This window comes from Kosakonia sp. SMBL-WEM22 (assembly GCF_014490785.1).
In the GTDB taxonomy this organism is placed as follows: Bacteria; Pseudomonadota; Gammaproteobacteria; order Enterobacterales; family Enterobacteriaceae; genus Kosakonia.
This window is the reverse complement of record NZ_CP051488.1, coordinates 3331261-3446603: the sequence shown is the minus strand read 5'-3', so window position 1 is coordinate 3446603 and position 115343 is coordinate 3331261. Positions and strand designations below refer to the sequence as shown.

General features: G+C 55.7%; 102 protein-coding genes, 1 tRNA gene and 4 pseudogenes (2 of these 107 only partly in view). 73 read left to right on the top strand and 34 right to left on the bottom strand.

Annotation, left to right across the window (positions count from 1 at the left end; translation table 11 throughout):
* The 3 genes in view from HF650_RS16510 to ygeW are tightly spaced (at most 60 nt apart) and all read right to left on the bottom strand, a layout consistent with a single transcriptional unit that may run on beyond the window.
* On the bottom strand, window positions 1–446 hold the 5' end (the start) of the coding sequence (locus HF650_RS16510) for a YgeY family selenium metabolism-linked hydrolase (RefSeq protein WP_187799547.1). Its footprint begins 766 nt before the window's first position; only the first 446 of its 1212 coding nucleotides appear in the window; it begins with the start codon at window positions 444–446; the stop codon falls past the left edge of the window.
* A gap of 60 nt (window positions 447–506) precedes the next feature.
* Window positions 507–1706: a diaminopropionate ammonia-lyase gene (gene dpaL / locus HF650_RS16505; protein WP_187799546.1), complete on the bottom strand. Its 1200-nt coding sequence runs from the start codon at window positions 1704–1706 to the stop codon at window positions 507–509.
* A gap of 58 nt (window positions 1707–1764) precedes the next feature.
* Entirely contained in the window at window positions 1765–2952 is a 1188-nt protein-coding gene (ygeW, locus tag HF650_RS16500; RefSeq protein WP_187799545.1) for a knotted carbamoyltransferase YgeW, read from the bottom strand.
* A 478-nt stretch (window positions 2953–3430) separates the two neighbouring features.
* Between ygeW and HF650_RS16495 the strand changes: the two genes are divergently transcribed.
* Complete coding sequence (locus tag HF650_RS16495) at window positions 3431–5200, top strand: sigma-54-dependent Fis family transcriptional regulator (protein ID WP_187799544.1); 1770 nt, start codon at window positions 3431–3433, stop codon at window positions 5198–5200.
* A 64-nt stretch (window positions 5201–5264) separates the two neighbouring features.
* Here the strand turns inward: HF650_RS16495 and HF650_RS16490 are convergent.
* Both HF650_RS16490 and HF650_RS25340 read right to left on the bottom strand, forming a co-directional pair.
* A pseudogene (locus tag HF650_RS16490) lies at window positions 5265–5354 on the bottom strand (DUF987 family protein); the annotation flags it as partial.
* Window positions 5355–5367: 13 nt separating this feature from the next.
* Window positions 5368–5505 (bottom strand): annotated as a pseudogene (locus tag HF650_RS25340) (JAB domain-containing protein); the annotation flags it as partial.
* A 452-nt stretch (window positions 5506–5957) separates the two neighbouring features.
* Here HF650_RS25340 and tssB point away from each other — a divergent pair.
* From tssB to HF650_RS16445, 8 genes and pseudogenes are all read left to right on the top strand, one after another.
* The gene (gene tssB, locus HF650_RS25335; RefSeq protein ID WP_223284183.1) at window positions 5958–6506 is read left to right on the top strand and encodes a type VI secretion system contractile sheath small subunit; all 549 of its coding nucleotides are present in this window, start codon (window positions 5958–5960) and stop codon (window positions 6504–6506) included.
* Window positions 6497–6691 (top strand): annotated as a pseudogene (locus HF650_RS16475) (hypothetical protein); the annotation flags it as partial. The gene tssB and the pseudogene HF650_RS16475, both read left to right, overlap by 10 nt.
* 121 nt (window positions 6692–6812) lie before the next feature.
* Window positions 6813–7028: pseudogene (locus tag HF650_RS16470) on the top strand (hypothetical protein); the annotation flags it as partial.
* Between the two features lie 509 nt (window positions 7029–7537).
* Window positions 7538–10204 (top strand): glycosyltransferase, encoded by a 2667-nt coding sequence (locus tag HF650_RS16465; protein WP_187799541.1) that lies wholly within the window; start codon window positions 7538–7540, stop codon window positions 10202–10204.
* A complete protein-coding gene (locus HF650_RS16460; RefSeq protein ID WP_187799540.1) occupies window positions 10204–11652 on the top strand; it encodes a radical SAM protein in 1449 nt (482 codons plus the stop codon). Before HF650_RS16465 ends, HF650_RS16460 begins: the two co-directional genes overlap by 1 nt.
* Window positions 11653–11655: 3 nt before the next feature.
* Window positions 11656–12447: a hypothetical protein gene (locus HF650_RS16455; protein WP_187799539.1), complete on the top strand. Its 792-nt coding sequence runs from the start codon at window positions 11656–11658 to the stop codon at window positions 12445–12447.
* A 103-nt stretch (window positions 12448–12550) separates the two neighbouring features.
* Window positions 12551–13714: an MFS transporter gene (locus HF650_RS16450; RefSeq protein WP_187799538.1), complete on the top strand. Its 1164-nt coding sequence runs from the start codon at window positions 12551–12553 to the stop codon at window positions 13712–13714.
* A 16-nt stretch (window positions 13715–13730) separates the two neighbouring features.
* Entirely contained in the window at window positions 13731–14525 is a 795-nt protein-coding gene (locus HF650_RS16445) for a hypothetical protein (RefSeq protein ID WP_187799537.1), read from the top strand.
* 444 nt (window positions 14526–14969) lie between these two features.
* Here the strand turns inward: HF650_RS16445 and HF650_RS16440 are convergent.
* The 6 genes from HF650_RS16440 to HF650_RS16415 form a co-directional block, all read right to left on the bottom strand.
* A tRNA-Arg gene (locus HF650_RS16440) sits at window positions 14970–15044 on the bottom strand.
* A gap of 135 nt (window positions 15045–15179) precedes the next feature.
* Window positions 15180–16166 (bottom strand): acyltransferase, encoded by a 987-nt coding sequence (locus tag HF650_RS16435; RefSeq protein ID WP_249118852.1) that lies wholly within the window; start codon window positions 16164–16166, stop codon window positions 15180–15182.
* Between the two features lie 216 nt (window positions 16167–16382).
* Window positions 16383–17921 (bottom strand): DUF6056 family protein, encoded by a 1539-nt coding sequence (locus HF650_RS16430; RefSeq protein ID WP_187799535.1) that lies wholly within the window; start codon window positions 17919–17921, stop codon window positions 16383–16385.
* A 5-nt stretch (window positions 17922–17926) separates the two neighbouring features.
* A complete protein-coding gene (locus HF650_RS16425) occupies window positions 17927–18859 on the bottom strand; it encodes a glycosyltransferase family 2 protein (RefSeq protein ID WP_187799534.1) in 933 nt (310 codons plus the stop codon).
* Window positions 18856–19218: a GtrA family protein gene (locus tag HF650_RS16420; RefSeq protein WP_187799533.1), complete on the bottom strand. Its 363-nt coding sequence runs from the start codon at window positions 19216–19218 to the stop codon at window positions 18856–18858. The genes HF650_RS16425 and HF650_RS16420 overlap by 4 nt, the downstream gene beginning before the upstream one ends.
* A gap of 137 nt (window positions 19219–19355) precedes the next feature.
* Complete coding sequence (locus tag HF650_RS16415) at window positions 19356–20285, bottom strand: formate/nitrite transporter family protein (protein WP_187799532.1); 930 nt, start codon at window positions 20283–20285, stop codon at window positions 19356–19358.
* 274 nt (window positions 20286–20559) lie between these two features.
* Between HF650_RS16415 and mlaA the strand changes: the two genes are divergently transcribed.
* A complete protein-coding gene (mlaA, locus tag HF650_RS16410) occupies window positions 20560–21312 on the top strand; it encodes a phospholipid-binding lipoprotein MlaA (protein ID WP_187802722.1) in 753 nt (250 codons plus the stop codon).
* Between the two features lie 55 nt (window positions 21313–21367).
* Here the strand turns inward: mlaA and fadL are convergent, their stop codons facing one another.
* Window positions 21368–22690 (bottom strand): long-chain fatty acid transporter FadL, encoded by a 1323-nt coding sequence (fadL, locus tag HF650_RS16405; protein WP_187799531.1) that lies wholly within the window; start codon window positions 22688–22690, stop codon window positions 21368–21370.
* Between the two features lie 377 nt (window positions 22691–23067).
* Between fadL and HF650_RS16400 the strand changes: the two genes are divergently transcribed.
* From HF650_RS16400 to sixA, 4 genes are all read left to right on the top strand, one after another.
* Entirely contained in the window at window positions 23068–23352 is a 285-nt protein-coding gene (locus HF650_RS16400; RefSeq protein WP_187799530.1) for a YfcZ/YiiS family protein, read from the top strand.
* 164 nt (window positions 23353–23516) lie between these two features.
* On the top strand, window positions 23517–24827 hold the full coding sequence (fadI, locus tag HF650_RS16395; protein WP_187799529.1) for an acetyl-CoA C-acyltransferase FadI: 1311 nt from the start codon (window positions 23517–23519) through the stop codon (window positions 24825–24827).
* Window positions 24824–26971, top strand: coding sequence for a fatty acid oxidation complex subunit alpha FadJ (gene fadJ / locus HF650_RS16390; protein ID WP_187802721.1), 2148 nt, complete (start codon window positions 24824–24826; stop codon window positions 26969–26971). Before fadI ends, fadJ begins: the two co-directional genes overlap by 4 nt.
* Before the next feature lie 209 nt (window positions 26972–27180).
* Window positions 27181–27666 carry a phosphohistidine phosphatase SixA gene (gene sixA, locus HF650_RS16385; RefSeq protein ID WP_054804315.1) on the top strand — a complete coding sequence of 162 codons (486 nt, stop codon included), beginning with the start codon at window positions 27181–27183 and terminating at the stop codon, window positions 27664–27666.
* A gap of 56 nt (window positions 27667–27722) precedes the next feature.
* Here sixA and smrB read toward each other — a convergent pair whose 3' ends face one another.
* Window positions 27723–28274, bottom strand: coding sequence for an endonuclease SmrB (gene smrB, locus HF650_RS16380; RefSeq protein ID WP_187799528.1), 552 nt, complete (start codon window positions 28272–28274; stop codon window positions 27723–27725).
* A gap of 165 nt (window positions 28275–28439) precedes the next feature.
* Between smrB and prmB the strand changes: the two genes are divergently transcribed.
* From prmB to HF650_RS16350, 6 genes are read left to right on the top strand one after another with little or no spacing between them, the layout of a single operon-like run.
* Window positions 28440–29372, top strand: a complete 933-nt coding sequence (gene prmB / locus HF650_RS16375; protein ID WP_187799527.1) for a 50S ribosomal protein L3 N(5)-glutamine methyltransferase — start codon at window positions 28440–28442, stop codon at window positions 29370–29372.
* 36 nt (window positions 29373–29408) lie between these two features.
* The gene (gene aroC / locus HF650_RS16370; RefSeq protein ID WP_187799526.1) at window positions 29409–30494 is read left to right on the top strand and encodes a chorismate synthase; all 1086 of its coding nucleotides are present in this window, start codon (window positions 29409–29411) and stop codon (window positions 30492–30494) included.
* A 3-nt stretch (window positions 30495–30497) separates the two neighbouring features.
* On the top strand, window positions 30498–31322 hold the full coding sequence (gene mepA / locus HF650_RS16365; protein WP_187799525.1) for a penicillin-insensitive murein endopeptidase: 825 nt from the start codon (window positions 30498–30500) through the stop codon (window positions 31320–31322).
* Window positions 31322–32134, top strand: coding sequence for a sulfite exporter TauE/SafE family protein (locus HF650_RS16360; protein ID WP_187799524.1), 813 nt, complete (start codon window positions 31322–31324; stop codon window positions 32132–32134). Before mepA ends, HF650_RS16360 begins: the two co-directional genes overlap by 1 nt.
* Window positions 32131–32670 carry an elongation factor P hydroxylase gene (locus tag HF650_RS16355; RefSeq protein ID WP_187799523.1) on the top strand — a complete coding sequence of 180 codons (540 nt, stop codon included), beginning with the start codon at window positions 32131–32133 and terminating at the stop codon, window positions 32668–32670. Before HF650_RS16360 ends, HF650_RS16355 begins: the two co-directional genes overlap by 4 nt.
* A 27-nt stretch (window positions 32671–32697) precedes the next feature.
* Complete coding sequence (locus HF650_RS16350) at window positions 32698–32976, top strand: YfcL family protein (RefSeq protein ID WP_187799522.1); 279 nt, start codon at window positions 32698–32700, stop codon at window positions 32974–32976.
* A 166-nt stretch (window positions 32977–33142) separates the two neighbouring features.
* Here the strand turns inward: HF650_RS16350 and mnmC are convergent, their stop codons facing one another.
* Complete coding sequence (mnmC, locus tag HF650_RS16345) at window positions 33143–35143, bottom strand: bifunctional tRNA (5-methylaminomethyl-2-thiouridine)(34)-methyltransferase MnmD/FAD-dependent 5-carboxymethylaminomethyl-2-thiouridine(34) oxidoreductase MnmC (protein WP_187799521.1); 2001 nt, start codon at window positions 35141–35143, stop codon at window positions 33143–33145.
* Between the two features lie 155 nt (window positions 35144–35298).
* Here mnmC and fabB point away from each other — a divergent pair, with 155 nt between their 5' ends.
* Both fabB and HF650_RS16335 read left to right on the top strand, forming a co-directional pair.
* Window positions 35299–36513, top strand: coding sequence for a beta-ketoacyl-ACP synthase I (fabB, locus tag HF650_RS16340; RefSeq protein WP_023479827.1), 1215 nt, complete (start codon window positions 35299–35301; stop codon window positions 36511–36513).
* Window positions 36514–36698: 185 nt separating this feature from the next.
* Complete coding sequence (locus tag HF650_RS16335) at window positions 36699–38132, top strand: 6-phospho-beta-glucosidase (RefSeq protein WP_187799520.1); 1434 nt, start codon at window positions 36699–36701, stop codon at window positions 38130–38132.
* A 102-nt stretch (window positions 38133–38234) separates the two neighbouring features.
* On the opposite strand, the gene flk is transcribed toward HF650_RS16335, so the two are convergent.
* A complete protein-coding gene (flk, locus tag HF650_RS16330) occupies window positions 38235–39245 on the bottom strand; it encodes a flagella biosynthesis regulator Flk (protein ID WP_187799519.1) in 1011 nt (336 codons plus the stop codon).
* Window positions 39246–39355: 110 nt separating this feature from the next.
* Here flk and pdxB point away from each other — a divergent pair, with 110 nt between their 5' ends.
* The 11 genes from pdxB (at window position 39356) to argT (ending at window position 50333) form a co-directional block, all read left to right on the top strand.
* Window positions 39356–40492: a 4-phosphoerythronate dehydrogenase PdxB gene (pdxB, locus tag HF650_RS16325; RefSeq protein ID WP_187799518.1), complete on the top strand. Its 1137-nt coding sequence runs from the start codon at window positions 39356–39358 to the stop codon at window positions 40490–40492.
* A 56-nt stretch (window positions 40493–40548) separates the two neighbouring features.
* Window positions 40549–41562 (top strand): aspartate-semialdehyde dehydrogenase, encoded by a 1014-nt coding sequence (locus HF650_RS16320; RefSeq protein WP_187799517.1) that lies wholly within the window; start codon window positions 40549–40551, stop codon window positions 41560–41562.
* Window positions 41562–42374: a tRNA pseudouridine(38-40) synthase TruA gene (gene truA, locus HF650_RS16315; RefSeq protein ID WP_023479805.1), complete on the top strand. Its 813-nt coding sequence runs from the start codon at window positions 41562–41564 to the stop codon at window positions 42372–42374. The genes HF650_RS16320 and truA overlap by 1 nt, the downstream gene beginning before the upstream one ends.
* A 25-nt stretch (window positions 42375–42399) precedes the next feature.
* Entirely contained in the window at window positions 42400–43059 is a 660-nt protein-coding gene (locus HF650_RS16310) for a DedA family protein (RefSeq protein WP_187799516.1), read from the top strand.
* A 103-nt stretch (window positions 43060–43162) separates the two neighbouring features.
* On the top strand, window positions 43163–44077 hold the full coding sequence (gene accD / locus HF650_RS16305; RefSeq protein ID WP_124967746.1) for an acetyl-CoA carboxylase, carboxyltransferase subunit beta: 915 nt from the start codon (window positions 43163–43165) through the stop codon (window positions 44075–44077).
* Between the two features lie 193 nt (window positions 44078–44270).
* Window positions 44271–45539, top strand: coding sequence for a bifunctional tetrahydrofolate synthase/dihydrofolate synthase (gene folC / locus HF650_RS16300; RefSeq protein ID WP_187799515.1), 1269 nt, complete (start codon window positions 44271–44273; stop codon window positions 45537–45539).
* Window positions 45529–46215: a cell division protein DedD gene (dedD, locus tag HF650_RS16295; protein ID WP_187799514.1), complete on the top strand. Its 687-nt coding sequence runs from the start codon at window positions 45529–45531 to the stop codon at window positions 46213–46215. The genes folC and dedD overlap by 11 nt, the downstream gene beginning before the upstream one ends.
* A gap of 220 nt (window positions 46216–46435) precedes the next feature.
* Window positions 46436–46924, top strand: a complete 489-nt coding sequence (cvpA, locus tag HF650_RS16290; protein ID WP_042716765.1) for a colicin V production protein — start codon at window positions 46436–46438, stop codon at window positions 46922–46924.
* Window positions 46925–47088: 164 nt separating this feature from the next.
* Complete coding sequence (gene purF / locus HF650_RS16285; RefSeq protein WP_187799513.1) at window positions 47089–48606, top strand: amidophosphoribosyltransferase; 1518 nt, start codon at window positions 47089–47091, stop codon at window positions 48604–48606.
* 94 nt (window positions 48607–48700) lie between these two features.
* Window positions 48701–49282: a UbiX family flavin prenyltransferase gene (locus HF650_RS16280; RefSeq protein ID WP_023479639.1), complete on the top strand. Its 582-nt coding sequence runs from the start codon at window positions 48701–48703 to the stop codon at window positions 49280–49282.
* A 268-nt stretch (window positions 49283–49550) separates the two neighbouring features.
* Window positions 49551–50333 carry a lysine/arginine/ornithine ABC transporter substrate-binding protein ArgT gene (gene argT, locus HF650_RS16275; protein WP_187799512.1) on the top strand — a complete coding sequence of 261 codons (783 nt, stop codon included), beginning with the start codon at window positions 49551–49553 and terminating at the stop codon, window positions 50331–50333.
* On the opposite strand, the gene HF650_RS16270 is transcribed toward argT, so the two are convergent.
* Complete coding sequence (locus tag HF650_RS16270; protein ID WP_187799511.1) at window positions 50321–50461, bottom strand: hypothetical protein; 141 nt, start codon at window positions 50459–50461, stop codon at window positions 50321–50323. The genes argT and HF650_RS16270 overlap by 13 nt on opposite strands.
* A 135-nt stretch (window positions 50462–50596) precedes the next feature.
* Here HF650_RS16270 and hisJ point away from each other — a divergent pair, with 135 nt between their 5' ends.
* The 4 genes from hisJ (at window position 50597) to hisP (ending at window position 53643) form a co-directional block, all read left to right on the top strand.
* Window positions 50597–51379, top strand: coding sequence for a histidine ABC transporter substrate-binding protein HisJ (hisJ, locus tag HF650_RS16265; protein ID WP_187802720.1), 783 nt, complete (start codon window positions 50597–50599; stop codon window positions 51377–51379).
* An 83-nt stretch (window positions 51380–51462) separates the two neighbouring features.
* Window positions 51463–52149, top strand: a complete 687-nt coding sequence (locus HF650_RS16260) for a histidine ABC transporter permease HisQ (RefSeq protein WP_187799510.1) — start codon at window positions 51463–51465, stop codon at window positions 52147–52149.
* Window positions 52146–52862 (top strand): ABC transporter permease, encoded by a 717-nt coding sequence (locus HF650_RS16255; RefSeq protein ID WP_023479676.1) that lies wholly within the window; start codon window positions 52146–52148, stop codon window positions 52860–52862. Before HF650_RS16260 ends, HF650_RS16255 begins: the two co-directional genes overlap by 4 nt.
* A 7-nt stretch (window positions 52863–52869) precedes the next feature.
* Window positions 52870–53643 (top strand): histidine ABC transporter ATP-binding protein HisP, encoded by a 774-nt coding sequence (gene hisP, locus HF650_RS16250; RefSeq protein ID WP_187799509.1) that lies wholly within the window; start codon window positions 52870–52872, stop codon window positions 53641–53643.
* 253 nt (window positions 53644–53896) lie between these two features.
* Here hisP and HF650_RS16245 read toward each other — a convergent pair whose 3' ends face one another.
* From HF650_RS16245 to yfcG, 5 genes are all read right to left on the bottom strand, one after another.
* Window positions 53897–54502, bottom strand: coding sequence for a hypothetical protein (locus HF650_RS16245; RefSeq protein WP_223284182.1), 606 nt, complete (start codon window positions 54500–54502; stop codon window positions 53897–53899).
* Entirely contained in the window at window positions 54468–54965 is a 498-nt protein-coding gene (locus HF650_RS16240) for a GNAT family N-acetyltransferase (protein WP_187799508.1), read from the bottom strand. The genes HF650_RS16245 and HF650_RS16240 overlap by 35 nt, the downstream gene beginning before the upstream one ends.
* A 68-nt stretch (window positions 54966–55033) precedes the next feature.
* The gene (locus tag HF650_RS16235) at window positions 55034–55606 is read right to left on the bottom strand and encodes a hypothetical protein (RefSeq protein WP_187799507.1); all 573 of its coding nucleotides are present in this window, start codon (window positions 55604–55606) and stop codon (window positions 55034–55036) included.
* Window positions 55607–55672: 66 nt separating this feature from the next.
* Complete coding sequence (locus HF650_RS16230) at window positions 55673–56569, bottom strand: TIGR01777 family oxidoreductase (protein ID WP_187799506.1); 897 nt, start codon at window positions 56567–56569, stop codon at window positions 55673–55675.
* Between the two features lie 39 nt (window positions 56570–56608).
* Window positions 56609–57238: a GSH-dependent disulfide bond oxidoreductase gene (yfcG, locus tag HF650_RS16225; protein ID WP_187799505.1), complete on the bottom strand. Its 630-nt coding sequence runs from the start codon at window positions 57236–57238 to the stop codon at window positions 56609–56611.
* A gap of 134 nt (window positions 57239–57372) precedes the next feature.
* Between yfcG and yfcF the strand changes: the two genes are divergently transcribed.
* From yfcF to yfcD, 3 genes are read left to right on the top strand one after another with little or no spacing between them, the layout of a single operon-like run.
* Window positions 57373–58017 carry a glutathione transferase gene (gene yfcF / locus HF650_RS16220; protein WP_187799504.1) on the top strand — a complete coding sequence of 215 codons (645 nt, stop codon included), beginning with the start codon at window positions 57373–57375 and terminating at the stop codon, window positions 58015–58017.
* 53 nt (window positions 58018–58070) lie between these two features.
* Window positions 58071–58622 (top strand): phosphodiesterase, encoded by a 552-nt coding sequence (gene yfcE / locus HF650_RS16215; RefSeq protein ID WP_187799503.1) that lies wholly within the window; start codon window positions 58071–58073, stop codon window positions 58620–58622.
* 54 nt (window positions 58623–58676) lie between these two features.
* On the top strand, window positions 58677–59225 hold the full coding sequence (gene yfcD, locus HF650_RS16210; RefSeq protein WP_023479717.1) for an NUDIX hydrolase YfcD: 549 nt from the start codon (window positions 58677–58679) through the stop codon (window positions 59223–59225).
* 212 nt (window positions 59226–59437) lie between these two features.
* On the opposite strand, the gene pta is transcribed toward yfcD, so the two are convergent.
* Window positions 59438–61579 (bottom strand): phosphate acetyltransferase, encoded by a 2142-nt coding sequence (pta, locus tag HF650_RS16205; RefSeq protein WP_187799502.1) that lies wholly within the window; start codon window positions 61577–61579, stop codon window positions 59438–59440.
* 82 nt (window positions 61580–61661) lie between these two features.
* Complete coding sequence (gene ackA, locus HF650_RS16200; protein WP_187799501.1) at window positions 61662–62864, bottom strand: acetate kinase; 1203 nt, start codon at window positions 62862–62864, stop codon at window positions 61662–61664.
* A gap of 336 nt (window positions 62865–63200) precedes the next feature.
* On the opposite strand from ackA, the gene yfbV reads away from it, so the two are divergent.
* From yfbV to HF650_RS16180, 4 genes are all read left to right on the top strand, one after another.
* On the top strand, window positions 63201–63656 hold the full coding sequence (yfbV, locus tag HF650_RS16195) for a terminus macrodomain insulation protein YfbV (protein ID WP_187799500.1): 456 nt from the start codon (window positions 63201–63203) through the stop codon (window positions 63654–63656).
* Window positions 63657–63809: 153 nt separating this feature from the next.
* Complete coding sequence (locus HF650_RS16190; RefSeq protein ID WP_187799499.1) at window positions 63810–64304, top strand: YfbU family protein; 495 nt, start codon at window positions 63810–63812, stop codon at window positions 64302–64304.
* 4 nt (window positions 64305–64308) lie between these two features.
* A complete protein-coding gene (locus HF650_RS16185) occupies window positions 64309–64974 on the top strand; it encodes a sugar phosphatase (RefSeq protein ID WP_275944587.1) in 666 nt (221 codons plus the stop codon).
* A 75-nt stretch (window positions 64975–65049) separates the two neighbouring features.
* Window positions 65050–66882 carry an SLC13 family permease gene (locus HF650_RS16180; protein WP_187799497.1) on the top strand — a complete coding sequence of 611 codons (1833 nt, stop codon included), beginning with the start codon at window positions 65050–65052 and terminating at the stop codon, window positions 66880–66882.
* Between the two features lie 19 nt (window positions 66883–66901).
* On the opposite strand, the gene yfbR is transcribed toward HF650_RS16180, so the two are convergent.
* Both yfbR and HF650_RS16170 read right to left on the bottom strand, forming a co-directional pair.
* On the bottom strand, window positions 66902–67501 hold the full coding sequence (gene yfbR / locus HF650_RS16175) for a 5'-deoxynucleotidase (protein WP_187799496.1): 600 nt from the start codon (window positions 67499–67501) through the stop codon (window positions 66902–66904).
* A gap of 78 nt (window positions 67502–67579) precedes the next feature.
* On the bottom strand, window positions 67580–68794 hold the full coding sequence (locus HF650_RS16170; protein WP_187799495.1) for a pyridoxal phosphate-dependent aminotransferase: 1215 nt from the start codon (window positions 68792–68794) through the stop codon (window positions 67580–67582).
* A gap of 936 nt (window positions 68795–69730) precedes the next feature.
* On the opposite strand from HF650_RS16170, the gene lrhA reads away from it, so the two are divergent.
* The 14 genes from lrhA to nuoN all read left to right on the top strand — a co-directional run bounded on the left by lrhA (window position 69731) and on the right by nuoN (window position 86363).
* Window positions 69731–70666 (top strand): transcriptional regulator LrhA, encoded by a 936-nt coding sequence (gene lrhA, locus HF650_RS16165; protein WP_187802718.1) that lies wholly within the window; start codon window positions 69731–69733, stop codon window positions 70664–70666.
* 631 nt (window positions 70667–71297) lie between these two features.
* The gene (nuoA, locus tag HF650_RS16160; protein WP_034812950.1) at window positions 71298–71741 is read left to right on the top strand and encodes an NADH-quinone oxidoreductase subunit NuoA; all 444 of its coding nucleotides are present in this window, start codon (window positions 71298–71300) and stop codon (window positions 71739–71741) included.
* 15 nt (window positions 71742–71756) lie between these two features.
* A complete protein-coding gene (gene nuoB, locus HF650_RS16155; protein ID WP_023479723.1) occupies window positions 71757–72431 on the top strand; it encodes an NADH-quinone oxidoreductase subunit NuoB in 675 nt (224 codons plus the stop codon).
* Between the two features lie 90 nt (window positions 72432–72521).
* Window positions 72522–74324: an NADH-quinone oxidoreductase subunit C/D gene (gene nuoC, locus HF650_RS16150; RefSeq protein ID WP_128482496.1), complete on the top strand. Its 1803-nt coding sequence runs from the start codon at window positions 72522–72524 to the stop codon at window positions 74322–74324.
* A 2-nt stretch (window positions 74325–74326) separates the two neighbouring features.
* The gene (nuoE, locus tag HF650_RS16145) at window positions 74327–74827 is read left to right on the top strand and encodes an NADH-quinone oxidoreductase subunit NuoE (protein WP_187799494.1); all 501 of its coding nucleotides are present in this window, start codon (window positions 74327–74329) and stop codon (window positions 74825–74827) included.
* Window positions 74827–76164 (top strand): NADH-quinone oxidoreductase subunit NuoF, encoded by a 1338-nt coding sequence (gene nuoF, locus HF650_RS16140; protein WP_187799493.1) that lies wholly within the window; start codon window positions 74827–74829, stop codon window positions 76162–76164. Before nuoE ends, nuoF begins: the two co-directional genes overlap by 1 nt.
* Window positions 76165–76252: 88 nt before the next feature.
* Entirely contained in the window at window positions 76253–78979 is a 2727-nt protein-coding gene (gene nuoG, locus HF650_RS16135; RefSeq protein WP_187799492.1) for an NADH-quinone oxidoreductase subunit NuoG, read from the top strand.
* Complete coding sequence (nuoH, locus tag HF650_RS16130) at window positions 78976–79950, top strand: NADH-quinone oxidoreductase subunit NuoH (protein WP_023479664.1); 975 nt, start codon at window positions 78976–78978, stop codon at window positions 79948–79950. Before nuoG ends, nuoH begins: the two co-directional genes overlap by 4 nt.
* Before the next feature lie 14 nt (window positions 79951–79964).
* Window positions 79965–80507 carry an NADH-quinone oxidoreductase subunit NuoI gene (gene nuoI, locus HF650_RS16125; RefSeq protein ID WP_023479728.1) on the top strand — a complete coding sequence of 181 codons (543 nt, stop codon included), beginning with the start codon at window positions 79965–79967 and terminating at the stop codon, window positions 80505–80507.
* 11 nt (window positions 80508–80518) lie between these two features.
* Window positions 80519–81073: an NADH-quinone oxidoreductase subunit J gene (nuoJ, locus tag HF650_RS16120; RefSeq protein ID WP_187799491.1), complete on the top strand. Its 555-nt coding sequence runs from the start codon at window positions 80519–80521 to the stop codon at window positions 81071–81073.
* A complete protein-coding gene (gene nuoK, locus HF650_RS16115) occupies window positions 81070–81372 on the top strand; it encodes an NADH-quinone oxidoreductase subunit NuoK (RefSeq protein ID WP_187799490.1) in 303 nt (100 codons plus the stop codon). Before nuoJ ends, nuoK begins: the two co-directional genes overlap by 4 nt.
* Window positions 81369–83210 (top strand): NADH-quinone oxidoreductase subunit L, encoded by a 1842-nt coding sequence (nuoL, locus tag HF650_RS16110; RefSeq protein ID WP_187799489.1) that lies wholly within the window; start codon window positions 81369–81371, stop codon window positions 83208–83210. The genes nuoK and nuoL overlap by 4 nt, the downstream gene beginning before the upstream one ends.
* 162 nt (window positions 83211–83372) lie before the next feature.
* A complete protein-coding gene (gene nuoM, locus HF650_RS16105; RefSeq protein ID WP_023479637.1) occupies window positions 83373–84899 on the top strand; it encodes an NADH-quinone oxidoreductase subunit M in 1527 nt (508 codons plus the stop codon).
* A 6-nt stretch (window positions 84900–84905) separates the two neighbouring features.
* Window positions 84906–86363: an NADH-quinone oxidoreductase subunit NuoN gene (gene nuoN, locus HF650_RS16100; protein ID WP_187799488.1), complete on the top strand. Its 1458-nt coding sequence runs from the start codon at window positions 84906–84908 to the stop codon at window positions 86361–86363.
* A gap of 653 nt (window positions 86364–87016) precedes the next feature.
* Here nuoN and HF650_RS16095 read toward each other — a convergent pair.
* Complete coding sequence (locus HF650_RS16095; protein WP_023479862.1) at window positions 87017–88042, bottom strand: chemotaxis protein; 1026 nt, start codon at window positions 88040–88042, stop codon at window positions 87017–87019.
* A gap of 78 nt (window positions 88043–88120) precedes the next feature.
* A complete protein-coding gene (gene rbn / locus HF650_RS16090) occupies window positions 88121–89038 on the bottom strand; it encodes a ribonuclease BN (protein ID WP_187799487.1) in 918 nt (305 codons plus the stop codon).
* A 62-nt stretch (window positions 89039–89100) separates the two neighbouring features.
* On the opposite strand from rbn, the gene HF650_RS16085 reads away from it, so the two are divergent.
* From HF650_RS16085 to HF650_RS16035, 11 genes are all read left to right on the top strand, one after another.
* Window positions 89101–89562 (top strand): GNAT family N-acetyltransferase, encoded by a 462-nt coding sequence (locus HF650_RS16085; RefSeq protein ID WP_187799486.1) that lies wholly within the window; start codon window positions 89101–89103, stop codon window positions 89560–89562.
* A gap of 53 nt (window positions 89563–89615) precedes the next feature.
* The gene (gene elaB, locus HF650_RS16080) at window positions 89616–89918 is read left to right on the top strand and encodes a stress response protein ElaB (RefSeq protein WP_023479917.1); all 303 of its coding nucleotides are present in this window, start codon (window positions 89616–89618) and stop codon (window positions 89916–89918) included.
* Window positions 89919–90020: 102 nt separating this feature from the next.
* Complete coding sequence (gene menF, locus HF650_RS16075) at window positions 90021–91316, top strand: isochorismate synthase MenF (protein ID WP_187799485.1); 1296 nt, start codon at window positions 90021–90023, stop codon at window positions 91314–91316.
* A gap of 71 nt (window positions 91317–91387) precedes the next feature.
* Window positions 91388–93058: a 2-succinyl-5-enolpyruvyl-6-hydroxy-3-cyclohexene-1-carboxylic-acid synthase gene (gene menD / locus HF650_RS16070; protein WP_187799484.1), complete on the top strand. Its 1671-nt coding sequence runs from the start codon at window positions 91388–91390 to the stop codon at window positions 93056–93058.
* Entirely contained in the window at window positions 93055–93831 is a 777-nt protein-coding gene (gene menH / locus HF650_RS16065) for a 2-succinyl-6-hydroxy-2,4-cyclohexadiene-1-carboxylate synthase (RefSeq protein WP_187799483.1), read from the top strand. The genes menD and menH overlap by 4 nt, the downstream gene beginning before the upstream one ends.
* Window positions 93828–94685: a 1,4-dihydroxy-2-naphthoyl-CoA synthase gene (gene menB / locus HF650_RS16060; RefSeq protein ID WP_042714289.1), complete on the top strand. Its 858-nt coding sequence runs from the start codon at window positions 93828–93830 to the stop codon at window positions 94683–94685. Before menH ends, menB begins: the two co-directional genes overlap by 4 nt.
* Window positions 94685–95650, top strand: a complete 966-nt coding sequence (menC, locus tag HF650_RS16055) for an o-succinylbenzoate synthase (protein ID WP_187799482.1) — start codon at window positions 94685–94687, stop codon at window positions 95648–95650. The genes menB and menC overlap by 1 nt, the downstream gene beginning before the upstream one ends.
* The gene (gene menE / locus HF650_RS16050) at window positions 95647–97011 is read left to right on the top strand and encodes an o-succinylbenzoate--CoA ligase (RefSeq protein WP_187799481.1); all 1365 of its coding nucleotides are present in this window, start codon (window positions 95647–95649) and stop codon (window positions 97009–97011) included. The genes menC and menE overlap by 4 nt, the downstream gene beginning before the upstream one ends.
* A gap of 103 nt (window positions 97012–97114) precedes the next feature.
* Window positions 97115–98035 carry an Rpn family recombination-promoting nuclease/putative transposase gene (locus HF650_RS16045; protein ID WP_187799480.1) on the top strand — a complete coding sequence of 307 codons (921 nt, stop codon included), beginning with the start codon at window positions 97115–97117 and terminating at the stop codon, window positions 98033–98035.
* 123 nt (window positions 98036–98158) lie between these two features.
* Window positions 98159–98701: a YfaZ family outer membrane protein gene (locus tag HF650_RS16040; RefSeq protein WP_187799479.1), complete on the top strand. Its 543-nt coding sequence runs from the start codon at window positions 98159–98161 to the stop codon at window positions 98699–98701.
* A gap of 90 nt (window positions 98702–98791) precedes the next feature.
* Window positions 98792–99991 (top strand): nicotinamide mononucleotide deamidase-related protein YfaY, encoded by a 1200-nt coding sequence (locus HF650_RS16035; protein WP_187799478.1) that lies wholly within the window; start codon window positions 98792–98794, stop codon window positions 99989–99991.
* Between the two features lie 20 nt (window positions 99992–100011).
* Here HF650_RS16035 and glpC read toward each other — a convergent pair whose 3' ends face one another.
* The 3 genes from glpC to glpA are packed head-to-tail and all read right to left on the bottom strand — an operon-like array spanning window position 100012 to window position 104070.
* Window positions 100012–101262, bottom strand: a complete 1251-nt coding sequence (gene glpC, locus HF650_RS16030; RefSeq protein WP_187799477.1) for an anaerobic glycerol-3-phosphate dehydrogenase subunit GlpC — start codon at window positions 101260–101262, stop codon at window positions 100012–100014.
* Window positions 101202–102458: a glycerol-3-phosphate dehydrogenase subunit GlpB gene (gene glpB / locus HF650_RS16025; protein WP_187802717.1), complete on the bottom strand. Its 1257-nt coding sequence runs from the start codon at window positions 102456–102458 to the stop codon at window positions 101202–101204. Before glpB ends, glpC begins: the two co-directional genes overlap by 61 nt.
* The gene (gene glpA / locus HF650_RS16020) at window positions 102448–104070 is read right to left on the bottom strand and encodes an anaerobic glycerol-3-phosphate dehydrogenase subunit A (protein WP_187799476.1); all 1623 of its coding nucleotides are present in this window, start codon (window positions 104068–104070) and stop codon (window positions 102448–102450) included. Before glpA ends, glpB begins: the two co-directional genes overlap by 11 nt.
* A gap of 277 nt (window positions 104071–104347) precedes the next feature.
* On the opposite strand from glpA, the gene glpT reads away from it, so the two are divergent.
* Both glpT and glpQ read left to right on the top strand, forming a co-directional pair.
* Window positions 104348–105700 (top strand): glycerol-3-phosphate transporter, encoded by a 1353-nt coding sequence (gene glpT / locus HF650_RS16015; protein WP_187799475.1) that lies wholly within the window; start codon window positions 104348–104350, stop codon window positions 105698–105700.
* 11 nt (window positions 105701–105711) lie between these two features.
* Entirely contained in the window at window positions 105712–106776 is a 1065-nt protein-coding gene (gene glpQ / locus HF650_RS16010; protein ID WP_187799474.1) for a glycerophosphodiester phosphodiesterase, read from the top strand.
* A 476-nt stretch (window positions 106777–107252) separates the two neighbouring features.
* Here glpQ and yfaE read toward each other — a convergent pair whose 3' ends face one another.
* From yfaE to ubiG, 4 genes are all read right to left on the bottom strand, one after another.
* A complete protein-coding gene (yfaE, locus tag HF650_RS16005) occupies window positions 107253–107507 on the bottom strand; it encodes a class I ribonucleotide reductase maintenance protein YfaE (protein WP_187802716.1) in 255 nt (84 codons plus the stop codon).
* Entirely contained in the window at window positions 107507–108637 is a 1131-nt protein-coding gene (nrdB, locus tag HF650_RS16000; RefSeq protein ID WP_187799473.1) for a class Ia ribonucleoside-diphosphate reductase subunit beta, read from the bottom strand. The genes yfaE and nrdB overlap by 1 nt, the downstream gene beginning before the upstream one ends.
* A 51-nt stretch (window positions 108638–108688) precedes the next feature.
* Window positions 108689–110974, bottom strand: a complete 2286-nt coding sequence (nrdA, locus tag HF650_RS15995) for a class 1a ribonucleoside-diphosphate reductase subunit alpha (RefSeq protein WP_187799472.1) — start codon at window positions 110972–110974, stop codon at window positions 108689–108691.
* Between the two features lie 343 nt (window positions 110975–111317).
* A complete protein-coding gene (gene ubiG, locus HF650_RS15990; protein WP_187799471.1) occupies window positions 111318–112046 on the bottom strand; it encodes a bifunctional 2-polyprenyl-6-hydroxyphenol methylase/3-demethylubiquinol 3-O-methyltransferase UbiG in 729 nt (242 codons plus the stop codon).
* Window positions 112047–112204: 158 nt separating this feature from the next.
* Between ubiG and gyrA the strand changes: the two genes are divergently transcribed.
* Window positions 112205–114844, top strand: a complete 2640-nt coding sequence (gene gyrA / locus HF650_RS15985) for a DNA topoisomerase (ATP-hydrolyzing) subunit A (protein WP_187799470.1) — start codon at window positions 112205–112207, stop codon at window positions 114842–114844.
* A 115-nt stretch (window positions 114845–114959) separates the two neighbouring features.
* Window positions 114960–115343, top strand: the beginning of a protein-coding gene (gene rcsC, locus HF650_RS15980; RefSeq protein ID WP_187799469.1) for a two-component system sensor histidine kinase RcsC. 2463 nt of this gene lie beyond the right edge of the window; only the first 384 of its 2847 coding nucleotides appear in the window; it begins with the start codon at window positions 114960–114962; the stop codon falls past the right edge of the window.

The following is a 115343-nucleotide window of genomic DNA, read 5'->3' as shown; positions in this document are numbered from 1 at the left end:
TCCTCCTGCACGGTGCCGGTCACCAGCAGTGTGTACTCATCTTCAAGGCCGAGATCTTTTATGATCTTCCCGGCGTAGACCATCGAGGCCATGCCGCCCTCCTGATCGGACGCGCCGCGCCCGCCGATCAGCTCATCGGTTTCGATGCCGTGATAGGGGTCAAAGCCCCAGTTTTTGATATTGCCAACGCCGACGGTATCAATGTGCGCATCCATCGCCAGCAGCCGCGGGCCGTGGCCGATATAACCGAGCACATTGCCCATCGGGTCGATCTCCACTTTGTCGAAGCCGACGCGCTCCATCTCCTCTTTGATGCGGTAAACGACGCGCTTCTCATCGCAGCTTTCGCTGGGGATGGCGATCATATCGCGCAGGAAGCGCGTCATATCCGCTTCGTAGTGGTGTGCCTTTTCAACAATTTGTTTAAACGGGATAACTTTACCCATCGTTTTTTCTCCAGTTATGATGCTTGCCGCCTGGCGGGAGCGGCGCAGATGCAGGGGAAATTATTCAGCCGCCGGATGCTTGCCTGCCCACACCACCTCGCGATAGTGCTGCGCATCGGTATCGCCTTCGGTGCTGATCAGCAGCACTACCGAGTCATGATCAAGCTGTAGGCTCTTTCTCAGCGACTCGCCCTGCGGGTGCAGCGGGATAGCGGCGAGCAGGCCCGCGCCGACGGCGCCGGATTCGCCGGAGATGATGCGCGGATCGTCCCCCAGCGGATGGCCGAGCACGCGCATACCGAGCGCGGCGACGGCATCTTCACAGGCGATAAACTGACTGGCGCAGTTGCGCAGGATCGTCCAGCCGAGCGGGTTAGGCTCGCCGCAGGCGAGGCCCGCCATAATGGTCTCCATCTCGCCGCTCACCTTGACGATCTCGCCCTTCACGGCGGAGCGGTAGAGGCAATCGGCCCGTTCCGGCTCAATAATCACGCTGTGAAGATGCCGGGCGTCGAAGGTTTCTGCCAGGTAGTTCAGGACGCTGGCCGCCATTGCGCCCACGCCTGCCTGCAGGAAAACGTGAGTGGGGCGGGCAATGCCCATTGCGGTCATCTGTTCAACCGCTTCATCAATCAGCGTGGCGTAACCCTGCATGATCCAGGTGGGGACTTTGGTGTAGCCGGGCCAGGCGGTATCCTGCACCACCTCCCAGCCATTTTTTTGCGCTCGTTGCAGGGTAAAGCGCACGGTATCGTCGTAATTCATATCGGTGACGATGCACTCGGCTCCAAGGCGCAGAATGGCATCGACCCGCTCCTGGGCGGAGCCTTTAGGCATATAGATAACGGCGTTCTGCCCGAGCTGCTGCGCCGCCCAGGCGACACCGCGCCCGTGGTTGCCATCAGTTGTGGTGGCAAAGGTGAGCTTCTCTTTGCAGCTCGCTTTGAAGTGCTCAAATGAGAAAGTGTTGATATCAAGATGATATTTCTCGCACAGCAGCTGCGCGATGGCGTAAACGCCGCCAAGCATTTTGAAGGCGTTAAGGCCGAAGCGCTGTGACTCATCTTTCACCAGAATCGTATCGACACCGACGCACGCCGCCAGCGCGTTCAGCGCATAGAGCGGGGTGGGCTGATAGCCCGCCAGTTTTTGATGGAACAGGCGCGCCTGTTGCGCCTGCTGGCGGCTGAAGCGCGGCGAGGCTTCGCCGGTAAAGAAGCGGTTTTCGGCAATATTGATACGCAATGGAAGAGCGGACATGTTCTAACCTTCTCCATAATGTCAGAAACAGTAAGTGGCCGACTGGCTAGCCGGACGGTTACAAAATGCGTTTTTGCGCGTCGGTAAACAGCTGTTCCAGCAGCTGGCCCGGCTCGGCATATTTGCGACAGAGGATCATCGAGGCGATGATGTAGGGCTTCCAGCTCGCCTCTTTGTAGGTGGCAATGCGGAATTTTTCGAACACCTCAGCCGCGACTTCGCCTTCGTCGCAGGAGACGCCGCTGATATCCGCCGGCAGGCAGTGCATATAGAGCGCCTCGCCGTTGCGGGTAGTCGCCATCAGCGCTTCGGTACACTCCCACTCTTTATGGCGGGCGTTCTGCGCCAGGCAGTGCTGCTCCAGTGCTTTCAGCCCCTGATGATCGCTGGCGCGCAGCAGGTCGGTGCGCTGCTCCATCACCGTGTAGGGGGCCCAGGATTTCGGGTAGACGATATCGGCATCCTTAAACGCTTCTGCCATATTATTGACCTGGCGGAAGCTACCGCCCGAAGCTGCGGCATTGCTTTTTGCCACTTCAATGACATCCGGGATCAGGTCGTACCCCTCCGGGTGGGCGAGGGTGACCTCCATTCCAAAACGCGTCATCAGCCCGATGATCCCCTGCGGCACCGAGAGGGGTTTGCCGTAGCTTGGGGAATAGGCCCAGCTCATGGCGATTTTTTTGCCCTTCAACGCCTCCAGCGAGCCGAAGTGTTCACGCAGCCAGGCGAGATCCGCCATCGATTGGGTCGGGTGGTCAATATCGCACTGCAGGTTAATCAGCGCCGGACGCTGCGGCAGCACGCCCTGTTTATGCCCATCATCCAGCGCTTCGCCCACTTCCCGCATCCAGGCGTTACCGGCCCCGAGATACATGTCGTCACGAATGCCGATGGCGTCCGCGCAGAAGGCGATCATATTGGCGGTTTCACGTACCGTTTCGCCGTGGGCAATCTGCGATTTCCCCTCATCGAGATCCTGCTGCGCGAGGCCGAGGAGATTGAGCGCCGAAGCATAAGAGAAGCGGGTGCGGGTCGAGTTATCGCGGAACACCGAAATGCCCAGCCCGCTGTGGAATACGCGGGTGGTGATATTTTCTGCACGCAGCGCTTTCAGTGCCGCGGCGACATCAAGCACCTGCTTTAGCTCATCCGGCGACTGCTCCCACGTCAGCAGAAAATCCTTCTCGTGCAGATTCGAGTGCAGGGTGCGGATCTCCTTGATTAATTCAGTAACAGTTTTCATTTTGCAATCCTGATTAAGAGTGACGGGATTACGCGTGGCGGTGCGGTTGCAGGGGAGTGTGACGCGCGACGGCCAGCGTGTAGTGGCAGCCTAACAATAAGTGTGCCACTTCCCGCTGGCTGCGCTGGTGGGCGGGTAAAGGGGCGGAATTATGCGAGCAATATCACGATTTTTTACGAGGTTGTGCAGAAAAGAGGCAATACGCTGACGCGTGCGAACAGACGATGCGGTGGCGATGAAAAGGCGAAACGATAAATGCGGGAAAATTGACCGGGAAATAAACGCTAAATTGATAAAGCGCGAAGCGGAATTATCAAATTGATAGCGAAATGTGATAGCTATTACATATTTACCATTCGTCACAAAGCGGTCGGGGAGGGTTATTCCGTAATAAGAGACGGGGGATGTTATTCTGCGGTAAAGGGAAACTAAGCGAAAAATGCTGTTAAAAGTTTGTGAGCAATAAATAAGGACGATTATGATTCCATCCACTACGCCCTCCATTTTGATGCAGATTCAACCTAAGATACAAAAATTCGCCGGGATGCTGGCAAGCGTTCTGCAGCTGGAAGTGGAAATTGTTGATAATTTATTATGCAGGGTAGCCGGAACGGGAATATTTGATACGCAAATTGGGCGTAAACTCAATACAAGTTCGCAACTTTTACGCCACATTGTTGAGTCAAAAAAGGAGAAAGTGGTGACCCACTCGCGCTTCGATCCCTTCTGTGATGGTTGCCACAGCAAAGCGAACTGCAAAGAGAAAGCCTTTATCGGCACTCCGGTTATCTATCATGGGCAGTGTGTTGGGGTGATAAGCCTGGTAGCATTAACCCACGAGCAGCAAGTGCGTATCAACGACAATATTCAGGCCTTTTCAGATTATGTTCGCCATGTCTCATCGATATTTGTCACGCGCTTTCTTCAGGATCTCTCCAGCAACGATAATATTCAGAAAGTTTTTTTAACCATGATCGAGTTTATGGACCAGGGCGTGCTGGTAGTCGGTCACGATAATAAAATTAAATTTGCTAACCCTTCGGCACTGAAAATTATCGGTGCCTCCGCAGGAAATATGATTGGTAAGAGTATTCACTTTCGCCCGCTAACCTTTGAAGACCATTTCCGCCACGGCCATATGCAGCACGTCGTTTCATTTGATGATAAGAAAGAACTTATCATTGGTCAGTTGCATGCGGTTCAGGAGCAGTGGTTATTTTTAATGGCCTTTCACCAGTCACACTCATCAGCAGAATTAAGCGCCGCTCACGAAGAGCCTTTAATTGAGAGCCTGATCGGGGAGTGTCGCCCGATGCGACAGTTGAAAAAGCTGATTCACCGCGTCGCGCCCGGCCCTTCGAGCGTGATGATTGTCGGCGAGAGCGGCACCGGCAAAGAGGTGGTCGCCAGAGCGATCCATAAACTGAGCGATCGCAGCGTCAAACCATTCGTTGCCATCAACTGCGCGGCGATCCCGGAGCATCTACTGGAGAGCGAGCTGTTCGGCTACGTTAAGGGCGCGTTCACCGGCGCATCGACGAATGGCAAGACAGGGCTTATTCAGGCGGCAAATCATGGCACCCTGTTTCTCGATGAGATTGGCGATATGCCATTAACCCTGCAGGTGAAGCTGCTGCGCGCGATAGAGTCGCGAGAGGTGCAGCCGGTGGGTGCCTGCCACCCGTTGCCGGTGGATATTCGTATCATCTCCGCGACCAACCAAAACCTTGCGCAGGCCATTTCTGAGGGTAAATTCCGCGAGGATCTCTACTATCGCCTGAATGTTATCCCGCTGCGTTTACCGCCGCTGCGCGAGCGCCAGCAGGATATTGAACTACTGGTCCACTACTTCCTCCATCTGCATACCCACCGGCTGGATCTGGTCTACCCCGGCGTTGCGCCGGAGGTGGTCGCCTTTCTGCAACGCTACCGCTGGCCAGGCAATATCCGCGAGCTGAGCAATCTGATGGAGTACCTGGTCAACGTCGTCCCCTCCGGCGAGATTATCGATATCTCGCTCTTACCGCCCAATCTGTTGAGCAGCGACAACGTGAGCGGAACCGGCGCGCATGTTACAGCAGCCGAAGGACGGGCAGAGAGCGTTACGGCGCTGGAGGAGATGGAGCGGCAGATGATTTTTGATGCGCTCTCGCGCTACGGCAATAAAAAGCAGGCAGCGGATGTGTTGGGGATTGGTATCGCTACGCTGTATCGCAAAATTAAAAAGTATGCGCTGGAGGGGGTGTAAATAAAGAGGAAATAGTCGGGGCAGAATATCAGTATGCCCCTTCAGGAATCGAACCTTTAATCAATCTATATTTTCCGGTACAGAAGCGAAATAACCGGGACGGCGGATGCTGACGGTATAACGACATCGCCTGACGTTTGCTGATGATTTTCATCGTTATATATTCCTTACAGCCAGCCACCTTCGGCAAAAGACACAATATCCATCCCGCCAATCATCAGATGATTCAGCTGGCGAATATCAACCACCTCCAGCGCCAGTTTCAGGCGTTCTGTCATTAACCTGTCGACCTTACTGGGTTCAGCGGACAGTAAATAAAACGTTCTCCGCCGGGACATAAAATCGCTTATGTTTCTGTCGTGTTCCTTATGGCTATTTCTGTATTTCCCACATAAAGCAAAGCTATGATTCTCTGCCTCTTTTAACTCTTTCTTATCTGAAACCATATCTTTAAAAATGCATGGGTATTTTAATCTCCCTGATACTGATGCAAATCAATACATGATCCCTTAATTAACTATTGTCCGTTTGTTTTTATTATTGCGACATAAATGCCTGTTTTATGTGCTGGTGGTAGTTCATTTTACTGCCATGGCAGTGCAACCCTTCATTAACATTCAGTGGAAAATTCTTAAGAAATTTCTATATGCAGATCAAAGATTTGTGTTTTTTATATTAAGTCGATTATTATTCTGCTGACGCGGGTAAATCACTTTAGTCTGAAAGTGCGCGCAGCGATAAACCGAGGGATGATGAGATGGCTGATAGTTTCCAGAATGAGGTGCCAAAGGCACGTATTAATCTAAAGCCTGGCTTGCATACAGGGGGAGCCAGCAAGAAAACCGGGCTCCCTCTGAAATTACTGGTGGCGGGCGACGTCAGTAATGGTCAGGAGTCTGCACCCCTATCTGAGCGCAAAGAAATTAGCTTAAACAAAAATAATTTTGATTCTGTTCTTTCCGAATCTTCCCCAAAGATCAATCTGACAGTTAAAAACACCTTGGCTGATGACGGCAGCGAAGACAACATCAGCCTGGCCTTCCAGAGCATGAAAGATTTCACCCCGGAACAGGTCTCCCGGCAAATCCCTCAGTTGCACCTTCTATACCCCGCGCTCGCTGGGGGATGTGAGTCTTTAACTCTTTGCGGTGCTGCGCTCATGAATAAATCCGAACTAAGTCAGATTAAACGTATTTTCTACCCAGGCTGGCTGATGGCCAGCCAGCTGCGAGGTGGTCAGGAAGTCCGGGACGGGGAAGGGCTCTTTCGCCGGGCCTGTCGTCTGGTGCAGGAGGCAACCCGGTGATGCACGACATCAAGGATCCTTCCTACGAAAAGCACAACCATCTGGAGCAGATTGAGCTGCGCTACGAAAAAATCACCTGGACGTACAAAGACGGCAACATCATTCATTCCGATTCCTGGAACGAACGCGCCACTGCGTTAGTCGCGAGTGGGCAGAGCTTCTCTGTCCGCTTCTTTTTTTGCTGAGCGTCTACCGCTGCGGGCGTTCAGCAAAAAAAATCATATCCCGGAAACAGACCTTATGGGCCTGGGTGATGGCCAGGGGCGGTAGCGTGCCTGAATGATCCTAAACAGTGAGCAAGCAAACATGGAAAACCCGGCAATCCTCCTTCGATGTCTCAATCCTTACTGCGTCCGCGCGATGGAAGGGGCTGCCTCTCTGTGTCAGATCCGCGCCCATGCAGAAATCCTGCCTGAACACTGGCTGCTGAAACTGCTGAAACTGCTGAAACTGCTGAAACTGCTGGCGCAGGGCGAAGGTGACCTGACGGTGCTGGCACGGGGAAAACATGATTGGTCAGTCACTTGCTGGCTTAAGCAGATAAAATATTAATGTTAACGTGGTGCATGAAAAGGTAACCAAAATATTATTTTTTTTGAATGGTGACTTATATCTTTATTATTAAGTAAATTGGCCTTTGATTTGTGTCTGTATCCGACAATATCTTAAATATGGCCAGATGTACGCCATCGCAATTTAAATGTAAACAGTTCAATGAATAATAAAGCATATGGCAATTATTCTTGATCCTGATTGTTGTCAGGCATGGAAAATTGAGTGTAAATTATCTTTTATTTTTATTCTGATTATCTACGCAGTCATCGCGGGGGATGAAGACCGAAAAGATATCGAAGGTTTTGGTCACATTCATCTGGACTTTTTTTGAAGTTTTACGGTGATTTTGAAAACGGGATGCCTTTATATGGCACGATCGTCAGAATAGTAAGTTGTGTAAGTGCTAAAAATTCACGAGAGTTTTATTAACAGTATTAAAGAATGCCATTCAATAAATGAAGGAGGAGGTAGTCACTATGGGTGTCTACGGTCAAAGATATGCAATGTTCATTTCTTTCGATGCCGTAGCCGTATCGGGTATTACGGTGGAAGCGTTGAAAATTTCACAAAGTCTTAAGCAGAAAGGTATTAAGTCCTATCTTGATCTCGGTTACGATATAAAAGTCGATAAAGGCAATTTTAATAAACCCTACGATCATGAACACGAGATTTATCACGACGTGTTTACGTTGACACGTATCAATGATATTACTTCTGTTCCACATTACTCCCCCGAATTCATTGATAAAATCCATGCCGTGCTGATCGGAGAAAAGCTCGCTGTATCTCCTGAGGAAAAATCAAATATCATTACAGCCGCAGGCGAATCATCACGGGCTTTAGCGGAGAGAATCGTTCTTCAGTGGGAACAACTGCAAATCTGTATCGTTATTGTTGAAAACGGTACGCTTCCTGAAAATATTATCTACACCAGAGCGCTTTATCTCGCCATAGAGCAGTATGGTCGTCGTCATCAGCTTAAGAATTTCGTTATCTGGCGAGATCACGATCTGATGTGGAACAGCGAAAAAAATATTATGAAATACGGCTTGCCGCCGTACGACCATGCCATTAAACCGGTGAAATCCCCCTTCATTAGTTACGTCACGCTGAACAACGATCTTAAAGAGAAACTGGAAGAGTGGTGCAAGCGGGAAGTGAATATTCACGTCGTCAAAAATACCTACAGTTTTACCCCTCAGCAGTCTTTGAAAAATATTCGTGCTTCGCTGGATATTCCTGCACAGGATATTGTCATCGCCAGAACAACACGCATCATTCCGCAGAAACGCCTGGACCGTGACGTAGTGCTGATTCAGCGTCTTAACCACCTGTTCAGAGAGCATAACATTGATAAAACGGTATGGTTGCTGATTGCTGGTGATACTCACGAACATCCCCGGCATACCGCAGATCTTGAACAGTTAACTCATAAGCTGGATGTCGGTGCCTGCGTGAAGTTTCTTGGCCCGCTACACCATAATTTTATGCCGATGAGCCAGGGCAAAATCACAATTGAGGATCTCTATCATTCCTGCGATGTGGTCTCATTCCTTACCTCATGGGACTACGACAGCTATGGAAATCCGATCGGCGAAGCCATCAGTAGCCACCGCTGTTACATCTCCACACACTACGAATACTACACAGAAGTTTACGGCCAGCACGGTTTCGAAGCCCCGGTAATGAGAATATCAGATGGTGAGGACGGTCTTCCTGACGAGGATTTTATCAATGAAGTCTTTCTACTGCTGACAAATAAACCGGAAATGGATCGAATTGCCGCGAAGAATTTTGCCATTGGCAAAAGAATACTTTCTAACAACGTTATGGATATCCTTAATATAACCGCACCAGGAGTAAATATGCGCGATAACACTTTTGTCTCAGTAGTACTGCCTGTTTACAATGAAAGTGACAGAATTTATGAGGTATTAGCATCATTATTTAATCAACAAACTCATGGCAGATTAATTACGCATGATTCGTATGAAATCATTATTGTAGATAACAATTCTTGTGATGATTCAGTTGAGAAGATAAATCAGTTCAAAGAAAAATATCCAGCTATGGATGTTCATATTATTCAGGAGAAAATTCAGGGCGTCTCTTCGGCTCGTAAATGCGGTATGGATTACGCATCCCTGCGCTCACGCGCTCGCGATGCCCGGTTGGGCAAAAGCAATAAGCATTATATTGTCTCAGCCGATGCGGATTGCACCGTTGATCCCTACTGGTTGCATGCGCTGATAGAAAAAATGATCGCTGATGATGGCGATCTGGGCACCTGTAATTATTACTACAACCGCGATGTTTTCCTGGAGCGGCCAAATCTGTTTCGAGAAATCCAGAAAACCCTGAGCTGCCGCGACGTTTCATTCTCGCTGTTTGGTGGCTTTCCGGACGGAAAGGGCTTTGCCGTAGAGCGCGGACTCTATGAAAAAATTGGCGGAATCGAAATATTTTATCAGCTGGAAAAAGGTCGCTTTGTCGAACATCTTTCCGACGACTGGGATTTTGGTATTAAAGTTATTGCCTTTGGCGGCAAACCGGTTTATGCCAAAGAATCTTTTGTTGAAATTAACAGCCGCCGCGTGGACACCATTATTGATGACGTAATTAACGGCGTCGCTTACGGCAGCGACGGCATCATTATTATGAAAGACGTTCGTCCGGACGTGTCCATGCAAAAAAAGGCCCTTGTCGATCTTAATGAAGAGCAGGCCAGACAGGGATGGGAATACTCAATAAAAGATTATATTCCGAAGAATATCATTCTGCCGGTACTGCTCAATCCGCATATTTTATTAGAAAATGAGTGCGTACGAGACTTTTTCTCACCTTCAGTTGCAGATCGGCTTTATCAGCGCATTCATGCCATCAAACGCGAAATGAGCATCATCGACTTCAAACCTATTCATAGTTATAAAACGCCGGCCTATCGGCTTTACTTCGAATTCCGCCACGAGATATTTGCTGCCTTGCGCAACGCGGTCGGGGAAGACATTGGCTTTGCACCGCCGCTGCCGGCCTGTTTTGAAGATGTAGCTGAAAAAGATTTCGAACGTTTTGTCTGGTATTTCTGTGAAGATCGCGAGTCCGGTGAAGCCCATAACTACTTTGCCAATGGGGGGGTATTCTGATGGAGAATGACGCTATTGCATCATTAAAAGATCTCGATCCTGCCTACCCGGTTCCGGCGGTGTACCATTTTCTTTTACAGCCTGAAAACCAGGAATTTTTGGATTATGTCCACAAAGATCCATTTGGCTGCCACGTCTTTCCTGGTGATATTGAGAACTACCCGCTCGAGTCCTTTTTTTCCGATATGGAACAGGGCATTCGCGAAGCAAAACAGATCCATCTTTGGGCTTATATTCCTACCTGCCGGTATCGCTGCCATTTCTGCCAGTTCCCGACGGTTATTCTGAATCCTGAGTCAGCGTCGGCAGAGGGGATATTCCGGGATCTGGTTGATTACAATATTAAAGAAGCCAGGATGTGGCTGGAAAAAGTGCCGAGTCTGGCAAAGGCGGAAATTGGCGAGTTCAATATTTTCGGCGGCACGCCTTCCCTGCTCCCGGAGCCTGAGTTGCGCCGACTTATGGACTTCTATTACACGCATTTCAATTTCTCCGCAGCGACGCTGCGCTTTGAAGGTGAGCCTGGAACGCTGAACCGTGAATATCTCGGCATTCTGAAAGAGCTGGGCTTCAGCAAAATCAGCTTTGGGACTCAGTCTTTTAACGATGCCATCATTGCCTCCAGTGGCCGCCAGCACACCGCCGATGAGTGTGAAGAGACCATTCGCTGTGCTCGGGAACAGGGCATCGACTGGGTAAGCGTTGATCTTATCTACGGTATGCTGGGCCAGACCGTGGATGATGTGAAATACGATATTGAACGCATCCTGGCGCTTGATCTCTCGCATGTGGTATGTACCAAGCTACACATGGAAGAGTTCATGAAAACGCGCACCGGCGTTTCCGGAGAACGCGAAAGCCTCTGGCAAAAGAAAGGGCTTATCAGGACGAACGGTATGACCTTTCCGGGACTGGGCAAGCAATACCAAATGCGTGAGCTGGTAGAGAAATACCTCAAAGGGAACTATCGCGAACACCCGACGATGTATTTCCACCAGAATCACCGCGAAGCTGAAAAATGGAAGGGGCTGATTACCGACCTCGATAAGCAATATCCTGAGGTGGCTATAGGTCTGGGCGGCAGTTCAAAATGCACCCGCGCTGAAGCCATTAATATCACCCACTATAAACAATATAAGCAGTACCTCGATGAGGGCCGCCTGCCGATTGAAAAAAGCCATGGCATCTCGCCCGGACAGCGCGAAGTGAACGCTTTCAAAATGGCGCTCTCCACGTTGATCCCGGTTGATGACAGCGTATTCTCGAAACGTTTTAGCGGTAAAAGCTTTTTAAAAAACCACATCATCAAAACCACGCTGGAAAAGCTGCAGGAGAAAAAGCTGGTTGTTATCGAGCAGGGTGTAGTTACTCTGACGCCAGTAGGCACGACGCTTGTAGAAGCGATCATTAATACCCAATTCACCTTAACCGATGCCGGGCAGGAGTAAACCATGAACCCTTCTTCAACCTCACCGGTCTTCAGCCTGTATTATATCGCCATCGACACTGAAGCTGGCATTACTCCGCAGGCCTTTGAAACGTTTGTCCGGAACAAAGGTGTGCATATTCCCTGCTACCCGGGCTGGCGCTGGACGCTACTTCGTGGGCTGCGCGGTGAACGTGCCGGGCAATATCTGATGTTGTTTGAAATTGAAAATGCAGAATTGCGTGACCGCTACCTGACCGCTGACGGCAACCAGACAGCGCTTGCCCGGCAGTTCTGGCTACAACATCCTGAGGCAGAAACGCTGCTGGCTGAATGGCGTGGCTATGGCACCTTCAGCGAGTTACCAACGCTGTTCACCGATTATCGCCTGCTGGCTGAGAATAAAAAAAGCACCGTTCTGCCCGGGCCCCGCTATCAGCATCAGCCCCCTGTTGCGAGGGTAATTGGTATTCACAATCTCGCGCTGCGCCCGAACATCAGTGCAGAGCAGTTCGAAAGTTTCATTGCAGATAATCATCACCGTATTGAAGATTATCGCGACTGGAAATTCCGGTTGTTAAAAGGAGAACGCGGTAACCGGCTCGATCAATATGTGGTTCTGATGGAAATCGCCAGCCTGGACGCGCTGGATGTCTTTTATCCCGAACCGGATATTGCCACGGATGAAGCGGCTAAGTTTGCCAAAGCGCACCGGGATACCAAACAAATGTACGAAGAGTGGAAAAAGCTTGCGTCATTTTCCGGGTCACCGCAGATTTATACCGACTATATCTCGGTAGCTGAAAATCTTAATTAGTCATTATGGGGATACGTGTCTGAAGGACCAGACACGATACAGAAGCATATTCATTCGCCATAAAACGTGCAATAAATTCACAGATATGAGTTGCTAACTTACTATGGAAATTAATTCAAAAACTTCCCCGGTGTATATTCAGTCACGAGAGCAGAATGCTACGCGCGCTATATTTTTTATTGCCGGGCTAGCGATGTCATCCTGGGCTCCGCTGATTCCCTTCGTTAAAACACGGCTTAATCTTAACGATAGTACTTTGGGGTTGCTGCTATTTTGCATTGCCGCTGGTTCAATGTTAATTATGCCATTTATTGGCAGTATAATTAAAAAATTTGGCTGTCGCCGCCTGATTATTCTTGGCGTGTTGGGACTTGCCGTTGATTTACCGCTGCTGATGCTATTTGACCAGCGCAGTACAATGGTGATGTCATTGCTGCTGTTCGGCACGTTTAACGGCATGCTCGATGTCGCGATGAACGCCCACGCAGTTGTTGTTGAGCAGGAAAGCGAGCAGGCGAAAATGTCCGGCTTCCATGGATTTTATAGTATCGGTAGTATCGCCGGGGCGGGAAGTGTCAGTCTCTTCCTGTGGCTGGATGCAACGCCTCTGCTTTCCGTTTGCGCTATCTCCGTTTTGTTGGCTCTGCTTCTCGCGACGTATTCCCGCTACATTTTGCCGAAACAGAGCGATGCAACAGGCAGCAAATGCGAAACGCTCCGCGTATTGTGTCATCCTCCAGTTCTGATTATCGCGGTTCTCTGTTTTTTTGTCTTTATGCTCGAAGGCGCAATGCTGGACTGGTCGGCGGTCTTCATGACGTCAGAGCGGGGAATGAGCGTTTCGCTTGCGGGCTTTGGCTACACTCTCTACTCCATCACTGTTGCTCTTGGACGCCTGAGCGGTGACCGGCTGGTTGGCTCTCTGGGTGGCAAATCTATGCTGTTGCTCGGTTGTGCGATTGCCTGCGCAGGAATTGTGTTACTCGTCTTTACACGCTGGGGCGCGTTGCCTGGATTTATCCTGGTGGGGGCGGGACTGTCCAACATCATCCCCATCCTCTTCACTTTGGCCGGAAATCAGCCGGACATTTCCCCCGATTTTGCTATCCCTGCCGTTACGCTTTTCGGATACAGCGGCCTGCTTGCCGGGCCTGCTCTTATCGGCTTTATCGCCCACTATATCGGACTCACTATCACCTTCAGCGGCGCACTGTTACTGCTTTTGTTTGTGGCATTCGGTTCGCAGCTTGTTTCTCGTCAGCGTTAACTAAAAAGGAATTTTTATGAGTCAATTTTCATCAGCAGTTTTCAGTCTCCACTATGTTGGCCTTAACCTGAAAAAGGGTGTCACCGAAGAGACATTCGAAACGTTTTTACAGGAGAAGGGGGTGCATATTCCAGCTTATCCCGGCTGGCGATGGACCCTACTTAAGGGCCTGCGTGGCGAACGTCAGAACCAATATTTGATGTTGTACGAGGCAGACAGTGCCGAATGCTACGCGCGCTACATTGATGAAAACGGTGAGCAAACTGAGCAGGCTCGCGCGTTCTGGCGCGACCATCCTGAAGGTGTGGAGCTGATCGACACCTGGAAGACTTTCGCAACATTTGGTGAATTGCCCACTATTTTCTCGACCTACAGGCAACTGGCCGAAAATGAACATAGTTCTCTGGCAGAAGGGGCAAATTATCAGCGTCGGGAGGGACGGGAACCGGTCAAACGCGTCGTAGGTCTGCATAATCTGGCGTTGCGTTCAGGTGTTTCGTCTCAGACCTTTGATGACTTTATTCTGAACAACGTCCACCGGATTGACGATTATCCCGGGTGGAAATTCCATATGCTCAAAGGTACGGGCGGTAACCGCATTGAGCAGTACCTGGTAATGCTGGAGATTGAAAGCCTGGCATCGCTGAACTCTTTCCATCCCGGGCTGGACGTTTCCACTGAAAAATCATTGCAGTTCGTTAAAGAACATCAGGAAAGCGAAAGGATGTACGACGAATGGCGCGAGCTGGCCTCTTTTTCTGGTGCACCGCAGCTATATACTGACTACATAACTATCGCTGGTAACCTCTAGCCTGGTGTTCCCCTTCTCCTGACAGAGAAGGGGAACCTCACGACGAAAGCAGTTTTTCCGTCGTTTCCCCATTTGGATATCAAAGAATGAACACGGGAGTACCTGAAGTATTGCATTAATAGCAATAACCATTGATATGCACAGTATGAACCGGGGCAATTTCACCGTTTTCCACTGGACTGGTCTGCATTTCGATTACCCCTTTATTTCACTGAAAGAGATGTGAAAGCTCTGACTGAGCAAATGAATAGTCTGCACACTATAACAAATTTTGCGGGACTCATTTTTCATTGAACAGGTTAAGCCCACTAAGGCCCCCAGGTGTTTATTGATTCACCTTGAAATGGATAGACATCAGTTGACGTCGCATAGCCAGAATAGAGGGTTTATCACTGGTTATAAGAGGGTTTTATTGAATTTGGTAGATGTCAGGCGAGGTGTGTATGGTGTCCCCTGCAGGAATCGAACCTGCAACTAGCCCTTAGGAGGGGCTCGTTATATCCATTTAACTAAGGGGACGCAGAGCGGGGCCGTGAATCGGCGTGCGTATGCTACCGTAACTGCTTGCTGCGCTTCAAGGTTTTTGTTCTTTTGTTTTGCCGTGGGGCGATATTGCGTATGGGCAGGTGCCATCCTGAGACGGCACCCTTCTGTTCAGGCTTTTTTTAATAAGTACTTTCTGAATAGTGAACTGAGCTTCTTCTCTAACAAATAGTATGAAATAACGGCAAAGATAAATGAGAGGATCACTGCGAGAGCAAAGAGAATTAAACCACCCCAGCTTGATTGGTTAAAATGCAGCGCTTTGCCAAGTAGCGATTTCGCCCGGTAGTGAACAAGGTAGAGTGAAAAAGAGATTTTCCCGGTAGCGAGCACCGGCTTCGGTGCCCAAAAAACATATTGCGCTTCGTGATTGGTCAGGGAAAAAACCAGTGCGAAGGCGGCGAGAATATAACCGAGGCCGCCAATTTTGCTGTCGTGGGTAAACAGAATAAAGAGAAACAGTGCGAAGCTGAGCACGATTAAGCCAATGCTGACCCCTTTTCCGTAAGCGATCTTTTTATTCACTACCAGCCAGCCGATAAAGGTGCCGACAAGAAATTCCAGCATCAAACTGTTGGTAACCGTGGCGAGATAGCCCGGATAGTTATAGTGGTTTGAGGGAGAAATCGCCATGTTATGTAACCAGGCCGGGATGGCGACCGCCAGTACCACAACTAAAAACAGCACACTGTTTTTGCGCGTTTTAAACAACATGCAGAGGGTGAACAGCGTGTAGAAAATAAATTCGTAGTTGAGCGTCCAGCCCACAAATAGTTTGGCGACGCCAAACCAGGGGGCGATTTGCGTTGTGTCTAAAGGAATAAACAGCAGTGAGGTGGCGGTTTGCAACCATGACTCAACGCTATTGCCCGCAACCAGCAGTGTAATGGCAAAATAAGGGGGGAAGACGCGGCAAAAGCGCTTAATAAAAAAGCGTTTCGCCGAGGGTAAACCGCCATTATCGTCGCGGGTAATGTAGTAGATAATAAAACCGCTGATGACAAAAAAGAGATCGACGCCGATATCGCCATGGAGAAAAAGTCGATCGCCCCAGCCCTGAAATGACTGATTAATAAAGCCTTTAAAATGAAAGCACATTACCAGAACCGCAGCAAATGCTCGCATTGCCTGTATTGAATAAAAATTTCTATCCGTCATCACATCATCCGTATTTTATGAGTTTTTACTACCACGTGTTTTTTTAGTGTGATGCCGCTAACACGCATTTTGAGAGTCGTTGAGTAGAACTCAATAGGGCTAAACGCCCGAAAAGAAGCAAGCCTCCCCATCATCACAGTGCGGGGAGGCGAATAATTACAATGAAACCTTTTCCACATGACCTTCAGGAATATGGCTGTAATACCAGTGCTCGCCATTGATTTTCGTTGATTTCAGTTTCTCTGCCGCAAGCGTACGGTGCGCGTGACCTACTTCAACGGTGACAGGCTGAGTAATTGGCTGCGGGCTGATAATAATGAAATCACCCTGCGCATTGCTGTAGGCGATAACGTTATTCGCAACCCGGATAACCTCACCGTTGGCAATGGCGGAGTAATCAAAGTCCACCGTTTCGCGGTAAACATTATCCACACCAAAATATTCACCATAAACCGCTGAATCGTGGAACAGCCCAAACTGACCGCCGCTATTCTGCATTTTAATAAAGTAGTAATCAGGGATGGTGATCTCTCTGTTTCCCTGCGCGGACTCGTTTTCGATAATGCTCATCCGCACCTGCTCTTGCAATGCAATGCGGGTGTAGCTTTTATACATTAGTGTCCATGACCAGGCGAAAGTGCCTGCGCACAGCAGAGTGATAATCGCCGTGCCAATAATGGCTTTTCTGACACCGCTCATTAAAATGCCGTAGGCGATAAAAGCGATAGTCAACAGGAAAAACATAAAGGTGCCGTTGACGACCCGGTCCGGATAGGAGGGGGAGGCAAACATAATCAGCACCGTGCCGACGCCAAAAATCGCCGTCAGGATGGCTGGCAGCACCGTGCGGCGGGTTATTTTCGCTTTGACATCTTTATTAAAGAGAATAACCAGCACCAACAGCAGTAGCACAACATAGCTAATCCAGATCAGGGCCAGATGGTTGTGTACCCGCTCAGTTAAGTGAATGGTAATACGCTCCAGCAGCGGTTTGCCGTACCAGTAGGTTTTATCTGCCGCGCGCACAAAATTACCCGGGGAGAAGATCAGCGTACAGGCGCCCACCAGCGCGGAAAAGGCATAGATAATTTTGTTTTTAGCCACTGATTTCGCCGTGACCATTTCATAAACAATCGCTACCAGCGTGAGAAGCACGACAAAAGGCGATACGCTCTCATTCGAGCAGCCCGCCATAAAAGCCAGTACCATCAGTAATGGATTAATGGTTTTTATATTATCGACGGTGACGCGGTAGAGATAAAAAATCCACGCAGCGACAAACAGATTTGTCCAGAGATAGTTGGCCGCGCCGACCAGCCAGAAGGTGGTTTGCCCTAAGTTAGGGTTGGCGATCCAGTAGGTGCAGAAGACCAATGGCAGCAAAATATTATCGCTTTTTTGCCAGCGCAGGGTTTTACCCGGTGTTTTGGCAATGAAATAACAGAAAGCCAAAGCTGCAAACGCGGTTGAGAAAGCGTAGACAAATTGCGACCGGGTAAAGAGGATCAGCGAGCTGGCGTAATCGGCCACGATCCTGCCGCTCCAGGTCATATAGTGGTGGTAGTGACTGGTAGGAGAGATACCCAACAGATAGTAGCGATAATCATCTGAGTGAATTGGCGTTAGCCACTCAATGGCGAACAGGCTCAGAAAGGCAAGCGCAATAAGCAGAGCTTTATAAGATTTCTCTAACATAATAATTAACGTTCCAGGGTTCTTGTTCTGTTCTTGATAAGATAACGCGGTCTCTTCTTCACTTCGGTATAAATACGCCCCATATATTCGCCAAGAATACCGATACCGATAAGCTGGATGCCGCCTAAAAAGAGGATAGCCGTCATCAATGAGGGATAACCGGGCACAGGGTTTCCCCATAACAACTTATCGATCACCATCCAGATGGCGTAGAAAAAGGAGAGCAACGAGACGCTAAGGCCAATATAGGTCCAGATACGCAGCGGAAAGGTAGAAAAACTGGTAATGCCATCCAGTGCAAGATTCCACAGTTTCCAGCCATTGAATTTCGACTTACCGGCAACGCGGTCAGCACGAATATATTCAACAATATCAGTATTACCGCCAACCCATGAGAGGATCCCTTTCATGAACAGATTACGCTCTGAAAGCAGTTTGATATTCTCGACGACCTCCCTGGACATTAGCCGAAAATCTCCCACGTTCTCTTCTATCTGCGGAGAGCTGATTTTATTGTGCAGCTTGTAGAACCACTCGGCTGATTTACGCTTCATACGGCTATCAGTAGAGCGATCGCTACGCTTTGCCAGCACCATATCGGCACCCGCTTGCCACTTCGCAATCAGATGGGGAATAACCTCAACCGGATCTTGTAAATCGACATCAATCGGAATAATGGCCTCTCCCGTTGCGTGCTCAAGCCCGGCAAATAAGGCTGGTTCTTTACCGAAATTACGCGTAAAGGATAACGGCACGACGAGCGGATCGGAGAGCGCCAGGGTATTAATAATGGTTTCAGTGGCATCTTTACTGCCATCATTAATAAAAACCAGCTCAACGGTATAGGGCTTTAACGCTTCAAAGCCACGCACCGTTTGATAAAAGATAGGTATCGCCTCTTCTTCATTAAAGACGGGGACTACCAAAGAGATTTTCATTTCGCATCCCTGAAAACAATTAACTTTGACCAGGCGAAGCCGCAGACCAGGCTGATAGCCGAAAAGAGAATCAGCGTTACGATGGGCGGCATGCCGGAGCGATCGGCAAGCCAGCCGACGGCCACGCTCAGCATGCCCATAAATCCGACATACATCAGATAACGCCCGGCGGTGGTTGATGATCTGAAAGTGAATCTTGCATTAGCGAAAAAGCTAAAACTGACGGCAACAAGAAAGCCAGCAAGATTAGCCAGCGCCTGACGCATGGAGAAACCATAAACGCACAGACAAAAAATAAGCCAGTGCAGGGCGGTGTTTAATAAACCAATAGAGGCGTAGGTAGAAAATCGTTTAAACATAATTCTGCGCAATGAGTCGCTGATGCCGCGAGTGTATCAGACAACCCCTGTAAGGTCATTAAAGGGCGCCAGTCCGCGAAAATCAGCGCTCATTGCTCAACGTGAAATATCACTGTAATTTATCAGTCTCGGACAAATTACGCTTTTTCACGCGCCTGCTTCTCCTCTTTCGCTTTGGCTTTCGCCTCCGCTTTGCGGGCATTGCTCATATCGTTGCGGATCTGAGCATGGCTGAGCAGGGCGAAGATAAAGGTGCCGCCGCATATATTCCCGGCGAGCGTCGGCAGGGCGAAGGGCCAGAGGAACTCGCTCCAGTGTAGCGTGCCGTTAAACACCAGGTAGAAGATCTCTACGGCACCGACGACGATATGAGTGGTGTCGCCCAGCGCGATAAGCCACGTCATCAGAATAATTACCACCAGTTTTGATGAACCTGCAGCCGGGAACATCCACACCATGGTGGCGATGATCCAGCCGGAGATGATAGCGTTGGAGAACATCTCCAGCGGCGTGTTTTTCATCACGTCCATGCCGATTTTGACAAAGGCATCGCGGGTTGGCTCATCGAATATTGGCATATACTCAAATGCCCAGGCCGCGACTGCGGTGCCGACCAGATTGCCGAGCAGTACCACGCCCCACAAACGCCCGAGCAGGCCCATATTTTTCCAGCTCGGGTTTTGCATCACCGGCAGAACGGCGGTAACGGTATTCTCCGTAAAGAGCTGCTGACGCGCCATGATGACTATAATGAAGCCAAAGGTGTAACCGAGGTTCTCCAGTAAAAAACCGCCGGGAATGCCCTCCAGCTGAACATGAAAAATGCCTTTAGCCAGTAACGAGGCACCCATCGATAAGCCTGCGGCAATCGCCGACCAGAAGAGCGCCATCGCGTCGCGCTCCATCTCTTTTTCACCATCCTGGCGAATATGTTCATGGATCGCCATCGCCCGCGAGGGCAGACGCTCCTCATCAACCTCTATCTCCTCGCCGCGCTCCTTCTCTTCGCTTTCGACGTTGATGTCATCGCTGTGCTGGTCAATCTTCTCTTCTTCTATTTTGTCCACGAAGGCCTCACTTTATTGATTTTTGTGCGTTAAGCGTAGCGGCTTTCTCCCTGTGTTCAGGGCGGTATCCTCCGAAATTATAGTGAAGAGCAAAAAAGGAGATAGTTTGCCTGGAAACAATGTATAAGATTATTAACACGCCGCACCGGCAACGGCGGCTATGCTGAAGTAAATCACCCAGACCACGACATAGACATCATAAGACACGCTGTTACAATGCGTTGCATTTTGATGAATGGCCTCGAAGAAGGCCGTATTCTGCAGGGAGACAATGATGAAATACCGCCTGTCGGCGCTTGCGCTGGCCACCACTGTGCTGGTCGGCTGCGCCAGCTCGAATGAGACGCAGGGGCGCTCGGACCCGTTAGAAGGGTTTAACCGCACCATGTATAACTTCAACTTCAACGTGCTGGATCCCTATGTTGTCAGACCGGTTGCCGTCGCCTGGCGTGATTATGTGCCGCAGCCGGCGCGTAACGGGTTGAGCAACTTCACCAGTAACCTTGAAGAGCCGGCAGTGATGGCGAACTACTTCCTGCAGGGCAACCCTTATCAGGGGATGGTTCACTTCACCCGCTTCTTCCTGAATACCCTATTGGGGATGGGCGGCTTGATGGATGTGGCCGGGATGTCGAACCCGAAACTGCAGCGCGAAGAGCCGCACCGTTTTGGTAGCACGCTGGGACACTACGGCATGGGTTATGGCCCTTATGTGCAACTGCCGTTCTATGGCAGCTTCACGCTGCGTGAAGATGGCGGCGATATGGCGGATACGCTCTATCCTGTGCTCTCCTGGCTGACCTGGCCGCTCTCCGTCGGTAAGTGGACGGTTGAAGGCATCGAATCGCGCGCTCAGTTGCTCGACTCCGACGGCCTGCTGCGCCAGTCCTCCGACCCTTATATTCTGGTGCGTGAAGCCTACTTCCAGCGCCATGACTTTATCGCCAACGGCGGTAAGCTGAAGCCGCAGGAGAACCCGAACGCGCAGGCGATTGAGGGTGATTTAAAAGATATCGACTCGGAATAAATGCCAATAAAAAAGGTGAGCCAGAAGCTCACCTTTTTTTATCTCTACGCGTTTATCAGAAGGCGTAGTTAAAGTTGGCACCATACAGCCAGGCGCGACCTTCAGATTTGAAAGTGTATTGCCCTTCGGTGAACTTCACTTTCTGGCCATGCATATAGGAGACGCCGACATCGACGGATGCATCTTTATTGAATGCATAGGTCGCACCGGTGCTCAGCCACAGGCGATCCTGGTCCGGAATGGAGATAGAGCGTTTATCGGCAGGAACCGGGCTGTCATCAAAGGCGATACCGCCGCGGAAGGTCCAGTTATCATCCATGTAATAGGTGGTACCAAGCGCGATACGGTAGGCATCTTTGTAGCCCTCTTCTTTATAGAAGAGCTGCTGACCCTGGCTACCCGTCGCTTTCAGCTGCTGGAACTGGCTCCAGCTGGTGTAGGCCAGGCTGTAGTGGATTGCCCACTGCGGATCGACACGGTTATAACCCGATATTTCCCACATTTCTGGTAAGTTGAGTGTCAGCGAGCCAGGGATAGTTGCACCGCCTGTTGCGACTGGCAGACCTTTCAGACCAAATTGCGGACCCAACACGTTAACCGCCAGAGGGAGATCGCTCTTATAATCGCCATCGAAGTCCACTTTCACTTCTGAGCGGTAGGTCAGACCCCAACGGTTATTTTTATCCAGTTCATACAGGATACCAGCGTTCCAGCCGAAGCCCCACTCATCGCCTTTCAGATGCGCAATCTGGGTATCACGCGGGATCAGATCGCTAAGACCCAGGGCACCGCCAGTGGCGAAATCAACCTGCTGCGGCAGATCGCCCGCGTAGCGTTCAATTTTTGCGCGTGCGTAGACGGCGTCGAAACCGAGGCCGAAGCTCCAGTTGTTATTAAGACGGTACGCACCGCTGAGGTTCAGGTTCAGCGTTTCGAGGTCGGTTTTACCGCCTATTGAGCCCGCAGCGAAATTGTTGTTGAACTCTGTCGCCAGGCCGTAGTTAGAGGTGACGGATGCGCCCCAGCCAAACTGATCGTTAATCGGCGCAACAAAGTGCAGGTTCGGCACCCACGCTGTCGGGGCAATATTGTCCTGACTGGCGTTGTTACCAATCGCAGAGCGTCCGGTTACATCTACACCAGGATCTACAAACACCGCGCCGCCGGAGAAGGTTGGGCGATCGAAGGTGGTAATCAGCGCCGGGTTACGGCTGGCATTACCTGCATCATCAGCAATTGCGCCTTCACCAGAGTAAGCGCGACCGAGGCCGGAGGCGGAGAATTCGTTGAGTTGAAAGCCTGCGGACCAGGCCTGGGTAGAAACGAGTGCCACTGCGACTGCCAGAGCAGACTTGGTAAAACGGGTTTTCTGGCTCATGACCATAACCTCATTCGAAGCGAGTTATTTTTATACAAACTTTTTTACGCCTTGTTAAAGAAGCGCGAAGTGTAGGGTCTGAGCTACCGCAGAGAAATCAGACCAGTGGCGAGAGTATAGGTCTGACCAGAACCAATGTTGCAAGTATGTAATCAAGATTTTTCAAATGTGATCTCCGAAACGGGATCTGCGTGGCAAATTTGGCCGTAGCACGGATCCCCGTTTTCGGTAGTTTTTGTTTTAGATCATTTTTAATTGTGATTTCGGTCACTTAAGGCCGTTCCGGCGATTAACGACTGGAGCGACCCTGCGCGGCGGCGTAAAATATGTGCAATCTTGACCTGGCACCCAGGGTGCGAATTTTGAGGAAATCTTCTATGAGTAAATGCAGTGCTGATGAAACCCCGGTTTGCTGCTGTATGGATGTCGGAACCATTATGGATAACTCCGACTGTACCGCCTCTTACAGCCGCGTATTCGCTAACCGCGCCGACGCTGAAGAGGCGCTGGCAGCGCTGACCGCCAAAGCGCGCAGCGTTGAGTCTGAACCGTGCCACATTTCTCCAACCTTTACCGAAGTGGCAGAGGGCGTGCAGCTGGATATCGATTTTGTTTTCGCCTGCGAAGCGGAAACCCTTATTTTCCAGCTCGGTCTGCGCTAAACTTCGCTCTCAACGCTCCCTCCTGTGGGAGCGTTTTTTTATCCGTTTATCTGTGCCTTAGCTCCCATTTTTTCCTCCCTGCCATTGGCTAAATGTAAAAGATTGGTTAAGACTGTTATCAGGTCAGACCACTTTATTGATTACGCTGTATACAGGGGAGTGTTATGAGTCAGGCATTACCGCTTGTCACCCGTCAGGGCGACCGCATTGCCATTGTCTGCGGGTTACGAACCCCATTTGTCCGCCAGGCGACCGCGTTTCACGGCGTACCGGCGATCGATCTCGGCAAAATGGTGGTGGGGGAGATGCTGGCGCGCAACGACATTCCCCCCGAGGTGATTGAACAACTGGTCTTCGGCCAGGTGGTGCAAATGCCGGAAGCGCCCAATATCGCGCGTGAAATTGTGCTCGGTACCGGCATGAATGTTCACACCGACGCCTACAGCGTCAGCCGCGCCTGCGCCACCAGTTTTCAGGCGGTGGCGAACGTAACGGAAAGCCTGCTGGCTGGCACCATCCGCGCGGGTATCGCTGGTGGTGCCGACTCCTCATCTGTACTGCCTATTGGCGTCAGTAAAAAACTGGCGCGCGCGCTGGTGGATGCTAACAAAGCGCGTACCGTCGGGCAGAAGCTCAAACTCTTCTCGCGCCTGCGTCTGCGCGATCTTCTACCGGTTCCGCCTGCGGTTGCTGAGTACTCGACCGGCCTGCGTATGGGCGATACCGCCGAGCAGATGGCGAAAACCTACGCCATTAGCCGTCAGGAGCAGGATGCGCTGGCGCACCGCTCCCATCAGTTTGCCGCTCAGGCCTGGAGTGAGGGCAAACTGGCGGAGGAGGTGATGACCGCTTATGCGCCGCCGTTTCGCGATCCGGTCGAGCAGGACAATAACGTGCGCGGCAACTCAAGCCTCGCCGATTACGCCAAACTGCGCCCGGCCTTTGACCGCAAACACGGCACCGTTACCGCAGCTAACAGCACGCCGCTCACCGACGGCGCGGCGGCGGTGATCCTAATGACCGAATCACGTGCCAGAGAGCTGGGCCTTGTGCCGCTGGGCTATCTGCGCAGCTACGCCTTTACGGCGATTGGCGTGCAGAAAGATATGCTGCTCGGTCCGGCCTGGGCAACGCCGCTGGCGCTGGATCGCGCAGGATTAACCCTGGCCGACCTGACCCTGTTCGATATGCATGAAGCCTTTGCCGCCCAGACCTTAACTAACCTGAAACTGATGGCCAGCGATCGTTTCGCCCGCGAGGTGCTGGGGCGCTCGCAGGCCACCGGCGAGGTGGATGAGAGCAAATTTAACGTGCTTGGCGGCTCGATTGCCTATGGTCACCCCTTTGCCGCCACCGGCGCGCGGATGATCACACAAACCCTGCATGAGCTGCGCCGTCGCGGCGGCGGTTTCGGTCTGGTTACCGCCTGCGCGGCGGGAGGATTAGGCGCGGCAATGGTTCTGGAGGCGGAATAATGACGGTTTCTGCATTTACCCTTGATGTACGCCCCGACAATGTTGCGGTCGTTACCATTGATGTACCTAATGAAAAGATGAACACCCTGAAGGCGGAGTTTGGTGCGCAGGTGCGCGCCATCTTAAAAGCGATCCGTGATAACCGTGCGCTGCGCGGTGTGGTGTTTATTTCGGCGAAGCCGGACAACTTTATTGCCGGGGCCGATATCAACATGATTGGTCGTTGCCAGAGCGCGAAAGAAGCAGAAGAGCTGGCTCTGCAGGGGCAGAAGATCATGGCGGAGATCCACGCCCTGTCGATCCCGGTTGTCGCCGCTATTCACGGTGCCTGCCTCGGCGGCGGGCTGGAACTGGCGCTGGCCTGCCATCGCCGCGTCTGCTCGGATGATGGCAAAACCATCCTTGGCCTGCCGGAAGTGCAGCTCGGCTTGCTGCCCGGCTCCGGTGGCACCCAGCGTTTGCCGCGGCTGGTAGGCGTAAGCACTGCGCTGGAGATGATCCTCACCGGTAAACAGCTGCGTGCGCGCCAGGCGCTGAAAGTGGGCCTGGTGGATGATGTTGTGCCGCACGACATTCTGCTGGAAACGGCGGTCGAACTGGCGCAGCAGGAGCGTCCGCTCAGCCGCCGTTTGCCGGTGCGTGAGCGCATCCTCGCCGGGCCGCTTGGCCGCACGTTGCTATTTAAGATGGCGGCGAAGCGAACCGAGCAGAAAACCCACGGCAACTATCCTGCCGCGCCGCGAATTTTATCGGTGATTGAAACCGGCCTGGCGCAGGGGCGCAGCAGCGGCTATGAAGCAGAAGCGCGCGCCTTTGGTCAGCTGGCGATGACGCCGCAGTCGCAGGCGCTGCGTAACATCTTCTTTGCCTCGACAGATATCAAAAAAGATCCCGGTAGCACCGTGGCCGCCGCGCCGCTGCGCAGCGTCGGCATTCTTGGCGGCGGACTGATGGGCGGCGGTATCGCGTATGTCACTGCCAGCAAGGGCAGGTTGCCGGTTCGCATTAAAGATATTAATGCGAAAGGCATTAACCATGCGCTGAAATACAGCTGGCAGGAGCTGGATAAAAAAGTGCGCCGCCGTTTTATCAAACCAGGCGAGCGCGACAGCCAGATGGCGAAGATCTCCGGCTCGCTGGATTACCGCGGCTTTGCTCATCGCGACGTGGTAATCGAAGCGGTATTCGAAGATCTCTCCCTCAAACAGAAGATGGTCAGCGAAGTGGAGGCACACTGCGCGCCACACACTATTTTTGCCTCAAATACCTCCTCGCTACCTATTGCGGATATTGCTGAAAACGCGGCGCGTCCGGGAAAGGTGATCGGATTACATTTTTTCAGCCCGGTGGAGAAGATGCCGCTGGTAGAAGTGATCCCGCATGCCGGTACCGATGAGCAGACCATTGCCACCACGGTGAAGCTGGCGAAGAAGCAGGGCAAGACGCCGATTGTGGTGGTCGATAAAGCGGGCTTTTATGTTAACCGTATTCTGGCACCCTACATCAGTGAAGCGATGCGCCTGCTGAGCGAAGGTGAGCCGATTGAGGCCATCGACCGGGCGCTGGTGAAATTCGGTTTTCCCGTCGGCCCGATACAACTGCTGGATGAAGTCGGCATCGATACCGGCACGAAGATCATTCCGGTGCTGGAGGCCGCTTACGGAGAGCGTTTTAGTGCGCCTGCAACCCTTGTCTCTGCGATTTTAAATGACGATCGCAAAGGGAGAAAAAATAGCCGCGGTTTCTATCTTTACCCGACAAAAGGGCGTAAAAGCAAAAAACAGCCGGATGCTTCGATCTACCGCTTAATCGGCGTGTCGGCGAAAGGGCAATCTTCGGCGCAGCAGATTGCCGAGCGCTGTGTTCTGCTGATGCTTAACGAAGCGGCGCGCTGTTTCGATGAGCAGGTGATCCGTAGCGCGCGCGATGGCGATATCGGTGCCGTTTTCGGCATCGGCTTCCCGCCATTTTTAGGGGGGCCTTTCCACTATATGGATACGCTGGGCGCGGCAAGCGTCGTGGCGTCGCTGCAGCAGATGGAGGCGCGTTATGGGGCGCGATTTGCACCGTGTGAAGCCCTGTTACGCATGGCTCAGGAGGGGAAACGCTTCTGGCCAGCAACGGAAAGTGAGCCTGTAAGTTAAGGTCGAAAAAAGTAAATGTGTTATACCTCATGGCCTTTGCGGTTATTTCATAAACAGTGATTGACTATACTTGCGCCATTGAGGTAAAAAACAGCGTTTCATTCAACGAATGAATCAGGCAAAATGCCCGGCCATCCCGTTTTTCTGTCAGCGTGATCTCTTTTCACCGGCAAAAGCGCGATGCTTCTGGTTAACAAAAGCGGTGCAATATGCAAGTTTTTATCATGCGTCACGGCGATGCTGCCCTCGATGCAGCCAGTGACTCCGTTCGTCCGCTTACCCCTTGCGGCTGCGACGAATCGCGTCAAATGGCAACGTGGTTGAAAGGCCAAAAAGTGGATATCGATCGTGTTCTGGTTAGCCCGTTTTTACGCGCTGAACAGACGCTGGAGAAGGTAGGGGAGTGCATGAACCTGCCTGACAACGTGGATGTCCTGCCGGAGTTGACGCCCTGCGGCGATGTCGGCCTGGTAAGCGCTTATTTACAGGCGCTGGCCAATGAAGGCACCGAAACGGCGCTGGTGATCTCGCACCTGCCGTTGGTGGGTTACCTGGTCGCCGAGCTCTGTCCTGGCGAAACGCCGCCCATGTTCACTACCTCTGCTATTGCCAGCGTCACGCTGGATAAAGAGGGCAAAGGGGTGTTCAACTGGCAAATGAGTCCCTGCAACCTGAAGATGCCGAAAGCCATCTGATTCATCGGACCGATGCAAAAAAAGAGCCGCACAGTGCGGCTCTTCTCATTTCTGCCTTACGGTAACTCCGGCGGCTGCCACTCTTCGACTTCAATCAACACCAGCACTGCCGCATCCCCGCCGTACTCTTTCGGCGCCTGGTGAAACGCCATCACGTGCGGATGTTGCGCCAGCCAGAGCGGCGTTTGCTGCTTGAGGATATGTTTGCCGTGGCCGTGCATCACACAGGCGCAAAAGACGTGCTCGCGCCGACAAGCGGCAATCAGCGCACCGAGCTCCTGTTTGGCCTGCATCTGCGTTAAACCGTGCAGATCGAGAAACAGCTCCGGGGAGTAATCGCCGCGGCGCAGCTTTTTCAACTCAAAGTGGCTGACATCACCGCGGACATATTTCACCGGGCCATCGGTGTTGAGCAGCGGCTGAAACTCGTCGGAAAAGTAGTGGCTGTTATCCGCCTGCTCCTGTAACAGGCGCTTGACCGGCACTTCGGCGATCTTCTTACGCGCCGGGCGGTGTACGACGGTATCCTGCTTCATCTGGCGCGTCCCGGTCATCAGCTGCCGGAACAGAGCCTGCTCCTCCTCGCTAAGCGATGGTTTCTTTTTCATTTGCGCATCCTGTTTTTTCTTTGCGCCAGTGTACCCGACTGCAGGCGGCTGCGGTGCAGCAAAATGCATTTTTACGCCGCGCAGATACGCGTGGATGCTGATTTATCCCCATCTTCATGGCAAACTAGCCGCCGAATTTATTGCGAGCATGCCCTGGGGGATAGTATGGATAAAATTTTCGTCGACGAAGCAGTGAATGAGCTGCACACCATTCAGGACATGTTGCGCTGGTCGGTCAGCCGATTTAGCGCCGCCAACATCTGGTATGGCCACGGCACCGACAACCCCTGGGATGAAGCCGTACAGCTGGTGCTGCCGACCCTCTACTTACCGCTGGATATTCCCGAAGAGATGCGTAACGCGCGCCTCACCTCCAGCGAGCGCCATCGCATCGTTGAGCGCGTGATCCGCCGCGTTAACGAACGCATTCCGGTGGCCTATCTCACTAATAAAGCCTGGTTCTGCGGCCACGAATTTTATGTCGATGAGCGCGTGCTGGTGCCGCGTTCGCCGATTGGCGAGCTGATTAACAACCACTTCGCCGGGCTTATTGAGCAGCAACCGCAGCACATTCTCGATATGTGCACCGGCAGCGGCTGTATCGCTATCGCCTGCGCGTACGCCTTCCCGGAAGCGGAAGTGGACGCGGTGGATATCTCCGCCGATGCGCTGGCTGTCACGGAACACAATATTGAAGAGCATGGCCTGATTCACCACGTCACGCCGATCCGCTCCGATCTCTTCCGCGATCTGCCGAAAGTGCAGTACGACCTGATTGTCACTAACCCGCCGTACGTCGATGAAGAGGATATGTCCGACCTGCCGTCGGAATACCGTCATGAACCGGAGCTGGGTCTTGCCTCCGGCAGCGATGGTCTGAAATTGACGCGCCGCATTCTCGCCTGCGCCCCGCAGTACCTCTCTGATAACGGCATCCTGATTTGTGAAGTTGGCAACAGCATGGTACATCTGATGGACCAGTACCCGAATGTGCCGTTCACCTGGCTGGAGTTCGACAACGGTGGGGACGGTGTCTTTATGCTGACCAAAGCGCAACTGATTGCGGCACAAGAACATTTCAGCATCTACAAAGATTGATCAACGCGCAAACACACAACGAATAACGGAGCCGTGATGGCAGGAAACACGATTGGACAACTCTTTCGCGTCACCACTTTCGGTGAATCGCACGGGCTGGCGCTGGGCTGTATTGTTGATGGTGTGCCGCCGGGCATTCCGCTAACCGAAGCGGATTTACAACACGATCTCGACCGCCGCCGTCCCGGCACCTCGCGCTACACCACCCAGCGCCGCGAGCCGGACCAGGTCAAAATCCTCTCCGGCGTGTTTGAGGGCGTGACCACCGGCACCAGCATCGGCCTGCTTATTGAAAACACCGATCAGCGTTCGCAGGACTACGGTGCCATTAAAGATCTCTTCCGTCCTGGCCATGCTGACTACACCTACGAACAGAAATATGGCGTGCGCGACTATCGCGGCGGCGGTCGCTCTTCCGCCCGTGAAACGGCGATGCGCGTCGCGGCTGGCGCAATTGCGAAGAAATACCTCGCGCAGAAATTCGGCATCGTCATTCGCGGCTGCCTGAGTCAGATGGGCGACATTCCGCTGGCGATCAAAGCGTGGGATCAAGTTGAGCTTAACCCCTTCTTCTGTCCGGATCCGGACAAGATCGAGGCGCTGGACGAGCTGATGCGCGGCCTGAAAAAAGAGGGCGACTCCATCGGCGCGAAGGTGACGGTGGTGGCTGATAACGTTCCGCCTGGCCTCGGCGAGCCGGTTTTTGATCGTCTCGATGCTGATATCGCCCATGCCCTGATGAGCATCAATGCGGTGAAAGGCGTTGAGATTGGCGACGGCTTTGAGGTGGTGAAGCTGCGCGGCAGTGAGAACCGGGATGAACTGACCCGCGACGGCTTCCAGAGCAATCACGCTGGCGGCATTCTCGGCGGGATCAGCAGCGGTCAGCAGATCGTCGCCAATATCGCGCTGAAGCCCACCTCCAGTATCACCGTGCCGGGCAAAACTGTGACGCGTTCTGGCGATGAGGTAGAGATGATCACCAAAGGGCGTCACGATCCCTGCGTTGGCATTCGCGCCGTGCCGATCGCCGAAGCGATGCTGGCGATCGTATTAATGGATCACTTCCTGCGTCAGCGCGGTCAAAACGCTGATGTTACTCCCACACTTCCACGCTGGTAACCGATGAAAAAGACGGCAATCGCGCTGTTTGCGCTGCTGCTGAGCGCCGCCGCTACGGCGGCGACACCGTGGCAAAAATTGACCCATCCGGTACCCGGCAGCCCACAGTCGATTGGCGCATTTTCGAATGGCTGCATCGTTGGCGCGCAGGATCTGCCGCTGCAATCTGACACCTATCAGGTGATGCGCACCGATCAGCGTCGCTATTTTGGTCACCCGGATCTGGTGCTGTTTATTCAGCGCCTTAGTACCCAGGTGCATAACCTCGGGCTTGGCACCGTGCTGGTGGGCGATATGGGGATGCCGGCCGGCGGGCGCTTTAACGGCGGTCACGCCAGCCACCAGTCGGGGCTGGATGTGGATATCTTCCTGCAACTGCCGACCACGCGCTGGAGCGCGGCGCAGCTGCTGAAACCGCAGGCGCTGGATCTGGTCTCGCGCGACGGAAAAAGCGTGGTGCCTTCGCTGTGGAAGCCGGAAATCAGCAGCCTGATTAAACTTGCCGCGCAGGATGACGAGGTGACGCGCATCTTTGTTAACCCTGCCATCAAGCAGCAGCTTTGTTACGATGCCGGCACGGATCGCGACTGGCTGCGCAAGGTGCGCCCCTGGTTCCAGCATCGCGCGCATATGCATGTGCGCCTGCGCTGCCCGGCCGACAGCCTTGAGTGTGTCGATCAGCCAGCGCCGCCACCGGGCGACGGCTGCGGCGCGGAGTTGCAGAGCTGGTTTAAACCGGCGAAACCGGGCAGCAGCACGCCTGAGAAAAAGACGCCGCCACCGTTGCCGCCTTCCTGTCAGGCTCTACTGGATGAACACGCCCTCTGATGGAACTCTTTGATTCGTTATTTATGATGACACCGCTGATGCTGGCGGTGCTCTTTTTTGTCGCGCTGCTGGCAGGCTTTATCGATGCGCTGGCAGGCGGTGGCGGGCTGTTAACCGTTCCGGCGCTATTAGCTGCGGGGATGACGCCTGCGCAGGCGCTGGCGACCAACAAGCTGCAGGCCTGCGGTGGGTCGCTCTCCTCATCGCTCTACTTTATTCGCCGTAAAGTGGTCAATCTCGCCGATCAGAAGCTCAATATCTTGATGACCTTTATCGGCTCCACCAGCGGCGCGCTGCTGGTGCAGTATGTGAAATCGGACGTGCTGCGCCAGATCCTGCCCATATTAGTTATCTGTATCGGTCTCTACTTTTTATTGATGCCAAAGCTTGGCGAAGAGGATCGGCAGCGTCGTCTGTATGGCCTGCCGTTTGCGCTGGTTGCCGGCGGCTGCGTCGGCTTCTATGACGGCTTTTTCGGCCCCGGCGCCGGGTCGTTTTACGCGCTGGCGTTTGTCACCCTCTGCGGGTTCAACCTCGCGAAATCAACCGCGCACGCTAAAGTGCTTAACGCCACCTCCAACGTCGGCGGGCTGCTGCTGTTTATCATCGGCGGCAAAGTGGTTTGGGGCACCGGCTTTGTGATGCTTGTCGGCCAGTTTCTGGGCGCGCGCATGGGCTCGCGGCTGGTGCTCAGTAAAGGGCAGAAGCTTATCCGTCCGATGATTGTGATTGTCTCGGCGGTCATGAGCGCAAAACTTCTCTATGACAGTCACGGGCAGGAGATCCTCCACTTTTTGGGGGTGAATGTATGACGCACCACTATCAGCAATTAATTGATATTTTTGATGGCTGCTTTGCCAGCGATTTTAATACCCGTCTGATTAAAGGCGATGAAGAACCGATCTATCTTCCCGCTGATGCCGACGCCCCTTACAACCGCGTGGTGTTTGCCCACGGCTTTTACGCCAGCGCCCTGCATGAGATTTCGCACTGGTGCATCGCCGGGGCAGAACGGCGCAAGCTGGTTGATTTCGGTTACTGGTACTGCCCGGACGGGCGCGATGCCGCCACCCAGGGGCAGTTTGAAGATGTCGAAGTGAAGCCACAGGCGCTGGAGTGGCTCTTCTGCGCGGCGGCAGGCTTTCCGTTTAATGTCAGCTGTGACAACCTGGAGGGCGATGTTGAGCCGGATCGTGTGGCGTTTCAGCGCCGCGTACACGCCCAGGTGATGGTATGGCTGGAGCAGGGGATCCCGGCGCGTCCGGCGCGTTTTATCAAGGCATTACAGGATTATTACCAGACGCCGTCGTTAGCGGCAGCACAGTTTCCGTGGCCGGAAGATCTGTAGGGCCACGTTTTTACGAGAGGAAGAGAGATGATCGCGGAGTTTGAATCACGCATTCTGGCGTTAATTGACAATATGGTGGATCACGCCAGTGATGATGAACTGTTTGCTGGCGGTTATCTGCGCGGGCACCTGACACTGGCGGTGGCCGATCTGGAGAGCAGCGATGACCACTCGCCGGAAGCGGTATCCGCACGCGTGACCACCAGTGTGGAACACGCCATTCAGGCAGGAGAGCTGTCGCCGCGCGACCAGGCGCTGGTGCTCAGCATGTGGGAAAATCTTTACCAGCAGGCGAAGGCGCACTAAGCCTGCTTTAACCCGGGGCAAAGTTGCCGGAGGGCGGCTTTGCCTTATCCGGCCTACGGGGCGGGAATGCGGAAACGTGTATGGAGCGGCTGAAACGGCGTAGGCCGGATAAGTGTTTACGCGCCATCCGGCAATCTGTTTACGGCGATATACCGGCCGCTACCCCTTATTTCACCGCTTTTCCCTTCAACAACTTTCGTACCCACAACCGATTCGGGTTCATCGCCGCCAGCGTTTCGCCATCCAGTGGAATGGGCTCATCGCTCATCTGCGCGGCGAGGATCTCCGCCGCCAGCGGCGCGCTGCACAAGCCACGTGAACCGAGCGCACCGATCATAAATAACCCCTCATGCACGGGCGCACTGACCGCCGTGTCCTGATGTTCAGCAAGCTTTGCATAGGCTGATAACGTTGCATTGTAATCTGCCACATTGCCGACCATCGGCAGGTGATCGCGCGTGGCGCAGCGTACGCCGCAACGCGCCTCTTTGGCACTAATATCCACCGTCTGCGCCCACTCGGCCTGCGGGAAACAGTCAATCAAGCGCTGGCGGTTCTGCTGCTGATCCGCTTCGCTGTAGGCCGCGTCCTGCTGGCCGCGATGGTAACTGGCACCAATACAGTGCTGCTGGTTATGTGGGTTGTGCGGCGTCAGATAGCCGTCATAACAGAGCACCTGGCGCAGACGAGCCAGCGGCCCGGTGGTGGGAATATGGCTTACCTGACCGGCCACCGGATAAACCGGCAGTTTCTCCGTTTGGGAAAAGTGCTGAATGCGGTGCCCGTTGGCCAGCACCACGCTCTCATGCTGGCGCTCGCTGCCATCGGCGAAACGCAGCTGCCAGCCATTACTGTGGCGAACAAGCGTTTCAACCTCATAGCGATAGTGCACCTGCAAACCCTGCTCCATTCCGAGAGCAATGGCTCCTGCCGTTAATTGCGCCGGGCATAACCAGCCGCCGGCGGGGTAGGTGATACCAGCGCAACCGGTCTCTACGCCGCTCTGCGCAAAAACGCCCTCCGCGCTGATGCGGTGCGCCAGCTCGTGAGGCAGTTCCAGCGTCAGCATCTGCTCGATTTTATGTTGGCTCTTCTCATCCCAGCCGAGCTGGGTAACGCCGCACCACTGGTGATCAAACGCTACCGGCAGCGCGTCATAAAGCCTGCGGGCAAAGGTAAACGCGGCGCTAAAAAAGCGCGCCAGCGCCGGATCGTGCGCGCTAAGGAGCGGATAGAGTGCGCCCTGGCGGTTGCCGGATGCGCCCTCTGCCGGGGCGGCATCCGCGCAGTAGAGCGTGACCTGCCAGCCACGGCGAAGCAGCGCAAGGGCAAGCAGCGCGCTCGCAACGCCGCCGCCAACCAGCGCGACTTCCCGCGTCTCTGTACCGCTGCGGGCAAACCACGGCGCGCGCGGCGCGGCTATAACCCCCTTTTCTAACACACCGCTTAACATCTCCCGCTTACGGCCAAAGCCTTTGCGCTTTTGCATGGTGAAGCCCGCCTCCTGCAAACCGCGGCGCACAAAGCCGGCGGAGGTAAAGGTCGCCAGCGTCCCGCCCGGCCGGGTAAGACGCGCCATCGCCTGAAAAAGGGCGGGCGTCCACATATCGGGATTTTTCGACGGCGCAAAGCCATCGAGGAACCAGGCATCAACCTGCTGGTTCAGACTCTCATCGAGCGTATCAGTTAACTGATTAATATCACCAAACCAGAGATCGAGCGTCACGCGACCTTCATCGAGCAACAGCCGATGGCAGCCCGCGATCGCCTGTGGCCACTGCGCCTGCAACAGTTCAGCAAAAGGTGCCAGTTCCGGCCAGTGGGCATGGGCTTTTTGCAGGTCATCGCGGGTGAGGGGAAATTTTTCGAAACTGATGAAATGTAATCTTTCCAGGGTAGCGTCAGGATGTTCGGCACGAAAAGCGGCAAAAGCCTGCCACAGTGTGAGGAAGTTAAGGCCGGTACCAAAGCCGCTCTCCGCAACAATGAATAGTTTCCTGGAGTGTTCTGGAAAACGCGTCCGGAGGTCGTTGCCGCCGAGAAAAACATAGCGGGTCTCTTCAAGCCCGTTATCATTAGAGAAGTAGACATCGTCAAAATCTCGGGAAACAGGTGTACCCTCAGCGTTGAATTCGAGGTTGGCGGTCTGTATAGCGGTGTGTTTCACGTAAGTTACTCGTCCGGCAAGCAGTGCGTCGATCTTAACGAGGGTCAAAGAAAGGCGCAAATTTCTGTGTGAAATGTCTGATCGGACTTGTTCGGCGTACAAGTGTACGCTATCTTGCGACTCGAAACTTAATTAGTGCGACTTAGGGGTATTGAATGAAGCGTGCAGTAATTACTGGCCTGGGCATCGTTTCCAGCATTGGTAGTAACCAGCAGGAAGTCCTGGCATCTCTGCGTGAAGGACGCTCAGGGATCACATTTTCTCAGGAGTTCAAAGATTCCGGCATGCGCAGCCACGTCTGGGGTAACGTCAAACTGGACACCACAGGTTTGATCGACCGTAAAGTGGTTCGTTTCATGAACGATGCCTCTATCTATTCTTACCTCTCAATGCAGCAGGCCATCGAAGATGCAGGCCTGAAAGAAGAGGTCTATCAGAACAACCCACGCGTGGGCCTGATTGCAGGTTCCGGCGGTTCCTCTAAAGCACAGGTTTTCGGCGCGGACGCGATGCGCACCCCGCGCGGCCTGAAAGCCGTTGGTCCTTATGTGGTGACCAAGGCGATGGCCTCTGCGGTTTCCGCCTGCCTCGCCACGCCGTTCAAAATCCACGGCGTTAACTACTCCATCAGCTCCGCGTGCGCCACTTCCGCGCACTGTATCGGGAACGCGGTAGAACAGATTCAACTGGGCAAACAGGACATCGTTTTTGCCGGCGGCGGTGAAGAGCTGTGCTGGGAAATGGCCTGTGAGTTCGACGCCATGGGCGCGCTCTCCACCAAATACAACGAGACGCCGGACAAAGCGTCCCGTACCTACGATAAAGAGCGTGATGGCTTTGTTATCGCTGGCGGCGGCGGCATGGTCGTCGTTGAAGAGCTGGAGCACGCGCTGGCGCGCGGTGCGCACATCTACGCTGAGATCGTCGGCTATGGAGCAACGTCTGATGGCGCTGACATGGTTGCACCGTCAGGTGAAGGCGCAGTGCGCTGTATGAAGATGGCGATGCACGGCGTTGATACCCCGATCGATTACCTCAACTCTCACGGCACCTCCACCCCGGTGGGTGATGTGAAAGAGCTGGGCGCAATTCGTGAAGTATTTGGCGATAACACGCCTGCCATCTCCGCGACCAAAGCGATGACCGGTCACTCACTGGGCGCGGCTGGTGTGCAGGAAGCGATCTACTCTCTGCTGATGCTGGAGCACGGCTTTATCGCGCCGAGCATTAACATTGAGGATTTGGACGATCAGGCGGCGGGCATGAATATCGTCACCAAACCGACCGAGCAGACGCTCAACACAGTAATGTCCAACAGCTTCGGCTTTGGCGGCACTAACGCCACGCTAGTGATGCGCAAGCTGAAATAAACGTCATAGAACGTAAGAAGGGAGCCTGAGGCTCCCTTTTTTATGCGCTGGCTTCCAGCCCGATGTAATGAGTTGCGTGTGAAATACTCTCTTTGCAACCGGTTTCACAAAACGCGAGCACGGCGATGTCATCTCTGCGCGGTCGCGTTTATGCTCTTCGCACTGATAAGCGAAAGGAGAGTGATATGTCCGGTTTTAAAGCGGATTTTCTGTGGGGCGGGGCGGTTGCTGCGCATCAACTGGAAGGCGGCTGGCAGGAGGGTGGTAAAGGCGTCAGCGTGGCGGATGTGATGACCGCAGGCGCACATGGCGTTCCGCGTGAGATCACCGATGGCGTACTGCCGGGTAAAAACTACCCCAATCATGATGCTATCGACTTCTATCACCGCTACAAAGAGGACATCAAACTCTTTGCCGAGATGGGCTTTAAATGTTTTCGCACCTCCATCGCCTGGACGCGTATCTTCCCGAATGGGGATGAGCTGGAGCCCAACGAAGCCGGTTTGCAGTTCTACGACGATCTGTTCGACGAGTGCCTGAAGTACAACATTGAGCCGGTAATCACGCTCTCCCATTTCGAAATGCCTTATCACCTCGTCAAAAAGTATGGCGGCTGGCGTAACCGTGAGGTGATCGCCTTCTTTGTGCGCTTTGCCAACGCTGTCTTCACCCGCTATCGCAGCAAGGTCAAATACTGGATGACCTTCAACGAAATCAACAACCAGGCCAACTACAACGAAGACTTTGCGCCATTTACCAACTCCGGCGTGAAGTATCAGCCGGGCGAAGATCGTGAAGTGATTATGTACCAGGCCGCGCACTATGAGCTGGTAGCCAGCGCGCTGGCGGTGGAAGCGGGTCATAAAATTAACCCTGACTTTAAAATCGGCTGTATGATCGCCATGTGTCCAATCTACCCGCTCACCTGCGATCCGAACGACATGATGATGTCGGTAGTAGCGATGCACCGCCGCTACTGGTTCACCGATGTACACGTGCGCGGCTACTACCCGCAGCATCTGCTTAACTACTTTGCCCGCCGGGATTTCAAGCTTGATATTACCGACGAAGACTTGCAGATCCTCACCCGCGGCTGCGTCGACTACATCGGCTTTAGCTACTACATGTCGTTTGCCACCAAAGCGACGGAAGATAACCCGCAGCTTGATTACGACGAAACCAAAAGCCTGGTAAAAAATCCGTACGTGAAAGCGTCGGACTGGGGCTGGCAAATTGATCCGGTTGGCCTGCGCTACTCGCTAAACTACTTCTACGACCACTACCAGCTGCCGCTGTTTATCGTTGAAAACGGCTTCGGCGCTATTGACCAGCTCGGAAGCGACGGCGTGGTCGACGACCAATACCGCATTGAATACCTGCACAACCACATCCGCGAAATGAAAAAAGCGGTGGTGGAAGATGGGGTCGATTTGATGGGGTATACGCCGTGGGGCTGTATCGATCTGGTGTCTGCCGGCACCGGCGAGATGAAAAAACGTTACGGCTTTATCTACGTCGATAAAGACAATGAAGGGAACGGTACGCTGGCGCGCAGCCGTAAGAAATCCTTCTGGTGGTACCAGGATGTGATCAGACAGAACGGCGATAACATCAAGTAAGAGGGTGATCCGTAGATTAATAATGCGCCATCAGGTTATTGCCTGATGGCGCTTCGCTTATCAGGCCTACGGATTTAGCAGGCCTGCGGATGCATCAGTGTTTTAAATCACCAGCCACAGCAGCAGCATCACCACAAGCAGGGCAATAAAAAAGAGTCCTGGTCGCATCGACATCGCTTTTACCGTGTCGACTATCGGCGCGACGAAGGGGCTATAAATCGGCTGCACATCACGCACCTCGATCATTCCCGACGCGCGCTCGGTGCGGCGTAAAAAGACCTGGTTGAGAATATCCTGCACCTGGGCGTTGGTCAGCACCGTCTGAGGCGTCACCTGGAACGTCTGCTGCGCATAGTCGCTGATGCCGCGCCATTCGGCGCTGTCCAGCGGCTGTTTCAGCGTGGCCTGCACCGTTTGTAGTGTCGGTGCCGTATGCGTCGCCAGCGTCTGGCGCGCCTGCAGCCAGGTCATCAGCGGCGTAAAATGTTTCGCCGGGATCAGCTCGCCGCTCTTCACGCCGGAGAGCTCCAGCATTGATTGCCAGATAAGCTTGCTCGACTCGCCGGTTGCCGCCGCCAGTTTCGTCACCGCCTGGTTGAGGGAGTTATGCTCCGCCGCCACCAGAGGACGCTCAGTTGCCGGGCGCTGCTGCGGCTGCGGGATCGCAATCTGGTTGTTCTGCAACATCGTCAGCACCGTTTTTAACTGCTGCGGCGTAAGCTGGCTGAGCGCCGTCTGGCCGAACTCCTGACGAATAAAATCGCTCACCGCCTGGCGATTGTTCCCCTTGCCGAGCAGCTCGGTCAACTGGGTCACCATCTGGCGCGTGGTGTGGTTCTGCGTTGCCGTTTCCATGCGCTGCGTCAGATTCTGCTCAGCGGCAGGGAAGTGGCGCGAGAGCAGGGGCGCATCGTTTTTCAGCCCCAAATCATGCTTTACGCCTGCCCAGACTTCAGCGCTCTGCTGTTGGGTCAGGGCGATCAAACGCGTCACCAGCCGCTCCAGCACGGTACGCTGCTGGGTGGATAGTGGCTGCTCGCCGACAGGATTAGCGGCTTGCGGTGGCTCTTGCCCGGGAGGACGCGCAGGTGCGCCCTGAATGGGTTGAATCATGGGTTTCCTCTTACTCTCGCATGGCGGTGGCCGGCATTGCGGGTATGCCTGGCGGCGAGATTATGGCACACTTGCGCGCTCAACTCCCGCTCTCAAACAGGTACTGTAGTGTGAAAATCCTTGTTGATGAAAATATGCCTTACGCCCGCGATCTTTTTAGCCGACTGGGCGAGGTTAATGCCGTGCCCGGACGCCCGATTCCCCAGGCGGAACTGGCTGATGCCGAAGCATTAATGGTGCGATCCGTCACGAAGGTGAATAACGATTTACTGCAAGGGACCGGGATTAAATTTGTCGGTACCGCCACGGCGGGTACCGATCATGTTGATGAGGCTTTTCTGAAACAGGCGGGCATCGCATTCTCCGCAGCACCGGGATGTAACGCTATCGCCGTGGTGGAGTATGTTTTCTCCTCTTTATTAATGCTGGCAGAGCGCGACGGGTTTGCACTCACGGACCGCACCGTGGGCATTGTCGGCGTCGGCAACGTCGGTGGGCGCTTACAGGCGCGGCTGGAAGCGCTGGGCATCCGTACGCTGTTGTGCGATCCGCCACGCGCCGATCGCGGGGACGCGGGCGACTTCCGCACGCTGGATGAGCTGGTACGCGAAGCGGATATCCTCACGTTCCACACCCCACTGTTTAAAGAGGGGCCGTATAAAACCCTGCACCTGGTTGATGACGCGCTGCTCAGCCGCCTGAAGCCAGGCACCATTCTGATCAACGCCTGTCGCGGGCCGGTCGTGGATAACGCGGCGCTGTTGCAGCACTTGCAGGCGGGGCAGGATCTCAGCGTCGTGCTGGATGTCTGGGAGCCGGAGCCGGATCTCAACGTCGAGCTGCTGGCAGAGGTGGATATCGGCACGGCGCATATTGCGGGTTACACGCTTGAAGGAAAAGCGCGCGGCACCACGCAGGTATTTGAAGCCTACAGTCAATTCCTCGGTCAGCCGCAGCAGGTGGCGCTGAATACGCTGCTTCCTGCGCCGGAGTGCAGCCGCATCTCCCTTCATGGGCCGGTCGAACAGGCAATGTTAAAAAGGTTGGTGCATTTGGTGTATGATGTGCGCCGCGACGATGCCCTGCTGCGAAAAGTAGCGGGCACACCGGGTGAGTTCGATAAGCTGCGTAAGCACTATCTTGAGCGCCGCGAATGGTCGTCACTCACCGTTGAGTGCGACGACGCGGACGCATCGGCGCTGTTGCAAAAACTGGGCTTCGACGCCTTTTATCACCCGGTACGTTAATTCATCTTTATGCTCCCCGTCGCCGACGGGGACGCTTTTTTCTGGAGTGAATCACCATGTCTGAAGGCTGGAATATTGCCGTTCTCGGCGCCACTGGCGCGGTCGGAGAAGCCTTGCTCGAAACGCTGGCGGAGCGCCAGTTCCCGGTTGGCGAACTCTATGCTCTGGCTAAGAGCGAAAGCGCGGGGGAAAACTTGCGTTATGCCGGTAAAACCGTGCGCGTAGAAGATGCTGCTGAATTCGACTGGACGCAGGCGCAGCTGGCGTTCTTTGTGGCGGGTGCGCAAGCCAGCGCGACCTATATTGAAGAAGCGACCAACGCCGGTTGTCTGGTGATCGACACCAGCGGTCTGTTTGCCCTCGAACCGGATGTGCCGCTGGTGATGCCGGACGTTAACCCGTTCGTGCTGGCGGACTATCGCAACCGCAACGTGATCGCTATTCCGGATAGTCTTACCAGCCAGCTGCTGGCAGGCCTGAAACCGCTGATTGATGAAGGCGGCCTGTCGCGTATTGCTGTGACCAGCCTGCTCTCTGTTTCGCGCAGCGGTAAACAGGCGGTGGATGCGCTGGCAGGGCAGAGCGCCAAGCTGTTGAACGGCATCCCGATTGATGATGATGACTACTTTGGTCGCCAGCTGGCATTCAATATGTTGCCGCTGCTGCCGGACAGTGAAGGTAGTGTGCGCGAAGAGCGCATCATCATCGATCAGATGCGTAAAATCCTGCAGGACGATGGGCTGATGATCTCCGCTAACTGCGTGCAGTCGCCGGTCTTCTACGGCCATGCGCAGATGGTGAGCTTCGAAGCATTACGCCCGCTGGCGGCCGAAGAGGCGCGCGATGCGTTTGCTCGCTTTGAGGATATTGCCCTCTCTGAAGCGAACGAATTTCCGACCCAGGTGGCGGACGCGTCCGGCCAGGCCCATCTCTCCGTCGGCTGCATTCGCAATGACTATGGCATGCCGGAGCAGATCCAGTTCTGGTCGGTTGCCGACAACATTCGCTTTGGCGGCGCGCTGATGGCGGTGAAAACGGCAGAGAAACTGGTGCAGGAGTATCTGTACTGATGCAGGAAGAAACCACCGCGCCGCGCTACAAAATCGCGCTGGGAATTGAGTATGACGGCAGCCACTACTACGGCTGGCAGCGTCAGCAGGAAGTGCGCAGTGTGCAGGAGAAGCTGGAGAAGGCGCTCTCGCAGGTTGCCAATGAGCCGATCTCGGTCTTTTGCGCCGGGCGCACCGATGCCGGTGTGCATGCGACCGGCCAGGTGGTCCATTTTGAGACGACTGCGCTGCGCAAAGACGCCGCCTGGACGCTGGGCGTAAATGCGAATCTGCCTAAAGACATCGCGGTGCGTTGGGTAAAAGATGTGCCCGATGATTTTCATGCGCGCTTTAGCGCGACGGCGCGCCGTTACCGCTACGTCATCTACAATCATCGCTTGCGTCCGGCGGTGCTCGGTCATGGTGTTACGCACTATCATCAGCCGCTGGATGCTGAACGCATGCACCGTGCGGCGCAGTGTCTGATTGGCGAAAACGACTTTACCTCGTTTCGCGCCGTGCAGTGCCAGTCGCGTACGCCCTGGCGCAACCTGATGCACATCAACGTCAGCCGCTACGGTACCTATATTGTGGTCGATATCAAAGCCAATGCCTTTGTACATCATATGGTCAGGAATATTGTCGGCAGCCTGATGGAAGTAGGCGCCCACAACCAGCCGGAGAGCTGGATAGCAGAGCTGCTGGCGGCAAAGGACAGAACGCTGGCAGCAGCAACGGCGAAAGCGGAAGGGCTCTATCTGGTGTCGGTGGATTATCCATCACACTTTGCGCTGCCCGCTGCGCCAATGGGCCCGCTGTTCCTGGCGGACTAGTCGCACATTAATAAGGCATAAGTAGATGGACTTAATACGCTTCCTGATTGACTTCATTCTTCACATTGACGTTCACCTCGCTGAGCTGGTGGCGCAGTATGGCGTCTGGGTCTATGCGATCCTGTTTATTATTCTCTTTTGCGAAACGGGTCTGGTGGTCACGCCGTTCCTGCCGGGCGACTCGCTGCTGTTTGTCGCGGGCGCGCTGGCGTCCCTTGAGACCAACGATCTCAATGTGCATATGATGGTGCTGCTGATGCTGGTCGCCGCCATCGCCGGCGATGCGGTGAACTACACCATCGGGCGGCTGTTCGGCGAGCGGTTATTCAGTAACCCCAACTCGAAGATCTTCCGTCGCAGCCATCTTGATAAAACGCATCAGTTTTATGAGAAACATGGCGGGAAAACGATTATCCTCGCGCGTTTTGTGCCGATTGTGCGTACCTTTGCCCCTTTCGTCGCTGGCATGGGGCATATGTCTTATCGCCATTTCGCCCTCTATAATGTCGCGGGCGCGCTGCTGTGGGTGTTACTTTTCACCTACGCCGGATACTTCTTTGGCACCATCCCGATGATTCAGGACAATCTCAAGCTGATGATTGTCGGAATTATCGTAGTGTCTATACTTCCCGGGGTCTTTGAGATTATCCGCCATCGCCGCGCCGCGTCCCGGCAGACAAAATAATCACCTGTTGGCGGTTCGACCACTTTTTTATCCCAAGTTGCGAACCGTTATGTTTTAATGTGCCCCAGTCAAGGGCTACCAGGTTCATGTAGAAAGGTTATCAATGAGCTGGATTGAAAGAATTAAAAGCAACATCACCCCCACCCGTAAGGCGAGCATCCCCGAGGGCGTGTGGACAAAATGCGATAGCTGTGGTCAGGTGCTTTACCGCGCCGAACTGGAGCGTAACCTTGAAGTCTGCCCAAAATGTGATCACCACATGCGGATGTCAGCGCGTAATCGCCTGCATAGCCTGCTGGATGAAGGATCGCTGGTTGAACTGGGCAGCGAACTTGAGCCGAAAGATGTGCTGAAGTTCCGCGACTCGAAGAAGTATAAAGACCGTCTGGCGACAGCTCAGAAAGAGACCGGCGAGAAAGATGCGCTGGTGGTGATGAAGGGCACGCTGCACGGCATGCCGGTTGTCGCAGCGGCCTTTGAGTTCGCGTTCATGGGCGGTTCAATGGGTTCCGTAGTTGGCGCGCGCTTTGTGCGTGCGGTTGAGCAGGCACTGGAAGACAACTGTCCGCTGGTCTGTTTCTCCGCTTCCGGCGGTGCGCGTATGCAGGAAGCGCTGATGTCGCTGATGCAGATGGCGAAAACCTCTGCGGCGCTGGCGAAAATGCAGGAGCGCGGTCTGCCGTACATCTCCGTGCTGACTGACCCGACCATGGGCGGCGTTTCTGCAAGCTTCGCGATGCTGGGCGATCTCAACATCGCTGAGCCGAAAGCGCTGATCGGCTTTGCCGGCCCGCGCGTTATCGAGCAGACCGTGCGCGAGAAACTGCCTGCCGGTTTCCAGCGCAGTGAGTTCCTGATCGAAAAAGGCGCTATCGATATGATCATTCGCCGCCCGGAGTTGCGCTTTAAGCTGGCGCGTATTCTGGCGAAGATGATGAATCTGCCGGCGCCGGATGCGGATGATACGCATATTGGCACGGTGGTAACGCCAGAGCCGGATCAGGAAGGCGAAGCCTGATAATACACGTCACGCTTTCTGCTGCAGGTGTGTTGATGCGCCTTGCTTAGCTCGCTCCTCCTCCATATCAGGAAAGCGGGATGGCTATGTGACTACGCGCCAGCAGCGAAAACGAGCATGTGTATACTCTTGAGGGCAGGGCCAGAAGGCACTGCCCTTTTGCTTTTCAAACCGCACTCTATCAACGGGCATCATGGATACTCTCTCTACTCCGCAAGCCACGTCGCCCCTGGCCGCATGGCTCTCATATCTGGAACAGCTGCACAGTAAACCTATCGATTTAGGGCTCGATCGCGTAAGCCAGGTGGCGGCGCGGCTTGATGTGCTGCGTCCCGCACCCTTTGTCTTCACCGTCGCCGGAACCAACGGCAAAGGCACCACCTGCCGCACGCTGGAGTCGATTCTGCTGGCGGCCGGTTATCGCGTCGGGGTTTACAGCTCACCGCATCTGGTGCGCTACACCGAACGTGTACGCGTGCAGGGCGGGGAGCTGGCAGAAAGCGCACACACTGCCTCCTTCGCGGAGATCGAAGCCGTGCGCGGCGATATCTCCCTAAGCTATTTTGAATTTGGCACCCTGTCGGCGCTGTGGCTGTTTAAGCAGGCGCAGCTGGATGTGGTGATCCTCGAAGTGGGTCTTGGCGGTCGCCTTGACGCGACCAATATGGTTGACGCCGATGTCGCGGTGGTCACCAGCATTGCGCTCGATCATACCGACTGGCTCGGCCCGGATCGCGAAAGCATCGGCCGTGAAAAAGCGGGCATCTTCCGCATCGGTAAACCTGCGGTGGTCGGCGAGCCGGATATGCCGCACACCATCGCTGACGTCGCGCAAGAGAAGGGCGCGCAGCTGTTGCAGCGTGATGTGGCGTGGCACTACGAGGTTGGCGCACAGAGCTGGCGTTTCCGTGACGAGCAGGGCGAGCTGAGCGATTTGCCGCTGCCGCAGGTGCCGCAGCCTAACGCTGCTACCGCGCTGGCCGCGCTGCGCGCCAGTAAACTAAATGTGAGCGAGCAGGCAATTCGTGACGGCATTGCGCGGGCGATTTTACCGGGTCGTTTTCAAGTGGTGAGCCAATCACCGCGGCTTATTCTCGATGTCGCACATAACCCTCATGCTGCACGCTATCTTGCCGGTCGGCTGGTAGCGTTGCCGAATCGTGGTCGCGTACTGGCGGTGGTCGGCATGCTGCATGATAAAGACATCAGTGGAACGCTTGCCTGTCTGGAGCCGGTGGTCGATAGCTGGTATTGTGCCCCTCTGGAGGGGCCGCGTGGCGCGACGGCGGAACAGCTGCTGGCGCATCTGACGTCGGGACAAGCATTCCCGGACGTGACCCAGGCCTGGCAGGCGGCAATGGCGGAGGCCGACGCCTGCGATACCGTGCTGGTGTGTGGCTCGTTCCACACCGTGGCGCATGTCATGGAAGCGATGGAAGCGGGGAGAACCGGTGGCAAGTAAGTTTCAGAACCGTTTGATGGGCACTATTGTGCTGGTCGCGCTCGGGGTAATTATCCTGCCCGGGTTGCTCGACGGGCAGAAAAAACATTATCAGGATGAGTTCGCAGCGATCCCGCTGGTGCCAAAGCCTGGCGATCGCGACGAGCCGGATATGATGCCGGCCGCTACCCAGGCGCTGCCCTCGCAGCCGCCGGAAGGGGCAGCGGAAGAGGTGCGCGCCGGTGATGCCGCCACGCCGTCGCTTAATGCCTCGAGGCTTGCGGCGAACAGTACTCCCGATCCGGAAGTGACCACCACGCCGGTGACGCCAAAGCCGAAACCCGTTGAAAAGCCGCAGCCTAAACCACAGCCGCAGCAGCAACCCGCGCGTGAGCAGCAGACCGCGGCGAATTCGGCACCGGCTAAAGCACCGGAAGAGAAACCAGCCCCGACCGGCAAAGCCTATGTCGTCCAGCTTGGCGCGCTGAAAAACGCTGATAAAGTGAATGAAGTAGTGAGTAAACTGCGCGCAGCGGGCTATCGCGCTTATACATCGCCGACGACGCCAGTTCAGGGTAAAATCACCCGCATTCTGGTCGGCCCCGACGCCTCACGCGATAAACTTAAAGCCTCGCTTGGCGAACTCAACCAGCTGTCAGGCCTTAATGGTGTGGTAATGAACTATAGCGCCAATTAACCGCGCAACCCTGCGCTATTTTGCTGGCAACGCTCCGTAAAACGGAGCAGGGAAGCGTGATAAAAGTGCGGCCGCGAAGGCCAATGTTCTGCTGGCGTTGAATATTTTTTCAGCGCCATTTTTATTTCCGCGCGGGAAGGAAATCCCTACGCAAACGTTTTCTTTTTCTGTTAGAATGCGCCCCGAACTGGATGACAGGGCGTAAAATCGTGGGACACATATGGTCTGGATTGATTACGCCATCATCGCGGTGATTGGTTTTTCCTGTCTGGTAAGCCTGATCCGCGGCTTTGTTCGTGAAGCGTTATCGCTGGTGACATGGGGTTGTGCTTTCTTTGTCGCCAGCCATTACTACACTTACCTGTCAGTCTGGTTCACGGGCTTTGAAGAGGAACTGGTACGTAATGGAATTGCCATCGCGGTGCTGTTTATCGCGACGCTGATTGTGGGCGCTATCGTTAACTACGTTATCGGTACGCTAGTGGAGAAAACCGGCCTGTCGGGTACAGACAGGGTGTTGGGGATCTGCTTTGGTGCGCTTCGCGGCGTGCTGATCGTCGCCGCCATTCTGTTCTTTCTGGATACCTTTACAGGTCTGTCGAAAAGCGAAGACTGGCAAAAGTCGCAGCTTATCCCGCAATTCAGCTTCATCATCAGGTGGTTCTTTGACTATCTGCAAAGCTCGTCGAGTTTCTTGCCCAGGGCTTAAGCCCTGAGATGTGGCTTAGAGTTTGGTTTAACAGGCTGTTTTCTCGCCAATTTGAACCAGGTCAGTGCTGACAATCCTGTAGGCTCCGGTTGTCGCGCGTGGCAGTGTTCAATGGTATTTGAGATTACGTCTGGTAAACCAAGCTCTTAACGAGGAAAAGACGTATGTGCGGTATTGTCGGTATCGCCGGTTTCATGCCGGTAAACCAGTCGATTTATGACGCGTTGTCGGTGCTGCAGCACCGTGGGCAGGATGCAGCGGGCATCATTACCATTGATGCCAATAACTGTTTCCGTCTGCGTAAAGCGAATGGCATGGTGAATGATGTATTCGAAGCCCGCCATATGCAGCGCCTGCAGGGCAATATGGGGATTGGCCACGTGCGTTACCCCACCGCGGGCAGTTCCAGCGCTTCAGAAGCGCAACCCTTTTACGTTAACTCCCCGTACGGCATCACGCTTGCGCATAATGGTAACCTGACCAACGCGCACGAACTGCGTAAAAAGCTGTTCGAAGAGAAGCGTCGCCACATTAACACCACCTCTGATTCTGAAATCCTGCTCAATATTTTCGCCAGCGAGCTGGATAACTTCCGTCACTATCCGCTCGAAGCGGATAACGTTTTCGCCGCGATTGCCGCGACCAACCGTCAGATCCGCGGTGCCTTCGCCTGCGTGGCGATGATTATTGGTCACGGCATGGTCGCCTTCCGCGACCCGAACGGCATTCGTCCGCTGGTGCTGGGCAAGCGCGAACTGGGCGATGGTCGCACCGAATATATGGTGGCCTCCGAGAGCGTGGCGCTTGATACGCTGGGCTTTGAGTTCCTGCGCGATGTCGCACCAGGTGAAGCGGTTTATATCACCGAAAAAGGGCAGCTATACAGCCGCCAGTGCGCGGAAAATCCGGTCAGCAACCCGTGCCTGTTCGAGTACGTCTACTTTGCGCGCCCGGACTCCTTTATCGACAAAATTTCCGTCTACAGCGCCCGCGTCAATATGGGCATGAAGCTCGGTGAAAAGATCGCCCGCGAGTGGGAAGATCTCGATATCGACGTGGTGATTCCGATCCCGGAAACCTCCTGCGATATCGCGCTGGAGATCGCCCGCATTCTGGACAAGCCTTACCGTCAGGGTTTTGTGAAAAACCGCTACGTTGGCCGCACCTTTATCATGCCGGGCCAGCAGTTGCGCCGTAAATCGGTGCGCCGCAAACTGAACGCCAACCGTGCCGAGTTCCGCGACAAGAACGTGCTGCTGGTGGATGACTCCATCGTGCGCGGCACCACCTCGGAGCAGATTATCGAGATGGCGCGCGAAGCCGGGGCGAAGAAGGTGTATCTCGCTTCCGCGGCACCGGAAATTCGCTTCCCGAATGTCTACGGCATTGATATGCCGACCGCCAATGAGCTGATTGCCCACGGTCGTGAAGTGGATGAAATCCGCCAGATCATCGGCGCAGACGGGCTGATTTTCCAGGATCTCAACGATCTGATTGACGCCGTACGCGCAGAGAACCCGGACATTCAGCAGTTCGAGTGCTCGGTATTTAACGGTGTTTATGTCACCAAAGATGTCGATCAGCAGTACCTCGATTACCTCGACTCGCTGCGTAATGACGATGCCAAAGCGGTACAGCTGCAGAACGAAGTTGAAAGCTTAGAGATGCACAACGAAGGCTAATCCCGCCGCGCCCCTCGCATGAGGGGCGCAACTTGTTGCAACACCCTCTATAATCAGGCAAAGTTTGCGCTTATGTTAGCGGGTGGATAAGCAGATGAAACGACTGATTGTGGGCATTTCCGGCGCCAGTGGCGCAATTTATGGCGTACGCCTGTTACAGGTGCTGCGCGATGTCGCGGAAGTTGAGACCCATCTGGTGATGAGCCAGGCCGCCCGGCAAACGCTCTCTCTTGAAACCGACTACTCTCTGCGCGATGTGCAGGCGCTGGCAAACGTGGTGCATGACGCCCGCGATATCGCCGCCAACATCTCCTCTGGCTCGTTCAAAACCGCAGGCATGGTGATTCTGCCGTGCTCTATCAAAACCTTATCCGGCATTGTTCACAGCTACACCGATGGGCTGCTGACGCGCGCTGCAGACGTGGTGCTGAAAGAGCGTCGCCCGCTGGTGCTCTGCGTGCGTGAAACGCCGCTGCATCTCGGCCACTTGCGCCTGATGACCCAGGCGGCGGAACTCGGTGCGGTGATCATGCCGCCGGTGCCCGCATTTTATCATCGCCCGCAAAGCGTGATGGATATAGTTGATCAGACCGTCAACCGCGTTGTGGATCAGTTTGATATCGAACTGCCGGAAGATCTTTTTGCTCGCTGGCAGGGCGGCGATGCTGCAAAATAGTGCAACGTATCGCCCGATGCGCTTTTTTAGGGCAATTTTGTAAGCGCGATCATATCCTCAACATTTAATCCTTCTTTCCCCCGTTTACTGCTGCGGTTCGTTCCGCAGACCTGCTATCTTTCATCACAACGGTCAATCTGCAACGTTTTATTAACAATTACCGCGCCCTATTAGTTTATTGCCGGGAAAGTGGCATAAGACGTGCAAGGCTACTGGCTGCAACACAACACACGACACAATAAAAAAACAGCACATTTGAGGGTAATGTATGAAGAAGACGGTCCTCGCTCTGTCTTTACTGCTGGGGCTCTCCGCCACCGCCAGCGTTTATGCAGCGCTTCCCCAGACAGTCCGTATTGGCACCGATGCCACCTACGCACCTTTCTCCTCGAAAGATGCGAAAGGGGAGTTTGTGGGCTTTGATATCGATCTTGGTAATGAGATGTGCAAACGCATGCAGGTGAAATGCACCTGGGTCGGCAGCGATTTTGATGCCCTGATCCCCTCTCTGAAAGCGAAGAAGATTGACGCCATTATCTCGTCGCTCTCCATTACCGAAAAACGCCAGCAGGAGATTGCTTTCTCCGAAAAGCTCTACGCGGCGGATTCACGCCTGATTGCCGCCAAAGGCTCACCCATCAAACCGACACTGGAGTCGCTGAAAGGTAAACATGTCGGCGTGCTGCAAGGCTCGACGCAGGAAGGTTATGCCAACGATAACTGGCGCAGTAAAGGCATCGACGTGGTGGCCTATCAGAACCAGGATCAGATTTACTCTGACCTGACTGCCGGTCGCCTCGACGCCGCATTCCAGGATGAAGTGGCTGCCAGCGAAGGCTTCCTGAAACAGCCTGCGGGCAAAGAGTTTGCCTTTGCAGGCCCGTCGGTGAAAGACAAAAAGTTCTTTGGCGACGGCACCGGGATTGGCCTGCGTAAAGATGATACCGAGCTGAAAGCGGCGTTCGATAAAGCCTTTACCGAGCTGCGTAAAGATGGCACCTACGACAAGCTTGCCAAAAAGTATTTCGACTTTAACGTCTACGGCGAGTAAGGCTGTACGGCCTGCGCCAGCGGGCCGTGAGGGAAAACGGTGCGCCATGCGCCTTTCGCGGCATGGTGCAACAAGCGGTGTGTTCCAGCGTGGTGCAGTGGCAGCATCACAATAGTGCAAGGCTGCATAGTTACGCATTCATATTGCAAAAAAAGTTATCCTGCCGCGTTTATCTTTTGCCTTGCCGGGGGAGATGATGGCACGATAACACACCGTTAAGTTGTGAGAATTCCCTTAGGAAAGACAGTCTGTTGAGGATAATGATGAAAAAATTAGTGCTCTCCCTTTCTCTGGTGCTCGCTGTTTCCAGCGTCTCTACTGTATTTGCTGCTATCCCACAAAAATTACGTATTGGTACCGATCCCACTTATGCCCCGTTTGAATCAAAAAATGCGCAGGGTGAGTTGGTTGGTTTTGATATCGATCTGGCAAAAGAGCTCTGTAAGCGCATTAATACGCAGTGTGTGTTCGTTGAGAACCCACTGGACGCGCTGATCCCATCTTTAAAAGCGAAGAAAATCGACGCGATTATGTCCTCGCTGTCGATCACCGAAAAGCGCCAGCAGGAGATTGACTTCACCGACAAGCTCTACGCGGCAGATTCCCGCCTGGTGGTAGCAAAAGATTCTGACATTCAGCCGGCGCTGGAGAAGCTGAAAGGCAAACGCATCGGCGTGCTGCAGGGCACCACCCAGGAGACCTACGGTAATGTTCACTGGGCGCCGAAAGGGGTTGAAATCGTCTCCTATCAGGGGCAGGACAATATCTACGCCGACCTGACCGCAGGCCGCATTGACGCCGCGTTCCAGGATGAAGTAGCCGCCAGCGAAGGTTTCCTCAAAACCCCGATGGGCAAAGCCTACAAATTCGGCGGGCCGTCGATTAAAGATGAGAAGCTGTTTGGCGTCGGCACCGGTATGGGCGTGCGTAAAGGCGATAGCGAACTGCGCGACGCACTGAATAAAGCCTTCGCCGAGATGCGCGCTGATGGCACCTACGACAAGCTGGCGAAAAAGTATTTCGATTTTAATGTTTACGGTGGTTAATCCCACACAACACTAACGTGCGACCCCTCCCGCAAGGGAGGGGAAGAGACACGGCAAACACCACACACGACAGGACAGGCTGCATGCTGCACGGGTTTTCTCAAGTGATATTCCAGGGCGCGCTGGTGACCCTCGAGCTGGCGCTCAGCTCGGTGGTGCTGGCGGTGCTGATTGGCCTTGCGGGCGCGGGCGCGAAGCTTTCCAAAAGCCGTGCACTGGCGCTGATTTTTGAAGGTTACACCACCCTTATTCGCGGCGTGCCCGATTTGGTGCTAATGCTGCTTATCTTCTACGGTCTGCAAATTGCCCTTAACGCCATCACCGACGCGCTCGGCATGGCGCAGCTGGATATCGATCCGATGGTGGCCGGTATCATCACCCTCGGCTTTATTTACGGCGCTTACTTTACCGAAACCTTTCGCGGTGCCTTTATGGCGGTGCCGAAAGGGCAGATTGAAGCGGCGACGGCGTTTGGCTTTACCGGCCGCCAGGTGTTCCGCCGTATTCTGTTCCCGGCGATGATGCGTTTTGCGCTGCCGGGGATTGGTAACAACTGGCAGGTGATCCTGAAAGCGACGGCGCTGGTCTCCTTACTGGGACTGGAAGATGTGGTAAAAGCGACCCAGCTCGCCGGCAAAAGCACCTGGGAGCCGTTCTACTTCGCCATAATCTGCGGCGCGATCTATCTCATTTTTACCACGGCCTCCAACGGCGTCCTGCTGCTGCTTGAACGCCGCTACTCGGTGGGTGTGAAGAGGGCCGACCTGTGATTGAGATTATTCAGGAGTACTGGCAATCCCTGCTCTGGAGCGATGGCTACCGCATTACCGGCGTGGCGATCACCCTCTGGCTGCTGATCGCTTCCGTGGTAATGGGCGGCATTCTGGCGCTGTTTCTTGCTATCGGCCGCGTCTCCAGTAACAAATTTATCTGTTTCCCGATCTGGTTATTCACCTATATCTTTCGCGGCACGCCGCTCTATGTGCAGCTACTGGTCTTCTACTCCGGCATGTACACGCTGGAGATCGTGAAAGGCACCGAGCTGCTTAACGCCTTTTTCCGCAGCGGCCTCAACTGCACGGTGCTGGCGCTGACGCTCAACACCTGCGCTTACACCACCGAGATTTTTGCCGGGGCGATTCGTTCGGTGCCGCACGGCGAAATTGAGGCGGCGCGGGCGTATGGCTTCTCATCCTTTAAGATGTACCGCTGCATTATTTTGCCTTCGGCGCTGCGTATCGCGCTGCCGGCCTACAGTAACGAGGTGATCCTGATGCTGCACTCCACGGCGCTGGCCTTTACCGCGACGGTGCCGGATCTGCTGAAAATCGCCCGTGATATTAACTCCGCCACCTACCAGCCCTTTACGGCGTTTGGTATTGCGGCGGTGCTCTATCTCATTATTTCGTATGTCCTGATTAGCCTCTTCCGCCGCGCGGAAAAGCGCTTTTTACAGCATATGAAGCCCTCTTCGACGCACTGAGAGCACGATGTCTGAGAATAAATTAAACGTTACCGATCTGCATAAGCGCTACGGCGAGCATGAAGTTCTGAAGGGTGTGTCGTTGCAGGCTAACGCCGGAGATGTGATCAGCATCATCGGCTCCTCCGGCTCCGGCAAAAGCACCTTCCTGCGCTGCATTAACTTCCTGGAGAAGCCGAGCGAAGGCACCATTGTGGTGAGCGGGCAGAATATCAATCTGGTGCGCGACAAAGATGGTCAGCTGAAAGTGGCCGATAAGCATCAGCTGCGCCTGCTGCGTACGCGCCTGACGATGGTATTCCAGCACTTCAACTTGTGGAGCCACATGACGGTGCTGGAGAACGTGATGGAAGCACCGATTCAGGTGCTGGGGTTGAGCAAGCAGGAAGCGCGCGAGCGGGCGGTGAAATATCTGGCGAAAGTGGGCATCGATGCGATGCAGCAGATAAAGTACCCGGTGCATCTCTCCGGCGGCCAGCAGCAGCGTGTGTCGATTGCCCGTGCGCTGGCGATGGAGCCGGAAGTGCTGCTGTTCGATGAACCAACCTCAGCTCTCGATCCAGAGCTGGTGGGTGAAGTATTGCGCATTATGCAGAAGTTGGCAGAAGAGGGGAAAACCATGGTGGTGGTGACCCACGAAATGGGTTTCGCCCGCGATGTTTCAAGCCATGTGATCTTCCTCCATCAGGGCAAAATTGAAGAGGAGGGAACGCCGGATGAGCTGTTCGGCAACCCGAAAAGCCTGCGCTTGCAGCAATTTCTCAAGGGATCGCTGAAGTAAGCCATGACTGCCTGATGGCGCTCCGCTTATCAGTTCTGGGGGGAGTGCTGTTGTAGGCCGGATAAGGCGAACGCTGCCATCCGGCACTCTCTGCCTGATGGCGCTACGCTTATCAGGCCTACGGGAGAGTGCTGTTGCTGGCCGGGTAAGGCTAACTCTCTGCCTGATGGCGCTGCGCTTATCAGTCCATGGGGAAGGCTGTCGTAGGCCGGATAAGGCGAAAGCCGCCATCCGGCACTGCGCCGTCGCAATATCACTTATCCGGGCGATTAACCGGCCACCAGCCTTGCGGAATGCCCGAGGCGGAAATAAAACGGTAATGGGTAAATATCGCGCCACGTGCGGAGAGGCGCTTCTCAAGCTGAACCGTTCGCGCGCCGGGCGGTACAAGCACGTCGCGGGTGCAGATTTCAACCGGGCGGTTTAACCACGCATCATAAAAGCGCAGCCCCGCCGGGCAGCGGCTGGCCCGGCTAATAGGTGGGCCAGGGTGGCCGATGGTAAACGTTACCTCGCTCTGTACAATCTCGCTGGCGGTAAACTTGACCCACGCTTCCGGCGCATTCCACAGCGTTGCAATGCAATACATAAAGAGAGCCACAAAGCCGATCAGCTTACTGCGCAGTCTGGTGATAAACGGGATACGCCAGATGATCAGCAGACTTAACACCACGGCAACGATCAAAACCACCCAGGTATCCGGTGCGCCTGCTTGCAGATAGACCCGGTTGCCAAGGCCGATGGCATATAGCAGCCATATCAGCCACAGAAAGAAAAAGAGCACGCACAAGGTGAGCACGACTCTCCCCGATCGCAATAGCCGTTTAACGTTTTTCACGGCGATAGATCCAGTCGTCATAATATTTCCCGCGCAGCAAATAGGCCTGCTCCAGCACTTGTACGCGGGTGAAGCCGCTCTTCTCCAGCACCCGCACCGAACCGAGGTTATCGGACAGCACCCAGGCATTAAGGGCGTGAATATTGCGCTGGGTAAAGGCGAAATCGCACAGGGCGGCGACCACTTCTGAGGCCACGCCCCGGCCCTGCGCCTCAGGCAGGATCGAGTAGCCGATGTCGGCTTCCTGCAAAAGATGCTGGCTCGGACGCAGGCCGACATCGCCGATCGCTTGGCCTTGCTCATCGCGGATCACAAAGGCATTCGCATCGTTAAGCCGGTCTTCAAACAGGGTGCGGATCTGGCTTTCAGAAGCGATCTCCGCCATATAGCGCATCACGCTTTTATCTTGTCGTATCTGCAAAAAGAAGGGCCAGTCAGAAGCCTGAAATGGCGTCAGGGTAAAACGGGGAGTCTGCAACGTCATTACGCGTCCTTGTGAAAATCAAACGAAGCAGCTTAGCACCGGAAAAGCGCGCGCGGCTGCCACAAATATTAGGGGGTCGTAGGCTGCCAGGCATAAGCTTTGCCGCTATCGGTCATAAAGCGGTAGCGGGTAAACCAGGCACCGCGAGCGGCGGTCCGCTTTTCAACCTGCACCGAGCTGGCGTCGCGCGGCACGCTCTCTGTGTGAGTGCAGAGCGTAACCAACCGCCCGAGCCACGCATCATCAATGCGCAGGCCTGCTTCACAGTGGCTTTTGCGCCCAAGCGAAGGACCGGGATAGGTGAGGCGAAAGGTGACGTCGCTCTGTACCGTTTCGCCTGCCGTCAGGCGCACCCAGCCCTCCGGGACATTGAGCAGCGTGACGCCAACAAATGCCGCAACGCAGAGGAAAAGTTGCCACGGGGCTAATGCCTTAAACGCGCTCCCCTCACCGTGTACCGCCCTGCGCCAGCCACACCAGAGGCCAGCCAGCAGGGCAATCACCAGCAGACGTGGCGTATCGGGCGCATCGTCACGCATAAAGACCGTGACGCCCAGCCGGGTGCTCTCCCACATCCACAGCGCCCATAGCAGCACCAGCAGAGCGAGTACGCAGAGGCGGATTTTTTGCGACCTGGTCAATGGCAACCCTTTTACTGTCAAAACGGGTAGCTTACCACCATCACCCCAGACCCAACGCGACAAACTTTACGCGTTCACCACATCCGTCAGCGCCTCTTCAAGATCGTGCCAACGAAAGGCAAACCCGGCCTCTTCCAGGCGTTTAGGCAGTGCGCGCTGGCCGCCGAGCACCAGCACCGAAGATTCGCCCATCATCAGGCGCACGGCGGTTGCAGGGGCGCGCATAAACGCCGGGCGATGCAGAGCATGGCCAAGCGCGTGAGCGAACTGCTCGTTACGCACCGGGTAAGGGGCGACCATATTGAACGGCCCGCGCAGATCGTTATCCAGCAGCCAGAGAATGGCATTGACCATATCGTCGATATGGATCCACGCCATATATTGCCGACCCGTGCCAATCGGCCCGCCGAGACCGAGGCGGAACAGTGGCAATAGTTTGCCGAGAATGCCGCCTTTTGGCGTTAACACCACGCCGGTGCGCAGCAAGCAGACGCGGGTGCGGTCGCTCTGCGCTTCACAGGCGATCTGCTCCCAGCGTGCGCAGAGCTTATGGGTAAACTCGTTATGCGGCGGCTCCTCCTCTGTCACCACCACTTCGCCAAGATCGCCGTAATAGCCGCAGGCGGAGCCGGAGATCAGCACCTGCGGCGGGTTGTCGCTGGCTTTGATCAGATCCGCCACTTGCTGCGTAATCTGCCAGCGGCTGTGGCATAAGCGCTGCTTCTGCTCCTCGGTCCAGCGCTTATCCGCAATCGGTTCGCCTGCCAGATTGATCACCGCATCGAAGTTGTTGAGATCCGTAAGATCGTTAAGCCCCTTCAGCAGGCTGACGCGGGCATCAAGCTTTTGCTGCGCTTTGGCAGGATTGCGCGTGACCACCGTTACGCTGTGGTGCAACTCCAGCAAACGGGGGATCAGATGGTGGCCAATCAGGCCGGTACCGCCAGTAACGAGTATCTTCATGCTTCCCTCCGAAGCGTGATTATCCTTAAAGGGCGCAGCTTATGGCAGCTGCGCTTTCTGCAATGCACTCTCGGTGGCCGGGCGTGTGCGAATGCGCTCAAACCAGTTAAAGACCGCCGGGTAGTCCTCAAGCGAAATACGCTGGCGGGCATGGGAATTAATCCATGGCCAGGCGGCGATATCCGCAATGCTGTAGTGCTGGCCTGCCAGCCACGGCACCTGCTCGAGACGTTTATTCATCACCTGATAGAGCCGCTGCGTCTCCACCTGATAACGCTCAATGGCATAGGGCACCGGTTGTGGCGCGAAGTGGTTGAAGTGGTGATTCTGGCCAAGCATCGGGCCCAGCCCTGCTACTTGCCAGAATAGCCACTGCAGAGTGACATGACGCTCGCGCAGCTCACCGCTCAGGAGCTGGCCGGACTTCTCCGCCAGATAGAGCAGGATCTCACCCGACTCGAACAGGCTAAGGGGCGCACCGCCGTCGGCGGGTTCATGATCGACAATCGCCGGGATCTTATTGTTCGGGGAGATATCTAAAAATTCCGGGCGAAACTGCTCGCCTTTACTAATATCTACGCGGATCAGACGATACGGCAACCCGGCCTCTTCGAGAAACAGCGTGATCTTATGGCCGTTCGGTGTCGGGGCGAAATAGAGGTCTATCATCGAAACTCCTGTGAGCGGAATGGGCGTCGCCTGTTAAGTATAGGTGTTCCCGGTAATGACAGAGTTTTCCGCAAGTGACAGAAGGCAGAAGAGGCTATATTTTGGACGAAACCTATCCGCTAAACGAGGACGTTATGAGCGAACCGGCAATTACGTTGTGGTCTGACAATGAGTACTTCTCCCCGTATGTGCTGTCGGCCTACGTTGCCCTGCATGAAAAGGCGCTGCCCTTCACACTGAAAACTGTCGATCTGGCGAGCGGCGCGCAACACGGCGCGGGCTGGCCAGGTTTTCGCCTGACGCAGCGCGTTCCCTCTTTAGAGATTGATGGCTTTATGCTGAGCGAGTCCTCGGCGATTGCCGAATATCTTGATGAGCGTTTTGCACCGCCGGAGTGGGAGCGTCTCTATCCCCATGACCGCGAGAACCGCGCCCGCGCGCGACAGGTGCAGGCCTGGCTGCGCAGCGATCTGCTGCCGATCCGCGAAGCGCGCTCAACGGATGTGGTGTTTGCCGGGGCGAAAAAAGCACCGCTCACTGCCGCCGGGCAGGCGAGCGCCGATAAGCTGTTTGCCATCGCGGGTGAATTGCTGGCGCACGGCAAGCCAAATTTGTTTGGCGAGTGGTGTATTGCCGACGTCGATCTCGCCCTGATGCTTAACCGGTTGGTGATGCATGGCGACCCGGTACCGGAGCGCTTAGCGGAGTACGCCACCTTCCAGTGGCAGCGCTCCTCGGTTCAGCGCTATGTTGCACTTTCCGCTAAGCGCGCGGGCTGATAAGCGGTTCACGTTCCGGTATCATATGGGCGTTTTTTCAAAGAGGTGCAGTGATGAAACTGATGTTTGCATCGGATATTCACGGGTCGTTGCCCGCGACAGAACGCATACTGGAACGGTTCGCGCAGAGCGGTGCCCGCTGGCTGGTTCTGCTTGGCGATGTTCTCAATCATGGCCCGCGCAACGCGCTGCCGGAGGGATATGATCCGGCGCAGGTGGCAGAACGGCTCAATACGCAGGCCAATAGGATTATCGCCGTGCGCGGCAATTGCGACAGCGAAGTGGATCAGATGCTGCTGCGCTTTCCCATTACCGCGCCCTGGCAGCAGGTGTTATTACCCGCATGCCGCCTGTTTTTGACCCACGGTCATCTCTTTGGCGCGGAGAATATTCCACCGCTGGAGGCAGGCGATGTGCTGGTGTATGGGCATACCCATATTCCGGTTGCCGAGAGGCGTGATGAGATTGTGCACTTCAACCCCGGTTCGGTCTCTATCCCGAAAGGTGGATTTGCCGCCTGCTACGGCATGCTGGAAGAGAATATGTTACGTGTTATCGCACTTAATGATCAGCGGGTTATTGCGCAGGTTGCGATTAATCCGTAATTTACCCGTCAACCGAAACGCGCCGTAAGAGCGCCATAAAGAGAAGATGTCCCGATGGTGGAACAGAGTCATTTTGCAGGCATGGAATGGGTAGATATTGTCAACGAAGACAATGAGGTGATCGCACAGGCCAGCCGGGAGCAAATGCGCGCGCAGTGCCTGCGTCATCGCGCAACCTATATTGTGGTGCATGATGGGATGGGCAATATTCTGGTACAGCGTCGTACCGAGCTAAAAGACTTTATGCCTGGTAAGCTGGACGCCACCGCGGGCGGGGTGGTGCAGGCGGGTGAAAATCTGCTGGAGTCCGCGCGCCGCGAAGCGGAAGAGGAGCTGGGCATTGCCGGCGTACCGTTTGCTGAGCATGGTCAGTTCTACTTTGAAGATGAGCATTGTCGGGTATGGGGCGGGTTGTTCAGCTGCGTCTCCCACGGGCCGTTTGCTCTGCAGGAAGAGGAGGTGAGTGAGGTCTTCTGGATGACGCCGGAAGAGATCACCGCACGCTGCGACGAGTTTACCGATGATTCGTTGAAAGCACTGGCGCTGTGGATGAGCCGTAACGCCAGCAATGATGTGGAAAAACGCGAGCAGGAGACAGAGTAACCGTTCTTGCTTAGTAGAAAAAGCGACCCTCGGGGTCGCTTTTTTTATTGCCGGTTTACGGCTGCGGAGGGTTTTTTGCCGGATGGCGCTGCGCTTATCCGGCCTACAATAACCAGCATAAAAAAGGCGACCCGAAGGTCGCCTTTTTTGTCTGGTGGCGGAGACGCTTATCAAACCGTAGGTCGGATAAGGCACAGCCGCCATTCGACATCTTACTGCTGCTGGGACGCCTGAATCGCGGTCAGAGCGATGGTGTAGACGATATCGTCTACCAGCGCGCCACGAGAGAGGTCGTTCACCGGCTTGCGCATACCCTGCAGCATCGGCCCGATAGAGATCAGGTCGGCAGAGCGCTGCACCGCTTTGTAGGTGGTGTTACCTGTGTTCAGATCCGGGAAGATGAACACGGTAGCGCGACCGGCAACCGGCGAGTTCGGCGCTTTGGATTTCGCCACATCCGCCATCACCGCGGCGTCATACTGCAGCGGACCGTCGATCACCAGGTCAGGACGTTTTTCCTGCGCCAGGCGAGTCGCTTCACGCACTTTCTCAACGTCGCTACCCGCGCCGGAGTTGCCGGTGGAGTAGGAGAGCATCGCCACGCGCGATTCAATGCCGAAAGCGGTCGCAGAGTCAGCGGACTGAATGGCGATCTCTGCCAGCTGTTCAGCGCTCGGATCCGGGTTGATTGCGCAGTCACCGTAAACGTAAACCTGTTCCGGCAGCAGCATAAAGAACACGGAGGAGACCAGCGAGCTGCCCGGTGCTGTTTTAATCAGCTGCAGCGGCGGACGAATAGTGTTCGCGGTGGTGTGAACCGCACCGGAGACCAGGCCGTCAACTTCATCCTGCTCCAGCATCAGCGTGCCGAGCACCACGTTGTCTTCCAGCTGTTCGCGCGCCACGGCTTCGGTCATGCCTTTGCTCTTACGCAGCTCAACCAGGCGAGCGACGTAGCTTTCACGTACCACGTCGGGATCGACGATTTCGATCCCGGCGCCCAGCTCAACACCCTGTGCTGCCGCAACGCGATTGATCTCATCCGGGTTGCCCAGCAGGATACAGGTCGCGATACCGCGCTCAGCACAGATAGCGGCCGCTTTCACGGTACGCGGCTCGTCGCCTTCCGGCAGTACGACGCGTTTGCCCGCTTTGCGCGCCAGCTCGGTCAGCTGGTAACGGAAGGCTGGCGGCGAGAGGCGACGGCTGCGCTCAGAGGTGGCGGTCAGGGAGTCGATCCACTGTGCGTTAATATAACGGGCAACGTACTCCTGCACGTTTTCAATACGCTCGTTATCGTCAACCGGCACTTCCAGGTTGAAGCTCTGCAGGCTCAGGGAGGTCTGCCAGGTGTTGGTATTCACCATAAATACCGGCAGGCCGGTGGCAAACGCGCGTTCGCACAGCTTGCGCACGCTCTCTTCCATCTCGTAGCCGCCGGTCAGGAGCACGGCACCAATCTCAACGCCGTTCATCGCCGCCAGGCAGGCAGCAACCAGCACGTCAGGACGGTCGGCAGAGGTCACCAGCAGTGAGCCCGGACGGAAGTGTTCCAGCATGTGCGGAATGCTGCGCGCACAGAAGGTGACGGACTTCACGCGGCGGGTTTTAATATCGCCTTCGTTGATGATGGTCGCATTCAGGTGGCGCGCCATATCAATCGCACGGGTGGCGATCAGATCGAAGCTCCACGGCACCGCGCCCAGCACGGGCAGAGAGCTGGTCTCTTGCAGCTGCGCAGGATCGATATGCACCACTTTTGCTTTTGAGGAGTCATCAAAGATCTCAGAGAGATCCGGGCGCGTGCGGCCCTGCTCATCAACCGGGGCGTTCAGTTTGTTGACGATAACGCCGGTGATGTTGCTGTTTTTCACGCCGCCGAAGCTGTTACGCGTCAGCTCGATGCGCTCTTTCAGCTGCTCCTGCGTGTCAGTGCCCTGGGACATGACGAAGACGATTTCCGCATTCAGCGTTTTCGCGATTTCGAAGTTCAGGGACTGGGCGAACTGGTGTTTACGGGTCGGGACCAGGCCTTCAACCAGCACCACTTCAGCATCTTTGCTGCTTTCGTGGTAGCGGGCGATGATCTCTTCCATCAGCACATCTTTCTGATTGCTGGAGAGCAGCGACTCGACGTGGCTCATTTTCAGCGGTTCAGCCGCTGGCAGCCCGGAGTTGGCGCGCACGATGGTGGTGGTCTGGTCAGGCGCATCGCCGCCCGCACGTGGCTGGGCGATCGGTTTAAAGACGCTCAGACGAACGCCTTTGCGTTCCATAGCACGGATCACGCCAAGGCTGACGCTGGTCAGGCCGACGCTGGTTCCGGTAGGGATCAGCATAATAATACGGGACACGGTTAATCCTCTTTCGTTACCGTCGAAGCGGACGGGTTACAAAACAGCACCGCCAGCGTTGGCTGGCGGTGTGGGTAAACTATCAGGCAGTCAGGCGGCTTGCGTCTTGCGCAATCACCAGCTCTTCGTTAGTCGGGATAACTATCGCCGGGCGGGTGCCTTCTTTGTTGATAAAACCAGACTTGCCGAAACGGGCAGCCAGGTTGCGTTCGTGGTCAACTTCGAAGCCGAGCACGCCCAGTTTGCCCAGGGAGAGCTCGCGTACCATCGCTGCGTTTTCACCGATACCGCCGGTGAAGATCACCGCGTCCAGACGACCATCCATCAGCGCAGTGTAAGAGCCGATGTATTTCGCCAGGCGATGGCAGTAAACGTCCATCGCACGCTTCGCGTCTTCTTTGGTTTCGTAGTTATCTTCTACATAACGGCAGTCGCTGGTGACTTCGGTCAGGCCCAGCAGGCCAGACTCTTTGGTCAGCATTTTGTTGATCGCTTCAACGCTCATGCCCAGGGTGTCATGCAGATGGAAAATGATCGCCGGGTCGATATCACCAGAACGGGTACCCATTACCAGGCCTTCCAGCGGGGTCAGACCCATGGAGGTATCAACGCACTCGCCGTTACGGATAGCGGAAACAGAGCCGCCGTTGCCGAGGTGGCAGGTGATGATATTCAGTTCAGAAACCGGTTTGTTCAGCACTTTTGCCGCTTCCTGGGTTACATAGAAGTGGCTGGTGCCGTGCGCGCCGTAGCGACGAACGCCGTGCTCTTTGTACAGTTTGTACGGCAGGGCGTAGAGGTAGGACTCTTCCGGCATGGTGGTGTGGAACGCGGTGTCGAACACGGCAACGTTCTTCTCTTTCAGGCTCGGGAAGGATTTCAGCGCTTCGGCGATACCGATCAGGTGAGCCGGGTTATGCAGCGGGGCAAAAGAGGCCGCGTCTTTAATACCCTGAATCACAGAGTCGTCGATCACCACGGAACGGGTGTATTTTTCACCGCCGTGGACGATACGGTGACCGATTGCGGTCAGCTGAGCAGACAGTTCTGGTTTTTGTGCCAGAATAGTGTTAACGATAAAGTTAAGCGCTTCACTGTGAGCGGCACCTGCACCTAAAGCCGCTTCTTGTTTACCGCCATCCATTTTCCACTTGATGCGTGCTTCAGGAAGGTGGAAACATTCGGCTAAACCAGAGAGGTACTCTTCACCGTTAACAGCATCGATAATTGCGAATTTCAGTGAGGAGCTACCGCAGTTCAGAACCAGTACTAACTTACTCGACATGGAAGTACCTATTTATGATACGTGGCTAAAAAAGGTCAGTGAGTCGCACAGCGTAGCGCAGGTTGACGCTGACATTTATGATTAACATCATGTCGAGAGAATTTTCTGACACGATGAAAGAATAGTTAAAATTTTAAGCTATTTTGCGCAATTTTCAGACAGTGGCATAATGAGCTTATTATTTGACGACTCAAATCTATTCGTCTAAGGCCTGGTAAAGGCCGCCACAGAATACCCGATAGCAGGTGGGATTGACAAAAAATTTTAACGTTGTCATTCACAGTTGTTGTTTTGCACGATTTTTTTAATTTTTATATGTGAAGTTGAGGTAAAGCCATGTCAAATCCTGAGATTCGACCCGTCAGTTTCTTCAGTTTATTTCGCCGGGGGCAGCACTACGCGAAGACCTGGCCTATGGAAAAACGCCTCGCTCCCATGTTTGTAGAGAACCGGACTATCCGCGCAACACGCTACGCGATCCGCTTTATGCCGCCACTGGCGATCTTCACTCTCTGCTGGCAAATCGCTCTCGGTGGGCAGCTCGGGCCGGCTGTTGCCACCGCGCTGTTTGCGTTGAGCCTGCCTATGCAGGGGCTATGGTGGCTGGGTAAGCGCTCGGTCACACCGCTGCCACCCTCAATACTCAACTGGTTCTATGAAGTGCGTGGTAAGTTGCAGGATGCAGGACAGGCGCTGGCACCGGTTGAAGGGAAACCAGACTATCAGGCGCTGGCAGATACCCTTAAGCGCGCCTTTAAGCAGCTCGATAAGACCTTTCTTGATGAGCTGTAAAAATTGTGTGTGATTGATAAGAAAGCATCCCCGGATGCTTTCTTTTTTTGCAAGATCCGTGCAACACCCCCGGCAAATCAAGAAAGCGGCTTTTACTCACAGGTAGACTGAGGCCAACTTTTTTACTGCGCCGAAGTGCCACAGGAGTCGAAGATGGAAATGACCAATGCCCAACGTCTGATCCTATCCAATCAATACAAGATGATGACCATGATGGACCCGGCTAATGCGGAGCGCTATCGTCGATTGCAAACCATTATTGAACGGGGATATGGTTTGCAGATGCGCGAGCTGGATCGGGAATTTGGTGAGCTGAAAGAGGAAACGTGCCGCAACATCATCGATATCATGGAGATGTATCACGCGCTCCATGTCTCCTGGACCAACCTGAAAGATAACGCCACCATTGACGAGCGACGCGTCACTTTCCTTGGCTTCGACGCCGCGACCGAAGCGCGCTACCTCGGTTATGTCCGCTTTATGGTTAATATTGAAGGGCGTTATACCCATTTTGATGCCGGTACCCACGGCTTTAACGCCCAAACGCCAATGTGGGATAAATACCAGCGCATGCTGAGCGTCTGGCACGCCTGCCCGCGTCAGTATCACTTGAGCAGCAACGAAATAAACCAAATTCTCAACGCCTGAGGAGGTGAACGTGCAGTGTAAAGGCTTTCTGTTTGATCTGGATGGAACTCTGGTGAATTCACTCCCCGCCGTCGAGCGCGCCTGGTGCAGCTGGGCCGATCGCTTTGGCATCAGCCATGACGAGGTGCTGAATTTTATCCACGGCAAACAGGCTATCACCTCGCTGCGCCACTTTATGGCGGGAGCCTCAGAAGCGGAGATTGCCGCTGAATTTACCCGCCTTGAGCAGATAGAAGCCTCCGATACGGACGGCATTACGCCGCTGCCGGGCGCGATTGAACTGCTTCAGCATCTGGATGAATCGGGTATTCCATGGGCCATTGTCACCTCCGGCTCGGTGCCGGTCGCCCATGCGCGACATCGCGCGACCGGGCTGCCGATGCCAAAAGTCTTCGTCACCGCCGAACAGGTCAAGCATGGCAAACCTGAACCGGACGCCTACCTGCTCGGCGCCGAGCTGTTAGGGCTGGCACCAGAAACCTGCGTGGTGGTAGAAGATGCGGCTGCGGGCGTACTCTCTGGTCTCGCAGCAGGCTGTCATGTGATTGCCGTCAATGTGCCGCCGGGTTCACCCGGGCTTGAGAAGGTCGACTTTTCGCTGACCAGCCTGGAGGCGATAAGCGTCGCAAAACAGCATGACGGCATCGTCAGCGTCGAGCTGAAAGCCTGATTTAATAATGCAACCCCACCGCGGTGGGGTTTTTTATGGCACGCTTTTACCACGCTCAACTTACAAGGACAGGTTGTGAACGGTGAATTGATTTGGGTTCTCTCTCTGCTGGGTATTGCCGTGGTGCTCTTTGCGACGGGAAAAGTACGCATGGACGCGGTGGCGCTGTTTGTTATTGTGGCCTTTGTGCTGAGCGGCACCCTGACGCTTACCGAAGCGCTCTCTGGTTTTAGCGATCCCAACGTTATTTTGATTGCCGCACTCTTTATTATCGGCGATGGGCTGGTGCGCACCGGCGTGGCGACCAATATGGGCGCATGGCTGGTGACAATGGCGGGCAGCAGCGAAACCAAAATGCTGGTTCTGTTGATGATTACCGTCGCTGGGCTCGGTGCTTTTATGAGCTCGACCGGCGTGGTGGCGATTTTTATCCCTGTGGTGCTGAGCGTCTCGCTGCGGATGCAGGTCTCGCCGTCGCGGTTGATGATGCCGCTCAGCTTCGCCGGGCTGATTAGCGGCATGATGACGCTGGTGGCAACCCCGCCAAACCTGGTGGTGAACAGTGAACTGCTACGCGAAGGGTTAGAGGGATTTGGCTTTTTCAGCGTCACGCCGCTTGGTCTGGTTATCTTGCTGCTCGGCATCGTCTACATGCTGTTAATGCGCTTTACGCTGAATGCGGAGGGGAGTGATGCCCAGCGCGAGAGTTGGAAGCGGCGCTCGTTTCGCGATCTGATCCGTGAATACCACCTGGTGGGACGCGCGCGCAGGCTGGCGATCCGCCCCGGCTCGCCGATGATTGGTCAGCGTCTCGACGATTTGCAACTGCGTGAGCGGTATGGGGCTAACGTCATTGGCGTTGAGCGCTGGCGGCGTTTTCGCCGCGTGATTGTGAATGTTAATGGCGTTTCGGAGTTTCGCGCCCGCGACGTGCTATTGATTGACATGTCCTCGGCGGATATCGACCTGCGCCAGTTCTGCAGTGAGCAGCAGCTGGAGCCGATGATCCTGCGCGGGGAGTACTTCTCTGACCAGGCGCTGGATGTCGGCATGGCGGAAGTTTCGCTGATCCCTGACTCTGAACTGCTGGGTAAAACGGTGCGTGAAATCGGTTTTCGTACCCGCTACGGGCTGAACGTGGTGGGCCTGAAGCGCAATGGCGTGGCGCTGGAAGGGGCGGTCACCGACGAGCCGCTACAACTCGGCGACATTTTCCTTGTGGTCGGCAACTGGAAGTTAATCAGCCAGCTTGCCGGACACGCCCGCGACTTTGTGGTGCTGAACTTGCCCGTTGAAGAGAGCGCGGCCTCGCCGGCACACAGCCAGGCGCCGCATGCCATTTTCTGTCTGGTGTTGATGGTTGCGCTGATGCTGACGGACGATATTCCCAACCCGATTGCCGCCATTATCGCCTGCATGCTGATGGGGAAATTCCGCTGCATCGACGCCGAGAGCGCCTATAAAGCGATCCACTGGCCGAGCATCATTCTGATTGTCGGCATGATGCCCTTTGCGCTGGCGCTGCAAAAAACCGGCGGGGTCGATCTGGTCGTGAAAGCATTGATGGAGTTGGGCGGCGGCTATGGCCCGCACCTGATGCTGATCTGCCTGTTTGTGATGTGCGCGGCGATAGGGCTGTTTATCTCCAATACCGCCACGGCTGTCTTAATGGCACCGATTGCATTGGCGGCGGCGAAGTCGATGGGCGTCTCGCCTTATCCTTTCGCCATGATGGTAGCGATGGCCGCCTCTGCCGCCTTTATGACGCCGGTATCCTCACCGGTCAATACGCTGGTATTAGGTCCGGGCAACTACCGGTTTAGCGACTTTATTAAACTCGGCGTGCCCTTTACGCTGCTGGTGATGATGGTGTGCGTAGTGATGATCCCGATGCTGTTTCCGTTTTAACCTGGCCTCTTCGCCCTTGTCATAAGGGCGAATCCTGGCTGATCTCATCCAGCGACAGCTGGAAGCTCGGCACAAACACTTGCATAAAGTAGTCCATCTCCGGGCTGCGCCTGGCATCAAGAGTTTTCTCCAACCGTGATTTAGCCAGCAGAAACTCATTATTGCCGGCGGAAAGCTCCTCCAGGCATTTCAGGTAGGCGCAGAGCGCATCGGCCTGTTTAACAATCGATCTCTCCTCCTCGCTGTAGTGATGCTCATCAATCAGCGGGGCGAAAATATCCTGCAGCTCTTCGGGCACCATTTCCACCAGCTTCTGCTGGGCGATCTTCTCAATCGCTTTGTACTCCTGAGCAATCTGTGAGTTGAAGTACTTCACCGGCGTCGGGAGATCGCCGGTGATCACTTCAGAGGCATCGTGGTAAATCGCCAGCAGCGCAATGCGTTCTGCATTGAGCGCGCCGCCGAATTTGCGATTTTTGATCGCCGCCAGCGCGTGCGCGACCATCGCCACTTGCAGGCTATGCTCGGAAACATTCTCGGTGCGCACGTTGCGCATCAGCGGCCATCGGTTGATCAGTTTCAGGCGGGAGAGGTGGGCGAAGAAGTGACTCTGACTCATAGTTAACCTTGTCTTGAATACGACCTGGGCCATTGTGCGCAGAGAGTAGGGGAAGATGCAAATCCTCCCCTGAAGCATTTACTGATGATAACCGGAGAGGAAACGCCCGAAGCGGGTGATCGCCATTTCCAGATCGTCTTCGCGCGGCAGCGTGACGATACGGACGTGATCCGGCCACGGCCAGTTGAAAGCGGTGCCCTGAACCAGCAGCACCTTCTCCTGTAGCAGGAAGTCGAGCACCATCTTCTGGTCATCATGAATATTGAAGCGTTTTGCGTCAATTTTCGGGAACATGTAGAGTGCGCCGCTCGGCTTTACGCAGGAGACGCCGGGGATCTCATTAATCAGCTCCCACGCGCGGTTGCGCTGCTCATAGAGACGCCCGCCGGGCACGATAAATTCGCTGATACTCTGATAGCCGCCGAGCGCGGTCTGGATCGCGTGCTGTGCCGGGACGTTGGCGCACAGGCGCATTGAGGCGAGCATCTCCAGCCCTTCGATGTAGCCTTTAGCGTGCTTTTTCGGCCCGCTCAGCACCATCCATCCCTGGCGGAAACCGGCTACGCGGTAGGTTTTTGACAGACCGTTAAAGGTGATGGTGAAGAGATCAGGTGCCAGCGCGGCAATCGAGTGGTGCTGCGCTTCGTCATAGAGGATCTTGTCGTAGATCTCATCGGCGAAAATAATCAGGTTGTGCTGACGCGCCAGCTCGACAATCTCCAGCAGCAGCTCTTTTGAGTAAACTGCGCCGGTCGGGTTATTCGGGTTGATGATCACAATCCCGCGCGTACGCGGGGTGATTTTGGCACGAATGTCATCCAGATCAGGGAACCAGCCCGCCGATTCATCACAAAGATAGTGTACCGCTTTGCCGCCCGAGAGCGACACTGCCGCAGTCCACAGCGGGTAGTCGGGGGCGGGAACCAGCATCTCATCGCCGCTGTTCAGCAGCGCCTGCATCGACTGGACGATCAGCTCAGAGACGCCGTTGCCGATATAGATATCTTCGACGGTGACTTCGCGCATGCCGCGCGCCTGATAGTGCTGCATGATCGCTTTACGGGCAGAGTAGAGCCCTTTTGAATCACAGTAGCCCTGAGCACCTGGAAGGTTGCGGATCACATCGACCAGAATTTCATCCGGGGCTTCGAAGCCAAACGGGGCAGGGTTGCCGATGTTGAGTTTGAGAACTTTGTTGCCTTCTTCTTCCAGACGCTTCGCTTCTTTAAGAACCGGGCCACGGATGTCATAACAGACATTATCTAACTTGCTGGATTTTTCGATGGAGGACATGAACCTTTGCCTTTTTACTGGAATTGCCACTTCCTGCCGTGGAAGTGAACACGGAACAATGTACTCCCACGCCCGCCTGTTTTGAAGGGTCAACAGAAGAAGATTTTGCCTAACCGGGTAGCTGCCTTTAGCGATCTTTTAACTATCAAACATCTATTTTTACCCTTTTACATGCTGATTATTCACAAATTGATAGCGATTTTTCTCTTTAAAAATCATTTTATTGCTATTTTTCACCGCGCTTCTCCTTTTCTGCAGAAGGGATTTTAATTTTTGTTACGGCTAGCAGTGAAGATAAAAGGGAAGGGGGGTGTATAAAAGGAAGATATAAAGTAACAGTAAGTGCCGCGCCGGCTTGCTGTGAAGATAATGTTAATTTCTATTAAAGAGATACTTTTCCAGAACCGTTCGCTATTTAATATTGAGAATAGTAACTATGACTATCACTAATATTTATATGTCTCATTTTTTCGTACTGACATTTTCAAAATTTAAGATAATTCGTATTAACGCTTATAAATAAAAAGGTTTTGGGGTAAACTCAGACAGCCTGAAAGGGCACTCAGGAACAAAGCCCTGAGTTCGGTAAGGTTGAATTCTTAATTTTACTTAATTGCTATTACTCTTTTTTCTTCAGAGCCTCTGTTGGGTTCACATTTATCTGCGCCGCGCGATGTTAAATCGGTATTCGCCGCGAAAGACGCGTTTTAAATGCATCAACACAATTTGGCAGATTTATATATCCCGGGCCGGGATAGCTGCTGAATAACGACGTTGAGTTCTGCTTGCATCAGATGGCGAACTAAAACATCACACCTGTTGCCAGGCTTCCGGCAATAGCAGTGCAGGATGCGCTTTTTAAATGGACTTACTTAATCTTATGAACACAGCATAAACCCGGGGCACTCAACGCGAGCAACCCGTAAGTGAAAAATGATGATAAATGCAAATCGTCCGATACTGAATCTCGACCTCGATCTGCTGAGAACCTTTGTTGCGGTCGCGGATTTAAACACCTTTGCGGCGGCCGCAGCGGCGGTGTGCCGAACGCAATCCGCGGTAAGCCAGCAAATGCAGCGCCTCGAACAGCTAGTGGGAAAAGAGCTATTCGCCCGTCATGGTCGCAATAAATTACTGACTGAGCATGGCATTCAGCTATTAGGCTATGCGAGAAAGATCTTACGTTTCAATGATGAAGCCTGCACCTCTCTGATGTTCAGCAATTTGCAGGGCGTGTTAACTATTGGTGCATCAGATGAATCGGCCGATACGATATTGCCGTTCCTGCTTAATCGTATTAGCTCGGTCTATCCAAAACTCGCCCTGGATGTGCGGGTGAAACGTAATCCACTGAGCAACGATCAGCTTCAGGAGGATGAGGTTGATCTGGTGGTGACTACACATCGTGTAGCTCCCTTTGACTATTTGACGCTGCGTACCTCACCAACGCTCTGGTATTGCGCAGCAGAGTATGTGCTGCAAAAAGGCGAGGCGGTGCCGCTGGTACTGCTCGATGAGCCGAGCCCGTTCCGCGATATGGTGCTTAACGCACTAAACGAAGCCGGGATCCCATGGCGCATGGCCTATGTGGCCTCAACGCTCTCTGCGGTGAAAGCCGCTGTTAAAGCGGGGCTCGGCGTAACGGCGCGACCGGTGGAGATGATGAGTCCTGATCTGCGCGTGTTGAGCAGCGCTGAAGGCTTCCCGGTGCTGCCGGAAACGGAATATCTCCTTTCGCGTAATCCAAACAGCTCAAATGAGCTGGCGCAAGTGATCTTTGACGCCATGGAGCACTATCGCGACCCCTGGCACTACAAGGGCGCTACTCCCGAAGGGGGAGACGAGCAGCTGCTGGTTGATGGGGATTTTTAACTACCATTTCGCTTCAAACTGGTAACAATTTATAAGTGCAAAAATGACCCGCTGATGTCAGAAATGGAAACAACGGGTCATTTTTTTGCATAAATTATAAGCAATGGAATTATTCCCCTTCTAAATCATTCTTTCTTTCAATCTGTTAATGCACCTCACAGCATAATTCCCCTTTATCATCTATAGTCTTTCATGCCCTCTGCTCATGTTAAAAAACAAGCAAGATTGTTGCCGAATCATTGTATGAATTAACAAAAGCGTGTCTCAGATCAAAAAAATACCTCCGTAGAGGGGGAGGAATCCTGGATAAATCCTGTCAAAATAGGAGGGTAATTTTTGTAATCCTTCACAACGGACTCGATTCAACACCGGATTTTGCCGCAGGAAAAGTTGTTGCTGGTCAATAAAACGGCACTAAATGTTAATGGATTGCTGCCGATGTAAACTAATGTGAGGAAACTTTTGTTAAAGTTGACAAAAGGTTATAGAAAGGAGTAAAAACCCACATCATTTAGCTGTTTTTCAGCTTTTTGCACAGTAAGTATGTGGTTTTTTATTCCTCCCCGTGAATCGATGTGGCGTCATCTGCCAGCAAGAGCAGAGGTTTTAACGCTACCTTTTGAGTTAAGCAATGCGTATGTCAACATCCACTGAAATCATCGCTCATCACTGGGCATTCGCTGTCTTTCTTATTGTCGCCATCGGCCTCTGTTGCCTCATGCTGGTCGGCGGTCGGTTTTTGGGCGGACGCGCGCGCGCAAGGCACAAAAACGTACCTTTCGAATCTGGTATCGACTCCGTCGGTTCCGCTCGCTTACGTCTCTCCGCCAAGTTCTATCTGGTTGCCATGTTCTTCGTCATCTTCGATGTCGAAGCGCTCTATCTCTACGCATGGTCTACGTCCATTCGTGAGAGTGGCTGGGTAGGGTTTGCCGAAGCCGCAATTTTTATCTTAGTGCTGCTTGCTGGTCTGGTTTATCTGGTGCGTATTGGCGCGCTCGATTGGACGCCGGTGCGTTCGCGCCGCGCGCAGGTTAACCCTGAGACCAACAGCTACACTGACAGTCAACGCTAACCGCGAGGCAATAAGATGGATTATACGCTCACCCGCATAGATCCTAACGGTGAGAACGACCGTTACCCCCTGCAAAAACAGGAGATCGTAACTGACCCCCTGGAACAAGAGATCAACCGTAGCGTCTACATGGGCAAGCTCGAAAATGTCCTGCACGATATGGTGAACTGGGGACGTAAGAACTCTATTTGGCCGTACAACTTCGGCCTTTCATGCTGCTACGTCGAGATGGTGACCTCGTTTACCGCCGTGCACGACGTCGCGCGTTTTGGCGCAGAAGTACTGCGTGCCTCGCCGCGTCAGGCTGACCTGATGGTTGTTGCCGGTACGCCGTTTACCAAGATGGCACCGGTTATCCAACGCCTGTATGACCAGATGCTGGAGCCGAAATGGGTTATCTCCATGGGAGCCTGCGCAAACTCTGGCGGTATGTACGACATCTACTCCGTCGTGCAGGGCGTCGACAAATTTATCCCGGTGGATGTGTACATCCCTGGCTGCCCGCCGCGTCCTGAAGCCTATATGCAGGCGCTGATGCTGCTGCAGGAGTCGATTGGCAAGGAGCGTCGTCCGCTCTCCTGGGTGGTTGGCGATCAGGGCGTTTATCGCGCCAATATGCAGTCAGAGCGTGAACGTAAACGCGGTGAACGTATTGCCGTCACCAACCTGCGTTCACCGGACGAGATTTAATTTGCGCCTGTGGGCAAGGGTAAGAAGCGTCGCATTTCAATAATCCAATAACGCGACGCGCTGCCCCACAGTCACCACGGACCCTTTGCAATGGTGAAAAATATGACCGATTTAACTGCGCAAGAAGCCCCATGGCAGACCCGGGATCATCTGGATGATCCGGTCATTGGCGAATTGCGCAACCGTTTTGGGCCGGATGCCTTTTCCGTTCAGGCGACCCGCACCGGGGTACCCGTCGTTTGGGTGAAGCGTGAGCAGTTACTGGAAGTGGTCGATTTCTTAAAGAAATTGCCGAAGCCTTACGTCATGCTGTTCGATCTTCACGGCATGGACGAGCGTCTACGCACACACCGCGCCGGTCTGCCCGCCGCGGATTTTTCCGTTTTCTACCACTTCCTGTCGATCGATCGTAACAGCGACATCATGCTGAAAGTGGCTCTTGCAGAAAACGATTTGCATGTGCCGACCATCACTAAACTCTTCCCGAACGCCAACTGGTATGAGCGTGAAACCTGGGAGATGTTTGGTATCACTTTTGATGGCCACCCGCATCTGACGCGCATCATGATGCCGCAGACCTGGACCGGCCACCCGCTGCGCAAAGACTACCCGGCGCGCGCGACCGAATTCGATCCGTTTGAGCTAACCAAAGCCAAGCAGGATCTGGAGATGGAGGCGCTGACCTTCAAGCCGGAAGATTGGGGCATGAAGCGCGGCACCGACAATGAGGACTTCATGTTCCTCAACCTCGGTCCCAACCACCCCTCTGCGCACGGTGCGTTCCGTATTATTCTGCAACTTGATGGCGAAGAGATCGTCGACTGCGTGCCGGATATTGGTTATCACCACCGCGGCGCGGAGAAGATGGGCGAACGCCAGTCATGGCACAGCTACATTCCTTATACCGACCGCGTTGAGTACCTTGGCGGTTGCGTCAACGAGATGCCGTACGTACTGGCGGTAGAGAAACTGGCGGGCATTACCGTACCGGAACGCGTGGAAGTGATCCGCGTTATGCTCTCTGAGCTGTTCCGCATCAACAGCCACCTGCTCTATATCTCCACCTTTATTCAGGACGTCGGCGCGATGACGCCGGTCTTCTTCGCCTTTACCGATCGTCAAAAAATCTACGATCTGGTGGAAGCGATCACCGGTTTCCGTATGCACCCGGCCTGGTTCCGCATCGGCGGCGTCGCGCACGATCTGCCGCGCGGTTGGGATCGCCTGCTGCGTGAGTTCCTCGACTGGATGCCGAAACGTCTGGCGTCCTATGAGAAAGCCGCACTGCGCAACTCCATTCTGAAAGGCCGTGCCCAGGGCGTTGCCGCTTACGGTGCGAAAGAGGCGCTGGAGTGGGGCACCACCGGTGCAGGCCTGCGTGCTACCGGCATCAACTTTGACGTGCGTAAAGCTCGCCCGTACTCCGGCTATCAGAACTTCGACTTCGAAATCCCGGTCGGCGGTGGCGTCAGCGACTGCTACACCCGCGTGATGCTGAAAGTAGAAGAGCTGCGCCAGAGCCTGCGCATTCTTGAGCAGTGCCTCAACAATATGCCGGAAGGGCCGTTTAAAGCGGATCACCCGCTGACCACGCCGCCGCCGAAAGAGCGCACGCTGCAACATATCGAAACCCTGATTACTCACTTCCTACAGGTATCGTGGGGCCCGGTGATGCCGGCCAACGAATCCTTCCAGATGATTGAAGCAACCAAGGGTATCAACAGTTACTACCTGACCAGTGACGGCAGCACCATGAGCTACCGTACCCGTATCCGCACGCCGAGTTTCCCGCATCTGCAGCAAATTCCGGCGGCAATCCGCGGCAGCCTGGTCTCAGACTTGATTGTCTACCTGGGTAGTATCGATTTTGTTATGTCAGATGTGGACCGCTAATTATGCACGAGAATCAACAACCAGAAACCGGGGCTTTTGAGCTGAGTGCGGCAGAGCGTGAGGCAATTGAGCACGAGAAGCACCACTATGAAGACCCGCGTGCGGCGTCCATTGAAGCGCTGAAGATCGTTCAGAAACAGCGTGGCTGGGTGCCGGACGGCGCAATTTACGCTATCGCCGAGGTGCTGGGCATTCCGGCGAGCGATGTCGAAGGCGTAGCCACCTTCTACAGCCAGATCTTCCGCCAGCCGGTCGGCCGCCATGTGATCCGCTACTGCGATAGCGTGGTGTGTCACATCACGGGCTATCAGGGGATCCAGTCGGCGATTGAGAGCCACCTGAAGATCAAGCCGGGCCAGACCACGTTTGATGGCCGCTTTACGCTGCTGCCAACCTGCTGCCTGGGCAACTGCGACAAAGGGCCGACCATGATGATCGATGAGGACACCCACAGTTCTCTGACGCCGGAAACGATCCCTGACTTGCTGGAGCGGTATAAATAATGAAGACCATTATCCGTACTCCCGAAACCCATCCGCTGACCTGGCGTCTGCGCGATGACAAACAGCCGGTCTGGCTTGAAGAGTACCAGAGCAAGAACGGCTATGCCGGTGCGCGTAAAGCCCTCACCGGGCTGGCACCGGACGAGATCGTCAACCAGGTAAAAGACGCCGGCCTGAAAGGGCGCGGCGGCGCGGGCTTCTCCACGGGTCTTAAGTGGAGCCTGATGCCGAAAGACGAATCGATGAACATCCGTTACCTGCTGTGTAACGCCGATGAGATGGAGCCGGGCACCTATAAAGACCGACTGCTGATGGAGCAGCTGCCGCACCTGCTGATGGAAGGCATGCTGATCTCTGCCTTTGCGTTGAAAGCCTATCGTGGCTACATCTTCCTGCGCGGTGAGTACATCGAAGCAGCGGTGCATCTGCGTCGCGCCATTGCGGAAGCCACCGAAGCGGGCTTCCTCGGCAAAAATATTCTCGGCAGCGGGTTCGATTTCGAACTTATCGTCCATACCGGCGCGGGTCGTTATATCTGCGGCGAAGAGACGGCGCTGATCAACTCGCTGGAGGGGCGTCGCGCGAACCCGCGCTCAAAACCGCCTTTCCCGGCAAGCTCCGGCGTATGGGGTAAACCGACCTGCGTTAACAACGTCGAAACCCTGTGTAACGTCCCGGCAATTCTCGCCAATGGCGTGGAGTGGTATCAGAGCCTGTCAACCAGCAAAGATGCCGGTACCAAACTGATGGGCTTCTCCGGCCGCGTGAAAAACCCGGGCGTCTGGGAGCTGCCGTTTGGCACCACCGCGCGCGAAATCCTCGAAGAGTATGCGGGCGGCATGCGCGACGGGCTGAAATTCAAAGCCTGGCAGCCGGGCGGCGCGGGAACCGACTTCCTTACCGAAGCGCACCTCGATCTGCCGATGGAGTTCGAGAGCATCGGTAAAGCGGGCAGCCGTTTGGGTACCGCGCTGGCGATGGCCGTTGATCATGAAATTGGCATGGTGCCGCTGGTGCGTAACCTGGAAGAGTTCTTCGCCCGCGAGTCCTGCGGCTGGTGTACGCCGTGCCGCGACGGGCTGCCGTGGAGCGTCAAAATCCTGCGTGCGCTGGAGCGAGGCGAAGGCCAGCCTGGCGATATCGAAACCCTGGAGCAACTCTGCCGCCAGCTGGGGCCGGGTAAAACCTTCTGCGCACACGCGCCGGGTGCGGTTGAACCGTTACAGAGCGCGATTAAGTATTTCCGCGAAGAGTTCGAAGCGGGGATCAAGCAGCAATTCAGCAATACCCATGCGATTGGCGGTATCCAGCCAAACCTGCTGAAAGCGCGCTGGTAATGGTTCCCCCTCATCATGAGCAGGTGAGGGGATGCGGAACGAATTTGATTAATTCTCAGCTCCGGCTGAGACAACTGGAAGCATGCTAATGGCTACTATTCACGTAGACGGCAAAGAATATGAGGTAAACGGCGCAGACAACCTGTTAGAGGCTTGTCTCTCGTTGGGCCTTGATATTCCTTATTTTTGCTGGCATCCGGCGCTGGGGAGCGTGGGTGCGTGCCGCCAGTGTGCGGTGAAGCAATATCAAAACGCGGAAGACACGCGTGGCCGCCTGGTTATGTCCTGTATGACACCGGCATCCGACGGCACATTTATCTCTATCGACGATCACGAAGCAAAAGAGTTCCGTGAGAGCGTGGTGGAGTGGTTAATGACTAACCACCCGCACGACTGTCCGGTCTGCGAAGAGGGTGGTAACTGTCACCTTCAGGATATGACGGTGATGACCGGTCACAGCTTCCGTCGCTACCGTTTCACTAAACGTACGCACCGTAACCAGGATCTCGGCCCGTTCATCTCCCACGAGATGAACCGCTGTATCGCCTGCTACCGCTGTGTGCGTTACTACAAAGATTATGCCGACGGTACCGATCTGGGCGTCTATGGCGCACATGACAACGTCTACTTCGGCCGCCCGGAAGAGGGCACGCTGGAGAGCGAGTTCTCCGGTAACCTGGTGGAAATCTGCCCGACCGGCGTTTTCACCGATAAAACCCACTCCGAGCGCTATAACCGTAAATGGGATATGCAGTTCGCGCCGAGCATCTGCCAGCAGTGCTCGATCGGCTGTAACACCAGCCCGGGTGAGCGTTACGGCGAGCTACGTCGTATCGAAAACCGCTACAACGGCACGGTTAACCACTACTTCCTCTGCGACCGCGGTCGTTTCGGCTATGGCTACGTCAATCTGAAAGATCGTCCGCGCCAGCCGGTACAGCGTCGCGGCGACGATCTCATCACCCTCAACGCCGAGCAGGCGATGCAGGGCGCGGCAGATATTCTGCGCCAGTCGAAGAAAGTGATCGGTATCGGTTCCCCGCGCGCAAGCGTCGAGAGCAACTTCGCGCTGCGCGAACTGGTCGGTGCGGATAACTTCTATACCGGTATCGCCAAAGGTGAGCAGGAGCGTCTGACGCTGGCACTGAAAGTGCTGCGCGAAGGCGGCATCCGTACTCCGGCGCTGCGAGAAATCGAATCTTACGACGCTGTGCTGATCCTCGGCGAAGACGTGACCCAGACCGGCGCGCGCGTCGCGCTGGCGGTACGCCAGGCGGTGAAAGGTAAAGCCCGTGAAATGGCAGCGGCGCAGAAAGTCGCCGACTGGCAGATTGCGGCGATCATGAACATCGGTCAGCGCGCTAAACATCCGTTATTTGTCACCAACGTCGACAGCACCCGTCTGGACGATATCGCCGCGTGGACCTACCGCGCGCCGGTAGAAGATCAGGCGCGTTTAGGTTTTGCCATCGCCCATGCGCTGGATAACTCCGCACCGGCGGTTGACGGCCTGAGCAGCGATCTGCAGGGCAAAGTGGATGTGATTGTCCAGGCACTGGCCGGGGCGAAGAAACCGCTGATTATCTCCGGCACTAACGCCGGTAGCACCGACGTGATCCACGCGGCGGCGAACGTGGCGAAAGCGCTGAAAGGGCGCGGTGCTGATGTCGGCATCACCATGATTGCCCGCTCCGTTAACAGCATGGGCCTTGGCCTTATTGGCGGCGGCAGCCTCGATGATGCACTCTCCGAACTGGAGAGCGGCAGTGCCGACGCGGTCGTGGTGCTGGAAAACGATCTGCACCGTCACGCTTCTGCTGCGCGCGTTGACGCTGCGCTGGCGAAAGCGCCGCTGGTGCTGGTGGTCGATCACCAGCGCACCGCGATTATGGATAACGCTCACCTGGTGCTCTCTGCGGCAAGCTTCGCAGAGAGCGACGGCACGGTCATTAACAACGAAGGTCGCGCCCAGCGCTTCTTCCAGGTTTATGACCCGAGCTACTACGACAACAAAGCGCTGATGCTGGAAAGCTGGCGCTGGCTGCACTCGCTGCACAGCACCGTGCTGAACCGCGAGGTGGACTGGACGCAGCTCGATCATGTGATCGATGCCGCCGTTACCGCGCTGCCGCAACTGTCAGGCATCAAGAATGCCGCACCGGATGCCAGCTTCCGCATTCGCGGGCAGAAACTGGCACGTGAGCCGCATCGCTACAGCGGCCGCACCGCAATGCGCGCCAATATCAGCGTTCACGAACCGCGCCAGCCGCAGGATAAAGACACCATGTTCGCCTTCTCGATGGAAGGGAACAACCAGCCTTCAGCCCCGCGCTCGCAAATTCCGTTTGCCTGGGCACCGGGCTGGAACTCCCCGCAGGCCTGGAATAAATTCCAGGACGAAGTGGGCGGTCACCTGCGTCACGGCGATCCGGGCGTGCGCCTGATTGAAGCGACGGAGACCGGGCTGGATTACTTCACTGTTGTTCCTGGCGCCTTCAGCGCACAGGATGGCGAGTGGCGTATCGCGCCTTACTATCACCTGTTTGGCAGCGATGAGCTGTCACAGCGTTCGCCGGTGTTCCAGAGCCGTATGCCGCAGCCTTACATCACGCTTAACCCGGCCGATGCCGCGAAGCTTGGCGTAAACGCAGGCGCGCACGTCTCCTTCACCTACGAAGGGCAGACCCTCAGCTTGCCGCTGCAGGTATCGGAAGGTCTGACGGCGGGGCAGGTCGGTTTGCCGATGGGCATGCCGGGTATTGCACCGGTGCTGGCCGGGGCACGTCTTGAAAATCTGCGGGAGGCGCAAGCATGAGCTGGTTAACACCGGATGTTATCGACATTCTGTTAAGCATTCTGAAAGCGGTGGTCATCCTGCTGGTGGTGGTCACCTGCGGCGCCTTCATGAGCTTTGGCGAACGTCGCCTGCTCGGCCTGTTCCAGAACCGTTATGGGCCGAACCGGGTGGGCTGGGGTGGTTCACTCCAGCTGGTCGCGGACATGATCAAGATGTTCTTTAAAGAGGACTGGATCCCGCGCTTCTCGGATCGCGTGATCTTCACCCTCGCACCGGTGATCGCCTTCACCTCGCTGCTGTTAGCCTTCGCCATTGTGCCGGTCAGCCCTACCTGGGTGGTGGCCGACCTCAACATCGGGATCCTCTTCTTCCTGATGATGGCGGGTCTGGCAGTTTACGCGGTACTGTTCGCTGGCTGGTCCAGTAACAACAAATACTCGCTGCTCGGCGCGATGCGTGCCTCTGCGCAAACCCTCAGCTACGAAGTGTTCCTCGGGCTCTCGCTGATGGGCGTGGTGGCGCAGGCCGGTTCATTCAACATGACCGACATCGTCAACAACCAGGCGGGCTTGTGGAACGTTATTCCGCAGTTCTTCGGCTTCGTTACCTTCGCTATTGCTGGCGTTGCGGTGTGTCACCGTCACCCGTTTGACCAGCCGGAAGCGGAGCAGGAGCTGGCGGATGGTTACCATATCGAATACTCCGGCATGAAGTTCGGTCTCTTCTTCGTCGGCGAGTATATCGGTATCGTTACCATCTCTGCGCTGATGGTCACCCTCTTCTTTGGTGGCTGGCAGGGTCCGCTGTTACCGCCGTTTATCTGGTTCGCGCTGAAAACCGCGTTCTTTATGATGATGTTCATTTTGATTCGCGCCGCACTGCCGCGTCCTCGCTACGATCAGGTGATGTCTTTCGGCTGGAAAATCTGCCTGCCGCTGACGCTGCTTAACCTGCTGGGTACCGCGGCAGTCATTCTGTGGCAGCAATAAGGGGTGATGAGACCATGACGTTAAAAGAGTTATTCGTGGGCTTTGGCACCCAGGTTCGCAGTATCTGGATGATTGGCCTGCACGCGTTCGCCAAACGCGAAACGCGTATGTACCCGGAAGAGCCGGTTTACCTGGCCCCGCGCTACCGCGGCCGTATTGTGCTGACGCGCGATCCAGACGGCGCAGAGCGCTGTGTGGCCTGTAACCTGTGTGCGGTAGCATGCCCTGTTGGCTGTATCTCGCTGCAGAAAGCGGAAACTGTTGATGGCCGCTGGTATCCGGAGTTTTTCCGGATCAACTTCTCGCGCTGCATCTTCTGCGGTATGTGTGAAGAGGCGTGCCCGACAACAGCAATTCAGCTAACGCCGGACTTTGAACTCGGTGAGTTCAAGCGCCAGGATCTGGTGTATGAAAAAGAGGATCTGCTGATCTCCGGTCCGGGCAAATACCCGGAATATAACTTCTACCGGATGGCAGGTATGGCAATCGACGGCAAAGATAAGGGCGAAGCGGAAAACGAAGCCAAGCCTATCGACGTCAAAGGCCTGTTACCGTAAGGAGAGGGGCAATGGAGTTCGCTTTTTATATCTGTGGCCTGATCGCCATCCTGACGACGGTTCGCGTAATTACGCACACCAATCCGGTGCATGCGCTGCTGTACTTGATCATCTCCCTGCTAGCGATTGCCGGGGTCTTCTTTTCGCTCGGTGCGCACTTCGCCGGGGCGCTGGAGATCATTGTCTACGCCGGGGCGATTATGGTGCTTTTCGTCTTCGTCGTAATGATGTTGAACATGGGCAACTCAGTGGTCGAGCAGGAGCGTAACTGGCTCACGCCGCAAATCTGGATTGGCCCCTCAATACTCTCTGCGGTGCTGCTGGGCGTGATTGTCTATGCCATTTTAGGTCTCAACGATCAGGGCATTGACGGCACGGCGATCGGCGCGAAAGAGGTAGGTAAATCACTGTTTAAAGAGTACGTATTGGCGGTTGAACTCGCTTCAATGCTGCTGCTGGCGGGTCTGGTTGTTGCCTTCCATCTTGGACGTGAAGACCGCCCGGGCGAAGTGCTGAGCAATCGCACGGATGACCGCGCGAAAAGAAAAACGGAGGAGCGTGCATGATCCCGTTACAACATGGATTGATCCTCGCGGCGATTTTGTTTGTGCTGGGTCTGACTGGTCTGGTTATCCGCCGCAATCTGCTTTTTATGCTGATTGGGCTTGAGATCATGATCAACGCCGCCGCGCTGGCCTTCGTGGTCGCCGGCAGTTACTGGGGCCAGACCGACGGTCAGGTAATGTATATTCTCGCCATTACCCTTGCCGCTGCGGAAGCGAGCATTGGCCTGGCGCTTCTGCTGCAACTGCATCGTCGCCGCCAGAGTCTGAATATCGATTCAGTAAGTGAGATGCGTGGATGAACATGCTCGCCTTAACGATTATTTTTCCTCTTATTGGCTTTGTGTTACTGGCTTTCTCCCGTGGCCGCTGGTCGGAGAATCTCTCCGCCGCCGTTGGCATGGGCTCGATTGGGCTTTCGGCGCTGGTGACAGCACTGGTTGGCGTTGAGTTCTTTAATAACGGCCAGCAAGCGTTTGTTCAGCCGCTGTGGACATGGATGGCAGTCGGTGATTTCAATATCGGTTTCAACCTTGTACTGGACGGCCTGTCGCTGACCATGCTCTCGGTGGTAACCGGCGTTGGCTTCCTGATCCACATGTTCGCCTCATGGTACATGCGTGGGGAAGAGGGCTACTCTCGCTTCTTCGCCTACACCAACCTCTTTATCGCCAGCATGGTGATTCTGGTGCTGGGCGATAACCTGCTGCTGATGTACCTCGGCTGGGAAGGTGTGGGTCTCTGCTCCTATCTGCTGATCGGCTTCTACTACACCGATCCGAAGAATGGCGCAGCAGCGATGAAAGCCTTTGTCGTGACCCGTGTGGGTGACGTCTTCCTCGCGTTCGCATTGTTCATCCTCTATAACGAGCTGGGCACGCTGAACTTCCGCGAGATGGTCGAGCTGGCTCCGCAACACTTCGCTAACGGCAATCATATGCTGATGTGGGCGACGCTAATGCTGCTGGGCGGCGCGGTCGGTAAATCGGCGCAGCTGCCGTTGCAGACCTGGCTTGCGGACGCGATGGCTGGCCCGACGCCAGTCTCTGCGCTGATCCACGCCGCAACGATGGTTACCGCAGGTGTCTACCTGATTGCCCGTACCCATGGTCTGTTCCTGATGACACCGGAAGTGCTGCATCTGGTCGGTATTGTCGGTGCGGTCACGCTGCTGATGGCTGGTTTCGCCGCGCTGGTGCAGACCGATATCAAACGCGTACTCGCCTACTCGACGATGAGCCAGATTGGTTACATGTTCCTGGCGCTCGGCGTACAGGCATGGGACGCGGCGATTTTCCACCTGATGACGCACGCCTTCTTTAAAGCGCTGCTGTTCCTCTCCTCCGGCTCGGTGATCCTCGCCTGCCACCACGAGCAGAACATCTTTAAGATGGGTGGCCTGCGTAAGTCGATTCCGCTGGTCTATGCCTGCTTCCTGGTGGGCGGCGCGGCGCTCTCTGCGCTGCCGCTGATTACTGCGGGCTTCTTCAGTAAGGATGAGATCCTGGCAGGCGCGGTAGCGAACGGTCACGTTAACCTGATGATTGCGGGTCTGGTCGGGGCGTTTATGACCTCGCTCTACACCTTCCGCCTGATTTTCATTGTCTTCCATGGCAAAGAGCAGATTCACGCTCACGCAGGGAAGGGGATTACCCATCATCTGCCGCTGATTGTCCTGCTGGTGCTCTCCACCTTCGTTGGCGCAATGATTGTGCCACCGCTGCGCGGCGTCCTGCCGGAAACGGCTGAACTGGCGCACAGCAGCGTAGTGATGCTGGAAGTGGCCTCTGGCGCAGTGGCGGTAATCGGCATTCTGCTGGCCGCCTGGCTGTGGCTGGGTAAACGCACGCTGGTGACATCGATTGCCAACAGCGCGCCGGGCCGCTTCTTCGGCACCTGGTGGTTCAATGCTTGGGGCTTCGACTGGCTCTACGATCGTATCTTCGTTAAACCCTATCTGGGCATTGCCTGGCTGCTGAAGAGCGATCCGCTGAATGCGCTGATGAACATCCCGGCGATCCTCTCCCGCTTTGCCGGAAAAGGGCTGCTGTTCAGCGAGAACGGTTATCTGCGCTGGTACGTTGCCTCCATGAGTATCGGTGCCGTTGTGGTGCTCAGTCTGCTGATGGTGTTGCGCTGAGTTTGTGGGCCGGATAAGCAAGTGCCTGTCCGGCCTGCGAGCAGAATCTGAATTTTGTGAAAATTCGTTGAAAATCAGGTCCGAAAGGACAGGCCGTAACGGTGAAGTCAGATGACAAGCCAGATAGCCTGAGCTGGACTTAAACAAGGAATATGAATCGCCATGTTATTACCCTGGCTAATATTGATTCCCTTTATCGGTGGTTTCCTGTGTTGGCAAACCGAGCGCTTCGGCGTGAAGGTGCCGCGCTGGATCGCCCTGATTACCATGGGACTGACGCTGGCGCTCTCTCTGCAACTCTGGTTGCAGGGTGGCTACTCTTTATCGCAGGCTGCCGATTTCCCGACGTGGCAGGAGAGCTTTAAACACGACTGGATCCCGCGCTTCGGTATCACTATCCATCTGGCGATGGACGGTCTGTCGCTGCTGATGGTCGTGCTGACAGGCTTTCTCGGCGTACTGGCTGTGCTCTGCTCCTGGCGTGAAATTGAGAAATATCAGGGCTTCTTCCACCTGAACCTGATGTGGATCCTCGGCGGCGTTATCGGCGTGTTCCTTGCCATCGACATGTTCCTGTTCTTCTTCTTCTGGGAAATGATGCTGGTGCCGATGTACTTCCTAATCGCGCTGTGGGGCCATAAAGCCTCCGACGGGAAGACGCGTATCACCGCAGCAACGAAATTCTTCATTTATACCCAGGCGAGCGGCCTGGTGATGTTGATTGCCATCCTTGGCCTGGTGTTTGTGCATTACAACGCGACCGGCGTCTGGACCTTCAACTATGAAGAGCTGCTAAAAACGCCGATGTCACACAATGTTGAATATCTGCTGATGCTCGGCTTCTTTATCGCCTTCGCGGTGAAAATGCCGGTGGTGCCGCTGCATGGCTGGCTGCCGGATGCGCACTCCCAGGCGCCGACTGCCGGTTCCGTTGACCTTGCGGGTATTCTGTTGAAAACCGCCGCTTATGGTCTGCTGCGCTTCTCGCTGCCGCTCTTCCCGAACGCCTCGGCGGAGTTTGCACCGATTGCGATGTGGCTGGGCGTAATTGGTATCTTCTATGGCGCGTGGATGGCTTTCACGCAGACCGATATCAAACGTCTTATCGCTTACACCTCCGTTTCCCACATGGGCTTCGTACTGATTGCTATCTATACCGGCAGCCAGCTGGCTTACCAGGGTGCGGTGATTCAGATGATTGCCCACGGTCTTTCGGCGGCGGGTCTGTTTATCCTCTGTGGTCAGCTTTATGAACGTCTCCATACCCGCGATATGCGCATGATGGGCGGTCTGTGGAGCAAGATTAAGTGGCTGCCGGCGCTGTCGATGTTCTTCGCCGTGGCGACACTGGGGATGCCGGGTACCGGTAACTTCGTCGGTGAGTTCATGATCCTGTTCGGTAGCTACCAGGTTGTACCGATGATCACCGTGATCTCCACCTTCGGTCTGGTCTTCGCCTCCGTTTATTCTCTGGCGATGCTGCATCGCGCTTACTTCGGTAAAGCGAAGAGCGAAATCGCAAACCAGACGCTGCCGGGTCTGTCACTGCGCGAGCTGTTTATGATCCTCATCCTGGTCGTGCTTCTGGTACTGCTTGGCTTCTATCCGCAGCCGATTCTGGATACCTCGCACGCTGCGATGGGCAATATCCAGCAGTGGTTTGTTAACTCCATTACTACAAGGCCGTAATTCGCCATGACAATAACTCCACAACACCTGATTGCGCTGCTGCCGCTGCTAATCGTCGGATTGACGGTGGTGGTTGTGATGCTCTCCATTGCGTGGCGACGCAACCATTTCTTTAATGCCACGCTGTCTGTCGTTGGTCTGAACGTTGCACTGCTCTCGCTGTGGTTCGTTGGTCACGCTGGGGCAATGGATGTGACGCCGCTGATGCGCGTCGACGGCTATGCCATGCTCTACACCGGGCTGGTGCTGCTGGCAAGTCTCGCCACCTGCACCTTTGCTTATCCGTGGCTTGAAGGTTATAGCGATAACAAGGAAGAGTTCTACCTGCTGGTGCTGATAGCCGCGCTGGGTGGCATTCTGTTGGCTAACGCCAATCATATGGCGTCGCTATTCCTCGGGATTGAGCTGATCTCTCTGCCACTGTTCGGGCTGGTGGGCTATGCCTTCCGCCAGAAACGCTCGCTGGAAGCCAGCATCAAATACACCATTCTCTCGGCTGCTGCCTCCTCATTCCTGCTGTTCGGGATTGCGCTGGTTTATGCCCAGAGCGGCGATCTGTCGTTTGTTGCGATCGGTAAAAATCTCGGTAAAGAGGTGCTGCACGAGCCGCTGCTGCTGGCGGGTCTCGGTCTGATGATTGTTGGCCTCGGCTTTAAACTTTCGCTGGTGCCGTTCCATCTCTGGACACCGGACGTTTACCAGGGCGCACCTGCGCCGGTCTCCACCTTCCTGGCGACCGCCAGCAAAATCGCCATCTTCGGCGTGCTGATGCGTCTGTTCCTCTATGCGCCGGTGGGTAACAGTGAAGCCGTACGCGTGGTGCTGGGCGTTATCGCCTTCGTCTCCATCATCTTCGGTAACCTGATGGCGCTGAGCCAGACCAATATCAAACGTCTGCTCGGTTACTCCTCTATCGCTCACCTCGGCTATCTGATGGTGGCGCTGATTGCCCTGCGCGGCGGCCAGATGTCGATGGAGAGCGTAGGCGTTTACCTGGCCGGCTATCTCTTCAGCAGCCTGGGTGCCTTTGGCGTGGTGAGCCTGATGTCCAGCCCGTATCGCGGTCCGGACGCCGAGTCGCTCTACTCCTATCGCGGCCTCTTCTGGCATCGTCCGATCCTCTCGGCGGTGATGACCGTGATGATGCTGTCGCTGGCGGGTATCCCGATGACGCTGGGCTTTATCGGTAAGTTCTACATTCTGGCTGTCGGTGTGCAGGCGAACCTGTGGTGGCTGACTGGCGCGGTGGTGGTCGGTTCTGCAATCGGTCTCTACTACTACCTGCGTGTGGCGGTGAGCCTCTATCTCAACGCGCCGCAGCAGCTGAACCGTGATGCGCCGTCCAACTGGGCCTACAGTGCGGGCGGTATCGTGGTACTGATCTCCGCTCTGCTGGTGCTGGTGCTCGGTATCTATCCGCAGCCGCTGATCAGCATCGTCCAGCGGGCGCTGCCGATGATGTAATCGCGCATTGCGCGCAACAAAAAACCGCCGGGTTTGCAGCCTGGCGGTTTTTTTTGCGCATAAAAAACCCCAGCGGGGGAGCTGGGGTTTTAACGGCGTGACGAAAACGGGTAAGGGATCCGATACACCGTTCTTACTTTTCCGGCCCGTCAGGGGGAAGAGCGTATGCAATACTCAACGCGTTGAAGCTTCCGATATATGCTGTTTTTTTTCAAGCGCAAACAGCTGAGGTAGCGGATGTTTAAGAAAAACGCCTGAAAAAAGGTCATTTTCCCTGACATTTTTTAATTATGTTTCAGTTAGTTAGGTGAAGTGTAAAATCAAATCCGTTGCGGTTGCTGCCGTTAACTTTTAGGTCGGGCAAAGGATTTCCCCCGCTGTAACACGTGGTGGTGGCAGGGTTCAGGCCTGGAAGGGGCGTAAGCAATACTCAACATTTGTTCGCTCTGATTCGGGGGGATATGAGGACCAGTCCGGGCGGCTCCTTCCTCTGTTGAGGAAAACGGATGATGTATAACCGTGAGTTCGCGAAACGCGTAATCACGATCATCATTGCTGTGTTACAGCTGATCTTGTCGTTCTTGTAATGACCTGAAACGTACTTAAGGCGCTACCGTTTCACCAACGGTAGCGCCTTTAATCATTGTGCGGCGTTACTTCGCCAGCAGCGGGGTCGGGGCCATCTGGCGGTGGCTGATCAGCGGGCCGCGAACATTGTTCGCTGCGCGATCGAGCACTTCCTGGATCACCGCTGAAAGCTCGTTAATTTCGAACTTCGCGACATAGCCATCGGCCTGCACTTTACGGACGTGATCTTCGTTAGCGCTGCCCGAGAGGGAAGAGTGGATCACCACCGGAATATTTTTCAGGCGAGGATCGGTTTTGATCAGACGCGTCAGGGTAAAGCCGTCCATCTCCGGCATCTCCAGATCGGTAAGCACCATGGAGATCTTATCGCTAACCGGCACACCCTCTTTTTCTGCCTGCTGTGCAATAAGCTGAATTTTCTCCCACGCATCTTTGCCGGTAATGTGCATCATGCTTGGGATCTCCATAGCGTTCAGGCCTTTTTCCAGCATGGCGCGCGCCACTTTGGAGTCTTCAGCCACAATTGCGATGGAACCTGGTTTAAGATTAAATTTCTTATCCGGTACATGATCGCCATGAACGTCATGATCCGCCGGGACGATATCATAGAGGATCTGTTCAACGTCCAGCACCATCGCCAGGTTGTTGGTGTCCTTATCATCATCGAGGCAGGCAATGCTGGTGATATAGCGGCCATTGATCGCTTTCTCCGCCGTGTGCACCTGTTTCCAGTCCAGGCGCGTGATGTTCTCAACGGACTCGACGGCAAAAGCCTGCACGCTACGGGCATATTCAGTGATTAGCAGAATATTTAAGCCGGTCTCCGGTTTACACCCGGCGACGGCGGAGAGGTCAATCACTGGGATCACCTGATCGCGGATATTGACCATCCCCATCAACGGCGGTTTCATTCCCGCAGGGCGCGTAAATGTGGGCATCGGTACGATTTCGCGCAACTTAAACACATTGATGCCAAACAGCTCAGATTTCGTCGCATCTAATGATGTGCCAAGGCGAAACAGCAACAGCTCAAACCGGTTCGACAGAGTAAGATTCGCCCTGTCATCGATGTCTTTCTGGAAATTATCCATCATGCCCTCAAAGAAGAAATGCCTGCGTATAACTTATTATCGGCATGACGGCGAAAAAATAGAGTGCCTAAATTAAAATCAAATGCGAACTACGTCAAAATCTGCTGCTAACGTTGTTTCCGGAAAGATTTCGCGACACTCTTTTAGCAGCGCCTGGCTCCCCTGTGCGTCATAACGCGAACTGATGTGGGTAATGACCAGACGCGCAGCGCCCGCTTGCTGAGCCAGTTGCGCCGCCTGCCGCGCCGAGCTATGCCCGCGGCTATTAGCCTTCTCTTCCATGGCATTCTCAAGCGTTGCTTCATGCACCACGACATCGACATTTTTCGCCAGGTCCTGCGCAGCCGGGCAGGGCGAAGTATCACCGAAGATCGCCACCCGTTTCCCCGGCTCGGCCGGTGCCAGGTAATCAGTGCCATGAATAACGCGCCCATCATCCAGCGTCACCGTGCCGCCCGCTTTTAACGTCTGAAATAGCGGCCCGGCCGGAACGCCTGCGGCGGCAAGCGCGGCGGCATTCAGCGCGCCAGGTTTATCATGCTCTTCTACGCGATAGCCATAACACTCCACCGGATGCGCCAGCGGAAAGGCGGTCACTTTGCGCAACCCATCATCCACCACCAGCCCCGGCTTCACCTCTTCAATAGTCAGCGGATAGTCGGTCCACGAACCGCTCAGGCGTAGCGCGGTCTCCACAAACTCCTTGATGCCGTGCGGGCCGTAGATCTGCAGCGGCTGCGTATTGCCCGCCATTGATCGGCTGCAGAGCAGGCCCGGCAGGCCAAAAATATGATCGCCATGCAGATGGGTGATGAAAATTTTGTCCAGCTTGCCCGGGTTAAACGCGGTGTGCAGCAGCTGATGCTGCGTGCCTTCACCACAGTCGAAAAGCCACAGCCCGGCGCTCGTTGGGTGCTGAAGATTGAGCAGAATGGCGGTAACGTTGCGCGCCCGCGTCGGGACGCCTGCTGAAGTACCTAAGAAGATCAGTTCCACATGCTTTGCCTGAAATGAAAAGAATCTAGTATAACCACATGAGTCTATTTGAGGAGATAACGATGATCCGTTGGCAAGACCTGCACCACTCTGAACTGACCGTGCCTGTGCTCTATGCGCTGTTAAAGCTGCGTTGCGAAGTGTTTGTAGTTGAACAGACCTGCCCCTACCTTGATGTCGATGGCGACGACCTGGTGGGGGAGAACCGTCATCTGCTCGGCTGGCAGGGCGACGAGCTAGTGGCGTATGCGAGGATTCTGAAAAGTAATGATGATTTCTCGCCCGTTGCCATCGGCAGAGTGATTGTCAGCGCCAGCGTACGCGGGGAGAAACTGGGTCATCAGTTGATGTCACGCGCGGTCGACTCCTGCCTGCAACACTGGCCGCAGCACGCCCTCTACCTGAGTGCGCAGGCGCATCTGCAACCCTTTTATCAGCAGTTCGGTTTCCAGCCGGTCACCGATATCTACGACGAAGATGGCATTCCCCATGTCGGCATGGCGCGCGAGGTCGACCAGGCGTAAACGTCAGCTATTGTCTATAGTTAGCGTACAGGTGCATAACATGGAGAAAAGAGATGACTAATCAATTCGATTCACACATTGACGACGACCTGACCCTGCTGAGCGAAACGCTGGAAGAAGTTCTCCGCTCATCGGGCGATCCCGCTGACCAGAAGTACATTGAGCTGAAAGCACGTGCTGAACAGGCGCTGCATGATGTGAAAAACCGCGTCAGCAGCGCGTCTGATACCTACTACTATCGTGCGAAAAAAGCGGTTTACCGCGCCGATGACTATGTGCACGAAAAACCGTGGCAGGGCGTTGGTGCCGGTGCTGCTGTAGGTCTGGTGCTCGGTCTGCTGTTAGCCCGTCGCTAAACCTTTATCTCCCCTCCCTGGAAGGGGGTACTGCTATTCATCGTAGTACCCCGTATACTGTGTGGTTTTTAAAACCGTGCCGTTTTTCCGGGAGGGGTTCGCATGTTTTCTCTGTCCTCTGCGCTTGGCGATCTACACCAGCGTCTTGCCGCCACATTTCCTGACGCGCCTGGTTTTACCCTCGTTGACGTTCCCTTCCCGCTAAACAATGCATTCGACCCGCTGGCATGGCTTACGGCCCAGCATGTTTTTCCACAATTCTACTGGCAGCAGCGCAGCGGCGATGACGAAGCGGCCGCGCTTGGCGCGTTACGCGCGTTTTCTTCCCTTGCTGAGGCGCAACATTACCAACAGGCCTGGCCTGATGATGTACGCGTCTGGGGGCTGAATGCCTTTGAGCCAAGCGAGGGCGCGCTCTTTTTACCGCGCCTCGAATGGCGGCGCGAAGGGGGCAAAGCAATGCTGCGCCTCTATCTCTATAGCGAAACCTCGCTACGTGATGATGCCCGCCGCGCGGCCGATTTTCTGACCGCGCTTTCACCTGCGGTCCCGCTGGCAATCACCCCGCCGCGCTGTGTTGAACAGCAGCACTTCCCGACGCGCGAAGGGTGGGAAACGCTGATAACTCAGGCGCTTGAGACGCTCCAGCGCGGCGAGCTGGATAAAGTCGTACTCGCCCGCGCGACCGACTACCGCTTCGATGCGCCAATTAATGCTGGCGCGCTGATGGCCGCCAGCCGCCGTCTCAACCTTCACTGCTTCCACTTTCTCTATCGCTTTGATGCCCGCACCGCCTTTCTCGGATCGACACCCGAGCGGCTATGGCGGCGGCGCGGCGTGGCGCTGCGCACCGAAGCGCTGGCCGGGACGGTGGCAAATCATGATGACGATACGCAGGCGCAGCAGCGGGCGGCATGGTTGATGAGTGACGATAAAAATCAGCGTGAAAATATGCTAGTGGTGGAGGATATCTGCCAGCGTTTGCAGCAGCAGACCGGGACGCTGGATGTGCTGCCGCCGCAGGTGGTGCGACTGCGTAAAGTGCAGCATTTACGCCGCTGTATCTGGAGCGACTTGCGGGTAGCGGACGATGCGCTCTGTTTAGATCTGCTCCAGCCAACCGCGGCGGTGGCGGGATTACCGCGCCCTGAAGCCCGGCGCTTTATCGCCCATCACGAACACTTTGCCCGCGAGTGGTACGCCGGGTCGGCAGGTTATCTGTCGCGTAAACAGAGCGAGTTCTGCGTGGCGCTGCGCTCGGCGAAGGTGAGCGGCGAGACGGTGCGGCTCTATGCGGGGGCAGGCATTGTGCCCGGTTCCGATCCTGAGCAGGAGTGGCAGGAGATCGATAATAAAGCCGCCGGGCTGCGATCATTGCTGCTACAGACGCACCCATAGACGACCTATATCAAAAACTCATCATTTCAGAAAATTTATACTTAGTCCCAATATTGATACCGGACAAATTCATGTCGATAAGCTCATTCAACCGACGCTGGGCCGCAGTGATTCTGGAAGCCTTAACGCGCCACGGTGTACGACATATCTGCATCGCGCCAGGCTCGCGTTCGACGCCGCTAACGCTCGCTGCTGCCGAAAACCGCGCCTTTATTCATCACACCCATTTTGATGAGCGCGGGCTGGGGCATCTTGCGCTCGGGCTGGCAAAAGCAAGCCGTGAACCGGTGGCGGTGATTGTCACCTCCGGTACCGCCGTGGCGAACCTCTACCCGGCACTGATTGAAGCCGGGCTGACCGGTGAAAAACTGGTGCTGCTGACGGCGGATCGCCCGCCAGAGCTGATTGATTGCGGTGCCAATCAGGCGATTCGCCAGCCGGGCATCTTTGCTTCCCACCCGACAGAGGCCATCGCCTTACCGCGCCCGTCCCAGGATATTCCGGCGCGCTGGCTGGTCTCGACGATTGATAACCTCTTGGGCACATTGCAGGGCGGGGCGGTGCATATTAACTGCCCGTTCGCCGAACCGCTGTATGGCGAAATGGATGAGACCGGCCTTGGCTGGCAGCAGGCGTTAGGCGACTGGTGGCAGGATGATAAGCCCTGGTTACAGGCATCCGCACCGTGCGGCATCGAGACCCAGCGGGACTGGTTCTCCTGGCGGCAGAAACGTGGCGTTGTAATAGGCGGGCGCATGAGCGCCACTGAGGGGCGCAAGCTGGCAGAGTGGGCAAAAGTCCTCGGCTGGCCGCTGATTGGCGACGTGTTATCACAAACCGGGCAGCCGCTGCCCTGCGCCGATCTCTGGCTTGCTAATAGCCAGGCCGTCGAGGCGCTCAGCGAGGCGCAGATTGTGTTGCAGTTCGGCAGCAGCCTGACCGGAAAACGCCTTTTACAGTGGCAGGCGACCTGCGCGCCACAAGAGTACTGGCTGATTGATAACCTTCCCGGCAGGCTCGATCCGGCCCAGCATCGCGGGCGTCGTTTAGTGGCCGATGTCGGAGGCTGGCTGGCGCTGCATCCGGCTGAACCGCGCGCGCCGTGGTGCGAAAAGCTCACCTCGCTCGCAGCGCTTGCCTGGGCGCGGGTGCGTCTACAGCGCGAGGATTTCGGCGAAGCGCAGTTGGCGCACCGTATTAGCGACTACTTACCACCGCAGGGGCAGCTTTTTCTCGGCAACAGCCTGGTGGTTCGGCTGGTGGACGCGCTGGCGCAGCTGCCGGTCGGGTATCCGGTTTACAGCAACCGCGGCGCGAGCGGCATTGATGGCCTGCTCTCCACGGCGGCCGGGGTGCAGCGGGCCACCGCGCGCCCGACGCTGGCAATCGTCGGCGATCTCTCTGCGCTCTACGATCTCAACGCCCTCGCACTGCTGCGCCAGGCCTCCGCGCCCTTTGTGCTGCTGGTGGTCAATAACAACGGCGGGCAGATCTTCTCCCTGTTACCGACACCGCCTGCCGAGCGCGAGCGCTTCTACCTGATGCCACAGAATGTCCATTTCGATCATGCCGCCGCGATGTTCGCGCTTCCTTACCACCGTCCGGAGAGCTGGGCGCAGCTGGAGCAGGCGCTGAGCGAGGCGTGGCAGAAGCCAGGCGCGACAGTGATTGAAGTGGTGGTAAACGAGAGCGACGGCGCGCACACCCTGCAAAAACTTTTAGCGCAGGTCAGCCAGCTATGATTCTGCATGCAGAGATCCAGGCCGGCCAACAGCCGCTGCCGTGGCTGATCTTTCTGCACGGTTTTTCCGGTGACAGCCGCGAATGGCAGCCCGTCGGCGGCGCGCTTACGGCTTTCCCGCGACTCTATCTCGACCTGCCGGGCCACGGCGCATCAGCCGCAACTTCCGTCGACTCTTTTACAGAGATGGATGTGCTGCTGCGCTCAACGCTTAGTCGTTACAACATACTAAATTACTGGCTGGTGGGGTACTCCCTCGGCGGCCGCATTGCGATGTTCCACGCTTGCCAGCAGCCGACGGGACTGCAGGGTCTCATTATCGAAGGCGGCCACCCTGGCCTTGCCGATGAGCAGGCGCGTGCTGCGCGGCGGGAGGCTGATGAAGCGTGGTGTCAGCGCTTGCGTCACCAGCCGCTCACTGAGGTGTTTGATGCCTGGTATCGCCAGCCGGTATTTGCCACGCTGTCAGAAACCGAACGTGCGGCGCGTGTTGCGCTTCGCAACCACAAAGACGGTAACGCGCTGGCGCAGATGCTGGCGGCGACGTCGCTCGGCTGTCAGCCCGATCTGCGCGCTGCGCTGCGGGACGCCCTTTTTCCCGTTCACTATTTCTTTGGCGAACATGACCGTAAATTTCGGGCGCTGGCGGGCGAAGTCGCGCGCCACTGTTACGCCATTCCTGCCGCCGGGCACAACGCGCACCGGGAGAATCCCGCGGCCGTTGCTGCTCTGCTGGCGCGAATTCTGCCTCTTGAGATTAAGGACCGACCATGATCTACCCTGATGAAAAAGAACTCTACGCCGCCGTTGAGTGGCACGACTGCTCCGAAGGCTTTAGCGATATCCGCTATCAAAAATCTGCTGACGGCATCGCCAAAATCACCATCAACCGCCCGGAAGTACGCAACGCGTTTCGTCCTGTCACGGTAAAAGAGATGATCCAGGCGCTGGCCGATGCGCGTTATGACGACAATATCGGGGTGATCATCCTGACCGGGGAAGGGGATAAAGCCTTCTGTGCCGGTGGCGATCAGAAGGTGCGCGGCGACTACGGCGGCTACCAGGATGACTCCGGCGTGCATCACCTTAACGTTCTCGATTTCCAGCGCCAGATCCGCACCTGCCCGAAACCGGTGGTAGCGATGGTGGCGGGTTACTCCATCGGCGGCGGCCATGTGCTGCATATGATGTGCGATCTGACCATCGCGGCGGAAAATGCGATCTTCGGCCAGACCGGCCCAAAAGTTGGCTCCTTCGACGGCGGCTGGGGCGCGTCCTACATGGCGCGCATTGTCGGCCAGAAGAAAGCGCGCGAAATCTGGTTCCTCTGCCGCCAGTACGATGCGCAACAGGCGCTGGATATGGGGCTCGTTAACACCGTGGTGCCGTTAGCGGATCTGGAAAAAGAGACCGTGCGCTGGTGCCGTGAAATGTTGCAGAACAGCCCGATGGCGCTGCGCTGTCTGAAGGCGGCGCTGAACGCAGATTGCGACGGCCAGGCGGGGCTGCAGGAGCTGGCGGGCAACGCCACCATGCTCTTCTATATGACCGAAGAGGGTCAGGAGGGTCGCAACGCGTTTAACCAGAAGCGCCAGCCTGACTTCAGCAAATTTAAACGGAACCCGTAATGCGCCAGGCGCAGATCTACCGCTGGCAGATCCCGCTGGATGCAGGCGTGGTGCTGCGCGAGCGACGGCTGAAAACCCGCGACGGGCTGTTTGTTCGGCTTCAGGAAAAGGGCTGCGAAGGGTGGGGCGAGATCGCGCCGCTGCCGGGGTTCAGCATTGAAACGCTGGATGCGGTGCAGCCTGTGGTGATGGCGTGGGTGCAGGCCTGGCGTGACGGTGCGTCGCTCGCGCTGCCCTCGCAACCCAGTGCGGCGTTTGGCCTGAGCTGTGCGCTGGCCGAGCTGGCGGAGCAATTGCCGCAGCCTGCCGACTACCGCGCCGCCATGCTCTGCACCGGCGATCCTGATGAGCTGTTTGCTGCACTCGCCGCGCTGCCCGGCGAGAAGCTGGCGAAGGTGAAAGTCGGTCTGTATGAAGCGGTGCGTGACGGCATGGTGGTCAATCTCTTGCTGGAGTCGATCCCCGATCTGCGCCTGCGTCTGGATGCCAACCGCGCCTGGACGCCGCTGAAAGCGCGCCAGTTCGCTAAATATGTCGCACCTGCCAACCGTGCACGCATCGCTTTTCTGGAAGAGCCGTGCCAGAGCCGCGAAGCGTCGCTGGCCTTTGCTGAGGAGACCGGCATTGCCATCGCCTGGGATGAGAGCCTGCGCGAGGCGGATTTCACCTTTACGCCTCAGCCGGGCGTCAGCGCGGTGGTGATCAAACCAACCCTCACTGGCAGCCTGCAAAAAGTGGCGCAGCAGGTTGCGGCGGCGCATGCCCTCGGCTTGACTGCGGTGATCAGCTCATCGCTGGAATCGAGCCTTGGGTTAACGCAGCTGGCGCGGATTGCCGCCTGGCTGACGCCGGGCATCGTGCCAGGTCTTGATACCTTACAGTTGATGACCTCACAGCTGGTTCGCCGCTGGCCCGGCAGTGAACTTCCCTGCAGCGCGCCGGAGGAGCTGGAGGCGTTACGATGAATTTTCCCGACTGGCCGTGGCGATACTGGCATGAGCAGCACGGCGACCAACCTGCGCTGCGCTCAGGTCAGCGCACTCTGAGCTGGCAGCAGCTCTGTGAAGAGGTCGATGCGCTGGCAAGCGGCTTTGCCCGCCAGGGCGTACGCGCAGGTGACGGTGTAATGTTGCGCGCTCGCAACAAGCCGCAGACGGTGCTGGCCTGGCTGGCGCTGTTACAATGTGGCGCGCGCGTGTTACCCATCAACCCGCAACTTCCCGCCGCCTTGCTGGATACGCTGTTGCCTGCCATGACGCTGCGCTTCGCCCTCGATCTGACCCCTGCGCCGTTTGCACACAACTTCATCACTCTGCGCTGTGTGCAAGAGTCCGGTGAGCACGCAGTTGAATGGCAGCCGCAGCGGCTGGCGTCAATGACGCTCACTTCTGGCTCGACGGGTTTGCCAAAAGCGGCGGTACACACCTTCGCTGCCCATCTGGCCAGCGCCCAGGGTGTACTGGCACTTATCCCGTTTACCGCCAAAGATGAGTGGCTGCTTTCGCTACCGCTATTTCATGTCTCCGGGCAGGGGATCTTATGGCGCTGGCTATTGGCGGGGGCGCGCATCACGGTGCACGACAAGCTGCCGCTGGATCAGGCGCTACGTGGCTGTAGCCATGCGTCGCTGGTGCCGACGCAGCTTTGGCGCCTGCTCAATGAGAATGCCCCTCTGTCGCTGAAAGCGGTGCTGCTTGGCGGCGCGGCGATCCCGGTGGAGCTGACCGAACAGGCGCGCGCGCGCGGCATCCGCTGCTGGTGCGGATATGGTTTGACGGAGTTTGCCTCAACGGTCTGTGCGAAAGAGGCCGACGGTGCGCCGGATGTTGGCTTCCCGCTGCCGGGAAGGGAGGTGAAAATTGTCGGCGAAGAGGTGTGGCTGCGTGCAGAGAGCCTCGCCGCAGGCTACTGGCGCAACGGTGCGGTGCTGCCGCTGGTTAATGATGCCGGCTGGTTTGCCACCCGCGATCGCGGCACGCTGCGTGACGGGCGGCTGACTCTGCATGGCCGGCTGGATAACCTCTTTTTCAGCGGCGGCGAAGGTATTCAGCCTGAAGAGGTGGAGCGCGCTATCGCCCGTCATCCACAGGTGCAGCAGGTGTTTGTGGTACCGGTTGATGATGCGGAGTTTGGGCAGCGTCCGGTAGCGGTGATTGAGTGCGAAAGCGAGGTCAATACCGCGGCCCTCATACACTGGGCAGCGGATAAATTGGCGCGTTTTCAACAGCCGGTGCGCTGGCTGCCGTTGCCAGAGGAGCTGAAAAACGGCGGCATCAAAATCTCCCGCCGCGCCCTGCAGACGTGGGTCAACCAGCAACAGTGCTAATGCCATAACGCTTTTTGCGAGCTACCTCGACAGAGCGAAAACTGCCAGCTGACATGCGCTCAGAGTGTGTTAATTTGCGCCCGCAGCTAAAGCAGGGAGAGCTATGGGCACATCTTCATCATCTGCACCGCATGATGCGGTGTTTCGCAAATTACTGTCACATGCGGAAACGGCGCATGACTTTTTCGAAATCCATCTACCAAAGCGTTTACTGGCGCTGTGCGATCTGAGTACTTTGCATCTTGAGTCGGGCAGCTTTGTTGAGGAGGATCTGCGTTACTGCTACTCCGATATTCTCTACTCCCTGAAAACCTGCTCTGGCGACGGTTATCTCTATGCGTTGGTGGAGCATCAAAGCTCACCAGATAAGAATATGGCCTTTCGCCTGATGCGCTATGCCATAGCTGCTATGCAGCGCCATCTCGATAAAGGACATACCGACCTGCCGCTGGTGATCCCGGTGTTGTTCTATCATGGACGGGTAACCCCTTACCCATGGTCACTGCGCTGGCTCGACAGATTTCCGTTATCTCAACAGGCCGAAGCGCTCTATACGCACTCCTTTCCTCTGATCGATGTCTCGCAGATACCCGATGCTGAAATCGCGCAACATCGACGGATTGCGATGCTCGAACTTCTGCAAAAACATGTGCGTCAGCGGGATATGCTGGAGTTCAGAGAGCAACTGGTCAGCCTGCTGGCGCTGGGATACACTGGCCACGCGCAGTTGAAAGCGTTGCTGCACTACCTGTTACAGGCCGGGCACACCGCCGATCCGGCAACGCTTTTGACCGCTATGGCCAGCCAGACAGTGGATCAGCAGCAGAAGGAGACGTTAATGAACATTGCACAATATCTTCGCGAAGAGGGGCTGGTTAAAGGCCTGGCTCAGGGGCGAGCCGAAGGCGTTCAACAGGAGGCGATGCGTATCGCGAAAGTGATGCTGGAAAAGGGGATGGAGCCTGACGTTGTGGCCTCCCTGACCGGTATTCCGGTTGAGATGGTAGAGAAAGCCCGCCACTGACACGCTCCAGTGCCAGGCGTTTAGCCCTCAGTCCTCACACACTATTAGACGTTCTGCTGCCGGGAAAATAAGCGTACAATCAGACGCTTTGGGGCACTGCCCCGTTTCGTGCGGAACGTAAAAATGAAAAAGTTAGCTCTATTAGGATGTGCTGGCGTGTTGCTGGCCTCCGCCGGTGCGCAGGCGATTAGCCTGAATGGACAGATTGGTAAAGATTACAGCAGCCTCGGTTTCGGACTGGGAACCGAAACCAGTGGTATCGCAGTCAGCGGTAACTGGGCGCATAGCGAAGATGATGGTGATACCGCAAGCCTTGGGCTCGGTTACAACTTGCCGCTCGGGCCGTTCCTGGCAACCGTTGGCGGTAAAGGTATCTACCTGAACCCGGATGAGGGCAGCGAAGGCTATGCCATCGCCGTCGGCGGCGGTTTGCAGTGGGAGATCGCCCGCAGTTTCAACGTTTTCGGCGAGTATTACTACTCTCCGGACTCGCTCTCAAGCGGCGTTAAAGAGTACCAGGAAGCCAAAGCCGGTGCGCGTTATACCATTATGCGCCCGTTTACCGTCGAAGCCGGTTATCGCTACATTGAGATGGCAGGCAAAGATGGTCGCCGCGACAACGTCGTGGCGGATGGCCCTTATCTCGGTGCCAGCGCCAGCTTCTGATCCCCCGGCGCGGCAGCCGCCGCGCCCGTTTCCCCCTCTTTACTCTGCGCATGCGCTATAGTGTTTCAACCCCGATTGCAGGAGCGAACGATGTTAAATGTGGAGATGTTATCGACCGGCGATGAAGTGCTGCATGGCCAGATTGTCGATACCAATGCGGCCTGGCTGGCCGACGTATTTTTTAACCAGGGGCTGCCGTTAACGCGCCGCCATACCGTTGGCGATAACCTCGACGACTTGATTGCGATTTTGCGCGAGCGCAGCGAACAGGCAGATGTGCTGATCGTTAACGGCGGTCTCGGGCCGACCAGCGACGATTTGAGTGCGCTGGCAGCGGCCACCGCCAAAGGCGAAACGCTGGTGCTGCACGAAGCGTGGCTTAAGCAGATGGAGCGCTTTTTTACCGATCGCGGCCGCGTCATGGCCCCCAGCAACCGCAAGCAGGCAGAGATCCCCGCCAGCGCCGAGCTGGTCGATAACCCGGTCGGTACCGCCTGCGGGTTCGCGTTGCAGTTCAACCGCTGCCTGATGTTCTTTACCCCAGGCGTCCCCTCAGAATTTAAAGTGATGGTTGAGCAGGAGATCCTGCCGCGTCTGCGTGAGCGTTTCACTCTGCCGCAGCCCCCGGTTTGCCTGCGTCTGACCACCTTTGGTCGCTCCGAGAGCGATCTGGCGGAGAAACTCCAGCATCTCGATCTGCCACCCGGCGTGGTGATGGGTTACCGCTCATCGATGCCAATTATCGAACTGAAACTGACCGGCCCGGCGGAGCAGCGCGCGGCGATGGAAGCCCTGTGGCCGGAAGTGAAAAAAGTGGCGGGGGAAAGCCTGATTTTTGAAGGCACCGAGGGTTTACCGGCCGCGATTGCCGCCGCGCTGCGCGAGCGCCAGCTGAGCCTGACACTGAGCGAGCAGTTCACCAGCGGGCTGGTGGCGCTACAGCTCTCCCGCGCAGGCGCACCGCTGCTCGCCAGCGAAGTGCTGCCCTCACAGGCAGAAGCGCTGGCACAAACGGCGCGCTGGACAACCGAGTTACGTAACCGGCATCTCGCCGGGCTGGCGTTGACCGTCACCGGGCTGGAAGAGGATCATCTCAACTTCGCGCTGGCGACGCCGGAAGGCACCCGCGCCCTGCGGGTGAAGTTCAACAGCAGCCGCCACAGTCTGGCGGTGCGCCAGGAGGTCTGTGCGATGATGGCGCTGAATATCCTGCGCCGCTGGTTGGCGGGGAAAGATATCGCCAGCGATCACGGCTGGATTGCGGTAGTCGAAACCCTCTCGGTGGAATAACCCTGCGACAGGCGCTGACGTTAGCCTAATGCCCGCGCCAGCAGCGTAATGGGATGTTCGCACGGTTTGCCGGTGGACATCTCAATCTGCCATTTACAGGTCTCACAATCCGTCACCACCAGATCCGCACCGCTGGCGTCAATCTGCGCAAACAGCGGTGCGCCAATGGCCTGCGAGGTGGCGTAGTTCTCCCGCTTGAAGCCATAGGTGCCCGCGATGCCACAGCAGGCAGAGTCCAGCACCGTTAACGCCAGCCCCGGAATGCGCCGCAGCAGATCCAGCGTATAGTGCGTCCAGCCCATCTTCTCCATATGACAAGGGGTGTGATAGACCACCTTCAGCGGCATCTCTCTTAGCCGCAGACTATGCCCCTCATCGAGTTGTCGCCAGATCCAGCGGGTCGCTAAATCAATATGTGTGCGCAGGTGGCTGTTATCGACCTCCAGCAGGTGTGGATACTCATCGCGCAGGGTGAAGGCGCAGGTGGAGGAGGTGGCGAGCACCTGCAGCCCATCCATGCCAATCGCCTGCTCTAATGCGCTGAGGTTGAACTGCGCCTGCTTTTTCGCCTTCGCAAAGTAGCCGTTGGCAATTAGTGGGACGCCGCAGCACTTCTCACGCTGCAATAACTGCACGCCAATGCCCATCTGGTTCAGCACGCGGATCAGGTCTTTCCCCAGTTGCGGATGGTTGTAGTTGACATAGCAGCCGTGGAAAAACGCCACCTGCTCGCTGTAGGCGCTCTGCTGCGTCGCCACGCTGCGATACCAGCGGCGAAACGTGCCGCCGCTGGCGTATTTCGGCAGCGTGCGGTGGTGATCGATTTTTAACGCTTTATCCAGCAACTGGCGCACCGGCTTCAGGGAAGTCGCGGCGTTGACCAGCGGCGCGACGGGTGTCGATAGCGTGCCCATCAGATCCGTATGGCTGAGAATGGCGTTACGTACCGAGAGCGGTTTTGCCCCATGCTGCGCGCGGGCGCGCTGGATCATATCGCCAATGTTCACCCCGGATGGGCAGGCCGTTTCGCAGCGCTTGCAGTTGGTGCAATATTTCAGCGCATCGTCATACAGCGCGGCATCTTTCAGCCGCAGCCGCTCGCCATCGGGTCCGGCCTGTTTCGGCCCGGGATAGGCGGGGTTAACCCGGCTTACCGGGCAGGCGGTGGTGCAGGCGGTACATTTGATACAGCTTTCAAAAGAGGTGTGCATTAGGGTTTTCCTCCCTGATCGAGGATCTGCTGCGCCGCATGCAGCGCTGTTACGGCGCATACGCCACCACCGCAGCCCTGGGCGATGGCGTCATAGCCGCCAAGCAGCGAGCCGATCGCATAGAGATTCTCAAGCGGTTGCCCGTCGCGCAGGCCGTGCAACTGTTCATCGGTGCGGACGCCGAACTGGTGCCACGGCTGTGGGGCAAAGAGATCGTCGCCATACCACTCCCGGCGGGAGTCACTTTGCAGAACATCAAGGTTGAATACTGCCTCGCGCACGCGATCGCGCCCGGCGACCAGCCCGTTACTGAAAAAGCTGCCGCTGGCCAGCACGACATGGCGGGCGCGCAGCGGCAGATCGTCATGCTTGCGCGTCCAGAGCTGCGTCACCTTACCGTGATTAATATCGGCGCGCAGCACCTCATCGCCCGGCATCCACTTACCGCCGCTGCGCAGAAACCGTTGCTGCAAGGCGTGCTGTAAGCGCATGCCCATCACCGAAGGCGGCAGCGTGGCGATCAGCCGCAGCGGGCAGGCGAGATCTTCGCTTAGGCGGGTAAAAACGGTGCTCTCTGTCAGACCAAAACAGGCGGGAAGCCACAGCATCTCATACCGCTCACTTAGCGGACGCAGGGCGGCGCAGAGATCGGCGTAATGCTCAGGGCGATCGAGCTGGCGCGCAATGGTCACGGCGCGAAACTCGCTCGGGTTATCGCGAAGCGTGTCGAGAAGCGGGAGCGCAATCTCTTCCGCCCCGGCAGCAATACCGCGCTGGCGCAGCGCGTCCACTGCCAGCTCGGACTGAAAATCGAGAAAGCCGCTGATGCCGACGACACCGACGCGCAGCCCCTGCTGCGGTTTCAACGCAATCTCTTGCGGGCTGAGCCACGCCCGGCGCCAGCTGCCCAGCGGCGTGACGCGCAGGTGCGGCGTATCGACATCGCCCTGCATTTTTAGCCCGCAGTCGGCGAGCAGGGTTTGAGTTTGCCGCGCATAACGGCACACGCGTTCAGCGCCGAGCCGCGCATAGGGGTGCTCGGGGTGATGGTGTTGCAGATGCGCAATGGCCTCTGTCAGTGTGCCGACCGTTTTGCCGTCTGGCAGACGGGAGAGCAGATCGAGAGAGCCGGAAGAGAAGCTCAGCGCGCTCTGGCCGCGGCTGACAATCGCGCAGCGCTGGCCGCCCTCGCTCAGACGAATGCCGCACAGCAAGCCTGCCAGCCCGCCGCCGATAATCACCGTATCAAATCTCATCATCCTGCTCCTTCTCCAGCCCGCACAGACCCTGGTAAACCCAGCGGGTAAACTCGCTCTCACGCAGCGCATCGCCCCAGGCAATAGGTTTAATTCCCTTCCAGCGCTCATTCAGAAACGCCGCCAGCTGCCTGCGCGCCTCGTTGTCGCGCGTAACGTGCAGCCGGTTTAGCTGCCCGGCGGCACGGCAGGCGCAGAGCTCGCCCTGGCAAGTGCCCATGCCGACGCGGGTGCGGCGGCGCAGATCGAGCAGTGAGGTGACATTGAGGTTTTCCACCGCATACTGCACCTCGCCTGCGGTAACGGCTTCGCACTCGCACACCAGGCTGCGGCTGTGCCGGTCGCTGGCGAGCCACGCCGGGGCGCGATCGCCGTGGCGGTAGACCGCTGAACCGCGCAGCGGCGTCGGCAGGGAGATGATTTTCTTCAGCGCCTCGTCTGGTGAACCGAGCGATCCCGGCAGCGCTTTTGTCGCCGTGGTGCAGGCTACGTTATGGTTGAGCTTGCGGCAAACCGCATCCGTTGCCCATTCGGCCATCAGACGGTAGGTCATCAGCTTGCCGCCGGTAATAGTGATAAACCCTTCCAGCCCGTCGCGCGCGGCGTGGTCGAGCAGCACAATGCCACGGCTGACGTTACGCCCGCTGGGATCGTCATCGCTCGCCACCAACGGGCGCACGCCAGCATAGGCACGCAGGATGCGCGTTTGCCCCATCACTGGCGCCAGTTTCTCCCCTTCACGCAGCAGAATATCGACCTCATCAGGCGTGACGCGCACGTTATCGATATCGGCATAATCAATCTGCGTTGAGGTGGTACCAATCAGTGAAATGGTGTCGCCGGGCACAAGAATATCGGCATCGGCAGGCTTGCGGCAGCGGTTGATGACATGCTGATTAATGCGGTGATCGAGGATCAGCAGCGCGCCTTTTGCCGGGAACATGCGAATGCGCAGATCGGCATACTCCGCGATGCGCTGGCCCCAAATCCCGGCGGCATTGACCACCACCGGCGCATGCAGATCGCGGATTTCATTGCTGGCGAGATGGCGCAGGCGCACGCCATACACCGTGTCGCCCGTGCGCAGCAGGCCGCACACTTCATGCCCGGTGAGGATTTTTGCGCCGTGTTCGCGGGCATCAAGCATATTACTGGCGGTGAGGCGGAAGGGGTCGACAGTACCGTCCGGCACACGCACCGCGCCGATTAGCTGCGGGTTGACGCTCGGCTCCATGCGCCTGGCTTCCTGTGGGCTAATGGCCTGCGCGGCAATCCCGGCGCGGGTGCAGGCTGCAATAAAGTGTGACTGGTAGTTCAGATCGTCTTCCGGCAGGGTGATAAACAGCCCGTCGGTCGCTTCAATACAGTGGCGGGCAATACGTTTGAGGATCTGGTTTTCGGCGATGCATTCGCGCGCCGATTCGCTGTCGGTCACCGCATAACGCGCGCCGCTGTGCAGTAAGCCGTGGTTGCGGCCGGTGGCACCGGTGGCAATGTCATGGCGTTCAAGCAGGACAGCGCGCAGGCCGCGCAGGGCGCAATCACGGGCGATACCGGCACCCGTTGCGCCGCCGCCAATAATGATCACATCGTAGTCGTTTGAGTAGGGCACGGTCGTCTCCTGGCTGGTCGACGTTCTTTACCGACCATTTAGCCATACCCTTACTGTGGTTTGTTTGATATCGCGCATATACGAACAAGAAACGAAAGTGAAATGCACTTTTCCGCACGAAGTTAGAGCTTTGTCATATTTCTGTAACATTATATGTGGCATTTCATTCTTTCTCGTCAAAACTTTCTCTACAATCCGCCGCGTATAACCCAAGCGATTTTCGTTTTCACTCATGACGCCTGTTGTCATGACTTTTACCGTGCCACGGAGGCAGTTTATGTTGAGCATTTTCAAACCGGCCCCCCACCAGGCGCGTCTGCCCGACGCGCAGGTTGATCCTCTGTACCGCCGCTTACGCTGGCAAATCTTTCTGGGCATTTTCTTTGGTTACGCCGCCTACTACCTGGTGCGTAAGAACTTTGCGCTGGCGATGCCCTATCTGGTTGAGCAGGGCTTCTCGCGCGGCGATCTGGGCTTTGCGCTGTCGGGGATCTCCATTGCCTACGGCTTCTCAAAATTCATTATGGGTTCGGTGTCGGATCGCTCGAACCCGCGCGTTTTCCTGCCCGCCGGTCTGATCCTCGCGGCGGCAGTGATGCTGTTTATGGGCTTTGTGCCGTGGGCCACCTCCAGCATCGCCGTGATGTTTGTGCTGCTGTTTCTTTGCGGCTGGTTCCAGGGGATGGGCTGGCCGCCGTGCGGACGCACGATGGTGCACTGGTGGTCGCAGAAGGAGCGCGGCAGCATTGTGTCGGTGTGGAACTGCGCTCATAACGTCGGCGGAGGCCTGCCTCCGCTGCTCTTCCTGCTGGGAATGGCGTGGTTTAACGACTGGCATGCGGCGCTCTATATGCCGGCCTTTGGGGCCATTTTGGTGGCGATAATCGCGTTCGCACTGATGCGCGACACGCCGCAATCCTGCGGTCTGCCGCCGATTGAAGAGTACAAAAACGACTACCCGGATGATTACAGCGACAAACATGAAGAGGAGCTAACGGCGAAGCAGATCTTTATGCAGTATGTGCTGCCAAACAAGCTGCTGTGGTACATCGCCATCGCTAACGTCTTTGTCTATCTGCTGCGCTACGGCATCCTCGACTGGTCGCCGACCTACCTGAAAGAGGTGAAGCATTTCGCGCTGGATAAATCCTCCTGGGCCTACTTCCTCTATGAATATGCGGGCATTCCCGGCACGCTGATCTGCGGCTGGATGTCGGACAAAGTCTTTAAAGGTAACCGCGGCGCGACCGGCGTCTTCTTTATGACGCTGGTGACCATCGCCACCATCGTCTACTGGCTCAACCCGGCGGGCAACCCGGGCGTGGATATGGCCTGCATGATCGTTATCGGCTTCTTGATTTACGGCCCGGTGATGCTGATTGGTCTGCACGCGCTGGAGCTGGCGCCGAAGAAAGCGGCCGGTACCGCGGCGGGCTTTACCGGCCTGTTTGGCTACCTCGGTGGTTCGGTGGCGGCGAGCGCCATTGTTGGCTATACCGTCGATTTCTTCGGCTGGGATGGCGGTTTCATGGTGATGATTGGTGGCAGCGTGTTAGCGGTTCTGCTGCTGATCGTGGTGATGATTGGCGAAAAACGCCATCACGCTGACGTGCTTGCGCGTCGTCAATAACAGGAGATGTTATGAAATTGTCCTTTAGCCGCATGACCACAGGCCTGCTGCTGGCGGGCCTGATGGCAGGCCAGGCGCTGGCCGCCGAAAAGCTGGTGATCGCCCATCGCGGTGCCAGCGGTTATCTGCCGGAGCATACGCTGCCTGCCAAAGCGATGGCCTATGCCCAGGGCGCGGATTATCTGGAGCAGGATCTGGTGATGACCAAAGACGATCGTCTGGTGGTGCTGCATGACCACTATCTCGATCGCGTCACCGATGTCGCCGAGCGCTTCCCTGACCGCGCCCGCAAAGATGGTCGTTACTATGCCATCGATTTCACGCTGGATGAGATCCGCTCGCTAAAGTTCACCGAAGGGTTTGAGTTAAAGAACGGCAAGAGAGAACAGGTGTTCCCGGGCCGTTTTCCGATGGGCAAATCCGATTTCCGTATTCATACCTTTGAAGAGGAGATTGAGTTTGTGCAGGGGCTGAACCACTCGACCGGCAAAGATATCGGTATCTATCCGGAGATCAAAGCCCCGTGGTTCCACCATCAGGAAGGGAAAGATATTGCGAAGGCGACCCTTGAGGTGCTGAAGAAGTACGGTTACAGCAGCAAGAAAGATAAGGTCTATTTGCAGTGTTTCGACGCCGATGAACTCAAGCGTATTAAAAACGAACTTGAGCCGAAGATGGGGATGGATCTCAATCTGGTGCAGCTGATTGCCTATACCAAATGGAATGAAACCCAGCAGAAGCAGCCGGACGGCAAATGGGTCAATTATGATTATGACTGGATGCTGAAACCCGGCGCGATGAAGCAGATTGCGCAGTACGCGGATGGTATCGGCCCCGACTACCATATGCTGGTGGCGGATGACTCGAAGCCGGGACACGTGCAGTTAACGGCAATGGTGAAAGAGGCGCATGCCAGCCATTTGCAGGTGCACCCGTTTACAGTGCGCGCCGATCAGCTGCCACCGTATGCCGCCGATGTGAATCAGCTTTATGAAGTGTTGTATCACCAGGCCGGGGTCGATGGGTTGTTTACCGATTTCCCTGATAAAGCGGTGCAGTTTTTGAAGCGGAAATAAAAGCAGGGTACTGATAAGCGAAGTTGCCTGATGGCGCTTTCGCTTATCAGGCCTACGGAAAGGATGAGCGTGCAGAAACTGTAGGCCGGGTAAACGCAGCGCCACCCGGCATATTGCCTGATGGCGCTTTCGCTTATAAGGCCTACGGAAAGGATGAGTATGCAGAAACTGTAGGCCGGTTAAACGCAGTGCCACCCGTCATGTTGCCTGATGGCGCTTTCGCTTATCAGGCCTACGGAAAGGATGAGCGTGCAAAAACTGTAGGGCGGGTAAACGCAGTGCCACCCGGCATATTGCCTGATGGCGCTTTCGCTTATCAGGCCTACGGAAAGGATGAGCGTGCAAAAACTGTAGGGCGGGTAAACGCAGTGCCACCCGGCATATTGCCTGATGGCGCTTTCGCTTATCAGGCCTACGGAAAGGATGAGTGTGCAGAAACTGTAGGCCGGGTAAACGCAGTGCCACCCGGCATTTTTTTACATCTCGATCTCGATGTCGCCTTTCGCCCGGCAGCAGCAGGGCAAAATTTCCCCTTCGTTGATAAAGGCCAGCGGCTCGCTAATCCAGTCCACCTGGCCTGCTACCAGCCGACAGCGGCAGGAGCCGCAGTAGCCTTCGCGGCACTGGTATTCAACTTCCACCTGCTGGGACTCCAGCGCCACCAGCAGGGAAGGGTGCTCTTCCGGGCAATGCACCTGCGTGCCGGAGAGGCGGAGCGTAACCCGGCTCATCACAGCTGGAAGTTGCTCAGATCGTCGGTATCGACCTGCGAGTCGATCTGGCCGACGAGGTAGGAACTCACTTCCACTTCCTGCGGCGCCACCTGCACGTTATCAGAGACCAGCCAGGTGTTAATCCACGGAATTGGGTTCGAGCGAGTCTGGAATGGCAGATCGAGGCCCACCGCCTGCATACGGATGTTGGTGATGTACTCAACATACTGGCAGAGGATATCTTTGTTCAGGCCAATCATTGAGCCGCCGGAGAAGAGATACTCCGCCCACTCTTTCTCCTGCTGTGCCGCCTGCACAAACAGATCGTAGCACTCCTTTTTGCACTCTTCGGCAATCTCCGCCATCTCAGGATCGTCAGCGCCTGAGCGCAGCAGATTCAGCATATGCTGGGTGCCGGTCAGGTGCAGGGCTTCATCGCGGGCGATCAGACGGATGATTTTGGCGTTGCCTTCCATCAGTTCGCGCTCGGCGAAGGCGAAGGAGCAGGCGAAGCTGACATAGAAGCGAATCGCTTCCAGCGCGTTCACGCTCATCAGGCAGAGATAGAGCTTCTTCTTCAGCTCGCGCAGGCTGATGGTGACGGTTTTGCCGTTCACGGTATGAGTGCCTTCGCCCAGCAGATGCCAGTAGTTGGTCATCTCAATCAGCTCGTCATAGAAGGAGGAGATCCCTTCTGCGCGCTTGAGGATCTGCTCGTTAGTGACGATATCGTCAAACACCACCGCCGGATCGTTAACGATATTGCGGATAATATGGGTGTAGGAGCGCGAATGAATAGTTTCTGAAAACGCCCAGGTTTCCACCCAGGTTTCCAGCTCCGGAATGGAGATGAGCGGCAGCAGCGCAACGTTCGGGCTACGGCCCTGAATTGAGTCCAGCAGCGTCTGGTACTTCAGGTTGCTGATAAAGATATGTTTTTCATGTTCCGGCAGTGCCTGGAAGTCGATGCGATCGCGGGAAACATCAACTTCTTCCGGACGCCAGAAGAAGGAGAGTTGCTTTTCGATCAGCTTTTCGAAGATGTCATATTTTTGCTGGTCGTAGCGCGCCACGTTCACCGGCTGGCCAAAGAACATCGGCTCGAGCAGCTGATCGTTTTTCTTCTGAGAAAAGGTGGTGTATGCCATGAATGTGAGTCCTGTCTTGCGAAAAAAAGGGCGGGTTTCCCCGCCCCTTAGTTAGATCTTACATGCGCCGCTTTCGCAGCCATCGTCCTGGATAGAAGGGACCAGGTCATCCTGCGCATCTTCCGCGCCATCGCGGGTGTTTTGATAGTAGAGCGTCTTCACACCAAATTTGTAGGCGGTCAGCAGGTCTTTCAGCAGCTGCTGCATCGGCACCTTGCCCGACGGGAAGCGGGTCGGATCGTAGTTGGTGTTCGCTGAAATCGACTGGTCGATAAACTTCTGCATAATGCCGACCAGTTGCAGGTAGCCGTCGTTATTCGGCATTTCCCACAGCAGCTCGTAGGCATCTTTCAGCTCTTCATAATCCGGCACCACCTGGCGCAGGATGCCATCTTTCGAGGCTTTGATGCTCACATGGCCGCGCGGCGGCTCAATGCCGTTGGTGGCGTTGGAGATCTGCGACGAGGTTTCAGACGGCATCAGGGCAGAGAGCGTCGAGTTACGCAGGCCGTGTGTAGTGATATCGTCACGCAGCGCTTCCCAGTTGTAGTGCAGCGGCTCGCTGGTAATGCCATCGAGATCCTTTTTATAGGTATCGATCGGCAGAATGCCTTTCGCGTAGGTGGTTTCGTTGAACCACGGGCAGGCACCTTGCTCTTTCGCCAGCTCGTTGGAGGCTTTCAGCAGCCAGTACTGAATCGCTTCGAAGGTCTGGTGCGTCAGGTTGTTGGCGCTGCCGTCGGAGTAGCGCTTGCCGTTTTTCGCCAGCCAGTACGCGAAGTTGATGACGCCGATACCGAGGGTACGACGACCCATCGCGCCACGTTTTGCGGCCGGGATCGGGTAGTCCTGGTAATCAAGCAGGGCGTCGAGGGCGCGCACTGCCAGCGTTGCCAGCTCTTCCAGCTCGTCGAGGTTCTTAATCGCGCCGAGGTTAAAGGCAGAGAGCGTGCAGAGCGCAATCTCACCGTTTTCATCGTTAACGTCTTCCAGCGGCTTGGTCGGCAGAGCGATCTCAAGGCACAGGTTGGACTGACGCACCGGCGCAACAGCCGGATCGAACGGGCTGTGGGTGTTGCAGTGGTCGACGTTCTGGATGTAGATACGGCCGGTCGAGGCGCGTTCCTGCATCATCAGCGAGAAGAGATCGACCGCTTTAATACGCTGTTTGCGGATGGCGTCATCTTTCTCGTACTGCGTGTACAGACGCTCGAACTCATCCTGATCGGCAAAGAAGGCGTCATACAGACCCGGTACGTCGGACGGGCTGAAGAGGGTGATATCTTCGCCCTTCAGCAGACGGGTATACATCAGTTTGTTGATCTGTACGCCGTAGTCCATATGACGCACGCGGTTGCCTTCTACGCCGCGGTTGTTTTTCAGCACCAGCAGGCTTTCGACTTCCAGATGCCACATCGGGTAGAAGAGAGTCGCCGCGCCGCCGCGAACGCCGCCCTGCGAGCAGGATTTCACCGCCGTCTGGAAGTGTTTGTAGAACGGCACACAGCCGGTGTGGAACGCTTCACCGCCGCGGATCGGGCTACCCAGCGCACGGATGCGACCCGCGTTGATGCCGATACCGGCGCGCTGGGAAACGTACTTCACAATCGCGCTGGAAGTGGCGTTGATGGAGTCCAGGCTGTCGCCGCACTCGATCAGTACGCAGGAGCTGAACTGGCGCGTCGGGGTACGCACGCCGGACATAATTGGCGTCGGCAGCGAAATTTTGAAGGTCGAGACCGCGTCATAGAAACGCTTCACGTAGTCGAGACGGGTTTCGCGCGGGTAGTTTGAGAAGAGGCAGGCAGCAACCAGAATATAGAGGAACTGCGCGCTCTCGTAGATCTCGCCGGTCACGCGGTTCTGCACCAGGTACTTCCCTTCCAGCTGCTTAACGGCCGCGTAGGAGAAGTTCATATCACGCCAGTGATCAATAAAGCCGTCCATCTGCTGGAACTCTTCTTCGCTGTAGTCTTCCAGCAGATGATGATCGTATTTACCCAGCGCAACCATCTTCTTCACGTGGTCGAACAGCGCAGGCGGTTCGAACTGGCCGTAGGCTTTTTTACGCAGGTGGAAAATCGCCAGGCGCGCGGCAAGGTATTGATAGTCCGGCGCATCGCGGGAGATGAGATCCGCAGCGGCTTTAATAATGGTCTCGTGGATATCGGAGGTTTTGATACCGTCGTAAAACTGAATATGTGAACGCAGCTCCACCTGAGAGATGGAAACGTTGCTCAACCCTTCTGCGGCCCAATCCAGTACTCGATGAATTTTGTCGAGATTGATGCGCTCAGTGCCACCATCACGCTTTGTCACCAGCAGACTCTGATTCATTTGCTTACCTGTCCGTGAAATAAAAGTATCCCCCGTATTATCCACAAATCAGCACTGTGACTAACTCTGTGGATAAATACTATATATAGGGGGTTTGCGATAAGAGAAACGCTATATGGTGAGTATTCTAGTAAGGATTCTTTTGAGTACAAGAGTTGATTTTGGCGTTAACTTGAGGTTGCGAAAGCGTAATAAACGCTAAGTCCTCGTCGCATAAGGCTTGCAGAGGTTGTCAATAATCTGAAAAAAAAAATGAAATTTTGATCGAGTGCTGATTTCTTCATCGGCGGGGAAGATTGCGCGATTTGCGGCTGCGCAATCTTCATAACATTAGCGCATGACGTTAGCGATTTTTCGCCGTTGTATGCAACATGTAGTTAACATCAACGCCCGGTCCGAGGGTGAACTTATTGAGCAGCGGGTTAAAGTGTAACCCGGTAATGTGACGCTCCTGTAACACCGTATCGTCAATCCAGGTTAACAGCTCTGCAGGCTTGATAAACTTCTTCGCGTCGTGCGTGCCTTTTGGCACCATGCGCAGCACATACTCTGCGCCAACCACCGCCATCAGCCACGCTTTCCCGTTACGGTTGATGGTCGAAAAGAAAACGTGACCACCAGGCTTTACAAGCTTAGCGCAGGCTCTGACCACCGATTGCGGATCCGGCACGTGCTCCAGCATCTCCATGCAGGTCACCACGTCATAACCCTGGGCCTGTTTTTCAGCATGCTCTTCGACCGTTTCCTGGACGTAGTCGACCTGCACTCCCGACTCCAGCGCGTGCAGACGCGCAACTTGCAACGGCTCCGCGCCCATATCCAGCCCGGTCACCTGCGCACCCTCTTTGGCCATGCTCTCGGCGAGAATGCCGCCGCCGCAGCCGACATCCAGCACGCGTTTGCCAAACAGGCCGCCGGCGTGTTCAGCGATATAGCCGAGGCGCAGCGGGTTAATACGGTGTAAAGGTTTAAATTCGCCTTCTGTGTCCCACCAGCGTGAAGCGACGGCTTCAAACTTGGCGATTTCTGCATGATCAACGTTCTGAGCAACCGACGGTTTTTCGGCATTCATGGGCGCATTTACTCCTCTCTCAATAAGACCTGAGAGTATATCAGGCCGACGGCATGAATAAACCTTTGCCGGGGTGTTATAGGTTTACCTGTATCAAACCGGTTGTGTTATAATTTGCGACCTTTGAATCCGGGATACAGTAGAGGGATAGCGGTTAGATGAGCGACCTTGCGAGAGAAATTACACCGGTTAACATCGAGGAAGAGCTGAAGAGCTCCTATCTGGACTATGCGATGTCGGTCATTGTTGGCCGTGCGCTTCCGGATGTCCGAGATGGCCTGAAACCGGTTCACCGTCGCGTACTTTACGCCATGAACGTATTGGGCAATGACTGGAATAAAGCCTACAAAAAATCTGCCCGTGTCGTTGGTGACGTAATCGGTAAGTACCATCCCCATGGTGATTCCGCGGTGTATGACACCATTGTTCGTATGGCACAGCCCTTTTCGCTGCGTTATATGCTGGTCGACGGCCAGGGGAACTTTGGTTCCATCGATGGCGACTCCGCCGCGGCAATGCGTTATACGGAAATCCGCCTGGCGAAAATCGCCCATGAGCTGATGGCCGATCTGGAAAAAGAGACCGTCGATTACGTTGATAACTACGACGGCACTGAGCGAATCCCAGATGTGATGCCAACCAAGATCCCGAACCTGCTGGTTAACGGCGCTTCCGGGATCGCTGTCGGTATGGCGACCAACATTCCGCCGCACAACCTGACGGAAGTGATCAACGGCTGCCTGGCTTATATCGATAATGAAGAGATCAGCGTTGAAGAGCTGATGACCCATATTCCGGGGCCGGACTTCCCGACCGCCGCGATCATCAATGGTCGCCGTGGCATCGAAGAGGCCTACCGCACCGGTCGCGGCAAAATCTATATTCGTGCCCGTGCGGAAGTGGAAACCGATGCCAAAAACGGCCGCGAAACCATTATCGTGCATGAAATTCCGTACCAGGTGAACAAAGCGCGCCTGATCGAGAAGATTGCCGAGCTGGTGAAAGAGAAACGCGTTGAGGGTATTAGCGCGCTGCGCGACGAGTCTGATAAAGACGGTATGCGCATCGTGATTGAAGTGAAGCGCGACGCCGTCGGCGAAGTGGTGCTGAACAACCTCTACTCCCAGACGCAGCTGCAGGTCTCCTTCGGTATCAACATGGTTGCGCTGCACCATGGTCAGCCGAAGATCATGCCGCTGAAAGATATTCTGGCCGCGTTTGTGCGCCACCGCCGTGAAGTGGTGACGCGTCGTACCATTTTCGAACTGCGTAAAGCCCGCGACCGCGCGCACATCCTTGAAGCACTGGCTGTTGCGCTGGCGAACATCGACCCGATCATTGAACTGATCCGTCGTGCGCCGACGCCGGCCGAAGCGAAAGCCGGCCTCGTGGCGCAGCCGTGGGATCTGGGCAACGTCTCTGCAATGCTCGAGCGTGCCGGTGATGACGCCGCGCGTCCTGAGTGGCTGGAGCCGGAGTTCGGCATTCGTGACGGTAAATACTACCTGACCGAACAGCAGGCACAGGCGATTCTGGATCTGCGTCTGCAGAAACTGACCGGCCTTGAGCATGAAAAACTGCTCGAAGAGTACAAAGAGCTGCTGGAGCAGATCGCTGAATTACTGCACATCCTCGGCAGCGCTGAGCGCCTGATGGAAGTGATCCGCGAAGAGCTTGAGCTGGTTCGCGAGCAGTTTGGCGACGAGCGCCGCACCGAAATTACCGCTAACAGCGCAGATATCAACATCGAAGACCTGATCAACCAGGAAGATGTTGTGGTAACGCTGTCGCATCAGGGCTATGTGAAGTATCAGCCGCTGACCGATTACGAAGCGCAGCGTCGCGGTGGGAAAGGGAAATCTGCCGCGCGCATTAAAGAAGAGGACTTCATTGATCGTCTGCTGGTGGCCAACACCCATGACACGATCCTCTGCTTCTCCAGCCGTGGTCGTCTCTACTGGATGAAGGTCTACCAGCTGCCGGAAGCGAGCCGTGGCGCGCGCGGTCGTCCGATCGTCAACCTGCTGCCGCTGGAAGCGAATGAGCGTATTACCGCCATTCTGCCGGTACGTGAATACGAAGAGGGCGTGAACGTCTTTATGGCGACCGCTAGCGGTACCGTGAAGAAAACCGCACTTACCGAGTTCAGCCGTCCGCGCTCTGCCGGGATTATTGCCGTCAATCTGAACGAAGGCGATGAGCTGATTGGCGTTAATCTCACCGACGGTAGCGATGACGTAATGCTCTTCTCCGCCGCCGGTAAAGTGGTGCGCTTTAAAGAGAGCGCCGTGCGTGCGATGGGTCGTACCGCGACCGGCGTTCGCGGGATTCGCCTCGCGGAAAACGACAGCGTAGTTTCGCTGATCGTGCCGCGCGGCGAAGGCGCAATCCTGACGGTGACGCAGAACGGTTACGGTAAACGTACCGCGGAAGCGGAGTACCCGACCAAATCGCGTGGTACGCAGGGCGTTATCTCTATCAAGGTGACCGAGCGTAACGGTTCCGTGGTGGGTGCAGTGCAGGTCGATGATTGCGATCAGATCATGATGATCACCGATGCCGGTACGCTGGTGCGTACGCGCGTCTCGGAGATCAGCGTGGTGGGTCGTAACACCCAGGGCGTGATCCTGATCCGCACCGCAGAGGATGAAAACGTTGTTGGTCTGCAGCGTGTCGCTGAGCCGGTGGATGATGAAGAGCTTGACTCCATCGATGGCAGCGTTGCGGAAGGCGATGAAGACATCGCGCCGGAAGTCGATAGTGACGACGACGCGGCGGAAGACGAAGACGCCGAGTAACGCGTTACAAAGGGCCGGGTTTCCGGCCCTTTTTCATTGCCGTTGCGGCATTAGCGATTTATCGCTACTTTAAGCACACTCTTTTTTAACTTCCTTGTGGCGGAGTTTCCCCAGGTTGAAATACCTCGTCTCTTTTCGCAGTACCCTGAAAGTTTCCCGCTATCTGTTCAGGGCGCTGGCGCTATTGCTCTGGCTGTTAATTGCCTTTTTTTCCGTCTTTTACATCGTTAATGCGCTGCATGATAAAGAGTCGGAGATCCGCCAGGAGTTTAACCTCAGTTCCGATCAGGCGCAGCGCTATATTCAGCGCACCTCTGATGTGATGAAGGAGCTGAAGTATATTGCTGAAAATCGCCTGACGGCGGACAACGGCATTCTGACGTCGCGCACCCGCGGCGATAAAACCGACGTGCCGGCATTCTTGCCGCTCTTTCCCGACTCCGACTGCTCGGCAATGGGCAGCGCCTGGCGCGGCTCGCTGGAGTCGCTGGCATGGTTT

Coding starts and splice junctions, on each gene's coding strand:
- fadI (WP_187799529.1), top strand. CDS start 23,517: ATGAGTCAGGCATTACCGCTTGTCACCCGTCAGGGCGACCGCATTGCC.
- HF650_RS16035 (WP_187799478.1), top strand. CDS start 98,792: ATGTTAAATGTGGAGATGTTATCGACCGGCGATGAAGTGCTGCATGGC.
- nuoH (WP_023479664.1), top strand. CDS start 78,976: ATGAGCTGGTTAACACCGGATGTTATCGACATTCTGTTAAGCATTCTG.
- HF650_RS16445 (WP_187799537.1), top strand. CDS start 13,731: ATGAGTCAATTTTCATCAGCAGTTTTCAGTCTCCACTATGTTGGCCTT.
- HF650_RS16260 (WP_187799510.1), top strand. CDS start 51,463: ATGCTGCACGGGTTTTCTCAAGTGATATTCCAGGGCGCGCTGGTGACC.
- elaB (WP_023479917.1), top strand. CDS start 89,616: ATGACTAATCAATTCGATTCACACATTGACGACGACCTGACCCTGCTG.
- HF650_RS16455 (WP_187799539.1), top strand. CDS start 11,656: ATGAACCCTTCTTCAACCTCACCGGTCTTCAGCCTGTATTATATCGCC.
- HF650_RS16270 (WP_187799511.1), bottom strand. CDS start 50,461: ATGCAGCCTTGCACTATTGTGATGCTGCCACTGCACCACGCTGGAACA.
- folC (WP_187799515.1), top strand. CDS start 44,271: ATGGATACTCTCTCTACTCCGCAAGCCACGTCGCCCCTGGCCGCATGG.
- prmB (WP_187799527.1), top strand. CDS start 28,440: ATGGATAAAATTTTCGTCGACGAAGCAGTGAATGAGCTGCACACCATT.
- menH (WP_187799483.1), top strand. CDS start 93,055: ATGATTCTGCATGCAGAGATCCAGGCCGGCCAACAGCCGCTGCCGTGG.
- HF650_RS16190 (WP_187799499.1), top strand. CDS start 63,810: ATGGAAATGACCAATGCCCAACGTCTGATCCTATCCAATCAATACAAG.
- nuoI (WP_023479728.1), top strand. CDS start 79,965: ATGACGTTAAAAGAGTTATTCGTGGGCTTTGGCACCCAGGTTCGCAGT.
- tssB (WP_223284183.1), top strand. CDS start 5,958: ATGGCTGATAGTTTCCAGAATGAGGTGCCAAAGGCACGTATTAATCTA.
- HF650_RS16085 (WP_187799486.1), top strand. CDS start 89,101: ATGATCCGTTGGCAAGACCTGCACCACTCTGAACTGACCGTGCCTGTG.
- HF650_RS16320 (WP_187799517.1), top strand. CDS start 40,549: ATGTCTGAAGGCTGGAATATTGCCGTTCTCGGCGCCACTGGCGCGGTC.
- purF (WP_187799513.1), top strand. CDS start 47,089: ATGTGCGGTATTGTCGGTATCGCCGGTTTCATGCCGGTAAACCAGTCG.
- ackA (WP_187799501.1), bottom strand. CDS start 62,864: ATGTCGAGTAAGTTAGTACTGGTTCTGAACTGCGGTAGCTCCTCACTG.
- HF650_RS16245 (WP_223284182.1), bottom strand. CDS start 54,502: ATGACGACTGGATCTATCGCCGTGAAAAACGTTAAACGGCTATTGCGA.
- HF650_RS16495 (WP_187799544.1), top strand. CDS start 3,431: ATGATTCCATCCACTACGCCCTCCATTTTGATGCAGATTCAACCTAAG.
- nuoB (WP_023479723.1), top strand. CDS start 71,757: ATGGATTATACGCTCACCCGCATAGATCCTAACGGTGAGAACGACCGT.
- HF650_RS16335 (WP_187799520.1), top strand. CDS start 36,699: ATGTCCGGTTTTAAAGCGGATTTTCTGTGGGGCGGGGCGGTTGCTGCG.
- sixA (WP_054804315.1), top strand. CDS start 27,181: ATGCAAGTTTTTATCATGCGTCACGGCGATGCTGCCCTCGATGCAGCC.
- truA (WP_023479805.1), top strand. CDS start 41,562: ATGCAGGAAGAAACCACCGCGCCGCGCTACAAAATCGCGCTGGGAATT.
- HF650_RS16170 (WP_187799495.1), bottom strand. CDS start 68,794: ATGTCCTCCATCGAAAAATCCAGCAAGTTAGATAATGTCTGTTATGAC.
- nuoF (WP_187799493.1), top strand. CDS start 74,827: ATGAAGACCATTATCCGTACTCCCGAAACCCATCCGCTGACCTGGCGT.
- HF650_RS16450 (WP_187799538.1), top strand. CDS start 12,551: ATGGAAATTAATTCAAAAACTTCCCCGGTGTATATTCAGTCACGAGAG.
- yfaE (WP_187802716.1), bottom strand. CDS start 107,507: ATGAGCCGGGTTACGCTCCGCCTCTCCGGCACGCAGGTGCATTGCCCG.
- nuoJ (WP_187799491.1), top strand. CDS start 80,519: ATGGAGTTCGCTTTTTATATCTGTGGCCTGATCGCCATCCTGACGACG.
- HF650_RS16280 (WP_023479639.1), top strand. CDS start 48,701: ATGAAACGACTGATTGTGGGCATTTCCGGCGCCAGTGGCGCAATTTAT.
- menD (WP_187799484.1), top strand. CDS start 91,388: ATGTCGATAAGCTCATTCAACCGACGCTGGGCCGCAGTGATTCTGGAA.
- smrB (WP_187799528.1), bottom strand. CDS start 28,274: ATGAAAAAGAAACCATCGCTTAGCGAGGAGGAGCAGGCTCTGTTCCGG.
- mepA (WP_187799525.1), top strand. CDS start 30,498: ATGAAAAAGACGGCAATCGCGCTGTTTGCGCTGCTGCTGAGCGCCGCC.
- HF650_RS16400 (WP_187799530.1), top strand. CDS start 23,068: ATGAGTAAATGCAGTGCTGATGAAACCCCGGTTTGCTGCTGTATGGAT.
- cvpA (WP_042716765.1), top strand. CDS start 46,436: ATGGTCTGGATTGATTACGCCATCATCGCGGTGATTGGTTTTTCCTGT.
- HF650_RS16045 (WP_187799480.1), top strand. CDS start 97,115: ATGGGCACATCTTCATCATCTGCACCGCATGATGCGGTGTTTCGCAAA.
- HF650_RS16420 (WP_187799533.1), bottom strand. CDS start 19,218: ATGTTTAAACGATTTTCTACCTACGCCTCTATTGGTTTATTAAACACC.
- HF650_RS16425 (WP_187799534.1), bottom strand. CDS start 18,859: ATGAAAATCTCTTTGGTAGTCCCCGTCTTTAATGAAGAAGAGGCGATA.
- HF650_RS16360 (WP_187799524.1), top strand. CDS start 31,322: ATGGAACTCTTTGATTCGTTATTTATGATGACACCGCTGATGCTGGCG.
- fadL (WP_187799531.1), bottom strand. CDS start 22,690: ATGAGCCAGAAAACCCGTTTTACCAAGTCTGCTCTGGCAGTCGCAGTG.
- HF650_RS16095 (WP_023479862.1), bottom strand. CDS start 88,042: ATGGATAATTTCCAGAAAGACATCGATGACAGGGCGAATCTTACTCTG.
- HF650_RS16240 (WP_187799508.1), bottom strand. CDS start 54,965: ATGACGTTGCAGACTCCCCGTTTTACCCTGACGCCATTTCAGGCTTCT.
- HF650_RS16435 (WP_249118852.1), bottom strand. CDS start 16,166: ATGTGCTTTCATTTTAAAGGCTTTATTAATCAGTCATTTCAGGGCTGG.
- HF650_RS16460 (WP_187799540.1), top strand. CDS start 10,204: ATGGAGAATGACGCTATTGCATCATTAAAAGATCTCGATCCTGCCTAC.
- nuoK (WP_187799490.1), top strand. CDS start 81,070: ATGATCCCGTTACAACATGGATTGATCCTCGCGGCGATTTTGTTTGTG.
- mlaA (WP_187802722.1), top strand. CDS start 20,560: ATGAAATACCGCCTGTCGGCGCTTGCGCTGGCCACCACTGTGCTGGTC.
- HF650_RS16465 (WP_187799541.1), top strand. CDS start 7,538: ATGGGTGTCTACGGTCAAAGATATGCAATGTTCATTTCTTTCGATGCC.
- glpC (WP_187799477.1), bottom strand. CDS start 101,262: ATGCGCCGTAACAGCGCTGCATGCGGCGCAGCAGATCCTCGATCAGGG.
- HF650_RS16310 (WP_187799516.1), top strand. CDS start 42,400: ATGGACTTAATACGCTTCCTGATTGACTTCATTCTTCACATTGACGTT.
- menF (WP_187799485.1), top strand. CDS start 90,021: ATGTTTTCTCTGTCCTCTGCGCTTGGCGATCTACACCAGCGTCTTGCC.
- aroC (WP_187799526.1), top strand. CDS start 29,409: ATGGCAGGAAACACGATTGGACAACTCTTTCGCGTCACCACTTTCGGT.
- nuoE (WP_187799494.1), top strand. CDS start 74,327: ATGCACGAGAATCAACAACCAGAAACCGGGGCTTTTGAGCTGAGTGCG.
- flk (WP_187799519.1), bottom strand. CDS start 39,245: ATGATTCAACCCATTCAGGGCGCACCTGCGCGTCCTCCCGGGCAAGAG.
- menB (WP_042714289.1), top strand. CDS start 93,828: ATGATCTACCCTGATGAAAAAGAACTCTACGCCGCCGTTGAGTGGCAC.
- glpB (WP_187802717.1), bottom strand. CDS start 102,458: ATGAGATTTGATACGGTGATTATCGGCGGCGGGCTGGCAGGCTTGCTG.
- HF650_RS16350 (WP_187799522.1), top strand. CDS start 32,698: ATGATCGCGGAGTTTGAATCACGCATTCTGGCGTTAATTGACAATATG.
- HF650_RS16355 (WP_187799523.1), top strand. CDS start 32,131: ATGACGCACCACTATCAGCAATTAATTGATATTTTTGATGGCTGCTTT.
- glpQ (WP_187799474.1), top strand. CDS start 105,712: ATGAAATTGTCCTTTAGCCGCATGACCACAGGCCTGCTGCTGGCGGGC.
- dpaL (WP_187799546.1), bottom strand. CDS start 1,706: ATGTCCGCTCTTCCATTGCGTATCAATATTGCCGAAAACCGCTTCTTT.
- yfcG (WP_187799505.1), bottom strand. CDS start 57,238: ATGATAGACCTCTATTTCGCCCCGACACCGAACGGCCATAAGATCACG.
- HF650_RS16040 (WP_187799479.1), top strand. CDS start 98,159: ATGAAAAAGTTAGCTCTATTAGGATGTGCTGGCGTGTTGCTGGCCTCC.
- nrdA (WP_187799472.1), bottom strand. CDS start 110,974: ATGAATCAGAGTCTGCTGGTGACAAAGCGTGATGGTGGCACTGAGCGC.
- fabB (WP_023479827.1), top strand. CDS start 35,299: ATGAAGCGTGCAGTAATTACTGGCCTGGGCATCGTTTCCAGCATTGGT.
- yfcD (WP_023479717.1), top strand. CDS start 58,677: ATGGTGGAACAGAGTCATTTTGCAGGCATGGAATGGGTAGATATTGTC.
- yfcF (WP_187799504.1), top strand. CDS start 57,373: ATGAGCGAACCGGCAATTACGTTGTGGTCTGACAATGAGTACTTCTCC.
- HF650_RS16430 (WP_187799535.1), bottom strand. CDS start 17,921: ATGTTAGAGAAATCTTATAAAGCTCTGCTTATTGCGCTTGCCTTTCTG.
- nrdB (WP_187799473.1), bottom strand. CDS start 108,637: ATGGCATACACCACCTTTTCTCAGAAGAAAAACGATCAGCTGCTCGAG.
- yfbR (WP_187799496.1), bottom strand. CDS start 67,501: ATGAGTCAGAGTCACTTCTTCGCCCACCTCTCCCGCCTGAAACTGATC.
- nuoG (WP_187799492.1), top strand. CDS start 76,253: ATGGCTACTATTCACGTAGACGGCAAAGAATATGAGGTAAACGGCGCA.
- gyrA (WP_187799470.1), top strand. CDS start 112,205: ATGAGCGACCTTGCGAGAGAAATTACACCGGTTAACATCGAGGAAGAG.
- ubiG (WP_187799471.1), bottom strand. CDS start 112,046: ATGAATGCCGAAAAACCGTCGGTTGCTCAGAACGTTGATCATGCAGAA.
- yfcE (WP_187799503.1), top strand. CDS start 58,071: ATGAAACTGATGTTTGCATCGGATATTCACGGGTCGTTGCCCGCGACA.
- accD (WP_124967746.1), top strand. CDS start 43,163: ATGAGCTGGATTGAAAGAATTAAAAGCAACATCACCCCCACCCGTAAG.
- nuoA (WP_034812950.1), top strand. CDS start 71,298: ATGCGTATGTCAACATCCACTGAAATCATCGCTCATCACTGGGCATTC.
- hisJ (WP_187802720.1), top strand. CDS start 50,597: ATGAAAAAATTAGTGCTCTCCCTTTCTCTGGTGCTCGCTGTTTCCAGC.
- menC (WP_187799482.1), top strand. CDS start 94,685: ATGCGCCAGGCGCAGATCTACCGCTGGCAGATCCCGCTGGATGCAGGC.
- lrhA (WP_187802718.1), top strand. CDS start 69,731: ATGATAAATGCAAATCGTCCGATACTGAATCTCGACCTCGATCTGCTG.
- nuoM (WP_023479637.1), top strand. CDS start 83,373: ATGTTATTACCCTGGCTAATATTGATTCCCTTTATCGGTGGTTTCCTG.
- argT (WP_187799512.1), top strand. CDS start 49,551: ATGAAGAAGACGGTCCTCGCTCTGTCTTTACTGCTGGGGCTCTCCGCC.
- menE (WP_187799481.1), top strand. CDS start 95,647: ATGAATTTTCCCGACTGGCCGTGGCGATACTGGCATGAGCAGCACGGC.
- nuoN (WP_187799488.1), top strand. CDS start 84,906: ATGACAATAACTCCACAACACCTGATTGCGCTGCTGCCGCTGCTAATC.
- nuoC (WP_128482496.1), top strand. CDS start 72,522: ATGGTGAAAAATATGACCGATTTAACTGCGCAAGAAGCCCCATGGCAG.
- nuoL (WP_187799489.1), top strand. CDS start 81,369: ATGAACATGCTCGCCTTAACGATTATTTTTCCTCTTATTGGCTTTGTG.
- hisP (WP_187799509.1), top strand. CDS start 52,870: ATGTCTGAGAATAAATTAAACGTTACCGATCTGCATAAGCGCTACGGC.
- ygeW (WP_187799545.1), bottom strand. CDS start 2,952: ATGAAAACTGTTACTGAATTAATCAAGGAGATCCGCACCCTGCACTCG.
- yfbV (WP_187799500.1), top strand. CDS start 63,201: ATGTCAAATCCTGAGATTCGACCCGTCAGTTTCTTCAGTTTATTTCGC.
- HF650_RS16230 (WP_187799506.1), bottom strand. CDS start 56,569: ATGAAGATACTCGTTACTGGCGGTACCGGCCTGATTGGCCACCATCTG.
- glpT (WP_187799475.1), top strand. CDS start 104,348: ATGTTGAGCATTTTCAAACCGGCCCCCCACCAGGCGCGTCTGCCCGAC.